This is a genomic window from Thermogemmatispora aurantia (assembly GCF_008974285.1).
Taxonomy (GTDB): Bacteria; Chloroflexota; Ktedonobacteria; order Ktedonobacterales; family Ktedonobacteraceae; genus Thermogemmatispora; species Thermogemmatispora aurantia.
In genome coordinates this window covers 1383227-1498569 of sequence record NZ_BKZV01000001.1, presented here as the reverse complement: position 1 = coordinate 1498569, position 115343 = coordinate 1383227, and the positions used below count along the sequence as shown (strand labels likewise).

Sequence of the window (115343 nt, the reverse complement as noted above, 5' to 3'; positions counted from 1 at the left end):
GTGTGTAGAAATCGCTCGCCAGCCACAGCTCGCCAATGGTGATTTCGATCTGTCGGCGCTGCAGAGCGGCCAATGCCGATTCGGCCATGCGTTGTCTGCTCCCTTCGTAATGTTGCGACTCTTCCTGGCGTCCTGAGCCGTGTTGAGCCGGTTCCTGCCGCGCGGCTTCAGGTCAGTCAAGGAAGTGCGACCTCTGTTGTGATGGCCGGCTGGCTCAGGAGCCGCTGCTACTGCTACTGGAGGCTACTGGTGCCTTACTGCTCCCGCTCCCCTCGCTCGTCGAGGAGGAGCTGCTGCTCTCGCTCTCGCTGGACTTGCTGCTCGTGCTATGTGACGAGCCAGCGCCGTTTGAACTGGAGCTGGTGTAGTCCGTTTTATAGAAGCCGTGCCCTTTGAAGACAATCCCTGTAGGGAAGAGCACGCGATGGATCTCGCCGCCACACTGTGGGCAGACCGTTAAAGGATCGTCCGTGATTTTCTGCCAAATCTCGAAACGATGCTCGCATGCCCGGCACGCATATTCATACGTGGGCATAGGATGCTGTCACCTCCGCGCCAGAACATGGCTTAACACTGGAGAACGAAACGAAGAAAGGAGGTCTTGTGATGACTTCCTTTCTCTACATAAGAAACAGGAGGGAAGGCGTTACCGCTTTCCTCCTTAGCTGACAAGAGAGCGTCTACTCAATGTAAGAGATGCTCTACATTAAATAGTAATCGCCAATCGCTGCGTTGTCAATCGAAGGCGTGGAGTGCTAGCGCTCGCCGGGCACTGTCCGCAGCGCGTCCGTCGAGGTCGAGGGCCGCAAGCCCGTCCTCAGCGGTTGGCCTGCGGCTCTCCTCTCTCTGTCTGTCTGTCTGCCTGTCTGGTCAGGACCTGCCGATATACTCCTTGACCTTCTCGGCGGCGGCGCGAGTCATGCCCTCGACGGCGGCCAGCTCCTCGACGCTGGCCTCGCGGATGGCCTGCACAGAGCCAAAGTGCTTGAGCAGGGCCTGCTTGCGCCGGGGGCCGATGCCTGGGATTTCGTCGAGCTGCGAGCGAAAGGTGCGCTGGCTGCGCAGCTTGCGATGGTAGGTGATGCCGAAGCGATGGGCCTCGTCGCGGATGCGCTGCAGCAGATAGAGGCCCTGCGAGGTGCGTGGCAGGAGCAGCGGCTCGGCAGTTCTGGGGAGATAGATCGCTTCGGCGGTTGGCAGGCGGCTGTGGGAGCCTTCTTCTTTGGCCAGGCCGATGATGGGCACTTCGACGTGCAGCTCCTGCAGGACCTGCAAGGCGGCGTTGAGCTGGGCTTTGCCGCCGTCGATGACGATGAGGTCCGGCAGGGGCCAGTCGTGGCTGAAGGCGGCTGCCTGCCCTTCGGCGTTCTCGACGCCGGCGCGCCCGTCGTCCACGTTAGAGTTGAGTGCGCTGGCATCAGCGACGTCCCGGGTCGGGACTGGCTCACGGCGGAAGCGGCGGCGCAGGATCTCCTGATGGCTGGCAGGGTCGTTGGCGCCTTCGATGCTCTTGATGCGGAAGCGTCGGTACTCCGCCGGCTTGGGACGCCCGGCTTCAAAGACGACCATTGCTCCGACGGCACTGCTGCCCTGGATATTGGAGATGTCATAGCATTCGATGCGGTAGGGCGGCGCCGCCAGGTTGAGGGCCGTCTGCAGTTCCTCAAGGGCAAGCTGCGTCTTCTGGCTGTCGCTGAGCCATTTGATGCGCTGCTGCTCCAGAACCTCCTGCGCATTCTGTTTGACCAGCTCGATCAGGCTACGCTTCTCGCCACGCCGCGGGACGCTCAGGGTAATGGCCTTGCCGCGCCGGCTCCTGAGCCAGGCCTGCAGCATATCGCGGTCGTCCGGCTCGACTTCGAGGACAATTTCGGCGGGGATGTGGGGCGCGCTTTCGTAAAATTGCTGCAGGAAGGAACTCATGATTTCGCCCGGGCTGCTGTCGCGGGTGCCCTGCAGGATGAAGTATTCGCGCCCGATGAGCTTGCCGCCGCGGAAAAAGAAGACCTGGGCGCAGGTCTCGTCTTCGGCGCTGGCCAGGGCGATGACGTCCTGGTCTTCTTGCCCTTCGGTGTTGATGATGCGCTGCTTCTCAAGAATATGCTCGACGGCGCGGATACGGTCGCGCAGACGGGCGGCCTCCTCGAAGTTGAGGGCCTCGGCGGCCTCATGCATGCGGGCCTCTAGCTGCTTGAGGACTTCCTCGTGTTTGCCTTCGAGGAAGAGGATGACCTGCTCGATGATGGCGTCGTAGTCTTCGCGCGTGACGTAGCCAACACAGGGGGCCAGGCAGCGATGAATGTAGTACTGGGTACAGGGCCGGTTGAGATATTTGGGCTTCCAGCCCGCCGGCGCCTGGCCGTCGCGTGGTGGGGCCCAGGCGCTGCCGTCGTAGCGGCAGGTGCGAAAGGGAAAGAGTTTGTTGAGCAGGTCAAGGGTGGCGTCGACGGCGGCTGAGCTGGTGTATGGCCCAAAGTAGCGGTTGCCGTCGCGCTGGTAGTTGCGCACGCGATAGACGCGCGGGAAGTCTTCGCTGAGGGCCACTTTGATGTAGGGATAGTTTTTGTCGTCGCGCAGCAGGACATTATATTTCGGGCGATATTGTTTGATGTAGTTGCTTTCGAGGACGAGGGCCTCGATTTCGTTTTCGACGACGACGTATTCGATGTCGTCGACGCGGGCGACCATGCTGCGATTTTTGGGACTGAGGTCGGCGGATTCCTGGAAGTAGGAGCGAACGCGCTGATGGAGCGAGACGGCTTTGCCGACGTAGATGATTTGCCCCTGGGCATCCTTCATGAGATAGATGCCGGGTTTGGAGGGCAGGCTGTTGAGAACGCTGCGAATTTTGTCGTTCATGTTGGCTTGTTCGCTTCGCTGTGATGATGCTGGCCCGGGGCTGGTCTGGTATGGCTGGCTGGCTAAACGCTGGGCTGGCTAAACGCTGGCTGTGGGTGCTATGTTTATGCCGCCCTGCCTGCCTGGCTGGCTGGCTTAGGCCAGGCTGCCGTTATCCTCCCTGGAGACTGCTGCTTCATTATACTATAGCGATGCCAGGATGCGCAGGCTCTGCCGTGGCGGCCTCCGCTGGGCCGGGCCTTCCATGAAAAAAGTGGTGCCCGCGACGTTCCTGTAACGTATTCTGTGAGAGCGAAGGAGCGTCAATTATGAGCGAGGCCTATCGATCCGATCCGCCGCCGGCTCTCTTTCTGGCCGCCGGCGCCGCCGCCGCTGGCGAGGTGCATCAGTTAGGGATCAGCACGCTGACCTTTAAGGTGACGACGCCCAACGCCGCCAATCTCTTTGTGCTGGAGAATCACTTTCGCACAGGTGGGGGGCCGCCGCGTCATCTGCACTACGATCAGGAGGAGTGGTTTTATGTGCTGGCCGGGACTTTCCTCTTCGAGGTGGGCTTGCAGCGCTACGTATTGGAGGCGGGGGCCTGTCTGCTGGCTCCGCGCGGCGTTCCCCATGTCTGGGCCTGCACCGGCGAGGGCCGTATTCTGATTGCCTTCCTGCCAGCGGGCAAGATGGAAGCCTTCTTTCGGGCGGTGACTGCCCGTGGCGAGGCGCCGGCCATGCCGCCCCAGGAGGCGGCTCTCTGGCGCGCTCACGGTATGGAGCTGCTTGGGCCACCGTTGCCGCTGGCTTGATTGGACTGGGTGAGGTCTCTCTGGACGTGCGAACCGCCGGAGGAAGAGGGAAGAGCCACGGTCTTATCGTCTGGGGCCTGTTGCTGCTATAATGAGGCCAATCAGGAGGCGCTGGCCCGTGGCGCTGGGCTGGCGACCGATAAGGTAAGGGCGGGAGGCTTGCAATGATCGATGCGGCAGGCAGGGAGCGGCGAAGGCTGCCGGCGGCTCTGCAGTTGGCGCTGCCTCTGGTTGCGCGGGCGCCGCAGGAGGGGGTAGGCCGGTCGGAGCCGGGGCCGGTGACAGGAGAGACGCCGCTGACGACGACAGGCGCGGTGGCGACACGTGCGGCAGTGGTAGAGCTGATGTTAGATTTGGCTGGCTATCGCGAGGCTGAGACGCTGACTGATCGGCTGGCACTTGAGCCGGCGGCGGGCGAAGGGGCTTTTCTGTTGGCTCTGGCACGCCGTCTGCTCGCAAGCTGGCAGCGCCAGGGGCGGCCCGCGTGCGATCTGGTGCCGGCCCTGCTGGCTTACGAGCTGGATGAGGGACGGGCCAGCCAGGCCCGCCAGGCGCTCTGCCAGCTCTTAGCTGATTATGGCTTCGGCGCTCAGGAGGCGCAGCGTCTGGCTGCTTCCTGGCTGCGCACGGGCGATTTCCTGGTCGACGCTCCGAGTCTGCCGGCTGCCGATCTGGTGGTGGGCAATCCGCCCTACGTGCGCCCCGAAGCGCTGCCCCGTGAGCGCCTCAGCCTCTATCGCTCGCTCTATCGGACGATGCGCGGGCGGGCTGATCTCTATGTGGCCTTTCTGGAGGCAGCTCTCTGGCGCCTGAAGCCGGGGGCGCTCTGTGCCTTCATCTGCCCCGATCGCTGGCTCTTTAACCAGTATGGGGCCGGGCTGCGCCGCCTGGTGGCCGAGGCTTTCAGCCTGGAGCTGGTGCTTGAGATGCACCGTGCCGCTCCTTTCGCTCAGGCTGTGACGGCCTATCCGGCCATTACCTTGATCCGGCGCGCCCGTCAGGGCCATCTTGTCCTGGCGCAATTCTCAGAGGAGGAGCCGGCAGCTTCGGAGGAGGAGGCTGCCAGCCGGCTACGCGGACTGGCCGGTGCGCTGGAGGCTGTGCGTCAGGGTCAGGGGGTGGCGAGCGCTCTTCCGGCGGGCCTGCGGGCGACACGGGTGGAGATGGCGGGCCCGCTATCGGCTGAGCTTGGGGTCGACTGGTCTGGGCCGGTCTTGGCGCCCGAGCGACTGGCCCTCTTGCGTCGGCTGGAGGAGCGCTTTCCGCCGCTAGAGTCGGAGGAGACGGGAACCACGGTCGGCATCGGCCTGGCGACGGGCCTGGACGAGGTCTTTATTACGAGCGATTCAAGGCTGGTAGAGCCGTCGCGCCTCTTGCCGCTGGCGCTCCGCGGCGATACGGCGGACGGCGTGCTGCGCTGGTCCGGCCATTATCTGGTCAATCCCTGGCTGCCCGAGGGCCTGGTCCCTCTGGAGGACTTCCCGCGCTTGCGGGCCTATTTCTCGCGCCATGCGGAGGCGCTCAAGCGCCGCTATGTGGCCCGCCGCTCTCCTCAACAGTGGTACCGCACGATTGACCGCGTGCAGTTTGGGCTGATTGGACGCCACAAGCTCTATGTGCCGGATATCGCGCGCCGTTTGGAGCCTGTGCTTGATGAAGGTCAGACCTATCCTCATCATAATTTGTATGTGATTTGTTCTGGGTCGTGGGACCTGGAAGCTCTGGGTGGGCTGCTGCTCTCGGATGTGGCGCTCTTCTTTGTGGCCTGCTATGGGGTGCGCATGCGCGGCGGCTACTACCGCTTTCAGGCCCAGTATCTGCGGCGGATTCGCCTGCCGCGTCCGGCTGAGGTGACGCCGCGGCAGCGTCAGGGACTGGTGACGGCCTTCCGCCAGCGCGATCGCCGCCTGGCGACGCGCATCGCGCTGGAGCTGTATGGGATCGAGGCCTTTCCTATGGAGGAGCTGACTGGTGACAACCAGTGATCTAACTACAAGATTTTGTCATGCTATCCAAGTTTTTTGGGATACAAGACGTGAGCAACAAAGGAAGCAGGCGATTACTGGTAGAGTGGATGCAGGGATGCGTGGGGCCGTTACCGGTGGAGCGCAGATGGCTGCTTTGGAGTTGCTTGTTGTCGAGATCCTGCGTCAGGTTGGCCTTAGAGAGCTAGATATTCGTACCAAGCGAGAGCTTGAGCTGCCTGGTTACTATCGTCCAGAAAAGAAATGGGATTTACTTGTTATTGCTCAAGGAACGCTTGTATGTGCTATCGAGTTTAAATCTCAGGTAGGTCCTTCCTTTGGCAATAATTTTAATAATCGCGTCGAGGAAGCTATTGGTAGCGCTCTGGATCTTTGGACTGCGTACCGAGAGGGCCTTTTAGGTATGCATCCACGCCCCTTTCTCGGATATTTCTTCTTATTAGAAGATTGCGACAAGGTTCATCGACCTGTCCGTAACGAAGAGCCATATTTTCAGGTAGATCCAGCTTTTAAAAATGCATCTTATGCAAAGAGATATGAAGCTTTCTGTAGAAGATTATTGAGAGAAAGGCTGTATGATGCTGTTTGCCTCACCTTAGCAACAAATGAACTCAACACTCGTGTGTCCCATCCTGCTGCAGATTTGACGTTCGAACGCTTCATCTTAGAGCTGCAAGCTAGCGTCATGCGCTTTTTAGCCGGTCACTGATTCCAGCGACGCTGTTAGGAGACGGCGCCGCTCAGAAAGCGCTCTACCTGAACAAAAGCCTCTCCCAAAGCCGACCCCAGCTCGGGGGAGCGTCCAATCAAATTGCCCACCAACGGAAAGAGCCGCAGCGCCTGCACGCGCGTGCTCACTCGCGACCACTCCTGCTGCACCAGTCGCAGCAACTCCTCAGACTCGCCCGCCTCCGCCAGGGCCTGCCCCAGGGTCAGCAGGGCCTGCGCCTGCCCCTCCTCGCTGATGATGTCCGCAATCAACTGCCGTCCCTCGGCCCAGGTCTGGCGGGCCCGCTCCCGCTGCCCGGCCTGCGCTAAGGCCCGCCCCAGAACTGCTAAGGCTCGTGCCCGCTCCTGATCGAAGCTGATGGCCTTGCTGATCCGCTGGGCCTCCTCCCAATGCCCGGCCTCCGCCAGCGAAGCCACCAGCCTGGCCAGCAGCTCGCTCGTCCGCTGGCTATACGGGTAGTGCTGCAGCAGGCGCTCCGCCTCGTCCCACTCCCGGGCGGCAATGAGGGTCTCGGCCAGAACAGCCAGCGCCTCAGCCTTCCCCCCCTCACCCTCGAGCGTCGCGATCTGCTGCTCACTCTGCCGCCAATACTGGCGGGCCCGCTCCCGCTCACCGGCGGCGGCAAGCGCTTCTCCCAGGGCGGCCAGTAGCTCGACCTGCTGCTCAACCCACATGCCCGCAATGAGCTGCTCACTCTCGCGCCAGCACTCCTCGGCACGCGCCCGTCGCTCTGGCTCCGCCGCCTGCGCGTGCCCCTTCCCCAGGATCAGCAGCGCCTGAACTCGCTGGAGCGGCAGCGCGATGGCCCGACAGCAGCGCTCGGCCTCGTCCAGCCGCCCGGCCCGGACCAGCTCATTGACAAGCAGGACCTGAGCATCGGCCCGCTCCCACCCCTCGGGTACGCGCTCGACAATGCGGGCCGCCTCTTCCCATTCGCCAGCCTGGGCCAGCTCGCGCGCCAGTGCCTGATAGCCGTCCGACTGCTCCCAACTGCTGGCCTCTCCGGCAATCAGGGCCTCGGCTTCCTGCCAGAGCCGCCGCGCTCGCTCTCTGGCCCCTGCCAGCGCCTGCAGTCGCCCAAGGTAGGCCAGGACCTCACCCCGTTCCTGACCTTGCACCAGGCTGCGAACCCAGCGCTCGGCCTCGTCCCAGGCCGCGGGGGAAGCGAAGGCGCTCACAAGCGTGAGAGCCGCCTGAATCTGCTCGCGGCTAGCGGACTGCTTGCGCGCCAGGCCGACGATCTGCCGCCAGCGCTGCTCGGCTTCGGCCCGCCGCCCCGACTGGCTCAGATTCCGACCTCGGGCAATGAGTACCTCGGCCTGCTGTGGCCAGTCGCCGAGCGTAGTGGCAAGACGCTCCGCCTCCTGCCAGCGCCCAAGCTGAATCAGGCGGTCGATGAGCAGGGCCAGCGCCTCGCTCCGCTCTTCTCCCTCTGGCAGGACGCGAATGATGGCCTCGGCCTGCCGCCAGTAGCGCTCTGCCTCCTCATGGAGACCCGCCCGCGCCAACGCCTGACCAAGCTGCACACAGGCGAGGCGCTGCTCGTCAGCGCTCTCTAGTCGCTCAAGCTCCGCCTCGGCCTGCTGCCAGAGCCGCTGCGCCTCGCTGAGCTGACCACGCTCGGCCCGGGCCTGTCCGAGTCGCGCGAGGGCCTGCAGGCGTTGGCGTGGAAGCGGGATGCGGAGGCTGTGCGCCTCGGCCTCCTGCCAGTGCCCGGCAGCGGCCAGCGCCTCGGCCAGACTCTGCCGGGCCTCCGCCTGCTGCCTCTCGTCCTCCAGACGCTCACTGCTGGCTTCGGCTTCCCGCCAGCGCCCGCTAGCTGCGCAGGCGCGAACCAGCTCTAGCCAGGCCTCTCCTCGCCGCCACGGGTCGGGCACAAGCTCGCAGATCCGCTCGGCTTCGCTCCATTGCTGGGCGCGGGCCAAAGCTCGCACCAGCGCGACCAGGGTTCTGGCTTGCAGCCTGTCGCCGGAGATGGTGAGCGTCAGCCGCTCAGCCTGCTGCCAGAGCCGCTGCGCTCTCTCCTGCTCACCGGCCTGAGCCAGCTCGCGCCCCAGCACGGCCAGGGCTTCAGCGCGCTGCTGCGCGGCGCTTTCGCTGATAGTCTCCAGGATCTCGCTGGCCTCATCCCAGCGCCGGGCGCGGGCCAGTGCCTCGACCAGGGTCAGTCGTGCCTCATCCTGCAGGGTGTTGGTGGGCATGGCCTCGATGATCTCCTCGATCTCGGTGCTCTGACCAGCCTCGGCCAGCCCCTCGGCGATCTGCTGCAGGGCCTCGGCACAGAGATCAGCCGGGACTGCGCGCCGCGCTACGCTGATGGCGGCTCGCCAGAGCTGCAGGGCCGGCTCAGACCAGCCAGCCCGGTAGAGGTCCTTCGCCAGCTCACTCAGCAAGGGCGCCAGGCGGTCCGGCTCGCTGCTCTGCCGCGCCACGTCGCAGGCTCGCCAGTAGAGCGGCCCGTAGTCGCTCTCAGGTGCTCCCTGCTCCTGAAGCTGGCGCGCGATGGCTACCAGCGCCTCGATCTGCCGCCCGGGATCACTGATGAGATCGGCCAGCCCAAGGGCCTCTTGCTGCCGCCCAAGCTGGACGAGCAGGGCGAAGGCTTCCGGCGGATAGCGCTCGGCCTGACTGCTCAGGCTGCAGCGCAGCAGAGTGTAGTGCCACAACCGTGGCAGTTGGGCCAGCCCCTCGCTGAAGCCCCAGCCCTCCCAGGCGGCGGCCTGCCGCCCAAAGTCGAGGTCGCTGGCATAGGCGCGGGTACTCGGATCAAGCTGGCGGATCTTGCTCTGCCCATAGTGACCAGCGTCAAGCAGGGCAAAGAGCCGCTCCCAGGCCCGCCCATAGAAGAGATGGGCCGCCAGATGCTGGCGAGCATAACGCCGACGCGCGGCCTCGTCGGGATCGTGACGTGCCTCTTGCCAGATTAGCTCACTGCCGCCGCGCTCGCACCAGTCGGCCAGCACCCGATGCCAGTGGGCCTCTTCGCCAACCGTGAACAGATAGGGCCTGGCCGGCTGCTCGGGGTCCTGGCGTAGATAGTCGCGCAGCTTGGGATGGAAGAGGCTGCGGCGCCCGACACCGTCGGCGACGAGCAGGCCGCCAAGCTGCTGCAGGGCGTCGCGCACCTGGTAGGTGGGAAGCGGCGCCAGGATCTGGCTGAGCTGCTCCGGTCCCAGCGCTTCGCGTGCGACCAGCAGCAGGCCAAGCAGGGGATAGATGACGCGCTCCCATAGGGGATGCAGCTTGAGACGGTCGATGCTCAGACTGAAAATATTGGCGGGGTCGCTGGAGAGGCGCTCTCTGAGGGCGTCCGCGGTAAGGGCCGGATCGCGCTCCAGCTCGCGCGCTGCCAGGTCAAGGTAGAGGGTGTTCTGCTCCATGAAGGCGTAGAGCCGGTCGCCTTCGGCGCGTGTGAGCTGCAGGCCGCGCTCGCGCAGGAGCTGGTCGAAGTCAGCGCGACTGAGCGGCGGCAGGCGGTACTCACGCACCGGCCCGCGCTGGCGCAGGGCCGGCAGGAGATCGTCGGGCCGGCTGCCCAGCACAAGAACACAGCCCGCCGGCGGTTGCGTCGGGAGAAAGCTCAGGTCGCGTCTGCCGCTGGGGTCACGCGGGAGCTGATCCAGACCATCGATGCAGATCAGGACGCGCTCGCCACGGCTGCCCAGCTCGTTCAGGAGATTCCAGAAAGCGGTCGTCAGGGCGGCGCGACTGGTGCCGGCCACCAGCAGGGGCGTCGGGTCAAGAGCCTGGGCAAAGATGAGACGCGCCAGCAGGTCGCGCAGGAGGGCGACGACGTGATCGATGGGCGGGTCAAGCGGCAGGAAGTGATGCGGGACACGCTCCGGCCCTTCTTCCTGCACGAGACGGGCGATGAGGCTGCTTTTGCCCTGGCCAGCCTGAGCGCTGATGATCAGATAACCGCCGCCCGGCTGCAGTTCGGCGATCTGCTGGCGAAGGGCGGCCAGCTCGACGCTGCGCCCGACGAAGCCCTCCAGTCGGCTGGCGATGAAGGGCTGATGATCGATGAGCATGGCGCGCAGAGCCTGCTCGTGCTGGGGCAGGAGCTGGCTGGCGCCGGCAGCTTTCTGGCGGCGCCACCGTAGCTCGCTGATGAGCCGGCGTAGCCCTTCCTCAACAAGATACAGTCCTTCATCGCGCGAGCGGCTGAGCGGATGGCCCGGGGGCAGAGCTTCCAACCGGCCAAGCTCGGTATACTTCCAGCCCACGGGACGCACGATGATGGGGACGACGACAACGCCGTCGTCGCGCCGTGCCAGGGCCACCTCCTGGTCGTCAAGACAGTCGGGACTCTCGAAGAAGTCAGGACTGACCAGCAGCAGGATCAGGTCAGCGCTCTCCAGGGCGGCACGCCTGGCTCGCTGGGTATCGCTGCCGGCCAGGATCTGCCCCGGCCCCGCGATGAGGGGCGGCTCTAGACCCGCCCCGCGCGCGGCCATGCGCACTCGTTGGGCAATGCGCTCGCTCCACGATCGTTCGGCGCTGGCATAGCTGAGATAGACGCGTAAGCTCCCGCTGGCACCAGCTCCCGGCTGCATGCTGCTCCTCCGGCCTGCCTCAGCTCACGTGAATGGCAATCGGCTCCGCTTGCTTTTCGCCGGCTGAGCCGCAACCCGCAGGCTCGCCCCGCAGGCTCTCCAGGAGAAGGATCAGTGGGTCCCTGAGCCTGGCCCCCGGCCTTGCCGGCGTTTGCTCTTGTCTCGCAAAATTGCCTGCTTCTTCGCCCAGTATACCATAGGTTCGGCCCCGGCGCCATGCAGAGAGTTGGGTCCTCTTGTGCACAGTAGAGAGAAGATAAGCATCAAGACCTCCTTCTGACCCAGTCAAAAATTCTTAAGAAGTTCTTCCATAAATGGCATCAATGAGCTATACTAATAGCACTATCTTCGCTTATGAGGGAAGAATCGTGCTTCGGCTGCGTATCAAAGAGATCGCACGTGAGAAGGGTATATCCATGAACCAGTTATCCCAGCGGGCAGAGGTCAGCTATAACATCATCAAGGCCATCTATCGCAATCCCTATCGGCCTACCAACACGGACACCGTGAACCGCATTGCGCACGCTTTGGGAGTGCCGGCAACCGTCCTGCTGGAAGATGTCTCGGAGGAGGAGATGGTCCGCGAACAGCGCGCCCTGGCGGCGGAGCTGGCAGTGCTGCCCCGCCGGCCAGGGCGTCAACCTCGCCGCCAGGCGCCGTAGCCGCTGTGGGCGAGGGGGGCCTGGCGAGTCAATGCCGGACCGATGCGCAATTGAGAAGAGAGAAGGAAAAGATGGCACGCGTGGTCCCGACGCGCCGGGCCAGAACTCGACGCTCCCACCCGCGCCATCTCGCTAAAGATTAGCCGTCGCTGCGTTCGTTCGGGAAAGCGATTGTGCCAGAAGGGGTCTTCGCGCTCTTACGTGGGCGCTGATAGCAGACGAGATGGAGGTTTAGAGAGTAGGGGTAGAGGAAGAGCGAAGACCCTCTTCAGTGGCAGGATGTCTCAGGAAAGGCTCCCACCTCCTTTCAGGGTTGGGTGGATGGACGGCAGGACCAGGCTCAGGTAGTCGTGGAGCTGCTCGCAGTTGGCCAGCACCTCATCACGCTCCTTGGAGGCGGCAATCTTGCGGCGCACCAGCTCGGTGAAGGTGGCAATGGCCTCGGTGATCAGCCCCAGCTCGTCCCACCTCAGAAGGATAACCTGCCCGCTGATAATCTGCTCAACCTTGAGCAGGACAAGCTGTATACGGTTGATGCTGCGATGGCTCACCGGCTGACCAGCCTGGCCCGACTGTAGGTAACGCCCATAAAACAGGAGAATGTACTTGATGGCCTTGAGGTCGTCTGCTCCGACCCCCATCATCACCTGCTTTCCCCCCCGTTCCCCTGTCGTCATCATTCACTTCCTTTCTCTACCAACAACGTGACGCTTCCATCAGGCTCCTTCCTGTCGTTTGCCATCCTATCCCTAGCCTACCATGATTGAGCCGATTAGTCAATAGATATAGCATTAAAAATAAGCGTATAGCAAAAAGGCCATATCTATATGATTATAAAAGTATAGAATACCCGAGATTACGATACTCTGGTAAGCTTAAAAAAAACACTGAGGAGAGCGTGTGTTACGCCTGCGTGTGAAAGAGGTAGCGCAAGAGAAAGGCATTTCAATGCACCAGCTCTCTCTGCGGGCACAAGTCAGCTATTACATTGTCAGATGGATATTTCATGATCCCTATCGAACGGTCAATACAGATACTCTAAATCGTATAGCTGAGGCGCTCGGCGTGCCCGTTACAGCTATTATTGAAGATGTGCCGAAGTGGCAGGCCGAAGAGGAGCGGAAGCGGCTCAAAAGCCAGCCGGAAGACAGCTAGCGTCGCCTCACTTGAACGCTTGACCGCAGGGTTATAACACCAGACATCCGCTCAACACTCCGCTCGTACTCGCGCGCTGGCAGAGAGCGCAAGGCTGGCGGACGGGGAAGGTGCCAGCGCAAACAAGAGAAAGTACGTGCATTCAACCTCACAGATGGTGTATACTCTTCATAGTCGCAGAAAAGAAGCGTCTGCTTGCTGGACTGCGACGCGCCCCGATCGATGTGCACGTTGGTTGGCGCCCTGTGAGCAAGCAAGAGGCTGGCACTGGCGGTCATTCGCCGTCAGTAAGATAGGCAAACAAGCAAGGATGGCGGAGTCTGTTATTCCCCTTGTTTCATGTTATGTAGCAATGGAGAGTTGAGGAAAGCACGTGTTACGCCTGCGGGTGAGAGAGGTAGCTCAAGAGAAAAATATGTCGATGCATCGTCTTTCGATGAAGTCAGAGGTTAGCTATCACGTCATTCGAGAGATTTTTATTAATCCATACAAGGCAGTTTCTACATATACACTTGATAAGATTGCTGAGGCGCTCGAAGTGCCCGTCACCGATATTATTGAAGACGTGCCGAAGTGGCAGGCCGAAGAGGAGCGGAAGCGGCTCAAAGGTCGTCTGGAGGGCAGCTAGCCCTCATGTGAGTGCGTGATGGTGAAGGTGGCAGCAGCACCAGGCATTTGCTCAGCAGTCCACCTTAGCCTGGAGCCTCTCAAAGAGAGCGGGCCTGTCGCGCTGGAAAGCCATCAGCGAAAGCGAGGGACAGCGCTCTGCTCAAGAGGCACCGTCTGCACAGGGCCGTACAAATAGTGTATACTCTTCATGGTAGCAGAAAAGAAGCGCCTGCTTGCTGAACTGTAGCCTGCGCGGCGCGGCCTGAAGCTTCGGGCCATTCCTGACCTGAGCGGACCGCAAGCGGGAGCCGGCGGCGGTTGAAACAGTCGGCGAGCGGACAAGCGAGCCAGCGCCCGGGCAGAGCAGCCGAAGGAGAGCGCCTCGTCCCTCTCTCGGATCATTGGGAGAGCGGACTGTCTGCCGGTCGGCCTCCTGTGAGGCGCTGGAGAGAGGAGCAGCTCACATGACCGCCGAAGGCGAAGAGCTGGCGCAGGCACTTGCCCAGCTTCAGAGCGAACTGCAGCACTACCGCGCCAGAGGAGACCAGCGGAACGAGGCGATCACCCTGCACAGGCTGGGCACCCTCTTGCAAGATCACGGGCGGCCCGAGCAGGCGCGTGCCTGTTACGAGCAAGCCCTCCCAATCTTTCAGCGGTTGGACGACCTCCAATCGCAGGTTGCCACCCTGCACAACCTGGGCACGCTCCTGGCCAGAGAGCAGCCCGAGCAGGCGCGCCTCTATTACGAGCAAGCCCTGCTCATCCTGCGTCAGACCGGGGATCGGCGAGGAGAGGCCTTCACCCTGCACAACCTGGGTCAGCTCTACGAGAACCTGGAGCAAAGCGAGCAAGCCCTGGCCTGTTATCAACAGGCCCTCACAATCCTGCGCACCCTGGGTGAGCCTGGCAACGAAGCCGTCACCGTCATCAACCTGGGGCGCCTGGCCGAGCGACGCGAGCGCTACGACGAAGCCCTCCAGCACTATCAGCAGGCTCGCCGGCTCCTGCAGCAAGCAGGCGACCACGAGCATGAACTACTCGCCCTCAAAAACCTGGGGCGTCTGGCCCACCGTCAAGAGCGCCACGAAGAAGCCCAAAGCCTCTACGAAGAAGCCCGCGCCCTCTGCCAGCGCCTCGGCGACCCATACCAGGAAGCCGTAGTACTCATCGGCCTGGCCGAGGTCTATGAGGAGCGTGGGCTCCTGCTCCAGGCCCTGTGCCTCCTGGGCTCCCTCCCTGGCCGCATCCAGGATGGCCAGGCCCGCTGGCGAGCCAGCCAGGCTGCGGGCGATCCGTCGAAATAAGCATTGCGGACTAGATTCCCATTTCTTCCAAATCTCTTTTACAAATTTGCACTTGGATGGGTATATTCATCCACAAAGAATTGGTGTATACTAAGAAGGAAATAGCTTCCAGGCAAGCGGCTATGTATCAGTTGTTGCTCAAGCAACCAATCGCTCACATTACAGCGTAGATTGCTGGAAGCCAAGAAAGGGGAGAGCGTGGTATGTCTGCAACCGGGTGAAGTGCCTGTCTGCCTGTCTGTCTGCTGGTGGAGAGGCGTGGCGGTAGCCATTCCGATAGCGAGAGCAGTGCTGGAGTGAATCGGCTGGAGAGAAGGCGAAGGAGGTCGGGTCTGAAGACCTTCGCTCCTTAATCAAAAGAGAGGCTAGAAAATGATTCTAGACAATGAGAAAGAAGAGCAGGGGCAGATGACCCTCAGTGAAGAGATTGCCTATTATCAGAAGCAACTAGAGAAGCAGCGTATCGAAGGGGATCGGGATGGTGAGATGCTTAGCCTCTTCCGACTCGGCCTCCTGTTCCAACGCCAGGATTGCCTTGACCAGGCGTGCGACTACTACCAGCAAGCGCTTGTCCGCAGCCGCGAGTATGGCATGCGTCTCAAAGAAGCCAGTGCCCTCTCTAGCCTGGGCACTCTCCACCAGCGGCGGGGCGAGCGAGAGCAGGCGCTTATGGTCTACCGTCAGGCGTTGAACATTCAGCGCGAAGTCGGCTTCCTGCCGGGCGAAGGCACCACCCTGGGGCGCCTTGCGACCCTCTATCAGGAGATGCATCGTGATCAGGAGGCGCTCATCTGCTATCGGGAGGCCCTGGCCATCCATCGTGAAGTCGACAATCGCAGCGGCCAGGGTACCACGCTCAATAACCTGGGCACCTTCTATCAAGAGCATGGCCAGATTCAGCGTGCCCTGCGCTGTTTTCAGGAGGCGCTCCTCATCCAGCACGAGATCGGTGATCAGCGCGGCAGAGGGGCCACCCTGAGTAAACTGGCCTCGCTCTATTTCTCGCTCGGGCAGATTCAGCATGCCCATGTTCTCTACCAGGAGGCCCTGCTGCTCCTGCGTCGTGAAAACGACAACTCCCTCTTAGCCCTCACGCTGGGGGGGCTGGGCCAGCTCTACCAGACCTGCCTGCAGGCCAAAGAAGCCCTGCGTTGCTATCGAGAGGCTCTCGAGCTGGCGCGCCTCAGCCAGGACCGCGAACGAGAGGCCGTCGTCCTGAGCAACCTGGGGATTTTCTTCGCCTTTTTCCATCAAACGCGCGTGGCCCTCGCCTGCTTCCTGCGCATGCTCGACCTCCTCAGCAGCTGTCAGGTATCGGCTGACCAGCGTCGAGAAGTAGAGGGGGCAATTGGGCTGCTCTGTGAGCATCTGGCTGAAGAAGGCATTCTCATAGAGCCAGAGGAGCTGGCGCCGCGCGCCGCCGAAGTGATCGCCGCGGCCCTGGAGAGACCGCCGACGCAGGCTATGCGCGCCATGAGCAGGGGTGCTCTGGCGCTAGAGATGCTGGCCTTTCTCAGCGAAGCGGTAGTCGATGTCTGCACAATCCACCCCGAGGCGAACCAGGAAGTGCGCCTCATGCTCCAGCGCGCGCACAACATCCTGCGTTCCCGGCTGGCCAATGGTCTGGCCGGAGCGGGCACGGGCCATCAAGAGCTAGAGTTTTTCGAAGCTCTGCAGGGCCTGCTCGACGGTCAGTCAGCCCATCTGCCGCCGCGGCATCGCTATCAGCCGCTGCTAGAGACCCTCAAGCGCGGAATCAGCCTCTACTTTAGCGACCCCGACCGCCGGCAAGAAAAACATGCACCTGGTCGAGGATAGGATAGCGATGCAGGCGGCGGACCATGACGGGCACGAGTGCTGTTGGCGCCGCTGAATAGCGGGCTGGTCAGTCCCGCTGCCGTGCTGCTTGTCAGGCTGCCTTTGCGCCGCTGGCTTCTCAGCTCAGTAAAAGACCTCGACGCTCAATCGATCAAAAGGAGATCACCAATGGAGCCAGCCCATGAATGAGCAGGGACGGCCACAGCCGCCGGAGCGGCGAAGTGGGCATTGCAGCGGCATCCTGCGCCTCCGCTCCGCCTGCCGTAAGAACACCTCTCGGGACGGGTCAACCCACAGCACGCCGAGAAAACACTTGCTCCAGCGTTGCCAGTTCATTCAACCAAGGGGGAAATCCGTGCAAGAGCCACAGCAAGAACCAGGGCAAGCGCAGCCTGGCCAGCCAGACCTGGCGAGCAGTAGGCAGAGACCACCAGCAGGAGCGGGGCCAGTGGGGCAGCCCTTCCTGCCCGGCGGCTTCGCTGCCAGCCCACTGGGGGCCAATACGCGTCGAAGCAGCCAGGAGATCTGGAGCACGAGCCTCGTCATGGCTGCCATCTTCTTCTTCATCCTGATCATCTTCAATGCCTGTTCCCTGACGGCGGTGGGTGATGCCGTCGGTCAGGTAGCTATCCAGATGACCAGGGGCCTGGAGCAACCTTCTCTGCTCCAGGTCGTCGTGAGCGGCTTGCTTTTTACCCTGGTCTTTAGCCTGCCCCAGGACCTGCTGGCCGCCTGCGTCTATTTTGGCGCCGGGCGATTCATGAGTCGTCGCCTCCACGAGATGCGCGTAATCATGATCACCGCCTGTCTGGCCACTCTCTGGTTTATGGTGCTTGATATCCTGCTCTCGTTCCTCTTTAGTCTCATCAGTATCGGTATTCATGGTGGGTTCACGGCTGGTTTGGACGCAAGCTACTTTATCTCCCCCTATTTTCTCATCCCCTACTTTGACGCTCTTGCTCTGGATCTTTGCCTGATTCTCATCTTCGGACTGAGCGGCTGCGCCCTTGGTGCTCTGACTGGGCGCCCGAGTCAAGCGCGACCGATGCCCTATCCAATGCCAGCGCCCTGGCCAGCCGGCTGGCCGCCGCCGGCACCAACAGCAGGGCCGGCTCCCTATCCGCTGCAGGGGTCCTATCCGCTGTACCCGATGCAAGCGCCTCTGCCGCAGGGCTGGCCGCCGACGCCAGCATCAGAGGCAAAGCCGGCATCAGAGCCGGAAGCGGCCCAGGAGCCACCGACCTCAACATCTCCGCCCTCCTGAACTCAGCTGCCACGGGACAAAGCCAGGCTCAGCAAAGATTCTTACAATAGATAGACAGAGATTCGTCAAAACAACATCGCGGGCAGCGCCGTCCCAGGCTCTGCAGACTCGCCCTGGGGCGCGGCGAAATGGTCCCGAGAATACCAGCGCTGGCGGGGCCGGAGGCGCGGGCGTCCGAGTGGACCGACCATCCTTCAAAGCAAAGCGGTCTCTGGGCGGGAGCCGATTCCACCCTCAGCAGCGTCCTCCTGCTCCTCATCGTCGTCTGGTCCGGCATCCTGCTGCTCCCTTTCACCCAATAAATCATTTTGGGTCCTGGCAGTCCGCTCGCCAAGGCCCTCATGGAGCGCTTCCAGCCAGGCGACATCCTGGCCTTCATGATCGCCGATGCCCTTGGGGCCTGGGCAATTACCGCCGCCCCACGGCCTTGGCCCGGCCCTTACCAGCCCTGCTCGCGATAAATCTTCAACGTCTGCTGATCGCCCGGCACATAGCTCACCATCGAGTAGCTGCTCATGCCCGTAAAGACCGTAGTGGCCGTGCGCAAAGTCAGGCGGCCCAGCTCACTATGCTGCACCTGAAAGACGAAGGACGGGGCCGGCTTCCCGCTGGGGTAGGCTGCTGAGGCGATGCGTTTAAACTCTGGCAGCTCGCGCAGGCGGCGCCACAGAGCCTTATATTCAGGCAGATGCGTCATCGTATGCGTATTATACAGAAAATCGCTCACCAGGCGGTGGGCCAGATCTTCCCAGCCGTGGAAGCGGCGGCGCATTTGAGGATCGAAGACGAACTCCAGCAGATGCAACTTTGGATGCTGCTCAGCCAGGCGGGGGTCGATCTCGAAGAGGCGAAGGGAAGCGGCATTCCACGAATGGAGGAACCAGAGGCGATCGAGCGAATGCGCCGGATAGGAAGTACTCTGCACCAATAAACTGGCCAGCTCGCCCAGCTCCAGCAGAGCGCTACTCAAGCGATCCGGCTCCACATGCTGGCCTGTCAAGCGAGTATAGGCATCATAGAAGCGCTGGCACTCCGCGCCCTGCAGTTCCAGAGCGCGAGCGATATTGCGCACCACATGGGGGGACGGATTCGTGCGCATGCCCACCTCCAGGTGGTAGATATACGTCCGTGACAGGCGGCTGGCCTGAGCGAGCTGGCCCTGAGAGAGGCCATGCTGCTGGCGCAGCTCGGTCAAGAGGCGAGCGAACTCAGAACGCTCAACGGCCTCAGTGCTCCGACTCATCGCTGAACCATCCTTGTGCGCTTTTATCTGTTAGCTACATCCACATTATGGCGCAAAATTTGTTAGCTGGCAACGTACCCATCATCGGAAGAGCAACATATAATACTAGTAACAAGTGGGGACTGTATGCTCGGAAGGGTGGCCATCGTGGGCTGCCCGGTTGGCGTATCCTGGTGGATACCAGACAATGAGGAGCGAGACCATGTCTGATTCTGCGGTCAGCAAGAATACACAGCCGAACGAACAACCCTCGATGAGCGCAACGGTGCAGGCCGAGGCGGAGCTGTTGGCGAAGCGGCCCTGGATCAAGCATTACGAAGAGGGCGTCCCCGTTCACCTGGAGATCCCCGACCAGCCCCTGACCTGGCTGCTCGACGAGACAGTCCGTCGTCATCCTGACAAGACCGCCTTCATCTATTACGGAACGCGCATCTCCTACGCGCAATTTGCCGCCCTGGCCAACCGTTTTGCTGCGGCCCTGCAGCGGCTCGGCATCAAGAAGGGCGACCGGGTAGCCATTGCCCTGCCCAACATCCCGCAATATCCGATCGCCTTCTACGGTACCCTGCGGCTTGGCGCCATAGCCGTTCCGACTAACCCGCTCTACACCGAGCGCGAGATGCAGCACCAGATGGCCGACTCCGGTGCCCGCATCCTTGTCATGCTTGACATGTTCTATCCGGTCGTACGTGCCATTCGTGACAAGACCGCGCTGGAGCACATCATCATCACCAGTCCCGCTGACTTCCTGCCGCCCCTGCTGCGCACGCTCTACCCCTTGAGCCAGCGCCGTGAGCGGCACAAGCAGCCGCAGCCCCCCTTGACCAAAGACGAACTGCGTTCCGACCCCAAACTGCTGCTCATGAGCGACCTGCTCAAGCCCAGCAGCGCCGCGGGGGTTGAAGTCTTCACCGTACCCGACCCGCCGCGCAGCACGGACCTGGCCGTTCTGCAATACACAGGAGGGACCACAGGTCTCTCCAAGGGGGCCATGCTCACCCATCGCAACCTGCTGGCCAACGCCTATCAGACGCGCTACTGGACACCGCGCGCCCATGATGCCAGCGAGACCGGCCTCTGTGTTGCCCCCTTTTTCCACTCCTACGGGTTGACCGTGGGTCTCAACCTCGGCATCCTGGCGGCGGCCAGCATGGTGTTGCTCCCGCAATTCAAGCCCAGGGAAGTCGTGAATGCCATCAAGCGCTACCGCCCGACCATGTTCCCGGGCATTCCGACCATGTACATTGCCATCATGCGCGAAGCTGGCAAAGACAGCCGTGCCTTCCAATCGATCCGCTACTGCATCAGTGGGGCGGCGCCGCTGCCGGCCAAAGTGCGTCACGACTTCGAGAGTCTCTCGGGAGGGCGCCTTGTAGAGGGTTATGGCCTCAGTGAAGCCTCGCCCGTCACCCACTGCAACCCGCTCAACGGCGACGTGCGCGAAGGCAGTATTGGTCTTCCCCTGCCCGAGGTCGAGGCTGCCATCATGGACCCCGAGAGCGGCAAACTCCTGCCGCCGGGCGAGATCGGCGAACTGGTTGTCCGCGGGCCTAACATCATGCAGGGCTACTGGAACCGCAAAGAAGAGACCGCGGCCATCTTCCGCGATGGTTGGATGCGCACCGGCGACCTTGGCAAGATGGACGAAGAAGGCTATTTTTACCTGGTCGAGCGCGCCAAAGACATGATCCTCGCCAGCGGCTTCAACGTCTACCCGCGCGAGGTCGAAGAAGTACTTTTCCGGCATCCGGCCATACAAGAAGCGGCAGTAGTTGGCGTGCCCGACGAATACCGCGGTGAGACCGTCGCCGCCTTCATTGTCCTCAAACCGGGCGTCGCCGCCAACGACGCCACCCGGCAAGAGATCGTGGCGTTCTGTCGCAAAGAGCTGACAGCATACAAGGTCCCCAAGATCATCGAATTTCGCGAGAGCCTGCCCAAGTCTCTCATTGGCAAAGTTTTGCGTCGCGAGCTGCGCGAGCAATGGCTCAAGCAGCGGAGCGTCAGTCAAAAGAGCAACTAACCTGCTGCCAGGCCGGGCCTGGCCGGGCCGGGCCGGCGGAGCGGATGGAGAGCGGCCCTCGCTGTTGGGCTGTCGTTGGTCCGTTTGCCGGTCCGGCTGGCGGCCCTGGCCTGGCCCTGGCGCTGTGCCAGTGACAATTGATCCTGAAAGCGATTCGATTCATTCACAGCAACACGCAAATGGCTGGAACCCTTGCCTGACCTGGGCGGCACGGGCGGGCGCTAGAGCAGCGTGCCGTCCGCGAGGCCAGTGCCGGCCTGGTGCCAGCCACTGGAGGTACAACCAAGCATGTCTATGACGATGAAGCCCACAGAGAGCGGAACGGCCTTCCTGCTGACTCCGGTCAGCGAGAGCGCCGACAAAATATTCACTCTGGAGCAGAGTGACGACGAACAGCGCTGGATTGCCGAATCGGCGGCCACCTTTGTCATGCGCGAGGTTCTGCCCAAGCTAGAGGCCGTTGAGCACCAGGAGCCGGGCGTCATGCCCTCACTGGTCAAGAAAGCTGGCGAGCAGGGCCTGCTCATGATCGACATCCCCGAGCAGTATGGCGGGGCTGAACTGGGTCTGCTCACCAGCGCGATCGTCGCCTCCTCTATCCACGAAGCCTCGTTCAGCGTAGCCTTCGGCGCCCATACCACCATCGGCACCCTGCCGATCGTCTTCTATGGCACGGAAGAGCAGAAGCGCAAATACCTGCCGAAGCTGGCCACCGGTGAATGGATCGCGGCCTACGCCCTGACCGAGCCAGGCGTTGGCTCCGATGCCATGAACCTCAGCACGACGGCGCGTCTCTCCGAGGACGGCAAATACTACCTGCTCAACGGCACCAAGCAGTGGATCTCCAACGCCGGCTTTGCCGACCTCATGGTTGTCTTCGCGCGCGTCGATGGCCAGCGGCCCTCGGCCTTCATCGTCGAGACAAGCTGGCCGGGTATCTCCACCGGCGCCGAAGAGCGCAAGATGGGCATCAAAGGCTCCTCGACGCGCCAGGTCTACTTTGAGAACACGCCGGTGCCTGTCGAAAACCTGCTGGGCGAGCTGCACAAAGGCTACAAGATCGCCTTCAATATCCTCAACATCGGGCGTCTCAAGCTCGGGGCCGGCGCCGTCGGTGGCGCGCGCACAGCCCTTGACCTGGCTGCCGCCTACACCACCGAGCGCAAAGCCTTCGGCAAATACCTGCACGAATTCGGCATGATTCAAAAGAAGCTGGCGCGCATGGCCGCCGAGACCTACGCAGCCGAAAGCGAGGTCTTCCGCACTGCCGCCAACATCGAGAACGCCCGTCGAGGAGCCGGAGAGAACACCGAGCAGGTCTTCAAGGCCATCGAAGAATTTGCCATCGAGGACTCCATTGCCAAAGTGCACGGCAGCGAAGTCCTGGCCTATGTCGTCGACGAGGGCGTTCAGATCTTCGGCGGCTACGGTTACATGCAGGAGTACCCGATCGAGAAAGCCTATCGCGACGCCCGCATCCAGCGCATCTTTGAGGGCACCAACGAGATCAACCGCCTGGTGGCTGCTGGCACCCTCTTCCGCCGCGTCCTGGGCGGCAAGATCGACCTGATGAACCGCTACCCGGCCATCGAGGCCCGCATCAAGTCGGGCGAGGCCCTGCCGGCCCCGGGCGACGAGGTGCCAGCCGAGCTGCGGACTGCCGTCCACGCTGTCGAGCGTGCCAAGGATGTGGCTATCTACGCCGGCATGCGCGTTGCCATGCGCTACATGCAGGCCCTCGAGAACGAAGAGGAGTTCATCGAGTACCTGGCCAACCTGCTGATCGACATCTACGCCAGTGATAGCGCCCTGGCGCGCGCCATCCAGGCCATCCGCCGCGGCGACGAGAACAGTGCTCTGCACAGCAAGCTGGCGCAACTGGCGACCTGGCTGGCCCATTCGCGCATCCGCCTCAATCTGGATCAGATGATCATGACCTACTTTGAGCCGGAGACGGTCAGCGAGGAACTGGCGCGTGTGCGCGCCTACGTCGGCGACTACCTGATCAACGGCGTAGCCCTGCAGCGCGACATCGCCGCCGAGGTTGTAGCCAAGAAAGGCTACCCGCTGCCGCACTTCTAGTCCGGCTCAAGGCTGGTCAAAGCCAGCGAGGGGCAAGGAAGCAAGAAGACAGACAGACAGACAGACAGATTCTCTCTCCTGCCCCCATAGCTATCCTGTGTGGATAGCATGACCGAGTGCCAAAGGCCGACGGCGGCTGGTGGACTGCGAGCGAGGGCGCAACGCCAGCCAGCTCCTCTTTCCGCCGCCGTCGCCGGCTGGTCACCGCCTCTCCGCTGAGGGATGGGATGGCCTGCTCTGGCAGCGCGCTGGCCAGCCTTCCTGCCCTGAGCGACAGGAGAGAAGGGAGTGCCAGCAGCCAGGAGCAAGGAGTCTATGGAGAACAAGAGTCAGCGACCCTTACAGGTTGGCGATGTCCTGAGCCACGAGCGCACCTTTAGCGCGGAGGACATCCGCCTCTTTGCCGAACTTTCGGGCGACAAGGGCCACCATCACATGCAGCCTGACGCTCAGGGCCGGCTGATGGTTCAGGGCCTGCTCACCGCCAGCATCCCCACGAAGCTGGGCGGCGACCTCAACTTTATCGCGCGCAGCATGCAGATGGAATTTCTGCGCCCAGTCTTCGCCGGCGACCGTATTCGCTGCGAGATGACTGTCAGCCGTCTGGAACCCGGAGACGGCTACCTCTCTCTAGAACTGGTCTCAGTCTGCCGCAACCAGCACGGCAAGGAGGTTCTGCGTGGGAGCGCCCAGGGCATCATTCGCCAGGCGCCGGAGCCTGCCAGCCCAGACACAGATCGCAGCTGAACAGGGCGGACAGCCGGCCCCCTGACTAAAACACTGTCTGACTACCAGCGGACGAGGCCGGGCCGCCTCGCTCTGTCGCAGACTGTCCGCGGCCCGTGTTCAATGTCTGTCTCTTCAGTACATGTCAGCGACGTATCAAGTACATCTCAGACAATCTTGTTCTGCCAGCGGGCGGTCCAACGAATGCCGCCCAGGCTGGTGCACAGTTGTCACAACAAGCCGAGACGAGGAGCAGATCCCCCATGATAGATGCTGTCATTGTCAGTGCCGTACGCACACCGATCGGGCGCGCCAACAAAGGCGCCCTCAAGGACGTTCGCCCCGACGACCTGGCCGCCTTTGCCATTCGTGGCGCCCTTGATCGTGTACCGCAGCTCGACCCTGCGCTGATCGAAGATGTCATCCTGGGCTGTGCCTTCCCCGAAGGCGAGCAGGGCATGAACATGGCCCGCATCGTGGCCCCGCTGGCGGGCCTGCCCGAGACCTGTGGAGGCGTCACCGTCAACCGCTTCTGTGCCTCCAGCCTGCAGGCTGTCAACATGGCTGCCCAGAGCATCATGCTGGGCCAGGGCGAGGCCATTGTGGCTGCCGGCGTCGAGAGCATGTCGCGCGTCCCAATGGGCGGCTTCAACCCCAGCTTCAACCCGCGCCTCATCAAGCCTGCCGAAGGCGAGAAATACGACTGGCCCTATCCGCCCACCGAGCAAGAATACGGCTTCTACAGCTACATCCCGATGGGCATGACTGCTGAGAACCTGGCGCGCAAATACAACATCAGTCGCCAGGCCCAGGATGCCTTCGCCCTGCGCAGCCATCAGCGGGCCGTGGCCGCCATTGACAGCGGCTTCTTCAAGCGCGAAATCGTCCCGGTCAAGCTGCCCGATGGGCGCATCATGGAGACCGACGAAGGGCCGCGGCGCGACACCTCGATGGAGAAGCTCGCCGCCCTGGAACCGGCCTTCATCAAGGACGGCACCGTCACCGCCGGCAACTCCAGCCCCCTCAACGATGGAGCCGCTGCCGTCGTCCTCATGTCTGCCGACAAGGCCCGCGAACTCGGCATCCAGCCACTGGCGCGCGTCGTCGCGATGGCCGTCGCCGGTGTGCGGCCCGACATCATGGGCATTGGACCGGTTCCGGCGGTCAAGAAAGTGCTGCAGCGCGCGCGCATGCAGCTCAGCGACATCGACATCATCGAACTCAACGAAGCCTTTGCCGTCCAGAATCTGGCCGTCATCCAGGAACTGGGCATCGACGAAGAGAAGCTCAACCCGCATGGAGGCGCCATTGCCCTGGGCCATCCCTTGGGCTGTAGCGGCGCCCGTATCGTCGCCACGCTCATCAACGACCTGCAGACCGCCGACAAGACCCTGGGTCTGGCCACCCTCTGTGTTGGTGGCGGCCAGGGCGTAGCGACCATCATCGAGAGGTTGTCGTAGTCATGGGGTACCAGATTCGCAAAGCAGCGGTCATCGGGGCCGGCGTCATGGGGGCTGCCATCGCCGCCCATCTTGCCAACGTCGGCATTCCCAGCCTCCTGCTGGACATCGTGCCGCCTGATGCGGGAGCGGACCGCAACCGCGTCGCGCGCGCCGGCCTGGAGCGTGCCCTCAAAGCCCGTCCCGCTGCCTTCTACAGCAAAGAGCAAGCCAGACTCATCACCGTTGGCAATATCGAAGACAACCTGCAAGAAGCTGCGCTGGCCGACTGGGTCGTCGAAGCTGTCTTTGAGCGTCTCGACGTCAAGCAGCAGCTCTACGACAGACTGGAGCCGCTGCTGGGCGACAACACTATCGTCAGCTCGAATACCTCCGGCCTGCCGGCTCACCTGCTGACTGCCGGGCGCAGCGAGCGCTTCCGTCGCCACTTCCTCATCACCCACTTCTTCAACCCGGTGCGCTACATGCGCCTGCTGGAGATCGTTCCCGACCAGCAGACCGATCCGGCCCTGGTCAGCTTCATGCAGGACTTCGCCACCGAGGTGCTGGGCAAGGGGGTCGTCCTGGCCAAAGACACGCCCAACTTCATTGCCAACCGCATCGGCGTCTACGGCTTCCTGTCGACCATCCGGCGTGCCCTCGAAGAGGGCTACACCGTCAGCGAGGTCGATGCCATTCTTGGCCCCAGCATGGGGCGACCCAAATCGGCGGTCTTCCGCACTGCCGACCTCTCCGGCCTCGACACCCTGGTCCATGTCGCCGACAACATCTACGAGAATGCCCCCGACGACCCCGAGCGCGAAATCTTCCGCGTTCCCGAGGTTGTGCGCGAGCTGGTACGGCGCGGCTGGCTGGGTGAGAAGAGTGGCCAGGGTTTCTACAAGCGCATCAAGAATCCCGGCGGCGAATCCACTATTCTCGAACTCAACCTGCAGACCCTGGAGTATCAGCCGCAACAGAAGCCGCGCTTTGAATCCATAGGGGCTGCCCGCAACCTCGACGATCCCAGCCAGCGCATGCTGACCGTCCTCAATGGCAACGATCGCGCTGCCCAACTGGCGCGCGAGACCCTGGCCGACTCGCTGATCTACGCCGCGCGACTGGCGCCGGAGATCGCTGACAGCATCGTCGCCGTTGACCAGGCCATGCGCTGGGGCTTCAACTTCGACCTGGGCAGCTTTGAAGGCTGGGATATTCTCCTGGAGCATCCCGAAACGCTCTATCGCGTCCTGCGCTCCCATCCTTCCTTTAAAGATGTCAGCGAAGAGCAGGCGCCGGCCACGCTCAGCGCTCTCGCTGAAAAGCACGGTGCTCGTCTACCCGAGCTAGTGCGCCGGGTCATCACCCAGGGAGAAGGGCGCTTCTATAGCGGCCCCATTGGGCAGCGGCGCTACTTCGACTTCCACAGCGGCAGCTACCAGCCTGTCCCACAGTTGCGCGGCAGCCTCTCCCTCAGCGTAGCCAAGGCTCAGAACAAGGTCATCCGTGAGAACGGTTCGGCCTCGCTGATCGACCTGGGCGATGGCGTTGTCTGCGTCGAATTCCACACCAAGATGAACGCCATCGACCAGGACATCATCGAGATGCTGCACTATGCCGTCGAAGAGGGGCAGAAGCAATTCCGGGCCATCGTCATCGCCAACGACGCCCCGGACTTCTCGGCGGGCGCCAACCTCTTCCTGATGCTCGTCGGCGCGCGTAACGGCCAGTGGGAGATGCTGGAGCAGGCCGTCAACTCCTTCCAGCAGGTCAACATGCTTCTCAAGTACAGCCCCATCCCAGTCGTCGTAGCCCCTACCGGGCGCACCCTGGGAGGTGGCTGTGAAATCGTCATGCATAGCAGCCACGTCCGCGCGCATGCCGAGACCTACATTGGCCTCGTCGAAGTCGGGGCCGGTCTCGTGCCGGGCGGTGGCGGCGTCAAGGAACTCCTCCTGCGCCACGGGGCCCGTCTCGAAGACCAGCAATCGCGTAGTGCCGGAGGACCATTTGCCGCCCCGCGGCGCGTCTTTGAGCTGGTGGCGATGGCCACTGTCGCCACCAGCGCTGTCGAGGCGCAGGAATACCGCTTCCTGCGCAAGAGCGACAGCATCACCACCAATCGCGATCTCCTGCTGCGCGACGCCAAAGCCGACGCCTTGCGCCTGGCCGAAGCGCGCGAAGCAGGGCGCTGGCAGCCGCCGCAGCCGGCCATGCTCCTGCTGCCTGGACCGGGCGGGCGCCTCGTCCTGGAGCAGCAGATCGAGAACATGCTGCTCGCGGGCAAAATCACCGAGCACGATGCGGTCATCGGGCGTCATCTGGCGCGCATCGTCACCGGCGGCAACACCTCGCCGCTGACACCGTTGACCGAGCAGCAAGTGCTTGATCTGGAGCGCGAGGCATTCTTAAGCCTCTGCGGCATGGAGAAGACGCAGGAGCGCATGCAGGCCATCCTTATGACCGGCAAGCCCCTGCGCAACTAAGCTTGCTCCATAGCGAGCAGTCAACACTATCGCTATCGCATCGATCGGGCCAGGCTCATGCCAACCGAAGCCAGGGCCAGACCGCGGGCGATGCCGCCCACGGCGGCTCTGGCCCACCGCAGCGGCCGAAACCTCGCGGGCCAGAGCCTCTGCTCGCCCGCAGCGTGGCCGGTCCCGCCCGGGGCGACAGCAGCGGGTGTCGGTAGGCTGGTAGCCGAGGTAGCGCCGACCGGCACCCGTTCCTCCGGCTGCCTGCTGCCGGGTGGAGTCGTGCAGTACTGCCAGACAGCGCACCAGGACAGCGGAATGCAGGATCGCCTCCGCGCAGAAGCGGGGGCCTAGCCGCAAGGAAAGGAAAGGAGCCGAGTCCATCATGGCGATCGACGTCAGCAAGGCCTCACTGCGAGAGCTTGGTCAACTGGGAGGAGACGCCATCATCGTTGGTGAGATTGACGATAAACTCGTCAACCTGCCGACCTATCGCGAGCTGTACCAGCGCTGGGAGAAGCAGCAATGGAGCACCCAGGACATCGACTTCAGCGCTGACCGCCAGCAATGGAGCCAGATCGAAGAGGCAGCCCGTCCGGTGCACATCAGCGGCTTCGTCGTCTTCTTCCAGGGTGAAGTCAGCGTCACCCACACCCTCATCCCCTACTGTGCTGCAGCCCCCAAAGAAGAACAGCGCATCTTTCTCACCACCCAGCTCGTTGACGAAGCGCGTCACTCCGTCTTCTTTGACCGGTTCTTCCGCGAAGCGTTAGGCTTTGAAGGCGAAGACATCGAGGCCCTGCTTGTCCAGATTCGTCCCTTACTGCGTGAAAGCGAGCGGCAGATCCTGATGGAGGGCCTGGTCGAGATCGGCCAGCGCATTCAAGCCCAGCCCGAGAAGCTGGAGCACCTCGTCGAAGGCGTCACCCTCTACCACATCATTACCGAGGGCACCCTGGCCCTGGCCGGGCAGCGCAGCATGCTCAACCGCAATAAGCGCATGGGCTGGTATCCAGGTTTCCAGCAGGGCTTCAACGCCATTGCCCGCGACGAGTCGCGCCACGTCCTTTTCGGTGTGCGCTTCCTGCGGGACATGGTGCAGGAAGATGCCCGTTATGCCGAGGTCATCCGCGACACCATCCAGAAATGGATGCCGCAGATCCATGACATCCTCTATCTCTCGGACTTCCAGCGAGCCTTGTTGAGCAGCTTTGGCGAGGACCCCGACGAGCTGCTCAGGTTCGGCATGAACTCACTGCGCAAGAAGCTCAAGGTCATCGGCGTCCCCTCTGACTTCCTGCCAGCGGTCGCCTAGGCTGGCGTGAGGCGAGCGAGCCAGTGATGGAGCGAGGGCGCGGGTCTTTCTGGGGGTGTGGGGGCCCGCGCCCTCCTTTGAAAGTCAAAGCCGAGGAGAATCTGTCTGCCTGGTCTGCCAGTCGTGAAGATGCCAGGTTGCCAGATTCTCTTTGGTTATTCAGCGATGCTGCTTGCTGATATAACCTGCTGAAAAGCCGCTCCTCTCTATCATGTATTGTCAGATAGTTGCACAAGATTAATAGTAGTAGAAGGAGATAGACAGAGATGCAACAATCATCTATAATCCTCACCGAATAGAAATGATACCGGCAATAGCCGGCGGAGAGCGAGAGGCTTCTGGTGACCAGCAGACCGTATTTCTTATGTGTTGAAAACTATGATCGAGGGGAACATCACTATCGCGTCTACGAGCCGGTGGGCGGTGACCACGAAGATACCTGGCGGGAGGGGGGAGAAGGGTCCTCATGAAGGCGCTGCGTGACCTTACCCACGAGCTAGCGATTGATCAGGCGATTCGGACAATTAACAGTCGCACCACGCTGCGGATTGCTCTGTCCCACGACGATGGCCAATATGATCGAGAACAGCTCAAGACCATGCTGCAGTATGGCTACCTGCATGAGGTGGAGGGCATAAAGCTGTATCGCAGCGTCCTCAACGGACATGACGAAGATCGTGAGGGGGCCATTGACGCTTTTCGCACCGCGTATGCCTGCTGGCGGGCGCTTGCCTTTCTGCCTCGGGGAGAGGGAGCCGCAGATCCTGCTCATCCTGGGTTTCAGCTCATCGAGCAAGAGCTGGCCGAAGAAGGTCTGTCTCCGGTCCTCAACCTGGCCTTTCACCTGGGGATGGCTGGCCTCCTGGGAGAGCGCAACGCCGAAGTGCGGCTTGATCTGAGCCATTTCCGGCTTGATCCGAGCAGCGACCTTCGGCTCCGACTGGACCGTCACCATAGCGCAAGCCTCTATCACTTCCTCAGCTAGCTCAGACGATGAACGCCTGGGTCAACGGCCAGCCCCTGCACGTACTGGCCCGGCTCGCTGAGCAACCCGCATCTGAGCGAGCTTCTGGCGAGCTGGATACCGATTTCTTCAACCAGCTCAGTCTCATTTCCTGGGGAATGGGGGCTTTACAGACTATCTATCTCAGTGACCAGGAAGCGCCCGACCGCGGCGAGGCCCCCTATGTTCCGGCGATGCTCTACTTCGGCGTGCGTCGCAAAGAAGCGGTCTGGTTGCGCATGAGCGGTGTACCACGCCCCGTGGCCGAGAGCCTGGCCCAGCTCTGGAAGAAGGAAGAACGCGGCGAGCCTGCGAACTTCTCCCAGATTCGTCGTTGGGTGAACAGTCTCAGCGAAGCTCAATGGCAAGAAGCCCTTGCTAGAACTGCTCCCACCCGCCTGACAGCGCGTGACCTGCGCGTGATCTGGGGCAGCCTGACTGGAGAGGGTAGGGCAAGATAGGAGCGGTGTCAGGGGTAAAGTAAGGGGATGTCGGCTTTGCTCTGGCTGGCAATTGTCCTGCTGCTTGCGGACAGGAAACTTTCTCTCTCCTGCTAACGCAAAAAAAGGCCAGGCTGGTAACAGCAGGAGACAGAACCAGCCTGGCCTGAGTGATCAACCCTCTTACCCGCCTGACAAGGGGAAATGGAGGCAGGCCGTCAATCCAGACGGATCAGTGCCCGAGTGCTAGAAGTAAGCCTTCTCCGTCTCTGCATCGAAGAGATGGATCTGATCGGCGTCAACGTGCAGCCTCAGCGGCTCGCCGACCACCGGATGCGAGCGCGGATCGAGGCGGGCCACCACAGTCGTGCCATTGGCCGACATATGGACCTGGACCTCGCTCCCCAAATGCTCTACGACATCGACCGGAGCCATAATCATTGAAGCCGTATCAGCGCCCGCCGGCAGCAGGGTAGCATCGCGCAAATGCTCGGGGCGAATGCCAAAGATCACCTGGCGCCCCTTGGCCGCTCGGGCCTTCTCCACATAGCAGGCCGGCACTTGCACCCGTCCGAAACCATCCAGCACAATGCTCACGCCGTCCCCATCCTCTACCACCTGGGCACCGGGGAAGAAATTCATTGCTGGAGACCCGATAAAGCCAGCCACAAACATATTGGCAGGGTGGTCATACAGCTCCTGTGGAGGCCCCATCTGCTGAATCTCTCCCTGATGCAAGACCACGATGCGATCCCCCATCGTCATCGCCTCCACCTGGTCGTGAGTCACATAGACAAAAGTCGTCTGCACCCGTCGGTGCAGCTTAATGATCTCTGCCCGCATCTGCACACGTAACTTCGCGTCCAGGTTTGACAGAGGCTCATCCATCAGGAAGACCTGCGCATCACGCACAATGGCGCGCCCGAGCGCCACACGCTGTCGCTGGCCACCGGAGAGTTCCTTGGGCTTGCGATTGAGGAGATGAGCGATTTCGAGGATCTCAGCAGCCTCCTGTACGCGCTTCTTAATCTCCTGGCGGGGGACACCACGGAGCTTGAGGCTGAAGGCCATGTTATCAAAGACATTCATGTGAGGGTAGAGGGCATAGTTCTGGAAAACCATCGCCACATTGCGCTCTTTCGGCTCCACCCCATTCACCAGCATGTCGCCGATGTAGATCTCTCCAGCGGTTGGCTCCTCTAGCCCAGCGATCATGCGCAGGCAGGTACTTTTGCCGCACCCCGATGGGCCGACGAGAACCAGGAACTCCTGGTCCTTCACCTCAAGGTTGATATCGCGTACCACATCAACCTTGTCAAACCGCTTGTAAACGTGTACAAAGCTTACACGGGCCATACTAACTCCTTTTCGCTCTTGCTGACAGATCCGTTCCTGAATCTGTCAGGGCCTTTGGTAAAGAGCTGTCGCTTGGTGCCACGTTGCAACTGACTGCGAGGTCAGAAGGGAGTCAACGGGGCTTCTTCGCGCACCAATTGCCCAAAGTACCAGGCTGAGATTCTCCTCACCTTCACCTGGGCAAGCGCTATGTAGAGTATATACACAACGTCCATCGATTGCAATGCGCACTGCTTGCGCGAATGGAGAAAGGCGAGACAGCCTCTCGACAGCCTTGCTCAGGGGAAACTCAGAGGAAAGCTCTGGGGGCTAGCCAGAGTCTGATAGGCGAGACCCGCTCTGGGGACGAGAGAGCGCCGTTGTGCTGGGAGGCGAGCGCTTGTATTTGACTGGCAGCCTGCTTATTCGTCTATGATATGATACACAAGAAAGGACCGACCTTCTCCGGGGTCGACGACCAGCCCAAAGGTCCTAACTAGCGGGCGGTGATTGAGCGGAAGCGAGGGCGCGAGCCTGTGTAATCATGCTGTCAGCTTGCTAGCTTACAAAAGCAGATGGAGAGCCATAACGTTGCGTACATCGCCATCATAACATTGATTGAAATATGTAGTCTCTCTGTCAAATTTCAAAAAAGGAGAGGTTGCCTCTAGACAAGAGGAGATGTTTTCATGCATACTATGAGTGTGCGTTACCGAGTATGTTGCTAACAAGTAGCGTACATTGTTATCACAATCGCTGAGTGGCTATTGACATCGCTCAACCGCAGGGGATCACCCCCTGAGACCTTATTGATCGACTGATCCAGACCAGAGAAGGGGAGGAAACCATGCTGACGACCAAGGAACAGGGTAGCGAAGTCGCGCGCTTACTCAAGCAGATCAGTGATGAATACGAGGCGGCGCAGCGCGGCCTGAGCGGGCTGGCCTGTGGTGTCTCGCGCCATGACTTTATCACTGCGAGGATGGAGCATCTGGGCCAGCTCCACAACCAGCTCCAGGCCATTGTAGGCGACGCGGCCATCGCGATGATCGCGGAGCGGCTCAATACCCTGCACTAGGGAGCCGGCGAGGCTCTTCCGCGCAAAACGGCCCAAAGGGCCGTTTTTTTTTCTGGCCGAGGGAAGCGAGTTGAAGCCAAGGTTGAGGCTGCGAGCCGCGGGCATGGGGTCGTCGGAGAAGAAGAAGAGTACTGAGGAAAAGGAGGGCAGGGATGGAAAGGAGCCATCCCTGCCTGCTATGTGAGAGCAACGCGGATCGGAAACGGTGCATCGCCCCGAGGGGCGGACAGAGAAAGTGATTGCTGGTCCTTCTCCCCCAACGTTGTCGGCTCATCTATTCCCCTCGATAGAGCGATCGTTGCCTGGCCTGTCAGAAGCTTCCTTTCTGGATTCTTCCCTTTCTCCTACTCTGCCTGCGGGCCAGCCTCCGGCAAGCGGGACGCTGGTGGCCAAAGGTGAGCGAGCGAGGGAGTCGGCGAGGTCACTTTTTCTTATGAGAAGAAGATGATGAAGGATGAGATCGGAAAATCCTTCATCAAGGCAGCGCTCTAACAGGCTTGCTCACCCATGCATATACTCATTCATTCATTCGTTCGTTCATTCATTTGCCGCATTGCCCAGGCACAGAGCTGACCAGGCTGGGCGGACCAGCTGGCGAGCCAACCAACCGGTGGAGTTGAATTAAGACCGCACCTCCTCCAGAGAAAGCAGGCGCCGCTCTGACTCATTGAGTACGGCGACCTGGGTCTCTGCTTCGTGAGAGGCATACCGACCGGGCCAGACACCGCTTACCACATACTCGGTTTCCTCATAGAGGAACGTTTCCTGATCGAAGACATTGTATTCTTCATCAAAGAAGCATTGGAGCCAGGAGGTCAGATCTTCCGAACTGAGGCCCGGAGCACCTTCGCAGACGAACCATTCAGCGATGCCCTGCAAGTAGGTGCGATAGTCCGGTGGGAGGGGGTAGCGCCGCTGGATCAGATAGGTTTTCTCTTCGATCTCCTCGTAGCCAGCCTCGCGGAGGTAGCCGGCCAATTTTGAGCCGACCCAACTGTCTTCGAAGGGATAGCCATGTTCGACGCGGATGCGTTCCCAGCGCTCACGGGCCTGGAAGACACGGGCCTGGAGGCCGGGATCAATCGTATGGAAGCGCAGGGTCCCGAAGTCGATGTCCTTCACGATCAGGCGGCCTCCGGGCGCGAGGTACTGACCGAGCGTCTTGAATGTCTTGACAGGCTCGGGCAAATACTGGCTAACATTGGCGCTGAAGATGGCGTCAACGGTACCATGCGCGAGAGGCAGCTGCTCTAACGGAGCCAGCTTATACTCGACCTGGGGGGCGTACCAGGTGCCCGCGCTGCGTCGCCGGGCGGTTACCAGGGCTTCGACCGAGATATCCACGCCGATAATGCGTCCTTGGGGGCCGATGGCCTGGGCGAGTAAAGGAACCCAGAGGCCGGGGCCACAGCCGGCGTCAACCACCAGGCTTCCCGCCTTCAGCTGGAGGTCGCGCACCATCTGTTCGCGCTCTGCTGCCTTGCAGCGGTGGTGCATTTCCAGCCAGGCGACCGCATTCAGAGGAAGCCCGCACTCGTTACCAAAGACCGGATTATTCGCTGCCATAGTACAATCCTCGCCTTCGCGCACGTGGCGCAAACAAAGGTTTCTTCAATGGTGAGGAGAGTATAACATGCAGGCCACTGAGAAGACAATAGTGTGTGTACATTTGTAGGAATTTTGTAATACTTTGTTCATGATCCAGCCAGCCTTCGAAAGCTTCATCGCTGCCCATCATGCAATCTGGCAAATGAGCACGATGCACAAACACTGCACGCTATACGCTGCGAAGCTCCTTCAGACCGCTTCCCATCTGGGTCGAGCCTGCCTGTCTCGACATTAAAATGTTGTAATAAATGGAAGGGAACATGAAAATGCGTTCATGTAAGAAAACGCTCTGGTAATCCACTCCATCGACGTGATATAATCGGCTCAGGCAAATCCTTTCCCAGCAACCATATCAGGCAAGAAGAGAGCATCTACTGGCACGTTTTCGACGCTGGCACGTTTTCGACGCCGCCTCTCAACGCACACACGCACGCATGCACGTTGGCACCGTTCGCCCGTAGCCGCAACTGGCGCCCCTGCTGGTCTAGCGGCTAGCTAGCGCACCCGTCTGGTAAGGAAGGAGCACTGACTGACATGAAGCAAGGACACGACCCTTCGCGCCCGCCGCGTCGTAGGCAGCGGGCAGCCGGGCCAGAAGCGCGTCCGCCGGCGCGTACCCGCAGTCGTCACGCTAATGCTGGTGTAGCCAAACGCAGTCGGGGCCGGAGCGGGGCCCGCTCTGCCGAATCTGCCGCTCTGGCTGCTACAAGTCTGACTCCCTTCAGCCTGACCCTGCAGCGTATTCTCAAGCGTGATCGCGCGCGCATCGCGCAGTTCGCCAGCTCTCTTGGCGTCTCCGAAAACACCGTCTATCGCTGGATGAATGGTCAATCTGAGCCGCGGCCCTCCTCGCTGAGGCAGATTCTGGAGGTGATGCCAGAGCATCGTCGCGAGCTGCAGGAGGCCATCGAGCAAAGTTTCCCAAATGTGCTCGATCTGCCGCCGGCGGGAGAGATCCCCCCGGTTTCCCGTGAGCTGTATCGTCAGGTATTGGAGCTGCGCGCGACGATTGTCCAGGACGACAGTCGGCGTTGGCAGATGATCCAGCTTATTTTCGAGGCAGCGATCAAGCATCTTGACCCCGAGCAGCGTGGCCTGGCCTTGACCTATGCTGAACTCATGCCGCCGCGTCCTGATGGCATCCACTCCCTCTATGAGGCCGAGGTCCGGGCGAGCAGCCCCTGGTCGGAGACACAAGAGAGCCGGGCCTTTCTCGGGAGCACAACCCTGGCCGGGACTGCGGCCATGCTCCAGCGGCTCCAGACCTGGAGCGAGCTGGACCACGAGCAGCGCCATCAGTTTGTGGCCGAGGAGTTCGAACGCAGTGCCTGTGCCTGTCCGGTCCTCTTTGCGGGCCGCTGTGCCGGCGTACTGATTGTCTCCAGTACCCAGGCTGATTTCTGCTCGCCCCCAGTTTGCCAGGCTGTCAATGAATATGCTCTGTTGGTGGCTCTGGCTCTCCCTGAGTCGGCTTTCTATGACCCCTCGCTGATCCACCTGCGTCCGATGCCCGACATTCGCTGGCAGCGTGAGGAGATTAGCCGCACCTTTGTCAATCGCGTCATCGCCTGTGCGCGCCGCTTCCAGCTCTCCCGTCCAGAGGCCGAGAAGCGCGTACGTATGGAGATAGAAGAGGAATTTGAACAGGTGGCGCCCGCGCATTTTGCGCTCTCGAGGGAGCGACCCTGAGTCGACGAGAAGAGCACGCGCCGCGCTGGCGGTCCTCTCCTCCAGCCGCCCAACCTCGCCCTTGTTCTCGCTCTGGCATCTGATCTGGTGCTGCGGGCGGAACAAGAGCCTGGAGGAGAGCAGAGCCAGCGGGGCTACTGGAGGGCCAGACAGCGGTGCGAAAGCTGGCTGTTCGAGAGCCGCTTGTTCCCGGCCCATGCTTAGCATTTTCCTTGACAGGGGGGGCATGATCTGCTAGCTTTTTAGTACAAGTGAGGAGGTTTATTCTCACGATTGACTCTCTTTGAGGAGCAAGCTCATGCAGTCTCCAGAGCCGGCAGGTACCTCGCAGGGCAGCGGCCAGAGCAAGCGCGAGCCAGAGGAGCCGATCGTCGCTGATCCCCCTTCTGCCAATGCGTCCGTGGGGCCTGCGCGTCAGACGCAGGAGCAGGCAATAGAACAGCCATCGTCTGCTGCAACCGCCGAGCCGGTGAGCGATTTCGTCTATCCGCCACCGCCAGCGTTTTATGAGCGTCTCGCCCCCGAGGTAGAAAAGCGCAGCGCTCAAGTGCAGCCTGGCGCTACCGCTCCGCGTGGAGAGCAGGCCAGACCTACTGCTGTCGGCGATCGGGATCGGCCAGCGGTTCCCACCTCGCCCTCGTCCTTGCCGCCGCTCACTGCTGGGGAGGCCCCTCATCGCAGGCAGGCGGCTCCTCCTGTCTCGCCTGTCTCCTCTCCCTCGCCCTATCCAGGCTGGCCCCAGAGCGCGGCTCCCGTCGCCGCCGCCCGAAGACGCTCGCGGCGCGTCATCTGGATCTCGCTCGGGATTCTGGCCCTGGCCTTTTTCGCCTGCATCGGTGTCGCCATCTGGACCTTCGCCGGTCCTTTCAAGCAACTCCAGCAGCAGTATGATGGCCTGACAGCGCTCGTGAACGACTACTATGATGATATCCAGCTCCGGGACTACGTTCGTGCTTTTCGGGACCTGCAGCCTGAAGGCTTCCACTCTCAACTCACCCAGCAGGAGTTTGTCCAGGAAGCACATGACTTTGATACTCGCTACGGGCCGGTCCTGAGCTATCGCATCCGTTCGTTACCGAACCTGGGCCTGGAGGATGGGCCAAACTATACCGTGGAGGTCGATGTGACGCGCACGCACTTGTCCTATACGGTCCTACTCACCGTGCGTCAGGTCGGCAACGGCTGGAAAATCATCGACTTTGATCGCCTCTGACCAGATCTTCCCTGACCGAGCCGGGCAGTTTCTCCTCCCTGGCGCTTGCTTGCGACAACGGCTGCGGGCGGTCGTCTTCGCTGGTCGGAGTAGAGCGAGTGACAAGAGGGGATCATAGCGATACAAAAAGCGAACCGGACATTCAGGACTGCCTGCGTCCGGTTCGCTGTGGAGGGCGCAAACCAGTAAGTAAAGCTACAACTCCTCGCCCTGGCTCTCTAGCAGACTAACTGTTATGCGCCGTAGTAGCATTCTGATTCTGATTATTCTGCGCAGAGAGGCGCGACTGCAACTTGGCCTGCAGCTTGGCCACCGGCGTCGGCGTCTCGCGTCCCACGCAGGCGCGCAGATCACCGCGGTAGAAGCGCCAGGTGCTGCCAACTTTGTGCCCTGTGAGCTGGCCAGACCACATCAGGCGGTAGAGCGTCGAGCGGCTGACGCGCAGATAATTCATGGCTTCTTTGAAGGTCAACAGCACATCGTCATCTTGCATAACTGGCATTGCCATCGATTCTCTCCTTACGACCGATTGATGAGTTCACCGCTCATAAAGAGCATTTCTCGGATACTGAGAGCTATATGTAGATATATTGCCTCAACGCTGGTTATCCTAACCTACCTTGATACACTTTTTTATGGAGATCCGGTTAACATCGGGTTAAGTTTTGGCCTCGATTGTTCTGCATTCATAACCATCGATACAAAAGAGAGGCGCGTTAGCGAGGCTGGCGGGGCGCTGGAGAGGAAGAGAGAAGGGAAGAGAGGCGACCCGCGTGGTAGAGCGCCATGCTGCTGAGGCGTCACTGCCCTCCTGGGAGCAAGCCAGGTGGGTGAGGGTCTGAGCGAGCGGAGCCTGGGTTGCTGCTAGCCGGGCGAGCGGGCGAGTGAACGAACGGTTGAGAAGAGAGCTAAACGACCCAGCGAGGCCGTACGGCAGGGCAGCGAGGCTGAACCACGGGCGGGCCGGGCCATTGGGTGGCGCTGCTTCTAGCAAGTGAAGCTTCCTCCCTTCGAGGCCGTCAAGACTCGACGGGTGTTGGGGCGGTGAAGGTATAGCCGACGCCGGGCACAGTCGTAATATAGCGTGGCTGGTTGGCATTCGGCTCGATCTTCTGGCGCAAGTGGCGGATATGCGTCTTCACCAGGCCCGAATCGCCGGCCTCATCGTAGCCCCAAACGCGTTCGATGATCATGTCGGTGGTCAGGACCTGACCGGTATGGGTCATCAGCAGATGCAGCAGGCGGCTCTCCGTGGGAGTCAGGCGGATCTTCACGCCATCGCGTACCACCTCATGGCGCATGGCATCCAGCGAGAAAGGTCCCACGGTGATTGTTGACGAGCTGGCGGAGCCACGCACATTGGAGGCCCGGCGGAGAATCGCCTTAATTCGCGCCAGCAACTGACGCGGGCTAAAGGGTTTACGCAGATAGTCGTCGGCTCCCAACTCCAGCCCGCGGATTTCATCCTCCTCCTGGTCGTGGGCTGTCAGAATCAGCACCATCGAATTGGTCTCATTGCGCATCTGGCGGCAGACCTCGAAACCGTCGATCTTGGGCATCTCAACATCCAGGATCACCAGGTCGGGCAGTGTCTCGCGCCAGCGCTTGATCGCCTGCTCGCCGTCGAAGGCGCGCACCACCTCGTAGCCATGCCCTTTGAGCCAGTAGCTCAGGATGTCCACCATATCGCGGTCGTCATCCGCTACCAGGATCTTCACGTGTCTTTCCTCCTGATTTGCAAGCCTGTAGCTGCTCTTCTCCCTCTAGTGGGGACGGATCGGCGTGTGTTCGTGGCTGTAGCCAGCCGGTCGAGCTTTCACTGCTAGTAACGGGTCGTGCTCAGGTGAGTAACAGCATGATACAATCTGGGCTACGACCAGTCACCTAATTGGCTACCTCGTCGTGTCAATCCTGGACACCTGGCCCCGGCGCTCCGCGCTACGCCGGCCAGGCAGGCTGGTATCGGGAAGAGGCAAGGCGAGGTGAGATGAGGCGCGGTCGCTGAATGTCCCTCTTCCCTACTGAGGAAGAGCCACTATCAGATTGCAAGACGAAGGAGCATAAGCAGCATGACGAGTGCTCAGTCCGCGGTGCCAGAGCGCGAGGAGTTGCTGACGCTGGCGCGAGCGGCGGCTCTGCAGGCCCACGCGCCCTATTCCCATTTCCGTGTTGGGGCGGTGGTGGTCGCTGATGGTCAGCTCTATCGTGGGGTCAATGTTGAGATCTCCAGCTATGGTCTGACGCTATGCGCGGAGCGGGCAGCCCTTGCTGCCGCTGTGAGCGCCGGGGCGCGCCGGATTACCCATGTGGCTGTAGCCTGTATCGATGCGCCGCCTACTGCTCCCGCCTCGGCGCGTACCCCGTGCGGAGCCTGCCGCCAATGGCTGGCCGATCTGGCTCCCCAAGCTGTCGTCTATATCGACGGTCTGGAGGAAAGCTTGACGGTCAAGGACCTGTTGCCTTACGCTTTCGCTCTTTAGCCGTCTGGGGGCGGGTGATGAGATCGGGCTGGACCGGCTCCGGCCCGATCGAGGTCTGCCCTGCCTGGCTGCCGAAGGCAAAATGTTGGCTGACCCTCTTCTTTTTTCTTCTGCACCTGCTTTTATCTTCACCGATACGATATCTGGTGAAAATGATCGATTTCTGGTACAATATAAGCAGCGTGTTCCAGCATGGCTGATTGCTGGCCATGCCGGCCCCAGTTAGGAAGTGTACCTTGCCAGCCGGTTGCTTGTTCCTTCAGCGCTGAGGAGGACATATGTTCCGAACATTCCAGCTGCCTACTCCTTCCATCGGAATTGAAGAAGAATTCCAGCTTGTCGATCCACAGACAGGCCGTCTTGTGCCCGGCGTCCACACCATTCTTGAGAAAGGAGCCTCTCAATTCGGCGAGCAGATCAAGCCCGAGATGTTGCAGTCTACGATTGAGCTGATCAGCCCTGTCTATCCCAACATCACCGCGGCGCGTCTGGAGACGCAGCAGCTGCGTGCCCGATTGGCGCGGCTGGTGACCCAGGAGGGCCTGGCGTTGGTAAGCGCTGGCACGCATCCGGGCGGCTTGTGGCAGGAGCAGCAGCGGTCTAACCATCCTCGCTATGTCGAGCTTGAAGAGGAATTTCAGGACGTAGGTCGCTCGATCCTCATTTTTGGCCTGCATGTCCATATCGGCGTCGAGAACAACGATATTGCCATTGCCCTGATGAACCAGATCCGCACCTGGCTTCCTCATCTGCTGGCGCTGTCGGCCAATTCGCCTTTCTGGGGCAACCGCTTCACCGGCTTGAAGTCGTATCGGGCTGTCGTCTGGAAGCGTTTCCCACGTAGTGGCATGCCGGAGGTCTTCCCAAGCTGGGGCGATTTTGATCACTATGTGCAGGCGCTCATTGCAAACGGCTGCATCGATAATGCCAAAAAGATTTGGTGGGATCTACGCCCCCATCCGTTCTTTAAGACGCTGGAGTTTCGCATTTTCGATATGCCAGCGACCATCGAAGATACGCTGGCGCTGGCGGCGCTCTGTCAAGCCCTCGTGGCGAAGCTGACCTGGCTCTACAAGCACGGGATGGGAATTCATGTGATGCCGCGCGATTACCTGGAAGAGAACAAGTGGCGTGCCATGCGCTATGGTCTCGATGCTCAGATCATCGATTTCGTGAACCATCGCACGCTGCCCATGCGCGATGCCATCCATGAGTTGCTCGACTTCGTCGATGATGTCCTCGATGATCTAGGCACGCGCCGCGAGATCAACTACTTGCGCTTCCTGCTCGATGATCCTCGTGGTACTGGGGCCGATCGCCAGATCGCTATCTGGAACGAGACCCACAGTTTCCTGGCTGTCGTCCACTACCTGATCAAGACGACGCTTGAAGGGATTCCTCTCGACTCTATGTCCGATCGACAGTCCCTGACAACCCGATCTGAGTGAGGTCCTGCCACTGGCCTGCCCTGGCTACCTGGTGCTTCGCCTGTACTTACTACCGGTTCAGATGCTCCCTATGGCTTTTCCTGTTGATAACGACGCTCTTAGGCGGAGGGGGGGATCAGCGTCTCTCGCCTGTGGGGGATGTCTTGTCTCAGCGGTGGCGGTGCTGTTATCCTGCTCGCTCCCTCGACCGCCTCCGAGCGCTCTCCCCCTGGCCTGCCGGGTGAGCGCCTTTCTGCGCCGTGCGGCTTGCGCTTCCCCGCGAGAAGGTGTATACTTCTCGGGAACAGACCACTAGCCAACACTGCGGGGAAGGTAAGGCGCTCGCTCACTGTCCTACAGGCAGGGGAGAGCGCTGCTCTTCTCCCTGTTCCAGGAGTTTCAGTAAGAGCGATGAAAGTCATTCTCCTTCAGGATGTAGCGGGGCTGGGCAAAGCCGGCGATGTGAAAGAGGTCGCCAATGGCTATGCGCGTAACTATTTGCTGCCGCGCAAGCTGGCTGCCGGTGCCACGCCGGCCTTGCTGGCCAATCGCGAGCAGCGTGTGGCTGCGGAGCGGCGCCAGCTGGAGAAGCAAGAGCAGCTCAATCGTCAGCTTGCCGAGCGTCTGAGCCAGGTCACGCTGACCTTCAAGGCGCGTGTGGGACGCAACGGGCGACTCTATGGCTCGGTGACAAGTCAGGATATCGCCGACGGCCTGCGCCAGGCCGAGGGCCTGACCATTGATCGCCGCCTCATTGATCTGCCCAGCCCGATTCGGTCGACTGGCACCTTCGAGGTTCCAGTGAGAGTGGCCCGCAATCTCGTCCCGCGCCTTACCGTGCGGGTGATCGACCAGGAGGCTACTGAAGCCGAGGGGGCTGCAGTAGCCGGACAGGCAGAGGCTGCGCAGGAAGAGTAAAGGGCGCCCAGCCCGGCCTGCTCTGGGCGCCCTCCTCACTGTTCCTTTCTTCTCTAAATCGTATCCTCCCTTACCACTTAGCTTTCCCTGCTCCGGCGGTCCCTTGCCCTTGTGAACGCTGCGGTGAAGCCAGGAAGCCGGCTTAGAGACGCTCGATGATGGTGGCGATCCCCTGGCCCACACCGATGCACATGGTGGCCAGGCCGTAGCGTCCGCCTCGCCGTTCTAACTCGTGCAGCAGTGTGACCATGATGCGCGCGCCGCTGCAGCCCAGGGGATGACCCAGGGCAATGGCGCCACCATTGACATTGAGCTTCTCTTCATCGATTTCTAGCTCGCGTACGCACTGCAGCACCTGGGCGGCGAAGGCCTCGTTCAGCTCAATCAGGTCGAGGTCGTTGATGCTCAATCCGGCGCGCTGCAGAGCCTTACGTGTCGCTGGAATTGGTCCCAGGCCCATATAGGCCGGATCAACGCCGGCGACCGCGGTGGCGACGATGCGTGCTCGTGGGCGCAGTCCCAGGGCGCGCGCCCGGCTCTCACTCATCATGACCAGTGCTGCTGCCCCGTCGTTAAGGCCTGCCGAATTGCCAGCGGTGACGGTACCTCCCTCACGGAAAGCCGGTTTAAGCGCAGCCAGCTTTTCCAGCGACGTATCGGGACGTGGATGCTCGTCTTTGCTCACCAGCCCCGGCTCGCCTTTTTTCTGGGGGATCGGTACCGGGACGATCTCCTCGGCGAAACGCCCATCCTGCTGGGCGGCGACGGCGCGCTGATGGCTGCGCAGGGCGTAGCGATCCTGTTCCTCGCGGCTGATGCCGTAGCGCTCGGCGACATTCTCCGCCGTCTCGCCCATGCTATAGGGGTAGTGCATCGCGGCGAGCCTGGGATTGATGAAGCGCCAGCCCAGGGTTGTGTCGTAGAGCGTAGCGCTGCGGCTAAAGGCGCTCTCAGCCTTGCCCAGGACGAAGGGAGCGCGGGTCATGCTCTCAACTCCGCCGGCGACAAAGGTGTCTCCGGCGCCGACCTGGATTGCCTGAGCAGCGCTGTTGATGGCCTGCAGGCCGGAGCCGCAGAGCCGATTGACGGTCTGGCCGGCCACATGAATTGGCAGGCCAGCCAGGAGCAGGGCCATGCGGGCCACGTTGCGATTGTCTTCACCCGCCTGGTTCGCACAGCCCAGAATAACGTCTTCGACGCTGCCAGGTTCAATACCGGCGCGGCGGACGGCTTCGGTGATCACCAGGGCCGCCAGATCATCGGGACGCACATCTTTGAGCGCTCCGGCGTAGCGCCCGATAGGGGTGCGCACTGCTGAGACGATTACCGCTTCTTCCATAGTTGCGGCCTCCTCTCGGGTTGCTGCTAACTCTCCGTTGATGGTGGAGACGGCTCGGTCTCTCAGGTAGGCTTCTGATGAAGTCTGGTCTGGGGATGGACCGCCGCCTCGTCTGTCTGCCTGCCAGACCAGACCGCTTTGGCCCGCTCAGCGTCCCTGGAATTGAGCGCGGCGCTTTTCGAGGAAAGCGCGCATCCCTTCGCGCTTGTCTTCGCTGGCGAAGAGCAGGAAGAAGTTTTTCCGCTCCGCCTCTAGACCCTCTTCCAGTGAGGTTTCGAAGGCGGCCAGCACGGCTTCCTTGGCCAGGCGGACGGCAATGGGTGGGCGTTCGGCCAGCTCTTTGGCGATCTTGAGGGCCTCTTTGAGATGCTCACCCTGGGGCACTACACGGTTGACCAGGCCCAGCTCGGCCAGCTCGCGTGCGCTGATCTGGTTACCCAGGAGCACCATTTCCATCGTGCGATATTTGCCAAGGGTGCGTGCCAGGCGCTGGGTACCGCCGGCGCCTGGAATGATGCCCAGAAGAATCTCTGGCTGACCAAACCGGGCGTTCTCAGAGGCCACAATGATGTCGCAGTGCAGAGCCAGCTCGCAGCCTCCGCCGAGGGCATAGCCATTGACGGCGGCGATCAGCGGTTTTTTGATACGCCGGATGCGCTCCCAGGCCTCGAAGCCCCCCAGAAGCATGTCGATCGGCGACTTATCTGCCATCTCTTCGATGTCGGCCCCTGCGGCGAAGGCGCGCTCGCCGGCGCCAGTGATGACGATACAACGAATGGCCTCATCGCCATCGAAGTCTTCCAGCGCTGTGCTCAGCTCGGCGACGAGCTGTGTATTGAGGGCGTTCAGCTTGGTGGGCCGATTGAGTGTGACGATGCCCACCCGCTCATCACGTTCAACCAGGATGTATTGATATTCTGCCATGTTTCTCCTCGTTGCCTTTGTCTGGGCTGCTGTGGTTTGAGCTACATCATCGGGCGAGTCAATGCCTCGCTGCACTCACTGTCTGGCGACGGTGAGAGGCCCCTACCTGCATCGGTCGGTGGCAGCGAGCTGGAGAATCAGCTGGTCCAGACGCCGTGCGGATCACACTCGCGGATCACGCGCAGCTCTTCTGGCGTTGGTGGAACTGTTTCGGCGCAGTCAGGAGCCAGGCGCAGCGGCCAGCCCGTCTCTTCCTGGACCTGCTCGATGCTGCTGCCGGGATGGTAGGACTGCAGCAGGGCCTCGCCAGTGGCTGGGTCAAAAGTAAAGACGGCCAGAGTGGTAATCAGCACCGCTGGCCCGCCGCGCGGCAGGCCCACACGCTGGCGCCAGGCCACGCCGGCAGGGCCCTGCTCATCGGGGTAGCCGTAGCCCGGGCTGGTCACGAAATCGACGCGCTCGCGCAGGCGGTGCCGTTCGTGAGGCATGATGATCGCCAGACGCTGAGCCAGTGAGGCGATATCTGCGCCGCCGCCGCTGCCTGGCAGCCGAACGCGTGGCTGCTGCCAGTCGCCGATGAGCGACGTGTTGAGATTCCCGTAACGATCAATTTCTGCGCCGCCGATAAAACCAAGCTCGATTTCGCCCGCGGCCATCAGGCCGATAACGTTAATGGTGCTGGTGGCCCAGAGCGCTCCGCAGATATTAGGTGCATCGCCCATAGTGTAGAGCAGCTCGCGGGCTGGCGTATCGCGAATCAGACCCGTTTCGAAAATACCAACACAGTTGGGGGCGTGAGTGCGCTTGGCCAGGGCAAAGGCCAGCAGTGGCAGGCGCATGCCAACGAAAACGCGCTCGCCATCGCGGATCTGGCGTGCAGCGCAAACGACCATCAGCTCACGAGGGGTATACTCCATGTCCCTATTCCTCCTTGCCTGGTAGTGCTCTCGCTCCTGGTGAAGGCTGGCTGACGGCACGGGGCTGCCGTGCCCTGGACCAGTCTGCTGCCGCGAGAGCAGAAGGGCCTCTCGATCAGTAGCCATAGTCGACGGGAGCGGCGTAGCGGTGCTCCTTGACACTCAGTGCGCCCCGGCGCGCTGGAGCCAGCTTCGCCATGTATTCCTGACGCGTCTTGAGGCCAAGCACCCACTCGTCCAGCCACTGCTGGAAACCCTCCGCTGTGCGGGTGCGAGTATGGTACTCATGGTAGAACTGATGGTCGCGATCGTAGTAGCCCTGCACTGCTGAGGGATGGGCGCCCCACGGCTCATGGACGACGGCACAGACTTTGTAAGAGGGTCCGATGACGCGGTTGGGATCGCTCGTGATGACTTCGCGTGATACGATCTCCTCAGCGACGATGATGACTTGACGCGCAGCAAGCATAGCCTCCTGGCAGATGCCAAGGCTGCCCCAGAGATGGGCGTTGCCGTCTTCGTCGCTGCGCTGGACGTGCAGGATAGTTACGTCGGGTTGCAGGGCCGGCACGAGCAGTAGGGGGCTGCCATCGAAAGGTGAGGAGGCCTGGAGAAAAGTTGAGTTTTTACGCGCGAGGTCGCTCCCCAGCAGCGAGCGCGTAGGGATATAGGGAGCGCCCAGGCTGGCGGCGCGCAGAGCCAGACCGATCGTGAAATTGCTATGGTCCTCGGTGACGATAGGGCGAGGCTGGGCCTGCTCCGTTGCGCGACGGTAGCAGTGGCCGAGGCCCTCGCTGACGTTGCCTACCCAGGCCGCTTGAATCTTCGCTACGCAGCCGGCCCCGATCAGTTGATCGAACAGGATGTCCGAGATTGGCCCGATCAAGGTCAGGTCGCGGCGTCCCTGGCGAATGATCTCGTGGCCCGCTGCGAAGGGAATACAAGGCTCCAGGGCCAGACCCAGTGCTACCGCAGCCCCGTCGGGGACATAGCGTCTGATCGCCTCGGTCATAGAGAGCAGCTTACTCATGTCGGTGTAAACTCCACGATCATGTTTGCGTAATCATCGGCCACGTAGATGTGGTCATGCTGGTCGGTGACCAGCCCCTGTGGTTCGATAAAGCCCTGGCTAGCCAGCGTGAAACGCTGGCCGGTGGCTAGCTGCATGCGGATCAGCGCATGCACGGCTGGTGCCAGGTCTATGACCAGCAGATTGCCGTGCCCATCCCAGGCTACGTCGTCCGGCATGCCGAAGCCGCCGAAGCGGGTCTTGTGCCCGTTGGGGCTGATGCGCCAGACCGCCTGCCCGCATTCATCTGCCACATAGACGTTACCTGCCCCGTCAACGGCGGCCCCTACTGGACGCACCATGCCGCTCGCCAGCGGCTGCAGGGTGCGTCCATCCAGGCTCATGCGATAGACCTCGCCGGTGGGGCTGTCCGGTACAATCAGGGTCTGGGTTGTACGGTCAAAGGCAATACCATCGATCCCTGCTTTGCATGGCTGACTGCCCGGTGTACCTGGAAGGGTGCGCAAGACCAGTGGCATCTGGGCGCCTGGCATCAGCAGCAGCAAACGGTTGGTGCGCTGTTCCGCTATGATGATTGTACCATTCTGGAGCACGACCAGCCCTTCTGGCGCCGCCAGGCCACGCGCGAGCACGCTCACTGTGCCATCGCGATTGAGACGGTTGATTGTACCGTTATGAGCGTCGCTGAAAAAGAGGTTGCCTTGCGCATCAAGGGCAAGGTCATCGGGTCTGCCGTAGCCGCGCAGGAGGAGGTGGCTGCGGTAGTGGCGTGCTACCACCTCTGTGCTGCTGGCTGTGGGGGGGATGCTGGCCGTGCTTGTTGGCGAGGGCGTGTGGGCGGGGCTAGCTGAAGATGAGGGAATGGCGGAGCCGGCGCTGCCACAGGCGCTCAAGATGAGCAGACAGAGGAGCAACGCCGAGAGAATCCTCGAATGCTCGCTTCGCAGCATAGCGTGTCCTTCCCGAAAAACCCCGAAAATGTGATCTGCCGCTTGGGAGTCAGCAACTGTCCGTGGCCGGACCTGGGCAGGTAGGCCCCTGACAAGAGGCTGGCCGTGGCTGACAGACAGGCCGGCCAGGCGCTGACTCTATTGCCATCGTATCACAAGCGGGCGTCTTGAGGGAAATCGGGACCAGAAGGCGAGTGGCCTGTCCTCTCCTGGTAACGAGCAGGTTGTGCTCGCTGGCTAGCGCTCCGCCACTGCCGTACTTGCTCAATCAGGCGCTTACGGGCGCGACTTCCTCGATCAGGTGGTGCAGCGTTTTGAGAGGAGCCCCGGTGCCTTTGGTGCCTGTGCGCCTGGTCATCACCAGCTCAGCGGCGATGCTAAGCGCGATCTCTTGGGGAGTGACGGCCCCAATATCGAGGCCGATAGGCGTGTGCACCTGCTCAAGGCGCTCGCGAGGGATGCCTGCCTTGAGCAAATTGCGAAAGATGTTGCGGATTTTGCCGGCACTGCCGATCATACCGACATAGGCGGCCTCGCTTTCCACTGCGGCGCGTAGGGCCTCCTCGTCAAGCCGGTGCCCGCGTGTGACAATGACTACCCAGGTTGAGGCATCCGGTCGCAGCTCTCGAATGGTCTGAGCGATGTCTCCGAAGACGAGCTGGACGCGCTCGCCAAAGGTACGAGGGTCTGCCAGATCACGACGGTCGTCTATTACCACAATGCGAAAGTCGAGGTCGGCGGCGAAGCGCGCTAGCGCCTGAGCCACATGGCCAGCCCCGGCAATGATCAGTCGTGGCTCCGGCGAGATGGCCTCGACAAAGACCTCCAGGGTCGCGCCACAGCTGCCGACGGCTTCGTCGGGGTCGATGTGAATATGAGTGAGGAACGAGCGCCCTTCCTGAAGAGCCTGCTGCATGGCTTTGATGGCCTGCTCGTCGGCGCGCCCTCCGCCGAAGCTGCCGCTAGCGCTGCCATCGGCATGGAGCAGCATGCGGACCCCGATATCGCAGGGTGCGGCTCCGATGGTCTTGACCACAGTGGCAATGCCAACGCGCTCGCCTCGTCGCAGCGCTGCTTGAATGGCCTCGTAGACGGCTGTGGGGCTGATGGCACTCATAGTTCTTCCCGTCCTCTAGCTGTTGCTCTCTGCGTGCTTCCCCTACTCAATGATTGAGCAGGACACTCTTCATTATAACACAGGAAAATTGCCGTCTCTTTGCTTGACAGGCCGGTTCTGTTCACGTATAGTGAGTAGAACAAGAGTCACAGTGTGACAGAGGTGTAGAGGCGCGTGTTAAGAGGGGTAACCTGGGAGCCTGGCCTAGGTGGCAGGTCTGCTTGCTGTGGCCATGACCTGCTGGCTGTTCTCTCTCTTGCCCTCCACAAGGTCTTGGGGACCCATAGTAGTGGTGAGCTTCGTCCCGAGATGCTTCAGAAGAGCCTACGCTTGGCCTATGAATATCGCTATTTCATGAAAACGCAGCTCTACCAACGTCTGCGGCTCTGGGAGCAGCACCATCCCGGCTTCACGCTCTTCCCGCCAGCCGACGAATAATTCTCCTTGGCTCGAAAAAGATCATCTTTTGTTATCTCATGATCAAAATGCCCTTCCGCTTTGACCCTCTCCTCTTGGAACGATTCTTTGGAGCACCTGACTTGGCCGCTGAGCATCCCTCTCTCGCTAAGCAAGCAGTTAGCTTGACAGATGCTCTTCTGCCGGGTACAATGCTAGAACATAAGTTCTAAATCTCCTGAGCAGTCGAGCTACGGGTATTCGTGCAGCGCCTGGGCGACTCGATCTCACAGCAACGACTCGCACAGCCTCCGGCGAGGTCGTTCAAAGAGGTTAGTCAGTCAGGCGCGGGGTGAGGAACAGTCAGAAAGGGAGACATTGTCTATGACATCTCTTGGTGAGCACTCTCATTCTCAGGGCCGTGAAGAACAGCGTCCACGCTTCAACCCGAGCGAGCACCTGCTACAGATCAGAAGCGGCAATCGTGGCGAGCTGCGCGACTACCTGCCTGTCCAGTGGCGGCTCGTCTGGTTCCGTGAACTCTGTCCCCAGGGGACCATTGAAACCGAGATGGTACACCTGGATCTGGAGCGTGAGACCGAGGAGGAGTATTACGGCTACAACAGCGAGACCCGACGCAACGAAAAGATGGTTCGTCGGGCCAAGGGTTTCGTCATCTTCCGCGCCGTCGTCAGGGACGGCAAGGGAGGCGTTGCTACAGGCACCAAGTCAGAGAAGGCTGCCAGCTTCCCCGATTTCATCGAGAAGGCCGAGACGGGTGCGATTGGGCGCGCCCTCGCTGCCCTGGGCTTCGGTACGCAGTTTGCCCCGGAGCTGGACGAGGAGCATCGCATCGTCGATAGTCCCGTTGAGCGGGCGGCCAACGCTACCAGTGAACAGACTCCAGAAGCGGCCTCTGAGTCGGAAGCTGCTTCCTCAACCGCCCGTGGGGCTACTCCCCCGCCATCCCGTCAGCGTGTCTCACGACCGGCCAGCGGGAGCGACCATGAGCAGGGCCTGATCACCGACCAGCAGCTTGCCAGTATCCGCAAGCTCTGCGATACCCTGGGCAAACCGGAGCCGAACGACCTCGCCTCCTGGAACTATGGGGCGGCGCGCGAGCTTATTCTGCAACTGAGCCGCGAGTACCGTCAGCGCAACGAGAGTCGCAAGGCTTCCTAGTGTGCACAAGCGAGGATAGCGCATGTCCTTTAAACAACTACAGTATGCCGAAAAGCGCATGCACAAGCTCTGGCGCGACATGGTCGTAGCCGGCGAGCGCGGCGCCTCACCCATCGAGCTAGAGCGCCTCTATGATGCCTACTTGCAAGCTCTTCAGAGCTACCTGCGCTATTACGAAACCTACCGCCAGGAGTCAGGTGGGATCGACATTCATCGCTGTGCCTGAAGAAAGAGAGTGCCCAGGCCCCCGGTTAGCATTGTCGCCTCTCCTCCTATCCTGGTCAGGAGCAGAGAGAAGAGGCGACACCGCGGAACGGGAGACGACCCGGGTCCCCTTGGACCTGGTCCCTCTCTCAGACCCGGTAGCCTGGGGTCTGGGCTAAGGGCGTGCTGACAGAGAGGACACGAAGCCTCGGATGGCCCGCGCCACTGCCTCTGGGGCATCGAAGAGCACCAGATGGCCGGCCTGGGGAATAATGCTCAACTGCGAACCCGGGATCTCCCGATGGAGACGCTGAGCATACTTCAGCGGAATCTGTTGATCTTCCTCTCCCCAGATGATCAGCACGGGCTTTCCCACGCGCGACAGATCGCTCGACACTGAATTCACGTAGTAGGGAATCAGGTTGCGGATGTGCTGATAAAGGACTTCCTTGTGCAGCTCGCTATTCCAATGGTTCACGAAGTCGTCGAGCATCTGCTGCTTGAACTGTTCAGGCCGTGCTGAAGCGGCGGGCAGCGTAGCCCGCAGATCGCGCAGCACCTCCTCGACACTCGCGCGCTTAGGAGCATCGTACTCCTGCCGCTCCTTCATCTGCGGCAGTGGCCAGTCCTCAGCAAAGGCGTGCAAATAGCAGACCGTATCGATCAACACCAGGGCCGCCACGCGTTCCCGACTCAGGCGCGTTGCCAGAATCTGGGCCACGCCACCGCCGAGACCGTGACCCACCAGCACCACATTGGTCAGCTGCAGAGCCTCCAGGAACATTGCCAGATAATCAGCGTGGCCCCAGACCGAGGTATCAGCCGGCCAGGGATGATCAGAGAGGCCGTGGCCCAGCAGGTCCAGCACATAGATAGCCCGCCCGCTGCTGGTCAGCGAGGGAATAACCTCGCGCCAGGAGAAGGCCCCTGCCAGCACATCGTGGAGCAGCACCAGCGCCCCATCGGTTCCATGCTCGGCCCCGTAGACATAATAGGTCACATTATAATGGATCAGGCGGATCGTGCGCCGTTCACCGGCGCCTGCCACCCGTGGTAGCTGTGCTGTACTCTGTGTCATTGCTTCTTCCTCACTCTTCCGTGCGCTGCGAACGAGCGTCTCTGCATCGCCCCTCTACATTCGCGCGTAGAGTCCTGGAACATTATAGAAAGCCCCAAAGCCTGCATAATGAGCTGTGCGCTCGCCCAGTTCTTCCTCAATCACCAGCAAGCGGTTATACTTTGCCACGCGCTCACTGCGAGCAGGGGCACCTGTTTTAATCTGGCCCGCATTGGTAGCCACCACCAGATCGGCGATCGTTGTATCTTCTGTCTCGCCTGAGCGATGAGAGACCACCGCTGTAAACGAAGCGCGCTTTGCCATCTCGATGGCCGCCAGCGTCTCCGTCAGGGTCCCAATCTGATTGAGCTTAATCAGGATGGAGTTGGCGGCCCGCTCCTCGATCCCGCGCTTCAGGCGGGTTGTATTCGTCACGAAGAGATCATCGCCGACCAACTGCACCCGTCCGCCCAGACGCTGACAGAGCAGGGACCAGCCTTCCCAGTCATCTTCTGCCAGGCCGTCCTCGATAGAGATCAACGGATACTCGTTGACCCACTGCTCATAGAGATCGACCATCTCGGTGGACGAGAGCGTGCGGCCTTCGCGGGCCAGCACGTATTTCCCATCCTGATACAGCTCGCTCGCAGCGGGGTCCATACCGAGACAGATATCGACGCCGGGGCGGTAGCCAGCCGCTTCGATTGCTGTCAGTAGCAGCTCCAGCGGCTCCCGATTCGAACTCAGCGAAGGAGCGAAGCCACCCTCATCGCCGACATTCGTATTATACTTCTTGCTATGCAAGACCTTTTTCAGGCTCTGATAGACCTCGGCCCCCATGCGCAGCGCCTCCCGGAAGGAGCGAGCCCCCACCGGCAGAATCATGTACTCCTGCATATCGGCGGAGTTATCAGCGTGCTTGCCGCCATTGAGGATATTCATCATTGGAACGGGCAGTACACTGGCCGAAACTCCACCCAAATAACGATAGAGCGGCTGGCCAAGAGCATTGGCCGCCGCGTGGGCCAGGGCGAGAGAGACGCCGAGAATGGCATTAGCGCCGAGCTTCCCCTTATTAGGGGTGCCATCGATCTGGACCATCAGGCCATCGAGTGCCACCTGATCTGTGGCATTCTGGCCGATCAGTGCTTCCCGCAGAGTCGTATTGACATGCTGGACCGCCGTCAGCACTCCTTTGCCGCCGTAGCGCTGACGGTCACCGTCGCGCAGCTCAACCGCCTCGTGGGCGCCTGTTGAGGCCCCCGAGGGGACCGCTGCCACACCGCGAGCGCCGCCTTTCAACCAGACCTCCACCTGGACCGTCGGGTTGCCACGCGAATCGAGGATCTCACGAGCTACCAGGTTCGCAATGACCGTACTTTCTCTGCTCACACCAGGCATAAAACGATACCTACCTCTCTCTACTCTGCTCAGATCTTATCGTGTTGCTAGTAGATGTGCACAATCGATGATAGCGCGGCGTTGCCCATCATTGCCGGCTGTATTGTAACGCGCGCCGATACTCGTGGGCAAGCATTTTCTTGGCAGCCGGCCTGACGAGCCGGTGCATCAGCCGACTTCTGGCGACTGGAAGAAAGAGCGTGGAGCTGGCGGAACGATGACTAAGGCCAGGAGCACAGGAACACGTTCAAGACCAAAGCAGCCGAGCACGATATAAATAGCAGCTGCCGGCCTGTCAGACCCACCTGACCCTCATTCCGCCTACGTCCTGGCGTGACGTCGGTCAAGGCAGGTAATTCAGGCCGGCTTGCCCACAGTTGAGCGGTCAGAGGATAACTTAGCCAGCGCTGTTAGTGCTGCGATTCGCTCTGCCAGGACGCACCTCAGCCAGGGCGCGCGCCAGCAGATCGGTATGCTCAGGTAAGCCCACAGTTACCCGCAGAACATTCTGCAGATACGGATGCTGGAAATAGCGCAAGAGAATGCCGTACGACTCTACGCTGGCGCGAATGTCCTCCACCGTAATTTCCTCATCGCAGACGCGCGCCATAATAAAGTTCCCTTGGGAAGGGACAGGCGCCAGATACGGCTGAGCGGCCAGCACCTGGAAGAGACGTTCGCGTTCCTGGATCAGGCGTTGCACGCGCTCCCAGACGCAGTCGAGGTGGGCCAGCGTCTCTATAGCGGCGATGTGGCCGGCCACATTCACCTCGAATGGACACTGAGCGCGTCGCAAGTAGCCAGCGATCCACTCAGGGAAGAGGCCGTAGCCGATGCGCAGCCCGGCCAGGCCAGCCCACTTACTAAAAGAGCGCAGCACCACCAGATTAGGATACTCGGGTACCAGGTGAGCCACGCCCCGCGGCTGCTGCGAGAACTCCACGTAGGCCTCGTCGACGACCACAATGCGCCCCGTCTCCAACAAGCGCAGGATATCCTCCTGGGCTACCAGATTACCGGTTGGATTATTCGGCGAACAGAGGACGATCAGCTTTGTCTCGGGGGTCAATGCTGACAGGATAGCCTCGACATCGAGATCGTAGGACTCTGTACGTGGGACCTCGATCACGTAGGCGCCGCAGAGCGTCGTCACTGTCGTATAGAGCGTGAAGGTGGGAGGGCAACAGATAATATTGTCCCCGACCGACAGGAAGACGTGCCAGAGCAGATTGATCAGCTCGTTGCTGCCGTGGCTGAGGACAATATAGCGCTCAGCCAGGCCCGTGAACTCGGCCAAGGCCCGCCGTAGAGCGGTGGAGTCTGTATCGGGATAATTGTTATAGGAGACGTACCGCCCCAGCGCAGCGAGCACTTGAGGGATCGGGCCATAGGGATTCTCATTGCTATTGAGCTTAATCAAGCGATCAATCGGGATACCTGTTCTTTGAGAGAAAGCCTCTAGCGATTCTCCTGGTACATAGGGAGCAATACGTTCGATCTCTGGACGGACCTGAACAACACGCGAGGCATATGGTTGCATGGGCTTATATATCCATCCTACTTTTCAGTATCAGCGTCCACGAAGATCTGGGCGGGACGGCGGATTAAGGAATTGCGTACAGGGGAACCAGAGCCGGTATTGCCGCGCAGAGGACCGCTGGTGCCGAAAGAGCGGAGGGACGTATGAGGAACGACGGGCTGCATTGCCGAAGTTTCCGGCAGCTGGCCGCCGGTAGCCTGCAGCATCTCCATGCCGCGACGCAAGGTCATCATATCCCGCAGGAAGCAAGCAACAGCGGAAGCGGCAGAACCCTTTTCGCGCGCGCTTTCGAAGCGGCGAGCGTTAGCCTCGCCGGCGTCCTGGGCCGCCTGAGCCAGCGGATCAGACGTGTGAGCGGCGAAGGTATCCTGGAAAATGTCGTCCCAGCTTGACCAGCGCCCACGCAGCGGTTTCCAGCCAAGCTGGCTATCGCTGACCGTGCGCCACTTTTCCTCGGTAAACTGAACCCAATCCTCGATCAAGCGGATACAAGACTCCAATTGCTGGCGCAGGCGTTCCTCCTCGGCGCTGTGGGACTGCGAGCCGCTCTGTGGGAAGCCCTCAGCGGAGGGAGCGGCCTGGCCATAGAAGCCGCTCTGGAAATAGGCGGGAGCCTGCTGCACGCCGGGGAAGAAGCCAGAGTTGCCGGGCAAGCCTGAGAAGTCCGCGGTCCCCTGACCGATCTGAGTCATGGGGCCTGTCTGGCCTGTTTGGCCTGCGGGCAGGCCCAGAACAGGGCCTTGTGGGGAAGCCAGCTCGCCCGTCACTGTCACCCCTCCGAAGGCGGGGTTGAGGCTCAAGATCGAGGAACCATCGGGCATCAGCATGCCCTCGGGAATGGTAGGCAGACCACCGATCACGATCTCCTCATGCCCGATTGCATCGAGAATGCGCCAGGCCAGTCGCGGGTGCTTAATAGCCCACCACAGGCGGCGCGCCAGAAAGGTACAGGCAAAGGTAAAGTTGACCAGCAGCCAGACCAGCCCGCGCACCGCCAGCCAGTTCACCAGACCGGCTATCACCATCCAGTACCAGGGATCATGTTGCCCTGCCTCCTCAATAATGGTCAGGACAACTGCCACGGTGAGGCTGGGATCGCGCAGAGGATTAATCACATCGATGATACGCCAGAACCATGAACGCTCTGTCTTCTTCAAGATACGCTCCTCTGACATCACACTACGATGCCGCTGTCTCTTATCCTTCGCTCGGCTCACAGCCCGCTGTCAGATCATACGAGCTGTCCAGATCGCCAGGCCCCGACGGCTTGCAGGCCAGCCCTTGCCTTTCTGCCTCAGCTTTCTTCGTGCGTTAGCGAGCGGGGCTGGCCCTGCCTGCTTCACTACTGTACCGTTCCGCCTTCCGTCGTCGCCCTCTGCCCTTCAGCTATCAGGTGGGCCTTGTCGGGGAGGGATTAGCCTTAGCTCTACGGCTCAGCTACTCTAGCTGACGAGCGAGCTACTCCTCATCGTCTGGCTCGCCTGCCGACTGTTCTGTTGCCGTCCTGCACCTAGCTGTACATAATAGCTGCGGGGCCATCTCTCGCTCGCCCCCGTTCCTGCTGCTCTGTGCCGTCGTTTTCTTCCTTCCGGTGTGACTTTCGGCGAACCTCATGCAGACGAGCGGCCTTCTGCAGCTAGCTCTCTCATTCGGCCATTCGCGGGACGATTCTAACATGAGCCCCTGCAGCCTGCAAGCTTTGCCGGCAGGACAGGGGCATATTGGGCTATCCTGACACACCACATCACTGCCATTTTTATTGTACCAGAGCCACGAGCAAGGCAAGGAAGCAGGCTCCCTTGTGGAGACGGCGGAGCGGTACTTTAGTACCTCTAGCAGATCCTTCAAGCGGCAAGGAGCGGGCGAACGAGCGGACAAGAGCTGGTCCCCAGGGAAAAGTCCGTGGGAGTCAGGCTAGCGCAAATACGGCTGTTGGAAGGCCAGCAGCTGGCTGATCCCCTCTTGCGCCAGAGAGAGCAATTCATCCAGGCGGGTGCGACTAAAGACGCCGCCCTCGCCGGTGCCTTGAACCTCGACGAAGTCGCCATGTGCCGTCATGACCACATTGAAATCAACCTCGGCCCGGGCATCCTCCTCATAGCACAGGTCGAGAAGTGGCTCGCCCTCGACGACACCCACGCTAACAGCGGCCACCGCGGTGCGCACCGGGTGAGCGGGCAGGAGACCGCGCTCTACCAGGCGGCTGCATGCCCGGTAAAGAGCCACAAAGGCGCCGGTAATGGCGGCAGTGCGCGTTCCGCCGTCGGCTTGCAGTACGTCGCAGTCAAGAATCAGGGTGCGCGTTCCCAGGGCCTCCAGATCCACGGCAGCCCGTAGCGAACGACCGATCAGCCGCTGAATCTCCTGAGTGCGACCGCTGATGCGTCCTTCGCGCTCCCGTGGTGTGCGGATAAGCGTGGCCCGGGGCAACATGCTATACTCGGCGGTGACCCAGCCGCGTCCGCTGCCCTCTAGAAAAGGGGGTACCTTCTCCTCGACAGTGGCGGCGCATAGCACCCGTGTTCGTCCGGTCTCGATGATCACCGAGCCCTCGGCATAGTCTAGATAGTCAACTGTCAGGCGTAGGGGGCGTAATTGAGTCTGAGAACGCCCGTCTGTGCGTATCATAAGCGAAGCCCTCTTGACAATTTCAACCTATTCAAAGCCTGGTTCCGGCTCATGAAAAATACGGAGGAAGGGGTTCCCTCTTGTTGCCAGTGGCGGCTTTCAGGCAGGGAAGGCCCCATTTCCTCTGCGAATTATGGTACTATACATAAGGGTGTCTCCAACAGAGGTATCTGACCGTGCGTCACCTAAAGAGGGCAGAGAAAGGTCTGCGTTCCCTCTCGTCGCCTCTGTCTTCTCGTACCTTTGCGGGAAGGTAGGCGGCGAAAAACGCACACCGACCAGGCCCGAACAAGGAGGGAGCGGACAAACAAGTGAGACAGCGAGAGAGATGAAGAGCAGCAGAAAGTCGCAGCCGAAGCGCGAAGAACCTGTTAGAAAGGACCAACCTATGTCTGCGCATAAAACGCTGCATCCTGCGCAAGCGGAGCCACTCCATGCGCATCGCCTCATTATTGCGACCAACCGCGGTCCCGTTGAATTTTATCTTACACAAGATAAAGTGTTAAAATCTCGACGAGGAGCGGGAGGAGTCGTCACAGCTCTCATCGAGGCGGCCAGTCGCATGGAAGTCACTTGGGTGGCAATGGCGATGACAGAAGGGGACCGTCTGGCGGCGCGCAGCGCTGAAGCTGAGTGTGGACGTATTCCCTCGCCGCTGCCGAATCTCAAGATGCAGCTCCGCTACGTCGTCATTCCCAAGACGGCTTACCGCAAGCACTATGACATCATCAGCAACCGCGTCCTCTGGTTCCTGCAGCACTATCTCTATGATCCCAGCAGTAACTCCTTCAATTATCAGCGGTTGCAGGATGCCTGGAGGAACGGCTATCGGGTGGCTAACCAGGCCATTGCCGAGGCGGTGAATGCCGAGATCGAGCGTGCTGAGACCACACCGGTGGTTATGCTGCACGACTATCACCTCTATCTGGTGGCCGCTATGATTCGTGAGCGGCACCCTAGCATCATCACCCAGCAATTTATTCACATTCCCTGGCCAGACAGCCGTTGCTGGCACTTCCTGCCCAGCAACATTACGCAGGAGATTTATCGTGGCCTGGTGGGCAACGATATCGTTGGCTTCCAGACCGAGCGCGATGCGCGCAATTTCCTGGAAGGGGCGCGGACCATTCTCGAAGGGGCCGAAGTCGACTTTGAAGAAGGGACCGTTGTCTGGCAGGGACACCGCACGCTGGCGCGAGCGTATCCGATCTCGATCTCGGTGACTGAGGAGCGGCGCATTGTCCAGAGCCTGGCTGGGCGGAGAGCTGCCGAAAAAATCCTGCCCCTACTAGGCGAACAGACGATCATGCGTGTCGACCGTATCGAGCCGACGAAGAACATTCCTCGAGGCTTCCAGGCCTATGCCCAGATGCTGGAGGAGCATCCCGAACTGCGGGGGAAGGTAAAATTCCTGGCCTTCCTTGTTCCTTCGCGTCAATCACTGCCCGAATACAAGCGGCTCAACAGTGAGGTGCTCAAGCTCGTCGAAGAGATCAACGCCCGCTATGGAGATGCCAGCTGGAAGCCCATCGAGGTCTTCTGCGACAACGACCGTACACGGGCATTGGCCGCCATGCAGTTTTACGACGTGCTGCTCGTCAACCCCATTATTGACGGTATGAATCTGGTAGCCAAGGAAGGAGCGGTGGTCAACAAGCGCAACGGCTTGCTTGTGCTCTCGCGCACTGCTGGCGCCTTCCAGCAGCTTGGCAAAGCAGCCATTCCGACTTCGCCTCTGGATGTGGCAGAGACCGCCGAGGCGCTCTACACTGCCCTGACGCTTCCGCCCGAGGAGCGTGAGCGGCGGGCCAGGCTGGCCCGTCAGATCGTGGAGCAGAACAATCTGCAGACCTGGCTCACCCGTCAGATTGAAGATATTAACGAGCTACTTGACCTGGCTCGTTTGGCCGCTGAGAACGAGGAGCGGCAGCGTGAACAGAGTGAGCCAGAGAGTGAACCCGAGCTTGCGCCCAGCCCGTTGTCTCTTTCTGCAGGATGACCCTGCTGCTAGATGCCGCTGTCTTCGGGCTGGCAAGAAAAGCGCGTGGAGGTAATCCACTACGCACGCTTTTCCTGCCAGCCTGGCGAGGACGCCCCAGCCTCACCCTCCAGGAAGATCACCATTTCCTCTAGCAAGGCCGCCATGCCGGCCACTCCCTCGACGACGAGATCCGCCCGCTCCAGGAGTCGAGGGGGGGTATCGGCGTGGCGCACGGCGATCGTCACCGCTGCCGGACAGCTCCCCTCTTGGCGCAGGCGAATCAGGGTCTCTACTCCATCCAGGTCAGTGGTGTCATCCCCCGCGAAGAGCGCACTGCGCAGCTGATGCTGCTCGATGAAGCGCTGCAGAGCCTGGCCTTTGTTCAGGCCAGGTACGCGTAGTTCGACGGCCATCTTCCCTTCCGTGAGCAGGAGGCCGCTCTCCTGCGCTGGCTCCCTCAGCAGCTCCAGGATCTGCTGTCGGGCCTGGACAGGATCGGGGCAACGGCGGTAATGGATGGTCCCGCCGATACTTTTGTATTCAATCTGCGCGCAGGGGAGCGCTAGCGTCAGGTGCTGCTCCGCCAGCGCCAGCAGCCGCTGCGCTGGAAGGCGGTAGGCTTCGGCCTCTGGAAGCAGCCTGATCGGGTGGTGCTCAGGGAGACCCTCCGCCCACTCCAGGCCGTGATTGCCGATGTAAGTGATCTCGTCGACCCCTACCAGCGCCGCGGCACTGGTGATTCCTCTACCTGTGACCACCGCCACCCTGGCATAGGGCCGCAGACGTTCCAACAGAGATGCCACGCCTGGAAAGAGCCTGGCTGCTTCAGGGGTTGGAGCAATGGGGCTGAGTGTGCCGTCGATGTCGAACGTCAATCCACAAGGGCGGGTCAGTAAGACATTGCGTAGTACGGCAGTCAGCATAGCGGCGTGGTACTCCTTTGCCTAAATCTCGTTGTCGTGGCGCGCGCACGGCTGGCCTCGGGCATAAGGCCGTGCGCATTGCATTCTATCATGCGGTGTTGCTGCACTGCATTACACGTGGTACTATGTAAAGAAAAGCAAGGCGTTTCAGATGCGCTTCCTTACCGCAGGGCTAGCCTTATAGCCCAGGCGAGGCAGCCAGGCTGCTTGCCACCCACAGGCATGGCCCCCAAGCGAGCAGTAAAGACAACGGAGACTCTGAGCGACGTGATCCCCATTACCGTCGCTCTCTTTGGTGCTGTGTGGCTCCGCTCTCTTCTGACCTGGCTTGCCGCTGGCTCTGGCTCTGGGCAGGACAGCGATGAACTTCTCTATCTTCATGAAGGGGGTTGGAGATGCCGCAGACCTGGCTGCAGTTTCTCAGCACTGTCGGCGGTATTATTCTAGTCGATCTCGCTTTGAGTGGTGATAATGCCCTGGTCATTGGGGCGGCCACTGTAGGTATTCCACGACAACGGCGCTGGGCGGCCCTCTCTCTCGGCGGTGGCCTGGCTATTTTCCTCCGTCTGACGTTCGCTGCTCTGGCTACCTGGCTCTTGCAGATTCCCTATCTCCAGGCCATAGGCGGTCTTGTGGTTCTCTCAATTGCGGCCCGTCTCTTCTTCAGCCATGCTTCTGAAAAGGCAGAGCAGCAGCCCGCGAGCGTGGCCAGATCGATCCCGATCAGCGAGGCGTCGCGCATCACTCAGCCGCTGAACAGAGGGCCGGCTACTGTTCTGAATAAGGCTTCCCACCTGCGTCTCCTGCTGGAGCGTCACCTCTCGCCAGAAAATACCAGCTTTGTGCTGGCCATGCTCACTATCGTGCTGGCTGACGTCACCATGAGCCTGGATAACGTGATCGCCATCGGTGCTATTGCCCAGGGACAGCTCCCGGTCCTCATTATCGGCCTTCTGACCAGCATTCTGCTCCTGCTCTTAGGCAGTGCGCTAATCGCTGAAGTGCTCAGCCGGTTACCCGGCCTCACACTAGTGGCCAGCTTTATCCTGGCCTGGGTTGCGGCCCACCTGATCATTAATGATCCAGCCATCAGCTTTCTCCAAGATCATGAGCTGGCCGTCTATGGTGGCTCATTCCTCTTCGTAGGGGTGATGGCGCTTGTGGCCTATCTCCAGCAACGCCATCAGCGTTACCTGCATTCCTCCTCTCCCCCCTCTTCCCGCTAAGCTGGTGGGTTGGCCTGACTCGCTGTCGGCGCTGTTTAACTACGATAACTATCGCTCCCTCTGGAGGAGTTTCGCTCAGCCCCCCGTTGTCCAGTCACTGCCCCCTCAGAGAACGAGCAATGCAGCCAGGTAATGCTTGAGTGAAAGAAGAAGAGCGAGAAGGGGGATAATGCGATTGCTATTCCATGCTAGTAGCGGGGAGCAAAGTGAAAAGGGGACCCCCCATCTGGGGGGTCCCCTGTCGTCGTTGTCCTGATTGTCCTTCTTGCATTGCTGAGCGATAGAGCGTAGTGTCCTCTCAGTGCCATCCGAGTGGCTCAGCCAGTGCCCTATCTCCCTCTAGGGTAAGAGAGGAGGGGGAGTCGCCGAAGGCTGAGGATGGGCCGTCGGCGAGGGCGTTGGTGAGGGCGTTGGTGAGGGCGACGGCGTCGGCGTCGGAGATGGCGATGGAGTAGGGGTCGGCGAGGGCTTCTCTGTCGCCGTCGGCGATGGGACGGTAGTAGGCGAGCCGGTGCTTAAGTTCACCACGTAGAGAATCACGCTCTGACCGTTGGGCAGCTCCTCACCGCTCTTGGGCGAAGTGCGATCAACATAGTTGGCCGGCTTTGTCGGATCAACGCCGTCGGACTGCACCGTAAAGGGAATGCCCTGACTGCGCAGAATACGTTCTGCTCCAGCCAGTGTATTACCTACCAATCCATCGGGGACAATTACCTTTGTCGGTCGCTCTTGCAGATCGACCAGGATCGTCGAGCCGCGTGGGGCCAGGGCCGGAGGCTGCGGCGACTGCCGAACCACGTATCCCGAGGTCAGACCATTATGCACCTGCAGTACAAAGCCTGCATTGGTCGCGCGAGTCAGTGCCTGCTGGTAGGTGAGACCGATCAATGAAGGAACAGGCACCTCTGGCGGGACTGGCGTCGCCTGGGTAGAAAGGTGCAGAAAAGGCAAAAATCCCAGGATGGAAGCCAGATAGATGCTGAAGCCGAGGAGCAGGACAGTGGCGATAAGGATAAGAGCAGTAATAATACCAGCTAAGCGTGAACCTCGCTCACCGGCGATCGCATCACGCTGGAAAGGACGAGTTGTGCCTGACTGAACAAAGCCCCCATAGGGTCCAGGCCCGGGAGCAGGGACAGCCTCGGGTGAAACGTAGGGAGAAGCCGCCAGGGCGCCAGCGGCGAGGGGACGCTGATCGTAGCCTGCAGCGGCAGCTGCGCCAGGGATCTCATTGACCAGGCCGTGCCCGACACCGGAAGGCGAAGGGCGGTAAGGCGAAGTGACCACTGTTGGCGCTGCTGCCACATCGGCGGCAGGCTCTGCAAGCTCAGTTTCGCCGAGGGCCTCCAGAGCGCGGGCCAGGGCGCTGCCATCGCGATAGCGCATCTCTGGGATCTTTTCCAGGCAGCGCAGAATAATCTCTTCGAGGGCGGGAGGAATAGCTGGATTATAATGGCTGGGAGGTACCGGTGGGTCCTGGATGTGTTGCATGGCCACAGCCACCGGCGTATCGCCCTCGAAAGGAGTGCGCCCAGTCAGCATCTCATACATAACGATTCCGAGCGCGTAGACATCGGCGGCTGGGCTAACGATCTCGCCCTGGGCCTGTTCTGGTGCATAATATTGCACCGTACCGAGCGTCATTCCCGTTGTTGTGAGACGCTCGGCATTGATATCCTTATAGACGCTGGCGATACCGAAATCGGTCAGCTTAATCGAGCCATCGCGCCCGACGAGAATATTCTGGGGCTTGACATCGCGGTGAACGATCCCGCGGCGATGGGCGGCGCCGAGGCCGAGAGCGACGTCGTGGGCGATAATCACTGCGCGCTCCACATCCAGCACACCCCGTGAGCGCAAATAGCGGCGCAGGTCTGTGCCCTCGACCAGCTCCATAACGATATAGTAATTGCCCTCGCTCTGCCCATAATCGTACACCTGCACGATATTGGGGTGCTGCAGGGCAGAGGCGGCCTTTGCCTCGCGCTGGAAGCGCGTGACAAACTTCGGGTCGGTACTGTAGACCTCGCGTAGCACCTTAATCGCCACAGGGCGATCCATGCGCAGGTCCCGCCCGCGGTAGATGGTTGCCATGCCCCCCCGACCGATGGGGTCCAATAGCTGGTATCGCTCGCCCAGAACTTCTGTTTGCATAGCTCTCCGCTTTGACCGTACAGCTTATCAGGAGGGGCCACATGGGCCTTGGGGCCTGGTCGGGCCGGCCTCCCGCCTCTCTCTCGCCTGCTTTGGCCTTGGCTACTCCTCGCTCTTCCTACCAGCCAGCCTGTTTGCCTGTCTGCCCCGCTTCACCCGTGACCGCTTCTCACTCACGCTCTAGCCTGGTTGGCGTGCTTAAGCTGGCCTGGTCTTCCGTGCCTGGCGGCCGATGCTCGTGCCAGACTGCTGCCTCTCCAGCCTGGTCCAACCAACCTGGCTCGACTCGACCAACGAGCCTGGCCCGCTGCTTCCACGCTCCAGCAAGCGTGCCCTCCGGATGGGACGAGGTATTCTTTACACAAACGCCCTGCTATGGACGATAAACGCAGGATACCCGGTAAACTACAGTTCGCTCCTTATTGTAGCGCATCCTATCCCCGTTGGGAACAGCTTTCTCCGAGGCTACTGCGTAACACAGACCAGCTTTCTCTTTGGCAATCACCTCTGTTGCGGTCTTGCTCCCGAGGCTAGCCCGAGTTCAGCCACTCGCCTCGTCACCTTTCGTGCTTACAGCTAGGAGCCGCCGGCCTCAAGTGCCTGCTGGCTGGGGTAAGCGAACGCGAAGATCACCTACTCGTCGCGTGATGCGCTGTTCATCCATGTGCTCCAGGAGAGGTAAGACGTACTTGCGCGTCGTTCCCAGCAGGTCGCGTGCCTGAGCTACAGTAATGGTACCATGCTCTTGCAAATAGGATGTGATGAGCGCTACCGCTCTCTCGTACGCCTCACGCAGAAAAAGGATAGTACCATCTCCCATCTTCACTAGCTCGCCTCGCTCAAGCAGCGCGTTCACTAGTTCCCCCCCTATCAGAGCTTCGGCCTCCCCTCGTGTTGGCGGCATAAAAGGATTCTCACGAAAGACTTGAATTAAACGCTCTACCTGTCGCTGCTGCTCAGCGCTAAAGGTTGGTAGAAACTCGGGGAGGCGGAGCAGGCCAGCGCTGCCGGCTTCGGTGAGCAAGCCCTCGCTGCGCAGGGTTTCGAAAACCTCCATTGCCAGGCGTGGTGGCAGATGAAGGCGGGAGCGCCATTCCTCTTTAGACAGTCCGCTACGCAATGGAAACTGCAGATGGTAGTCGCGGACCAGGCGGAGGGCCTCCTCGCTGAGGGCCTGCCAGACATTCAGCGCGAACCAGTATGTCCCCACACGTCGCACTCGTCTCTGAGTTAACAACGTCTCCAGGGCCTGCTGCGTCACAGGCTGGGTGAGATTACTCAGGCGGGCTAGCTCGGCGACCTCATAGGCTGGCCACTGGAGGCGCGTCGTGCCTGTCATGCGGCGTACTGGCTGTTCGAGATGGGTCAGGATGATAGCTTCAGGGCTGCCCAGAGCCAGCGTCTCCAGATGGTGGAGCACCTCACTGCGGCGTCGACGGTGATAGCGCGGGTGAGCGTCGAGGACTTCGCCGCCGCCGATCGTGAGGCTGGGCGAGGGAATACGCACGATGAAGCGGTCGTGGCGCTCAACCACGGTTGGCTGGTGCAGACGTAGTTGCGCCCAGGTGCTTTTACCGGGAAGCAGTTCGTCATCTTCCAGCAGGCGCACGGTGGCTGGTACTACCTGAGCGCCGCAGTAGAAATCAACCAGGGCGTTGTGACTCAGTGGGCGCGGAGCATCCGCCAGCAGGCGCAAGCGGACATCGATCAGCGTGGTTGGCTGCAGCAGGCCTGGCAGGGTCACCACGTCGCCCCGCTCTACTTCCTGATGGGCAATGCCAGCCAGGTTCAAGGCGGTGCGTTCTCCAGGCTGAGCGACGCTAATCGCCTGCCGATGGCGCTGGAGGGCACGGATGCGGGCCTTGAGACCTCGTGGTAGGATCTCGACCTCTTGCCCTGGGCGGAAGCAGCCATCGATAAGCGTTCCTGTCACAATTGTTCCGAAGCCAGCAAGGGTAAAAACACGGTCGACTGGGAGACGGGGACGTCCCCGGTCGGGGCGCTCGGGGGCCCTCGCAGTAGCTTCTTGCAGGTGAGCGAGCAGGGCAGCTATCCCCTGGCCGCTGATGGCCGAGACGGGAACGATGGGAGCGCCTGCCAGACTGGTAGGCTGGAGCAGCGTGGCGATCTCCTCGCTGACGAGGGCCAGCCATTCTTCATCTACCAGGTCGGCCTTCGTTAAGGCCACAACGCCGCTACGGACTTGCAGCAGGTCGAGAATGGCCAGATGCTCGCGGGTCTGGGGCATTGCTCCCTCGTCGGCGGCCACGACCAGCAAGGCGACGTCGATGCCCCCCACTCCGGCCAGCATGTTCTTGATGAAACCCTCATGGCCCGGTACATCGATGAGGCTGACCTCGCGGCCATCCGGCAAGGTCAGCCAGGCAAAGCCCAGATCGATCGTCATGCCGCGGACTTTCTCTTCGGTCAGACGATCTGGATCGATGCCTGTCAGGGCCTTGACGAGGGTTGATTTGCCATGATCAATGTGCCCGGCTGTTCCTATGCATGTCATAAGCGTCGTCTGTGATGAAGACAAGCGATGCCCGACTGAGACGCTCGCGTTCTTCTCTTCCTTCTGCAGTCTGATCGCTTGCTCTCTGCTCATGCCGTGGCAGGGAAGAGAGCCTCTCTACAGTATACATCGTTGTCTGGTGACTGGCTATGGAGTCCAGTCACCAGGGATAGGGCGGCCTGGCAAGTGCTGAGGTAGTGAGCGTCTGGCTTGAGCACGGTTGAGGTGACGGCCAGTTGTGCCCAGAGGAACTTGATTTTTGGTAGAGCATTGGCTACGCTAGCAATGAAGGGGCGGGCGTGGTCCGGCCCGTCCTGCCCGGTAGCGCCCTGTTGTCTCGTTCAGCTTCAGAGGAGAAAGAAAGCACCATGACTCAACCATCCGCATCTGAAGGAGCCACGACGTCTGTGGCCCGGCAATGGAGCTATGCCAGCGGTCCCAGCGATGTTCCGCTGCTAGGTCTGACTATCGGCGATCTCTTTGATCAGACAGTTGAGCGCTTCCCCGACCATCCTGCTCTGGTTGCGCGCCATCAGGGTATCCGTCTCACCTATCGTCAGCTGCAGGCCGAGGTCAATCGTTGTGCCAGGGCTCTGATGCAGCTTGGCATTCAAAAGGGAGAGCGGGTCGGCATCTGGGCCCCCAACTGCGCCGAATGGTGCATTACGCAGTTTGCCACGGCCAAGATTGGGGCCATCCTGGTCAATATCAACCCTGCGTACCGTTTGCATGAGGTCGAGTATGCCCTCACGCAGTCGGGCTGCAAGGCCCTCATTACCGCTGCTGCCTTTAAGTCCTCCAACTATATCGAGATGCTGACTTCACTGGCCCCCGAGCTGGCGGGCTGTGCGCCAGGTGAGCTGCGCGCTTCGCGTCTGCCCGAGCTGCGCCTGATTGTCCAGCTGGGCGAACAGTCGGTACCGGGCATGCTGCGTTGGAGCGAGCTGCTGGCCCAGGCCGAGGCCGTCAGTGCTGAGGCTCTAGCTGCGAGACAGAGAGAGCAGGAGTTTGACGATCCTATTAATATTCAGTACACAAGCGGTACGACTGGGTATCCGAAAGGGGCCACTCTCAGCCACCACAATATTCTCAATAATGGCTATTTCGTGGCTCGGCTGCAGGGCTTCACCCATGAGGATCGGCTATGTATCCCGGTACCGCTCTACCACTGTTTCGGCATGGTGATGGGCAACCTGGGCTGCGTGACGCATGGGGCGACGATGATCTACCCGGCGGAGAGTTTTGAGCCGCGGGCCGTGCTGGAGACAGTGCAGGAGGAGCGCTGTACGGCACTCTATGGGGTGCCGACCATGTTCATTGCTGAGCTGGAGCATCCCGACTTTGAGCAGTTTGATCTGCGCAGCCTGCGCACGGGCGTGATGGCAGGCTCGCCCTGCCCGGTGGAAGTGATGCGCAAGGTCATCGAGAAGATGCACATGAAGCAGGTAGAGATCTGCTATGGGATGACGGAGACATCGCCGGTGTCGACGCAGACCAGGCTGGATGATCCGCTGGAGAAGCGCGTGAGTACGGTGGGGCTGGTACATCCGCACCTGGAGATCAAGATCGTCGATCCGGCGAGCGGCAAGGTGGTGCCTGTGGGCCAGCCGGGCGAGCTGTGTACACGCGGCTATAGCGTGATGCTGGGGTATTGGAATAATCGCGAGGCGACGGCCCAGGCCATTGATCGGGCGCGCTGGATGCACACCGGCGATCTGGCGGTCATGGATGCCGACGGTTACGTCAACATTGTGGGGCGCATCAAGGATATGATTATCCGGGGTGGTGAGAATGTCTATCCGCGTGAGATTGAGGAGTTCCTTTATGCGCATCCCAAGATCAGCGATGTCCAGGTGATCGGGGTGCCTGACGCCCGGTATGGCGAGGAGATTATGGCCTGGATCAAGCTGAAGCCAGGCGAGGAGGCCACGGCGGAGGAGATTCGGGCGTTCTGTCAGGGCAAGATCGCCCATTATAAGATTCCGCGCTATATCAAGTTCGTCGAGAGTTTCCCAATGACGGTCACGGGCAAGATCCAGAAGTTTGTCATGCGCGAGCAGGCCATTCAAGAACTGGGCTTGCAGGACGTGGCTCGTGTCCAGACAGCCTAGAATTGTCTGTTCCCTTGTTTTGGGGAAGGAGGCGCTGATCTGGCTCCCAGCAGTTGTACCTGGGGTATTGCGGCTATAAGCCTTATGGCCTATAGCTCATTCGAGCACTGGCAGGGCGCCGGCAAAGAAGAGACTCTTCTTACCGGCACCTGCAGGTTCGAGCGGGGAGCTTAAGAAATCCCCTTTTTCTTATTCGCTTTAGCGATGTTCCCCAGACAGCTCCTGCTAGCAATCCTCCAACTTTTGCTGATAGTGGCGTGGTCCGGTCCCTGGTTCTCTGCAGTACTATCCTAGAAAAATGTTTAGTAACAGATAAAGTTGTGTTCATTCGATATGCAGCCAGAGCCGCTATTGTTGGTGATCTGAGTCTCGGCTGGCACCCTGGCGATGAAGATCTGTCTCCTCCGCTGGTAGCACTCACAAGTCATGAACTAAGCGACGAAAAAGCGAAGCGAGAAGCTGCCAGTCCCTCTCGTCCCACCCGAGAGAATGGGTTGCAGGAATAGACGTTGTGCTGGGCTATCTCTGGGGTTCGAGCGCCGAGCGCCTGTTAATGGCTGCCGCTCTGGCTGGCAGAGAAGGGAGGTCCTTGCGCTTCGTGTAGATTGGCTCTATCAGTGCAGAGAGGATCTCTTTGCCAGCAGCTGTTCTGCGATCCGTGCCTATTCTGCTGCGAGGATCGGGCCTTGGCAGTGTCTCACCAGCGCGCCTGCTCAAGGCAGTCGCTGAGCTGTTTGATGCCTGTACAACCTTCACTCCGCCGCTTGCCACTGTCACTGTACCTCTCTCGACGGTGACCACCGCCTGGCTATCTCAGGAGAAGGGCAAACGAACGGTCTTCCTAATCAGCCCCGGTGGATTGTGATTCTCCGCCAGGTAACTCTATTGCCTTAAAAAGTATAGAATCTATCTGTATATCATTATGAACAAGATATAATATTTTCTGTAGGTTTATTATATTAGTGTATTATATTTTCTCAAAGATGTTCAGACTGTTTGCGATCTAGTGAACAAGTGATTCGCCTTCACTGCATGATCGTCGGTGCTCCGCTGAAGTAGAGCACTGGCCACTAGAACTCAGAATGTTGCTTTTCTAATGCGAGAAGAGGCAATGGGAAGGAATGTGTCTTGCGAGGTCATCGAGATCCGTGCGGAATAAACTGGCAGGCGCTGCTGGAGCTTGCTGAGCAGGGGTCATCCCGATGGGCAGATGCGCAGCAGTGAGCTAAGCGACAATTAAGCGTTGGGCTGGCCCGCCAGCGCTCCTATCGAGCGCCTCGTCTTCCCCTCCAGGCCAGCTAAAACCATTGACCCAGCCACGGTTTCTCTTGTAGCGTTTTCTGCACCTCCTGAATATAGTGGATAGCTCCGCTATCGTACCACTGGCCGCTGTACCAGGACCCGAGGCAGCCCCAGATATCGCCGGCGTGATAGCGTGGGTAGCCGGCGCTGGGCGTCGATGCCTGCAGCTGAGTAGCCAGGCCCTCATAGCACATGCGCATCATCCCGTAGACGTAATCGGCATTGAAGGCCGTGTCATCGCGCATCATCGGCCACTCGTGGCTGAAATAGCGATAGGTGATTTGCAGCAGGCCATAAAAGGAAGGGCAAGACGCGCCATTCCAGGTAGCTGGTGGACAGTAGCGGCTCTCGGTGGTCTTGCCTGCCGCCGTGCTCTGGTGCCACCAGGACTCGACCGCTGCCTGTGCTCGTACCAGATCGGCATTGACCCCCCATTTGCAGGCCACCCACTGGATGATCTCATCGGTGGTACCAGTGAAATTGCCGCTAATGCGGGCGCTATAGCCATTGGCCTGGGGATTCTGGGTATAGGTAGGATAGAACTGGTCAATAGCAGCCAGCTGCTGAGCTGTTGGCACACGGTGATTAGCGGCGGTGTTGTCTGGACGTGGCTCCCACGAGCTGTAGTGGATGCTAGCCGCGCACTGCTGATCAGAGGGAAGGACGGCCCCCACGGCACTGATCAGACCCTGGACGGGGAACGTTGTGGCCGCCGGCGCGGCGGTGGCCGTCTTGGGGAGCGGCGAGGGTGTCGGCAGGGCTGCCGGCTCAAAGGTCATGGCGCCAACAGTAGGAGTCAGTGGCCGTACGCCCGAGCTGGTCGATGGGCTGACAGGCTCAGTTTCAGTTGTTCCCATACAGGCGCTGAGCAGCAAGGCGCTCATGAGCAACGCAACCCTGCTCGCCCGCCGTGACCGCCCCCAGATTCGCCGCAGCACCCTGGGAGCTGGCAGCCGTAACGGGTGGCCCGGAGCACAGAGCATCCTCATAGTCAGATCTCGGTCCTACCTGTATCGCTATATGTTATTTAATCTATCTATAGAACGAATCAAGACCGTGATCTTCACTGAGGCATACCTGGGCCGTCTCTCTTGTCTGCCGCTGCCCTTGAGGGGCCGATCTCTGATATGCCAGCTGGTTTCGCCTGGTGGGTTATTCCCCTGGTAGGGAGGTGGTCTGGCTCTCAGTCGACTCGCGGCACGCGCGCCAGAATCTCCGACACCACCTCATAATTAATCGTTCCCAGGCGCTCGGCCACCTGTTCCGCCGTCAGCATGGCCTCACCTTGCCGTCCGATCAGCACCACCTCGTCGCCCACGCGCACCCCGGGAATATCCGTCACATCGATCATGCACTGATCCATGCAGACCCGGCCCACGATCGGAGCCTCCTTGCCGTGGATCAGGACCGAACCCCATGTACGCGGCGCGCGACGGAAGCCATCGGCGTAGCCGACCGGTAGCACTGCGATGCGTGTTGGGCGCGTTGTCACATAGGTACAGCCATAGCCGATACATTCACCCTCTGGAACCAGCTTCACCTGAGCCACCTGCGTCTTGAAGGAGAGTGCCGGGCGAAAACCGGCTGGCAGCCGGACCTCAGGTGAAGGATCAAGGCCGTAGAGGGCGATTCCGGGCCGCACCATATCGAAATGCGCCTCCGGCACCGTCAGCGTCGCTGCACTATTAGCAGCATGAGCCAGAGGCGGGCGTAGTCCCTCGGCCTCTAAAGCCTGCAGCACCTGCTGAAAACGCGCTAGCTGCTTACGGGTGTAAGACTTATCCTGCGCATCGGCCATAGCAAAATGGGTAAAGATCCCTTCCAGCTCCAGGCCTGGCAAGCGTGTGATCTCCTGTGCCAGTCGGACGATGGCCTCAATCTCCTCAGCGCGGATGCCCAGACGTCCCATGCCTGTGTCCACCTTCAGATGGACCTTCACCGTGCGTTGCAGAGCCTGAGCGGCACGAGAAAGCGCCTGTGCTGCCTCACTCGAATAGAGCGTGATTGTCAAACCCAGGCGCACCGCCTCACGCATCTGCCAGTGTGGCACATAGCCAAAGACCAGGATCGGGGCCATAATACCTGCTTCGCGCAAGGGAGTGGCTTCGCTGACCGTTGCCACGCCCAGCATGCTAGCGCCATTCAGCAACACAGTACGAGCGACCTTCAGCGCCCCATGTCCATAGGCATCGGCCTTCAAGCTAGCCAGGACCTGAACCCGCGGCCCAACCAGCTCTTTGATGCGTCGTGTATTATTGGCGATCGCGCTCAGATCGATCTCCAACCAGGTCGGTCGCTCCGGGCGCATGCGTACAATCTGCTTCCAGCCTGGGGTCTGGCGTACCAAGCGTTCAGGAGCTAATGCCGGCTCCGCCAGCAAGCGCTCCGTCACGCGCTCCATGCGGGCCTCCTCGGAGCCTTTAATGAGCACCAGGTCTCGAGGCTCCCTTTCCGCTGGCTGATCAGCCTTCTCCAACAGAGCAAGCACAGCCCGTGCTGCATCCTCGTGGGTAGAGGTTTGGATGATGCGCTCTGCGGGCAGGCCGGCCTCATGTGCTGCCTCAGCAATCAGCGCTGCCCGTTCGCCGCGGGTTACCAGATAGTCCACCTGGCCCGCCGCCGCCTGACCAACGAGAGCGTGGCCCTCCTCCTCAAAGGTTCCCAAATTGAACATGTCGCCCAGCACAGCAATGCGTCTTCTGGCTGGCAGCCGTGCCAGTGTCTCCAGAGCGGCCAGCATCGAAGCCGGAGCCGCATTGTGCGTATCATCCAACAGCCAGGTTCGCTGCAGGCCAGGCAAAGGATTCAGACGCCCAGGCAGCGGAGCAAATTCTGCCAGCGCCTGGGCAATCTGCTCATCGGACAGCCCACACAAGCGGCCCACGGTCGAGGCGGCCAGCATGGTCGTCACAAAATGTGCGCCGAGTAAGCGTGTTCTCAGCGCCTGTCCACTGCCTGACCAATAGGCTTCTGTTCCCTCCCAGGAGACGTGGACCTTCTCCAGGGCCGTGGCAGTAAAGGCCTGCAAGTGGCGGTCGTCGCTCCACCGGAGCAAGCGGCGGAGCAGCTCATCATCTCCATTAACCACCAGAGTGCCCTCAGCGGGCAGATAATTAGCCAGACTTACCAGCTCCGTCGCCAGGTGTTCCAGGCTGCCGAAATACAGCAGCTGGGTCGGGCTGATATTGGTCAGTACCCCGATACGGGGCTGAGCAATGCGGCAGAGATCACCGATCTCACCCGGGTGGTCGCAACCCAACTCGACTACTGCATACTCGTGGTGCTCCTCCAGGCGGCCCAGAGAGAGGGGCAAGCCCAGCAGATCATTGTAATTCTGCCAGCTCTTGAAGGTTGCAAAATGGCGCTCAAGCACATGGGCAATCGCTTCCTTAGTCGTCGTTTTCCCCGTGCTTCCCGTGACCGCGATCACGGTAGGCCGCCAGCGAGCGAGAATCGCCCGGGCGTAGGCTTGCAGCGCCTGGCGCGTATCCGCGACGACCACCACCGCCGCGCCGCTCTCTTGCAGAGCAGCGCGCTGCTCCTCAGAGAGCGCACTGAAATAGCGACCCTCGATCAACAGGCCGCCAGCCCCGCGCCGCAGAGCATCCTGCCAGTAGTCATGTCCATCGCTGCGCTCACCGCGTACGGCCACAAAAAGCTCGCCGGGCAGCAATTGACGTGTATCATGATTGAAAGCGGGAAACTGCTGTTGACGTCCAGGAAAAACTAAACTTCCTCCAGTCGCCTCCAGAAGATGATCCAGCAAGATCATAGAGCCGACCTGACCTCTCTTCTCAGGCTGACGCTGCGCGCCATAAACTTAGCGGGCCAGCACATAGTACATCGCGCCCACCTGTTTTATCATACCCTTTAGTTCCAGCGTCAGCAACGTCGCCGCCACCCGTGAGGAGGGCAATCCTGATGCGCGAGTCAGCTCATCGATATGGCGCGGCTCATGGTTCAGCAAGGCCAGCAGTTGGCGTTCGACTGGATCTTCCAGCAGAGCCTGCTGCAGCTCCAGGCACTGTGAAACCGTGAACAGATTGAGCGCGTCCAGGATATCCTGGACACTGGTAATCAAATGGGCGCCATCCCGGATTAAGCGATTGACCCCCTCGCTCCCGCGGGAGAACATATTGCCAGGGACAGCGAAGACATCGCGTCCAGCCTCCAGTGCATGGCGAGCTGTGATCAGCGCGCCGCTCTTCTGAGGAGCCTCGGTCACCACTACTCCCAGTGCCAGGCCGGCGATAATCCGGTTGCGTGCAGGGAAATTGCCGCTGTCGGGATAGGTCCCAGGAGGATACTCGCTTAACAGGGCCCCCTGGCCCGAGCTGACGATGCGGCGCGCCAGATTGACATTTGACCCTGGGTAGAGGACATCCAGACCGCAGGCGAGGACCGCGATTGTACGTCCCCCGGTTGCCAGAGCTGCCGTATGGGCCGCTGTATCGATACCGACCGCCAGGCCACTGACGATCGTCACGCCGTGGCGGGCCAGCTCTGCCGCCAGATGCTCGGTCACCAGCTTGCCGTAGGCGCTCATACGGCGGGTTCCGACGATGGCCAGGGCACATTGATCATTGGGGCTGAGCTGACCGCGCAGGTAGAGCACGGGAGGAGCGTCGTTCAGGCGCCGCAAGGCCGGCGGGTAGAGCTGGTCCCTGGGTGTCAACGCCTCGATATCCAGGCGTTGCAAACGGGCCAGCTCCTCCTCTGGAGCAATAAGCGTGCGCTGTCGGAGCAAGCTCTCAACAAGACGAGTGTGAAGGCCGGCAGAGAGTAGCTCTGTTCGTCCTGCTTTCCAGGCGGCGGATAGCTCACCGTGGAAAAAGGTCAAAAGCTTCTTGAAGCTGGCTGGCCCAATGCCGCGGATGCGACTGAAGGCCACCCAATAGGAGCGCTCTTCTTCAGAGAGAGGAGTGCGGGAGAAACCGCCGGGGGAGGCGGGAGTGCTCGTTTGCAGCGGTACGCGAGCTGAGTCAGAAGTTGTATCATCCGTTGTATCACTCATCACACACGTCCTTTCCACATCACACACTAATCATCTCATAAAAATGATATTTTTGCGCTATCATTCGAATTAACTGTTTTGCTCTTATCTCTTGCTGGCGATAAAGCGATTGGCGATCGCAGGCTGGCCTGCAATGCTGGCTGGAAGCGAGCCGGATCTGTCAGAGCAATGCTAGAGAGCAATGGGCAACAGGCCTGGCCCCTCTAGCCTGTTGCCCGGCTGTATCAAACTTCCGGGCGAGGCGGCCACGGCCCGTGATCCTCAGCTCCTGGTTCCTGAGGTGGTGGAGAGAGCGGGTCTTCTTCCCTTCCTGGCAAGCCGAAAGGCCGATCGCTATCGAAGTACGAAAATCCATCGGAGATCCTGGGAGAGGGCTGTCCAGGCCAGCCTCCCTGGTGTCCAGGCGATAGAGGGCCACCACTGGGGGGCGGACCCTGTCGATCTCCGCGGCTGGCCGACAGAATCTGCTCTGCTGCCTGAACAGCGGCCAGCGCCTGAAGACGCTGATTGCGGGCCGACAACAGGAGCAGCGCGGTGCCCAACAGTGCCGTGAGCATCAGCATGGCTCCAAGAGCTGCCAGAGTGGTATCCCGGCTATCGCTTGTGGCTGGCGCCGGCAATTGGAGCTGGGCCGTTGTGGCTGGCTGTGCGACTGGCGTCTGCATCTCCGCAGGTGAGAGCGTTGGTGGCTGATGGAGAGCCAGATGCCACTGATTCTCCAGATGCGCCTGATCCTCACCGATAGCTGCCTGGAGGGCCTCATCGAAAGTCTGCCTGTTGCTACTGAGGAGCTGGAACAGATGCTCCAGCGCTGTTTTGCCAAAGGTGCGATACATATAGTCGACCAGATTCCAGCTCTCCGCATAGGCCAGGTAGGCGGCATCGCTGTTGCTTGGGAAGCGTTCCGTGATCTGGGCCAAGGGGAGCAGCGAATGACTGCGCAAAGCCTCATTGAGACGGTCGGTCATTTCCGGCTCGTGGTAGAGCTGGCAATAGACGGCCAAACCTTCGTCGAACCAGAGAGGGATGTCTGTGTCGGTAGAAACCGTCTGATGCAGCAGCAGATGGGTCATCTCGTGAGGCATATCGCGCGCCAAAGTTTCGTCTGTGAGACTGCTCACCATAAAGAAGGCCTCATTGAGGGGCGGGAAGGCTTCGCCTCCTACCCATTCGAATGTATCGGGAGGGAGGGCACTGCGGAAAGCGTCCTCACTGCTATAGACCCAGAGATTAAAGGCCTGGTGATAATGCAGACCCGTCACCTCTAGCAGGTGGTTCTCGTCGATAACAGCGCGCGTGAGCAGAGCCTGGCCGAAACCGGGCGTCTCATTATACCAATGGAGGTGCATGTATCCCTGAGTTGTGCTTTGCCAGGTAAAGCGCGTATCGGTTACAATAAAACTGACATATTTAGTTAAATGAACATTATCTAGAGAATCGCTAAGTTCCCAGTAATAAGTGACTGTTGCTCCTGGCATAATGTAATTATTCCCGCTGGTATCCATGCGCCAGTGTAAAGTAATCGTTTTTGCGGCATTGGCTGTGACTCGCTCGGTATCGTCGACATCGAACAGAGGAATGGAGACATGGATATAGGCGACGACAATTGGCGCCAGGCTATCGGTAGCGCTCAATTGGAAATCGATATAATTGGGGAAATGGACGCTCTGCGATTGGGCCATTACCGAGATTGGGTCTGCGGCCCGCTCGGCCAGGGCGGGGGAAGCCAGTTCTCCCCCTATAAGCAGCCAGGCAGCAGCAAGAGAAGAAAGAACTCTGACAAGCAACGGCAAGCGAGCATAGTGCACAAACATGTGGATATTGCTCCTTTGCAAGAGAACGGCCCAGGCTTCTATTGTCCCATGTATTGTACATGATTTATCTGAAGATGTGAAGCTATGAATTGGTACAGCTTCTAGCGTGCATCATGGTCTATGGGTCGGGATCTGTGCGAGAGGATAGTGGGCATGAGGGGGCAGGGATTGGAGGGCATGGCCTGAAAGGGGGATAGTGGTAGGCAATTATCTTACCGTGTGCTATTGTGTCTACGTCCGATAGATTGCTGAGCAAAGCAAGCAAAGATCATGTCTAGCATTTATGAGCAGAGGAAGGAGAGCGGAGCTGCAGGCTTGCCGTGCTGGTTGGAGCCTGTGGAGGGGGTGGGCCTCTCTCCCTGGACCGGCGTTCTGGCTTATTGACAGCCGGGCGGTGGTGTACAAGGAGTCTCATTGAGGGGATTGTGAACCGATGAGCAACAGTCAGTGGAAGCAGCCGTTCAACCGTCCTGAAGGAGCAAACTATAACGGTCACCAGCAAGAGCGAGCGCCGGGGAGCCTCTTACGCCGCTACGGTGAGCAGCCTACCAGCGGGCCATCCGCCGTGTCGCCGCAGCCGTCAGGGCTGGAGCTGAACGCTACCCCAGCGTCGCAGGCAGGCCATCCGGCCATGCCGCAAGGAGGTGGGGGAGCGCCGGCGCCCTTGCCACTGCAGGCCAGTCCCAGCAACCAGGAAGGTCAACCGCGGCGTACCGGCCTGCTTTCGGGGCGCTATAATAATTGGGTCTCTAACGTCTCAAACGTCGTACGTCGTTGGTCTGGCAAAGTTGTCGCTGTAGCTGGTAACATGGGCTTGGGCTCCCATTCCCAGGCAGCGCGTCCCCTGGTTCCCTCGCAGACGCTGCGTTCCTCGACCCTGCCCGCTGGCTCTAGGGCTGGTGTAGGCCCGGGCCTTCTAGAAAGGCCGGTCCCCCCTGTCCAGCGCGGCGGCATCGATAAAACTCGGCCCTGGCGTCGCTCACGCACTCTGCGCATTTCCATGCTCCGGAGGCGGCGACAGCGTCTCAAGAGTCGTCAGTTTGGCCCGCGGCGTGTGGTAACCGTGGTGGCCTCAGTGGTGGCCGTGCTCATCCTGATCTTTCTCTCGACGGGCGGAGCCTCGGCCTACGCTTACTATCAAGAGCAGTACCCGCGGGTACAGCAGTTAGCGAGCCAGCATGTCAGCCAGACCTCGCGCATCTATGATCGCAACATGAACCTGCTGTATCAGGCCTATGACACGGAGAGTCAGTACGCCGGGCGGCGTACTCCAGTGGCGTATAAGGATATTCCGATGGTCATGCAGCAGGCAATGATTGCCGCCGAGGACCCCACCTTCTGGGAGAACGCAGGTTTTGATCCCCAGGGTATCCTGCGCGCTTTCATTGAGCATAACGGTGGCGGCAGTGGCTTGACGCAGCAGCTGATTAAGAACCTTACTCACGATGATCAATATTCCTATTCACGCAAGATTACCGAGGCGGCCCTGGCTATCGCCCTGACCCAGCAGTATCCCAAGTGGAAAATCCTGGAGATGTACTTTAATGTAGCGCCCTTTGGTGCTCAGGAGCTGGGAATCGAAGCGGCAGTCGAAGACTATTTTGATCTCAAGCCGCATTGCGATGTCCACTTCAACTGTATCCCGGGTATTCGCTATCTCGACGTAGACCTGAAAACGGGCAAGCATGATCCCCTGCTAGGGCTAGCGCGTGCCTCCTTCCTGGCAGGTCTGCCACAGAATCCCGACTACTATGACCCTTCCCTGGAGAAAGTTATCCCGGGTAACACCGAGCGGGCACTGAACCGTCAGAAATATGTGCTCAACCAGATGATCAAGCTTGGTATGGTTGTAGATGGCGTGGGACTGGTTACACCCGAGGTAGCGGCGAAGGTTGAGGCCATCTCTGCCCAGTTCAAGTTCCATCCCTATGTCAACACCATTCGGGCTCCACACTTCGTCTTCTGGGTCATCTCTCAGATTGAGGAGGCTCTCGGCCACGGAGATATGCAGGCCGGTGAGGTGGCTTTCCTCACTGGCGGCTTCAATATTCGGACCACGATCGACGTCAATCTGGAAACCTTCGTTGAGAAGGCCATCGATCGTCACCTCAACCAGGTCGAGTGCCGCTACTTTTCCTACTATACTGGCTGTGGCCCCTTAAATACTGTGAACAATGTCAATGATGCCGCAGTGGTCGTCATGGATGCCAAAACGGGCGAGGTTCTGGCCATGGCTGGCAGCTCCGACTGGAATTCGAATAAGCCCCAGATCAAAGGGCAGGTCAACGCTGCGCTCTCACCGCGCCAGCCAGGCTCTTCTTTCAAGCCTATTGTCTATGCGACCGCCTTCCAGATGGGTTGGTATCCTGGCATTGTATTGCCGGATGTCAAGACCTACTTCCCATATAACAATCAGAACCCCGAGACTGATCCGGAAAACAATGCCTATCATCCAACCGATTACGGCAATACCTACCATAACTGGAATTCGACCATACGCGAGGCCCTGCAGAACTCCCTCAACGTGCCCGCTGTCAAGGCAATGGAGTTCACCGGTGTCCAGAACGTGATCACGATGGCGGAGCGCATGGGTATTACGGCCATCCGTGACTATGATCTACCAGCCTGTCGGCAGAGCAAAAACAATCCGAATCTCACCTATCAGGATTGTTTCTTCCCGAGCCTGGCGCTGGGCACTGCCGAGGTGCCGCTCTTGCAGATGACGGGAGCTTATCAGGTCTTCGCCGATGGAGGGATGCATGTCCCGCCCCAGGGGGTGCTCGATATCTGGGACAACTACGGCCACCATCTCTATCACTATGATACCAGCCATCCCCCAGCCACGCGCGTGCTGAGTCCTCAGATCGCTTATATGATTACCAACGTGCTTTCGGATGAGGCTGCCCGTGCCCAGGAGTTCGGCGGCGACCATACGCTGTCGATGTGGGACTGGCACCTGCCCAATGGGCAAGTGCCCGATGTGGCTGCCAAGACCGGCACGACCGATAATTTCAAGGATAACTGGACCATCGGCTATACACCTGACGTAGTGGTGGGGGTATGGGCCGGCAATGCTGATAACGAGCCGTTCCGTGGCAACGTGATCGGTATTACGGGCGCCGCCCCAATCTGGCATAGCGTCATTGAGCGGGCCATGGGCGCTTGCAATATGGATGGTGCCAATATTCCTTGCGGCTCTTATAAGTCGCCGTATCATGACTACTTCTTTACTACCCCACCGGGCGTGAAAAAGATGTGCGTCAATACGGTGAATGGGCTGCAAGGCAGCGGCTACTGCGACGTCATGCTGGATGATGAGTATCCGCAGCAGAGCGGTCTGCCGGCGACCACCACGTCTTCGCCCGGGACAAATGGAGAGACAGGGATGAATCCGGCCAACGGTAACGGCAGCGACAACACCGCTACGCCAACGGCGACGGTCGGTAATGGGGCCACGCCAACAGCCCAACCGTGAAGCTGTGTCTGGCCTGTTGAAGACCAGGCAGCTGTCAGGGTAGAGGAACAAGGGAGGCTGGAGTGGCTCCTGTAGAGGAGGAAGATCCAGCGGGTCCGCCCCTGCTAAGGGATGCCAGTCAAAGAGGCACCTTGCGGGAGGTGGACCCGCTATTTGCCCGGCTGCAGCCAGACCATTAGCGCGGTCGACGCCTGCTCGTTCCGCGCTGGGCTTGCTTGCCCTGTCCAGACCAGCGCCGGGATCAGCCAGGATTCGCCAGCCAGCTTGCTCTCCTCTACTGGTTGACGCAAACCTGACGCGAGAGAGAACCCCAGATAGCCAGGCTTGCGCAAGCCTGCGTCAAAACAGTGCCGTCGACCATGTTGGTCCAGGCGGGGAAGGCGCTGCCCGTATAGTAGCTGGTGCAGTTTTCAGGATAGCACTGGCGTTCGGAGCCGCCAACTGTCGAGATGCGGATCGAGATGGCGTAAGGGGCATTGAGCCAGACGACTGCCCAGTTGGCCTGGCAGAGGGTCGAGTAATAATTATAGAGCTGGCCGATCCATGTACCTCCTCCCTGGGGGCCACCGGTCCAGATGTCGACCGTCGTGAGCGTGACTCCATTATTGGCGCTAGATTTGCCACAGGTTGTCGTGTATGGATCAGCTCCATAGCACTCTGCTCCCTGGCAGGGGGGTGGATAGTAATGAGGCTGAACGCTCTGATCGCTGCGAATGTGGGCTTGAGCATGCGCGGTAGGCGAAGCAAGCAGTGCGGGGAAAAGTATTGATAGGATGACTAGCAGGAAAGAGAGGGGGATAATCAGGTTACGCTGGAGAAATGGCATTGGTGAGAACCTCCCCAATCTTGCTTCATGTGGGATTCAGTTGAAGAGATCACTTGAAAAGTGATCTCTCTGATACTTTAGTATATACATGTTGATTTGTCAATCTCAGCTTTGAGAGGCTCATCGCTATCTTCCAGTATGTGGGGCAAAGGAAGAGAGAGGCGCCCGAGGCTGACGGTCACCTCCCCTTGACAATCCTTTCTGCCGAGTGCTATGCTGTACTTGCAGTCTCACAAAGAGACTGCTAGCACTTATTTTGGCCTCATTGATGCCTGAGCAACCCGGCGAAGAGTGGAGGGCCGGGGGGCGGGGTAGAGCCAGAGATAGGGGCCTGTGAGCCGATGTCCATCCCGCTGAGTCCACGCAAACAAGAGATCCTGAGAGCGCTGGTCGAGGAATACATCCACACAGGCATGCCAGTGGCCTCTGAGACGCTCGTACGCAAGTATGGCCTCAGATATAGCTCGGCCACGGTGCGGCACGAGCTGGCCGGCTTAGAGGAGGCAAAGCTGATCTATCAGCCGCATACCTCAGCAGGGCGAGTGCCGACCAACCAGGGCTATCGCTATTTCGTCGAGCATCTTATGGAGGAGTCGGCCCTCTCTTTAGAGGAGCAGCGACTGATCCGCCACCAGTTCTATCAGGTGCAGGATCAGCTCGACCAGTGGGTGCGTCTGACGGCCTCAGTTATGGCGCGGATGCTGCACAGCGCCGCCGTGATGACGCCGCCGCGGGCCAGCGTAGGGCAGCTCAAGCACTTTGAAGTTCTCTCGGTCTCCGATTATTCGGCTCATCTGGTCCTCGTAATGAGCGATGGCACAGTGAGGCAGCGGCGCCTGTTGCTGGAGACGCCTTACAAGCAAGAGGATCTGAGCGCCATCTCGACGCGTCTCAACAAGCTCTTCCAGGGAAAGAATGCTGCCGAAGTCATGGCGATCTTGGAGAAGCGAGGCTTCTCCCCGGTGGAGCAGCTGATCGGCACGGCCATCGCCCAATTGCTTGAGCAACACAGCCGTCTCGTCAGTGATCTCTTCTATCGTGAGGGTGTCCTCAACATTTTAGAGCCGCCTGATGGGCGAAGCCGGGCCGGTGATGAAGAGCGCCGTGAGCGTAGTCACCGCGCGCTGGAAGAGGAGCGGCGCGAGCGTGTCAACAAAGTGATCAAGGTGCTGGAAGAGAAGAGCTTTTTACCAGCCCTGGCCTCACACGTGCGCGAGTCCGATGGGGTACAGGTGATCATCGGTGGAGAGGATGAGTGGGATGAGATGAAGGATGTCAGTTTGGTTGTTGCTCGCTATGGGCGTGAGGATAAGCTCAGCGGCCTCTTGGGTGTAATTGGCCCCACACCCATGCAGTACGGGCGGGCGGTGGCGGTTGTCCGCTATATGGTTGAGCTGATGAACGATCTGCTGGAGCAGGGCTATGGCCTGTGAGCGGACGGCTGTAGCGTGCTATGGGGGGCCGCCACAATGGGCGGGTGACGAGTATACAGACAGGCGTGGGGTGCTGAAGCGGTGGGGATGGTTAGGTAGTTGGTTGATAGGGGTGGGCTGACAAGGTGGGGGAAGAGGGTTGCCAGCAGTCATCTTCACTGATTCCCTTTCACTGCCTGTGCTCGTTCGCAGCCCCGGCCCTGGCAGGTAGGAGCTGGGCCACCATCAGACTGTCGGTGTAGGCGAGTAGACCGAGTGATCGAGCTAGAACGGACAGGCGGCTCCTTGTGATCATCCTGCTGTTCTCTCCCCCGGCCAGCGCAGAAAATCTTGCGAGATTGTAGGAGGCAACTGTGCCACGAGTTATTGGCATTGATCTTGGGACGACGAACTCTTGTGTTGCTGTTATGGAAGGCGGCGAGCCGGTGGTGATCCCCAACGCCGAGGGCTCGCGCACGACGCCCTCTGTCTTTGCGGTGACGAAGAACGGCGAGCGGCTTGTCGGCGAGATGGCGAAACGGCAGGCCATTACAAACCCCGAGAATACCATTTATTCCATCAAGCGCTTCATGGGGCGCAAATACGATGACCCCGAGGTTGTGCGCGATCGCAGCCTCGTTCCCTATAAGGTGATCCGTGCCAGCAACGGCGACGCCTGGGTTGAGGTCCAGGGACGGCAGTACAGCCCGCCGGAGATCTCGGCCATGATCCTGCAGAAGCTCAAGACCGATGCGGAAGCCTATCTCGGTGAGCGCGTGACACAGGCGGTCATCACAGTGCCAGCCTACTTCAACGATGCCCAGCGTCAGGCGACGCGCGACGCGGGACGCATCGCCGGCCTGGAGGTTCTGCGCATTATCAATGAGCCGACGGCGGCCTCGCTGGCCTACGGCCTGGATAAGAAGAAGGATGAGCGTATCGCCGTCTACGATCTGGGTGGGGGAACCTTCGATATCTCACTGCTGGAGCTTGGCGATGGCGTCTTCGAGGTCAAAAGCACCAATGGTGATACCCATCTGGGAGGTGATGACTTCGATCAGCGCATCATCAACTGGATGGCCGAGGAGTTCCAGAAGGAGCATGGCATCGATCTGCGCCAGGACCGTATGGCCCTGCAGCGCTTGAAGGAGGCTGCCGAGCGCGCCAAGAAGGAGCTGTCCAGCTCGCTGCAGACGGAGATCAATCTGCCCTTCATTACTGCCGATGCCAGTGGCCCCAAGCATCTGATGGTGACCTTGACACGCGCCAAGCTGGAGCAGCTGGTGGAGGACCTGATTGAGCGCTCGCGCGGGCCGGTAATGCAGGCCCTGGCCGATGCCGGCGTGCGCCCCAGCGATATCCAGGAAGTGGTCCTGGTCGGTGGCCAGACGCGTATGCCTGCAGTTCAGGCACTGGTGCGCCGGATCTTCGATCGTGAACCGCATCGTGGAGTCAATCCCGATGAGGTGGTGGCTGTGGGGGCCGCCATCCAGGCTGCCGTTTTGACCGGCGATATTAAGGATGTGTTGCTGCTCGATGTCACACCGCTCTCGCTGGGTATCGAGACTATGGGCGGCATTTTTACCCGCTTGATCGAGCGCAATACGACTATCCCAACGCGCAAGAGCCAGATCTTCTCTACCGCCAGCGACAATCAGCCGAGCGTCGAAATTAATGTGCTGCAGGGCGAGCGTGAGTTTGCCAAGGATAACCGCTCCCTGGGGAGCTTCATCCTCGATGGGATTCCGCCTGCTCCTCGTGGCGTGCCACAGATCGAGGTGACTTTCGATATCGATGCCAACGGTATTGTCAATGTCTCGGCTCGCGATAAAGGCACCGGGCGCCAGCAGAAGATTACGATTATGCCCTCCAGTGGCCTCTCTCAGGAGCAGATCGAGCGTATGATTCGCGAGGCCGAGGAGCACGCGGCGGAGGATCGCCGGCGCAAGGAGGAGGTCGAGGAGCGTAACCAGGCCGATAGCGCCGCCTATCGCGCTGAGAAGAGCCTGGCCGACCTGGGCGAAAAGCTCTCTCCTGAACAGCGCAGCGAGCTGGAGACCAAAATTGCTGAGGTACGCGCTGCTTTGGAGGGTGATGATATCGCGCGCGTCAAGGCTGCGCGCGAGGCGCTCGAGCAGAGCTTCTATCGTGTCAGTGAAGCCCTCTATCGTCAGGCGGAGAGCACCGATGGCTCTTCCTCTACTACCACAAGCGATGGGGATGGCCAGTCGCAGGGAACAACGCAGGACGATACCATCGAGGGCGAGTACAAGGAAATGTAGTTCTCTGACGTTAAAAGGACCTGTCGATGCCTGCTGGTAAACGAGATTACTACGAAGTTCTGGGTGTATCGCGCCACGCAAGCGAGGAGGAAATTAAGAAAGCGTTCCGCCGCCTTGCCAAGCAGTATCACCCGGACGCCAACAAGGAGCCAGGCGCTGAAGCACGCTTCATTGAGATCAATGAGGCGTACGAGGTTCTGAGCGATCCGCAGAAACGCGCGGCCTACGATCGCTATGGCCATGCCGGGGTCGGCAATGGCAGCGGAGCTGGTTTTGGCGGGTTCGGCGGTTTCAGCGACTTCGGCTCATTTACGACGCTCAACGACATCTTCGAGACCTTCTTCGCTGGAACGGCAGGTTCGCAGCGCCGAACGGGACCGCAGCGGGGCGCTGATATTCGCTATGAGCTGACGATTACCTTCGAAGAGGCCGTTTTCGGTTGTCAGAAGGAGATCGAGCTGCCTCGCTGGGAGACCTGCCCTCATTGCCACGGGAGCGGCGCTCAGCCAGGCACTTCGACAGCTCGCTGCTCCTCCTGCGGCGGTACTGGCGAGATTCGACGCGTGCAACAGTCGATCTTTGGCCAGTTTGTCAATGTGACCGTCTGTGAGCGTTGCCGTGGTGAGGGGCGGGTGATCACAACGCCTTGCGAGAAGTGTCGTGGCCAGGGGCGCGTGCGCAATAATCGCCGCGTGGTGGTCAATATCCCTGCCGGCGTGGACGATGGGATCAATGTGCGCGTGACTGGTGAGGGTGAGGTCAGCGCTCGTGGCGGTACGCCAGGCAACCTCTATGTGATTCTGACCGTTAAGCCTCATCCCTTCTTTAAGCGCCAGGGCAACGATATTATCTACGAGCTGCCGATCAGCTTTACGCAGGCGGCTCTCGGAGACGAGGTCGAGGTGCCAACGATCGACGGCAAGACGGCCACGCTCAAGATCCCGCCTGGCACGCAGAGCGGTCGCTCTTTCCGCCTGAAAGGCCTGGGCGTCCCGGTGGTTCACAGTAGTGCGCGTGGCGATCAGCATGTGATCGTGAAGGTCGTTACTCCTACGAACCTGACGCCCGAGATGCGTCGCCTCCTCGAAGAGTTCGCTCGCCTGGAGCGTGAGCAGAGCGAGCAGAACGATAAGAACATCTTTCGCAATCTCTTCGAGAAGACGAAGGACGTCTTTCAGTGATCCTTGATGCGGCGCTTGCGCTCGAAGGTCGTCGTCGGCAGGCCAGGGAGGAGAGGGTGGGGTAGATCCTCCTCTCTGCCCTCCCTTCCAATGGGCCTCTGAGGCCGGCCTGGCTCGGTTCACAGCGAAGAGAGTGCGGCGAAAGCCTGGGGTGTGCTGGCCTCTCTCGTCGGGGCTGGTGTGGGGCAAGGAGCAAACTCGGCCAGCACGGGCAAGTGATCACTGGCCTGGGACCCTTTGATGCCATTGCCTTCCTGCACGACCTGGCAGGCGCGTAGCCGCGGGGCTAGCTCGGGGCTGGCAAAGATGAAGTCGATCCTGCCCGCGGGCATGAGCGCTGGACAGGTGAAGCCCGGCTCGTGGGGGTGCAGGTGGCGGAAGCAGTCGAGGTAGCCTGCACGCCGTAGCAAAGAGATGCTCTTGCGCGGCACATAAAGACCGGCCAGGGCATCGATGAACCAGAGTGCTGGCCGATTGCGCGAGAGATGCGCGAGAAGGGGTTGCAGAGGACGCAGGCGATCGGGCAGCACATAGGCAAGATGGGGATGGCCATCGCGCTCATGGCCCTCTCCGCTGGGCAGGGTCTGATCCAGGTAAAGCACATAGCGCAGGAGCGCGCTGGCTCGCAGCGCCTCACCAGGCGCCAGGGCATTGAAGTCTCCCATGAGCAGATGAGGCTGACCATGTGCGGCGGCCATGATAGCCAGGATAGCCTCAACCTCACGCTGCCGCAGATGCTCTGCGGCCCGCCCTTTGTGAAAGCTGGCAATCAGGTGGGCTACAAAGACGGTCAGCTCGTTCCCATCCTCCTCGCGCACATGCACCTCTAGCACTGGACGAGTCAGCACTCCTGGCCGTACATGAACCCGGCTGGCAAGGACTGGTAGCCTGGTGAGGCAGGCCACCTGAAACTCATCGCCCGCCGTCGGATGGTCTCCCCGAATCAAGGTCATCTCCAGACGCTCCGCCAGTTCCTCGACGACAGCTTTCTCGGTCTCCCTGCGTGGATTCAGTCCCTCGGGCAGCCCAACAATATCAGGCTGAACGGCGCTGATCAGGCGGGCCAGTGGCTCTGTGCGCCGATCCTCTCCAGGACAGGGAGTCATACCACCGGCCAGAATATTATAAGAGAGTACGCGTGTCATCTTCGTCGGTTTCAGTGTTTTTTGCGCTTTGCGGAACCTGCAAAGCAATCATGAAATGGTTCGCTCGTCGTCGTCCTGTGCTCCCCGCCGGCGAACGGCAGCGGAGCGCACAGCGGGTGATCATGCTCTGCTCTCAGCCGCACGATCACTCGCAATTTAAAACGGTTTGACCGGGACGAAAAGCACGGTCTGCTGCTAACTGTCTCCTGTATGCTTCCCTCTTCTGAGCGGCGAGCGAACGGACTTGCGGCAGCGGCTGGCAAGGAGACGATTGAAAGGGAGGGGAGACGGGACGCGTCGACTTACGGAGGACAGCGCACCGCCGATGCAGCAAAGAAGAGAGGATGTAAAACGCCAAAGGGGAGCAAGCAACCGTCATCCCGCTGTTGCGGCTGCTTGCTCCCCTTGTAGCGAGTGCTGGCTGGTAGGGGGTGCTTTTCAGTGCCAGGTTACGCGCTCCAGCAAGTAGGCTGGCAGCTCCTCGATGGCCACACGCACCTGAGTCATCGTATCGCGGTCACGCACCGTTACCGTCTTATCCTCCAGGGACTGGAAATCGACGGTGACGCAGTAAGGCGTGCCGATCTCATCCTGGCGTCGATAGAGGCGCCCGATGCTGCCTGTATCGTCATATTGAGCCACCATCAGCCGGCGCAGGCGCTCGTAGATCCCACGGGCCAGCTTCACCAGCTCCTCGTTGTTGCGCTTCAGTGGGAAGACGGCCACCTTCACCGGAGCGAGCATTGGGTGCAGATGAAGCACGGTGCGCGTTTCGCCGCTCTTGCCCTGGGGATCGGGCTGTTCCTCATAGGCATCCAGCAGCAGGTAGAGGAAGGTGCGATCGACGCCACCGGAGGTCTCCACGATCCAGGGGATGTAGCGCTCCTTGGTCACCTCATCGACATAGCTCAGGTCCTCGCCGCTATACTGGCTGTGGCGCGAGAGATCCCAATCCTGACGCCAGTGGATGCCCTCCCACTCCTGCCAGCCGAGGATCGTCTGATACTCGATGTCGAAAGCCTGGCGGGCATAGTGGGCCAGCTCGTCGGGGCCATGTTCGCGCAGGCGTAGACGATCCTTGTGGTTGATCAAGCCGCGGTACCACTCGAAGCGGCGCTGTTTCCAATAGTCGAACCACTGCTGCATCTCGCTCGGGTGGACGAAGAACTGCAGGTCCCACTGCTCAAACTCGCGCTGGCGGAAGAGAAAGTTACCGGGAGTTACCTCGTTGCGGAAAGCCTTCCCGATCTGGCAGATCCCAAAGGGAATCTTCATGCGTGAAGACTTGACGACGTTCATGAAATCCAGATAGATATTCTGGCAAGCCTCGCCGCGCAGGTAAGTCTTCACGCGGTCGTCTTCGACCACGCCGAGGTAGGTTTCCATCAACAGGTTAAAGGTCCGTGGCTCCATCAGCTCGCCGCCATCGTTGGGGCACTTGCGCTGCTCCAGGTTCTCGGGTGGGAGGTGATCGACGCGGAAACGCTTCTTACAGGTCTTGCACTCGACCAAGCGATCAACAAAGTTCTCGACATGGCCGCTGGCCTCCCAGACGCGAGGATGGGTGAGAATAGCACCCTCGATCCCCACGACATTATCCTGCGTCTGAACCATCGACCACCACCAGTAGCGGCGGATGTTATTGCGCAATTCGACGCCCAGAGGACCGAAGTCGTAGACGCCCGAGATGCCACCGTAGATTTCCGAGTTAGGGTACACGAAGCCGCGCCGCTTACAGAGCGAGACAATCTTGTCAAGAGGAACAAAGGCTGTGTCGCTAGTCTGTTGCTGTTCAAGCTGGGTCATAGGCGAGTGGTCTCCTTCTCTGCAATAAAAATCGCCCCAGGCGTTCACAAACGCCAGGGACGAATATCGCCAATGTAAGCCGCCCGGGGCTGACCTCTCTCTGGCGATATGCGCGGTTCCACCCTGCTTCTTCGCGCTCCTCGTCCCTACCTGCCATCAGAAGGCAAAGAAGGACCGCAGCGCGAAGCCACTCATTGTTGACATACCGGCTCCGAAGCGCCCTTCACCGGTTCTGGATTGCCGGCCTTCCACCAACCGCCGGCTCGCTGTTACCCTCGACCGGTTACTCCTCTTCATCATCGCCGGTCTCGTTGTTCAGTTGGTCTACCTGTCCAGTCGCTTAATCGAATTGCTCTGTTATCCTCAGAGCTTCTGTGTGTCTGTAGTATAGCAGGGTGCGTCTGGCGGTGCAAGAGGGCAGAACCGAACGGACCAGACGCTACCTGTCAAGGCCCCTGCCTGCCCGGTGCTAGCTAGCTGACAGACAGACGGGCTGGCTGCCTGGCATTCACCCCTCTGGCTCTGGCTGCTCGGGGCCGATTTCCTTCCCCTCAGATAACTGGCCCTGCTTGCCCCCTTCCTTCTTTCGTGCTACAATGAAACCATGAAACAAAATGGCTGTGCAGAGTCTCCTGGGCAGAAGAAAGTCCTTCATGTTGAGCAGCACCGTAGTCTGTTTTCTGGTAGCGCGTTAGAGAAAGGTTGAAATGGGCAAGAGAAACGTGGAGGTTGATCCTGAGATTCAAGAAGAGATAGAGGCATTTGCAAGTCGGTATCCATTTCCTCTTGACACCTTTCAGAAAGAAGCCATAGTACACCTCGCGCGGGGACGATCGGTGCTGGTGGCGGCTCCGACGGGAACAGGGAAAACGCTGGTGGCCGAGTATGCCATCTGGAAAGCCTGGCAGCGAGGTGCGCGCGTCATCTACACCACCCCCTTGAAGGCGCTCTCTAATCAGAAGTTCCGTGATTTACGAGCCACCTATGGGCCGGAGGCGGTCGGTCTCGTCACTGGGGACATTGTGGAGCGGAGTCGGGCGGCGATTGTTATTATGACGACCGAAGTCTATCGCAACATGCTCCTGGAAGAGGGGGCTGAGGACGGCCCTTCCTCGCTGACCGATGTGGCCTATGTTGTCTTTGATGAGCTGCATTATCTCAGCGATCCTGAGCGTGGTCCCGTCTGGGAGGAGGCCATCATCTGCTCACCTCCTCATGTACAGCTTGTCGGTCTCTCGGCGACGGTCAGCAATGCCCAGGAACTGGCCGATTGGATCAGTCGCGTACACCGCCCTGTGGCCCTGGTTATGCACGAAGAGCGAGCTGTGCCTCTGGAGCATTACTACTTTCTCGATGGCAAGTTGCATCTTGTCCAGGACGCGGCAGGACGGCGTGTAGAGCGCTTTCCCAAGATTGGGGGTGAGGCGCGTCTGGCGCGGCGCTCTACTTTCATGCGGGATTGGGAGGGAGCTGAGGAGGAGGAGCAGGAGGAGAGAGCAGCTTCCGGGACCGCTGCCGGCGAGGGGCAAGAAGCTACCTCCGTGGCCACAGCGACGGAAGCTGCGATCTATGACCATGATCAGGAAAAAGCTCGCTCTAAGCACAAGCGGGCGCGTCCGCCGTTCCGACGGGCGCCCGAGCCGGGCGAGGTGTTAACAGCCCTCCGCGATGCTGATCTCCTGCCGTGTCTCTACTTTCTCCCGGGGCGGCGAGCCGTTGAGGAGGCAGCGATGAGCGCAGCGCGCCATCTCTTCACCACGCCGCAGGAGCAGGAACGCATCCACGAGGAGATTAGCGTCTGGCTAGGGCAGCTGCCGCCCGAGGACCGTAATTTGCAGCAGGTGCATGCGCTGGTCAACCTCTTGCCCCGTGGTTTAGCTTTTCACCATGCCGGTCTACTGCCGGGCCTGAAGGTGCTGGTGGAGACCCTCTTTGCTCAGGGCCATCTGCGGGCGGTCTTTGCCACCGATACGCTGGCTCTGGGTATCAACATGCCTGCTCGCTCCGTGGTAGTGGGAAGCCTGAGCAAGTTTGACGGCGTAGAGATGCGCCTCCTGACCCCGAACGAGTACCGCCAGCTGACCGGGCGAGCGGGTAGACGTGGCATGGATGTGCGCGGAGCAGCGGTCATACCGTACTCTCCCTGGGAGCCGTTTGAGGAGGCCTTTGCCCGTATCACGGATGAGCTTCATCCGGTCTACAGCTCTTTCGTGATTCGTTACAACTCGATTCTCAACCTCTGGCGCGAAGGGGATATCGGGCATCTGCGGCGCATCTGCGCCTCTAGCCTGCGCGAATATCAGCGCTATCGGGCCTGGGAGGAACAGGGGCTCCGCCTCGTTCAGCAAGTAGAGCGCCAGCTCCGTAAGGGGCGCAAGGTCAGCCCCAAAAAGCTCAAGGCTGCAGAAGAGACAGCGCGCGCCCTGGAGCGGAGTCAGCGGCGACGTGGCCAGCTCCAGCTGAGTCGTGAGGGGAAGGAAGAGCTGGAGGGCACGGTCTTTGTACTGCGCGCCTTGGGTTATATTGGGCACGACGACCGGCTGACCCTGCGCGGGCGCCTGCTGCGCAGTATCTTCCATCCGGCGGGCATCCTCATTGTCGAGCTGATCATGGATGGCATCCTGGATGAACTGACGCCCGCCGAACTGGCGGAAGTCTGTAGCTGGTTCACCTTTGACAACGACCGGCGCCTCTACAATCGCCATGTCCTCAACTCGCGGCTGAAGGAAGTGCGGCGCGAACTCAAGCAGGTCGAGAAGCGAGTCTGTGAGATGGAGGAGATAGCCGGGCTATCCCTGACGCCGCGCATCGTTCCCGAGTTTCACGGCGTGGCCCTCTCCTGGGCACGTGGAATGTCTCTCAACGGACTCTTGCGGCGCATCGATCTGGCCGAGGGCGATATTCTGATGTTACTCAATCAGACCATCGACCTGTTGCAGCAGGTGCAGGGAGCGATTGGCCAGCTGCTGGATGCACGCGACCTCTGGTCTGCAGTGCTGAGCTGGCCTGACGACGGCGCTGGTCTCAGCCGCAATACCCTCAAGCAGGTGCGGCGTCAGCTCGCCGAGCTGCAAGAGCAACACGAGCGTCTCTCGCGTCTGCGTCCCTTATTCGCCCAGGCCAGTGCCTTGCTAATGCGGGGCATCATCCTGCAAAGTCGCACGGTGCCCTCGATGGTAGCACGCATCAATGGGGAAGAGCTGCCGCTGGATGCCGAAGAAGATAGCGATCCTCACGAGGCTCTTCAGGATCTGATCGAAGAGGCTTAGGCAAGGGCCAACGGGGGATAGGCACAGCCGGGCGCAGCCCGTTATGAGCGCTCTTGCCGCAGGCAGGTGGGAGGTGGGTGGCAGAATGGATAGAGAGCCAGGATGAGCCACGCGGCCAGGCGTCTCGCAGCTCTGTCCGGGGCTATACACCGGCTCTCTTCTGAAGAAGGCGCGGGCCCGTGTAGTCGCTACAGCGGTCGGGCGCGCTCGCCAATTCTTTCTCGTAGGTACCTGTTGGCTATTGACTTTTAGCAAAGTAAAGTGTATAAATATATGACGATTTGAAATGGGTTTGCTCGGCAAGTTTGTGGATAAAGGGTCTGGCTCCATCATGTCTTTGATCGACTTGCAGTTATTAATTACTCTCCCCTTATGGAGGGTAGACTGTTCATTCTACAGGTGGGGTGGACCTGGTGTCTTGCCCGAGGAAGAAGATTTTTTCCTCACCCCTGGAAACAGGGGTGGGGAATTTTTTTATAGCCTCAGCCGGGGCAGACCTCATCTCGTGAGCAAACAAGGAGGAAGCTCTCGCTCGCTCCGTTTCATCGTTCCCAGCTGAAAGGAATGGAGCACTGACAAACGTATGACCAGTCAACAGGTTGTGCTGAAAGGCTAGCTGGAGGACAGCATGAATCAGGTAATTACGCATCCACCTGGCTCACTTGAGCTGATCAGCGGAGATTTCAAGGGGAAAGATATTCTTTCTCTTGATCAATTTTCAGCTGCCGATCTCTATAGAGTCTTCGCGTTAGCGCGCGAGATGAAAGAGTTGGTTCTTGCGAGTCAGCCTTCTCAACTGCTTGCTGGTCAACTCGTAGCCCTGTTGTTCTATGAACCCTCCAGCCGGACCTTCGGCTCTTTTGCGGCTGCGGTCAAGCGGCTTGGCGGGCAGACGCTTGATATCCAGAATCCCGAGGTGGTCAGCTCAGTCTGGAAAGGGGAGTCGTTTGAGGACACGATTAGCGTCTTCGGGGCCTATACGCAGGCGATTGTCCTGCGCCATCCGCTGCCGGGCGCGGCCCAACGGGCGGCGGAAGTGGCCAATGTGCCAGTGATTAATGCCGGTGATGGCAACAATGAGCACCCCACCCAGACGCTACTCGACCTCTTTACGATCTATGAGCAATTTGGGCGTCTTGATCATCTGAAGGGCCTGCTGGCCGGTGATCCGCTCAACAGCCGTACCCTGCACTCGCTCATCCGTGGCCTGGCCCTCTTTGAGGGCAATACTGTCTATCTCCTATCGCCCGAGGCGCTGCGTCTTACGCGCGACGATCTGCTCGCGCTGAGGTCCCGCGGCATCGAAATCGTGGAGATCCACAGTGAGCGAGAAATTCCTACTGACTGTCATTTCTGGTATTGGACGCGTATTCAGAAAGAACGTCTCTCATCTCTCGACGAATATCAACAATTGGCTGCTGCTTCGTTCCAGGTGACACCGGCGTTACTGGCTGAGCGTGCCAATCGCGAGATGATTCTGATGGACCCCTTGCCGCGTGTTGGGACGATCGATCCTGCCGTCGATAGCGATGAGCGCGCGGTCTATCTGCGTTCCCAGATCAGAAACGGTTTGTACACCCGCATGGCCTTGCTGGCGTTGATTCTGGGGAAAGCGTAGTGTCGTTGAAAGGACTTCCTGGATGCAGCAGAACATGGTAGATCGAACATTTCTGGTTGCGGAGAACCTCGCTGATCTCTCCCGTTTTGCACTTGATACCGGTGCCCGCCGCGGGAAGCTGGTGCTGGAGGATGGCACGATCTTTGAGGGCACGTCCTTTGGCTATGAGGCTTCCATTGCCGGTGAAGTCGTGTTTTGCACGGGGATGGTTGGCTATCCAGAGGCGATGACCGATGCCTCCTACGGGGGCCAGATTCTGGCCATGACCTATCCCCTGATTGGCAACTACGGGGTGCCGCAGTCGGAGCACTGGGAAGGTGAGCGCATTCATATCGCCGGACTGATCGTATCCGACTATATAGACACACCCTCTCACGCCCAGAGCGTCATGAGCCTGCGCTCCTGGCTGCAACAGCAGCAGGTGCCGGCCCTGGAAATCAAAGATACCCGTCTACTGACGCGGCATATCCGTACGCATGGGACGATGCTGGGCAAGATCGTTCTCGACGATGAGGATCTGCCCTTCTATGATCCGAACCTTGACAACCTGGTAGCGAGTGTCTCATGCCGGCAGGTTGAGCGTCTGGGTGAGGGCGATCTAACTATTGCCTTGATCGATTGTGGCACCAAGCACAATATTGTGCGCTCGCTGCTGAGACGCAATGTGCGCCTCGTCCGCGTCCCCTGGGACTATAACCTCTTTGACCAGGCCAGTACCTTTGAGTTCGACGGCATCGTGATCTCCAATGGGCCTGGCGATCCGAAGACAGTTCAAAAGACGATCCAGACGATTCAGATCGCGCTGGAGCGGGCGGTCCCGATGCTGGGCATCTGCCTGGGCCATCAGCTCTTAGCCCTGGCCGCTGGCGGCGATACCTATAAGATGAAGTTCGGGCATCGGAGCCAGAATCAGCCATGTCTGCTGAATGATAGCAAGCGCTGCTTTATCACAACTCAGAATCACGGTTTTGCGGTTGGGACCTTGCCACCAGGATTTGCTCCCTGGTTTATTAATGGGAACGATGGTACCAACGAGGGTATGATCCATCACGAGCTTCCCTTCTTCTCTGTGCAGTTCCATCCAGAGGCAAGGCCCGGTCCAATGGATACCGATTGGATCTTTGATCACTTCCTTGCTCGCGTTCGCATCGAAAAGGAGGCTCGCGGCTGACAATGAAAAAATTGCGCAAGGTGCTGGTCCTGGGCGCCGGGGCCCTCAAAATTGGGCAGGCCGGAGAGTTCGACTACTCCGGCTCCCAGGCCCTCAAAGCGCTGCGAGAAGAGGGGATCTCGACTATTCTGGTCAACCCCAACATCGCGACTATTCAGACCTCCAAGGAGCTGGCCGACCAGATCTACTTTCTGCCAGTCACTCCCTTCTTTGTGGAGCGCATCATCGAGAAGGAGCGCCCCGACGGTATCCTCCTCTCTTTCGGAGGGCAGACGGCGCTTAACTGCGGTGTCGAACTCTTCAAGAGCGGTGTTTTGGAGAAGTATCAGGTCGAGATTCTGGGCACGCCCGTCACGGCTATTATTCTGACAGAAGATCGCCAGGAATTCGCCGAACACCTGCATAAGATCAATATCCCGACGCCGATTAGTAAAAGTGCAGAATCACTGGAAGAAGCGCAAGAAATTGCTCAAACCATTGGCTTCCCGGTCATGCTGCGGGCTGGCTTCGCGCTGGGTGGCCAGGGGTCAGGTATTGCTCACAATATGGAAGAGTTGCGGCGCATCGTGACCAGTGCCCTGGCCTTCTCTCCGCAGGTGCTGGTCGAGCAATATCTGCACCACTATAAAGAGGTCGAGTATGAAGTTGTCCGTGATGCCTATGATAATTGCATCACGGTCTGCAACATGGAGAACATGGACCCGCTGGGCATCCACACCGGCGAGTCGGTAGTGCTCGCCCCTAGCCAGACGCTCACCAATAGCGAGTACCATACCCTGCGTTCGGCGGCAATTGCCATTGTCAGGAGCCTGGGCATCGTTGGGGAATGCAATGTCCAGTTTGCCCTCAATCCGCGCACGTCCGAGTACTACGTCATTGAGGTCAACGCGCGTCTCTCGCGCAGCTCGGCTCTGGCCAGCAAAGCAACTGGCTATCCGCTGGCCTATGTCGCTGCCAAGCTGGCTCTAGGCTATGCGCTCCCCGAGCTGACCAATAAGGTTACGGGTGTGACGCAAGCCTGCTTCGAGCCCAGCCTGGACTATGTGGTGGTCAAGATCCCTCGCTGGGACCTCGATAAGTTTAAGGGCGCCGACCAGACCATCGGTACCAGCATGAAGTCCGTTGGCGAGGTGATGGGGATTGGGCGCACCTTTGAGGAGGCCTATCAGAAGGCCATCCGCATGCTGGACCTCGGACTTGAGGGGGCGACCTCAAAGCGGGTCTTTCTGGAGGAGGGGAGCGAGGCCGCGATTATCGATAAGTATCTCTATACCCCTACTCCCAAGCGCATTTTCGCTCTGCCGGTGGCGATGCGCAACGGCTTCTCGATCGAGAAGATTAGCGATATTACGGGCATCGATCCCTGGTTCCTGTACCGCATTCGACACATTGTAAAGCTAGAAGAAGAACTGGAGCGCGATCGCGAGCTGACCGCTGCTCGTCTGTTGCTCTTAAAGCAGGCGGGCCTGTCTGATAAGCGCATTGGCGAACTAACTGGCAAGACAGAGCTGGAGATCCGGGCGCTGCGCCAACGCTACGGGGTCCTGCCCTCGGTTTTTCAAATTGATACCCTGGCGGGCGAGTTCCCGTCGGACACCAACTATCTGTATATGACCTATAATGGGCAGCATCACGACGTCGAGCCGCTGGGGCAGGAAGGCCTGGTAGTGCTTGGCTCCGGCCCCTATCGCATTGGCTCCTCCGTAGAATTTGACTGGAGCAGCGTCAACACGGTGCAGGCCCTCAAGAAGTACGATAAGCGCTCCATCGTCATCAACTGCAACCCGGAGACGGTCTCTACCGATTATGACATGTCGGATCGTCTCTACTTTGAGGAGCTAACCTTTGAGCGCATCGCCGACATCTGCGACTTTGAGAACCCTGCTGGGGTCATCGTCTCGGTCGGTGGACAGACTCCCAATAACCGGGTCAAGGCGCTGCATGACTACGGTATTCCCATCCTGGGCACCTCTGCCGAGCACATCGACCAGGCTGAGAATCGCTCGAAATTCTCGCAATTGCTGGATGAGCTGGGCATTCGTCAGCCAGCCTGGGATACCTTCGAAACCATCGAAGATATCCTCAGCTTCGCCGAGCGCGTTGGCTATCCGGTCCTGGTGCGCCCTTCGTACGTGCTCTCTGGCAGTGCCATGAATGTCTGCTACACTCCTGAACAACTGGAGCGCTACACCAGGTATGCGGCTGCCGTCTCACCCGACCATCCGGTAACCGTCACCAAGTTCTTCCAGAAAGTCAAGGAGGTCGAGCTGGATGCCGTCGCCCAGCGTGGCGAGATCAAGGCCTTTGTGATCTCCGAGCATGTGGAAAACGCCGGTGTGCACTCTGGAGACGCGACGATCGTCCTGCCTCCCCAGACCATTAATGCTGAGACCCTCCAACGCATCGAGGAGGCGGGACGGGCCATCGCGCGCGCCCTGGAGATCACCGGTCCCTTCAATGTCCAGTTCCTGGCCAAAGATAACCAGGTCTATGTGATCGAAGCCAACCTACGCGCCTCGCGTACCTTCCCCTTCATCTCGAAGGTCACAGGCATCAATCTGATCGAGTTGTTTGTCGATGCGCTCTTCCAGCAGGAGATCGCGCCCGTCACTATGCCCTCCCTCACCTTTACGGCGGTGAAGGCCCCTCAGTTCTCCTTCTCGCGTCTCACGGGCGCTGATCCCTTGCTGCGCGTTGAGATGGCCTCGACGGGTGAGGTGGCCTGCTTCGGCGAGGATCTGGAAGAGGCCTATCTCAAAGCGGTGATTGCTACCGGTGGGCATATTCCTCAGAAGGGCATCTTCATCAGCATCGGTAGCGAGGAGAAGAAGCAGAAGTTCCTGGAGACGGCCAGGTTGCTGGCTTCTCTGGGACTGCCGCTCTATGCCACCGAGAAAACCTGCGCTTTCCTGCATCAGCATGGAATCGAGGCGGAGATGCTCTTCAAGATTCACGAGCAAAGAGAGCCTAATGTTCTCTCTTACTTTCGAGAGCGCAAGATTGATCTCGCCATCAATGTGGTTGACAACTATGTGATGAAGGAGGTCGATGACAACTATACAATACGCCGTGCGGCAGTCGATTATAATATTCCGCTGCTGACCAAAGTCAAGCAGGTGCGTCTGTTCGCGCGGGCCATCGTCAACAAGGATCTGCGGGCGATCCCCATTAAGGCCTGGAACGAGTATTGAGGAGCGGTGCTATGCCAACAATCCTCAAGGGCGCGCTCGTGCTGCCCGATCGCATTCTCAATGGAACGATCACTGTAGTCGACGGTAGAATCGCCCGCATAGAAGAGGGTTTCTCTGACCGGGACGGAGGAGAGACCTTTGATTTCCGGGGAAAGTACCTGCTGCCCGGCTTGATCGAAGTGCATGGTCACATGCGTGAGCCGGGTCTAGAGTACAAGGAAGATATTGCTCATGGGACGCGAGCGGGTCTGGCCGGGGGCTATACCACGATCCTGGATATGCCCAACACCAGGCCGCCGACGACGACCGCAGCCCGGGTTGACGAGCAGATCCAGCGCTATGCAGCGCGCTCCTACTGTGACTTTGCCATCAATATGGGGGTCTCGCGCGAGGAGATCGATGAACTAAGGGCGGTCGATCCCACGAAGATCACCGGTGTCAAGATTTTCGCTGCCGGTCACCAAAGCGCGCCGACGACCATTCCGCGCCTGAGCGACCTGGCTCGCATCTTTGCCATTCTGGGCGAGCGGGGCCTGATGGCCATCGTCCATGCCGAAAATCAGGAGCTGATCGATTACTTTCTCTATCAGTATCGTGACATCGCAGGTCGGCACGATCCCGCGGCCTGGGGAGAGGTGCGTAACCTCGCCGTGGTGCTGACCTCAGTCCTAGAGATGATCTCGCTGGCCAGGTACTTCGGCGTGAAGCTCTACCTGCTGCACCTCTCGACACCCGAGGAGCTGGCAGCGGTCGACTTTGGTCGCCGCATTGGAGTGGAGGTCTATGGTGAGGTCACGACGGCCCATCTGGCCTTAAGCAGCGCCGATTATGCCCACTATGGCAATCTGATCAACATTGCGCCGGCCCTGCGCTCGCCGGAGGCGCAGGATCAGCTCTGGCAGCTGCTGCGCGCAGGGAGGATTGACACGGTGGTGACCGATCATGCACCTCATACACTGGCCGAGAAGCAGAAGGCCAGCGTATGGGAGGTGGCCTCGGGGATGCCTGGGCTGCAGGAGGCGGTCCCTGTCCTGGTAAGCAACTGGGTCAAGCGTTTTGGGAGAGAGACGCTGGAAGAGGGGCTGATCCGTATCGCTCAGGTCACCTCGGGTAATATCGCGCGCATCTTTGGCTTTGGGCAGAAAGGGACCCTGGCCATCGGTAAGGACGCTGATATTGTGGTGATTGATACTGAGCAACCCTGGAAAGTGAGGAAGGAAGACCTCTATACCAAAAATCAATGGTCGGTCTACGAGGGCCTGGAACTGATCGGACGCCCGGTAGCGACCTTTTTGCGTGGTCAGCTCGTTTACCGCGATGGCCAGATTATTGGTGAGCCCCAGGGCCAGCTGCTGAGGCGCACCGCTCTCTGATGAGATTCTGGCAAAGTGCCAGCGCAGACCCGTTGAGCAGGCTCTCCTTCCCCAAAAGGAGGAGGGCCTGCTCTCTTTCTATGAGGGCATGCTGCTGGCGAGGACCCCCTGAGCTGTAGTAGTGAAGTAGAGCCTTCCCGGTCTTGGGGAAGTCGTTGAGGGCGCAAGGCAGCCTAAGAGAAGGCGGTGGATTGCGGCTAGGGGAGGGGGCTTCATCATCGTTGCTGGTGGCAAAGAACCATTACCCACAACCATTACTTTGGTCATGCCTGCCAGGCGGATTCATTGTCAGAGCTGTGTAAATTAACTAAGATGTACAAGCGAAAAAATATTTCACGATACACTGTGGTGTACCCCCCCCGACGTGCCTGCGCGCTGAAGACTGGGTTGCACGTCGTTGCCGAAGAACAATCGCGGCTGGGCGATTGAAACAAAAGAGGATGTTGCATGAATCCTGAAGCTTTGATTGGAATGAAGCTGGGGACCTGCACGCTCCAGCGCTTGATCGGGCAGGGTGGTATGGGCGCGGTATTCCTGGCGCAGCAGTCGCGACCGCGCCGTCAGGTGGCTGTGAAGGTGCTCTTCCCGATGGCCTCGCTGACACCTCATCAGCTGGCAGCCTTTCTGGAGCGCTTCCGGCGCGAGACGGATGCCGCCGCCTCTCTGGAGCATCCCAATATTATGCCAGTCTATGAGTATGGGGAGCAGCAAGGCCTGGCCTACCTGGTCATGCCCTATATCAGCGGGGGGACACTGCGCGACGAGATGGAGCGTGAGGGGGCAATGGCCCTGCCCAAGGTGCTCAACTATCTTGAGCAGCTGGCCGCTGCCCTTGATTTTGCCCATGAGCGGGGCGTCATTCACCGTGATGTCAAACCGGCCAATATCTTGAAGACACCCGATGGCCGCTTGCTGCTGACCGATTTCGGTCTGGTGAAAATTATCTCTGAGGAGCGGGCGAGTCAGGTGCGTTTGACGGGGCCTGGGGCGCCGGTGGGCACGCCCGATTATATGTCTCCCGAGCAGGTGCTGGGGCAGCCAGTCGATGGGCGAGCCGATCTCTACTCGCTTGGAGTTATTCTCTATCAGATGGTGACCGGCGTGGCGCCCTTCCGGGGTGAGGCCCCGATGCAGATCGCTGCTCAGCATCTGCAGACTCCGCCCACGTCACCGCGTGTTTTTCGCCCTGATCTTCCTGTGGCTGCGGAGCAGGTGATCCTGCGCGCGCTCGCAAAGAATCCGGCAGATCGCTACTTCAGTGGCCAGGAAATGGCCCTGGCCTTTCGTCTGGCCCTGACTTCCGCCGGCATCAATGTCGATACGGGTCAAAATCCTGCCATTGCGGCGTTTGGCCTCTCGGGTAAGTTCGCTGTGCCTGGCAGTGCTGGTGGACTGCTTGACCCGCGCTGGCGAACGGCCAGTGCGCCCCAGCCTGCCGTCAATATAGCTTCCGTGCCGCAAGCGCAGGCTGCACAGGCGGCTTCTCCAATGCATGGCGCACCCGCTGGCGATCTGCCGGCGACGGCGACGGCCTTCCCTGCTCCTTCGCTGAAGCTGCCCGCGGCTGAGCCTCCTCGGCCCACGGCAAAGCTCCCTGCAGCCAGCAGCGCCAGTCACCGCGGTGGCCTACTCTCGCGCACTGGGATGTTCCCTCGCGTGGGCGCCGGCGTGATGCCGGAAAGCGCAACTGGTCAGGTCGGTCCGGTCACCAATGAACAGCCTGCTGTGCTCTGGTCGACTGAAGAGCAGCAGCCCAATTTCACCGATCCTTTGCCTTCTGTGGCCGCGCCTGCGGGTGATCAGGGAATCCAGCAGCTTTCGCCCGCCTTGTCGACAACGACGGGAGCGCTCGCTCCGGTGGCCCAGCAAACAGCCCCCTCGCCTCTGGTGAAATTGACCGGTCCTGTCAAGGTGGTCAAGGTTCCCGTGGCTGGCCAGCCAGGTCGCTATGTCACCGGCCTGTTGCCCCTGACTGCTCCCGGTAGAGGGCAGACGAATGGCGCCTCCAGAGGTGAACGTCGCCGGGCGCGCATGGTGGTGACCTTGATTGTAGCTGCGCTCATCCTGGTGGTCGGCTCCGGCCTCCTGCTGTGGGGCCATGTCCATAGCGGCCAGAGGATGGGACCCCAGGGAACGGCGACCCCAGCACTGCAATCAACAGCCTCACCGATGGCAACCGCGGCCAACGCCAGCGATGTGCTCTTCTCTGATCCACTGTCGCAGAATGTGCATGATTGGCCGACGACTCCGGCGGACACCTACGCCTTTAAGGATGGCGCGTATCACATCACGAACCATAGCCAGAAAGGGATCGCCGTTGTCCTTCAGTCGGCGCCTTTTACGGGACCGATGGGGTACAGCCTGACCATGCAGGAGGTTAAGGGCGACGACACTAATGTCAACAATTCCTTCGGCCTGATTCTGCGCTTCAGTCAGCAGACACGCGGTGGCGAAACGGTGACAACCTTCTATAGCTTCGAGGTCCAGAACATCAAAGGCGGTGAGTACCGCTTCTATAAGTATGACGATAGTCGCGGCCCCAATAACGCCTGGGGTACACCGATCTGGCGCAAGAAGTTTGGCAGTGAGTTCCACCAGGGGCAGGGACCCAGGAACGTCAATACCTTGAAGGTCTTCGCTAATGGCTCTAGCTTTACCTTCATTGTCAACGGCACAATAGTGGGCCAAACTAAGGATAACTCGCTCCCTTCGGGTACCGTGGGCATGCTGGTCAATCTGAACGGGACGGAGGTCGCTTTTAAGGATCTGCTGATTACGCGCAATTGATAGAGAATGCGATGGGCGCTGAAGCACTGCGTGGGATGGTCCTGGAAACGAGCACCCTGCGAGCAGGCTTTGTCAGAGAGGGGGAGAGGCCGTTGGTGGGGCGGCGCAGAGCTGCTGGACGTGGCAGGTAGGTAGATTGTGATGGTGGTGCTCTTTCTTCCTCTGACCTTTCTTGCTCCCGCGCTGCTTCCAGCGTTCCTGGACGGCTTGTAGCAGGATAAATAGCCAAAACGCGAGGGGGCGCTCGCTGCCTTTCATTACAAACTGCCCTGATCCTGGATCTGCTGGCGGCGCTGGCTTGCCCTGGAACTAGTAGCCGCCTCGCGCCAGGCGTTGGTGTAGCTAGCAGGCACTTTGTCACGAGAGGGAGGACAGCAGGGGATGCATCCATCTCAGAGTCCAGATCAATCACGCCCACGACGGAGTCTCTTTGATCCTATCTGGCAGTTGCAAAGCGCGCAGAATGCCGCGGACCCCTCAGCGGCTAATGCCGCCACGAATGCTGCTCCCCAGCACGGACGTGGGGAGGAGGCGGCTGCAGGTAACGCTCTGCCTGGGGGAGGGGAGACTGCCGCTGGCTCGGGGACACTCAGCTCCCGTCCGGTGCGCAAGCTTGGTTTGCTGAGCGCTGCTCGCCTCCAGGCCGAGACTAACATACTGACTGGCCCTACGGCAGGTGAGATGCAGGTAAACCAGATGCCTTTCCCTGGCGAAGGGCAACTGTTGCAAACACAAATGCCGGCGGCCAATGTAGGGTCTCCATCTCCCTTCGCTCCTGCTACCTTCTCCTCAGCCGCCGCTGGCGCGGGGACTATGGCGGATGCGAGTGCTGAGGCGTCAACGCTGGCCCTGAATCAAAGCGCTCTCTTCCAGAATCGGCAGATAACCGATGCTTCCGCCTTTGGCGAGGGTTCACAGGCGCCGCTCGCTCAGCAGGGAGTCTCGCAGATGACCTCGGCGGCTGGTACGGATGCGACCGAGATCCAGCTGCCTTTTCCCACGCCGGCCCCAACCTCTCTTACGGGCTTCTCTCCTAATGTCACACGCGTCCTGGCCCCGTTCACTGGCCCACTTCCTGGAGCCACAAGCACCCTTCCCAGAACAACTGGTGCCCTAGGCCCCTCTCCTTTTATCGAGGCTGGAGGTAGTAAGAATACGGCTGCGCTGACCGGAGCGCTGCGCCTGGTGCAGATTCCTGTTGCTGGCCAGCCGGGACGCTACGTGACCAGTATGTTGCCTGTCTTGACCGAGCCAATGCAGCCGCCTCCTGCACAGGGTGACTCGGCCCAGAGGGGTTTCTCGCCAGCGTCGCTCTGGAGAGAGAAGCGGAATCTGCTCATCTTGTTCTGCGTCTTACTCGTAGTGCTCACCGGGTCCGGCTTGCTTATGCTCGCCCGTCTGCATGCCAACCCGGCCCCACAGGCGAGGATGGGATCTGTCACTGCGGCGGTGGCAACGGGGACCGCGGCGGTCAACGGAACGCCGACGCCCACCGTTATCATGGAGGACCCGCTGGAGCAGAATATCCACAACTGGCCCGTTGTCACCACCGGCTCACGCCTCTTTGTCTTCAAGGATGGGGCCTATCACATCATTAACAATGACGACAATAATATGGCCGTGGCTATCTTGCCCGACGCTCCTGGGCCATTGCTGAGCAGCTCGCTGGCCTATACCCTGACAATGCAGGAGATTAAAGGTGATGATGGCTCGATCAATAACCAGTTTGGCATGATTATTCGTTACAGCCAGCAGTCCAAGGGGGGCAAGGTAACAACTCAGTTTTACGCCTTCGAGGTGCGCAACACCAGCGATGGCGAATATCAGTTCTGGAAGTTTAATAGCTCCGCCCCCGAAGATAGTCGCTGGACAAAGATCTGGTCGAAGAGCTTTGGCAAGGAGTACCACCAGGGGCATGGCTCAAAGGCCACCAATACTATCAAAATCGTGGCGAGCGGCAAGAATTTTACTTTCTATGTGAACGGCAAAAAGGTGGGAACAGCTCAAGATGGCTCGATTCCTTCTGGCTCTCTGGGGCTGCTTGTGAACCTGAAGGGAACGGAGGTGGCTTTCTCCAACTTGCTCGTGACAACTCCTTGAGCTGATCGTTTTCAGTAACGGGGAACGGTAGTCGTTTTTCCTCATCGAAATTTGCCCACTTGTGGGCCTGTGGCTGGAGGCAGTATTTTGAGAGCGATCTTTGTCTGGCTGACACTGATTATCACGGCGTTTCTGTTCCTACTCAATCTTGGGCTTGTGATTGTCTTTAGGAAGCGCAAGAAGACAGAGGTGCTATCCTATATCGGCGCTGGTTTGATTGAGCTGGCGGTCTTCTGCGTAGTGCTCCTCTTCCACCTGGGCGTGCTGACCTCTATCCCCTTTCATCTGCCGCCTGGCCTGAGCTTCAATCGTGCGGAGATCGCTGCAGCGCTGGCCCTGGGAATCGGCCTTTTCCCTGCAGCCTATTGGCACCGGGTATCTATGGCCCAGCTGCGCGCTCGCATGGAGCAAGATGCCCGATTGATGAAGATGCGCAGTGACGGGGGTGTGCGGATCAAGACCCCCGAGGAGTGGATGACCTGAGCAGGGCGGTGGCTTCCATGCCACCTTTTGCTCTGCCAACCTTGCTCGTCTGAACGCCCGCCGTCGCTGAGGCGCTGAGCGATCTGCTCTGTTGCTCGCCGATCGCCTGTAACTCAGACCCCCTCCTTGCTGCCAACTACTACCCTCTCGCCGAGGTCTTCCCCCACACCGCAGGCTGTCAGCCTCTCTGCCCGGTCTTACTCAAGACTGATCTGCAGCAAGCCTGCCTTTATATCTCTGCGCTCTTCTTTCCTCCATGCTTCCTCTATCGCTTTGGATGTGGCTGCTCTACCTGCGTTTTTCTATAGCAAATAGCTCGGTTCATCGGCCAATTGTAGCTGTCCTTGACAAAGGGGTCCCTTGCGTGTTATACAATATAGCAATTAGTTATAATTGTGGGAGGTAAACGGATGCATTCCGATCCTCGGCAGTTTGCCGTAGCCAATCCATTTAGGCAAGAGGTGGAGGAATGGCAACGGGAAGCAGCAATTGTCACTCGTGATCTGGTGCGTGTCTTTGGCCAGAAGGTAGCGGTCAATCACCTCAACCTGGTGGTGAAGCGTGGCGAATTCTTCGGGTTTTTGGGTCCCAATGGGGCCGGTAAATCCACTACCATCAAAATGATGGTTGGTTTGCTGCGTCCGACGACGGGCCGGGTCTGGGTGGCTGGCGTTGATGTCTGGCGAGAGCCGCTGCAAGCCCGTCGCCTGATGGGCGTGCTACCAGAGCAGCTCAATCTCTACGAGCGCTTAACCGGACGTGAGTTCTTGACCTTCACCGGCCATATGTATGAGTTACCGAAAGGGGAGATCGAACGGCGCTCGTCCGAGCTGCTGCGCTTACTGGCGCTGGAGGAGGACGCCGATAAGCTCATCATTGACTATTCGGTAGGGATGCGCAAGAAAATTGCCCTGGCGGCGGCCCTGATCCATAATCCTCAGGTGCTTTTCCTGGACGAGCCATTTGAGGGAATCGATCCAGTAAGCTCGCGAGTGATTCGCGATATTCTGCAAGACCTGACAAGGCGCGGGACAACGATCTTCTTCTCCTCCCATATTATGGAGCTGGTCGAGCGTCTCTGCTCGCGTGTGGGGATTATCAACCAGGGGGTGCTTGTAGCAGAAGGGACCCTTCAGGAGCTGCGAGCGCGGGCTAGCGGCACCGGCGATATGCCGCGCGATGCCACTCTGGAAGACATTTTCTTGAATGTGATCGGGGTGCGCAACGAGGAACACAACTTGAGCTGGCTTGAATAAAGAGGAGATCTGTATGCCATCGAGTTTCCCGTCTGGTGACCTTAGTAGCTTCAGGCTCGATCCTCACAAGCTCCGCTGGCTACTCTGGCTGCGTTGGCGTCTCTTTGTGCGCGGCTTGACGCGTAGTCCGCAAAATATCGTTTCATTTGCTGTTGGCGCCCTTTTCCTGGTTGCCTGTTGTGGCAGCACGGCCTTTGCTCTGACTATAGCCTATCGTATGATAGCTCCTCCAGGGAATGTAGAGCTGCTCTATGTAGTTTTAACTGCTATCACATTACTCTGGATTATCTTGCCGGTTTTCCAGTATGGTCAGAATGAGGGCCTGGACATCTCAAAGCTGCTCCAATTCCCCCTAACGCGTGGGGAAATGATGGTTGGCCTCCTCATTGCTCAATTAATCGATTTGTTGAGCTTTGGGTTGATGCTGTGGCTGATCACAATTATCCTGGGCTTCACACTCTCTCCTGGATTGCTGCTTTTAAATATCGTAGCCACGCTCATCTTTTTAGGATTTGTCGTGAGCTGCAGTCAGCTGGTGATGGCTCTCCTCTCAGGTCTCCTGCAGAACCGGCGATTCCGTGATCTGAGCTATATAGTGATTATCCTTGGATTCACTCTCTTTTACATTGCACAGCAGCTTTTGCTGCGCGGCGTTTTTCTCGAGAACTTCACCAAAGGATTGATGCAGCGTCAGTATTCCCACTATCTTGCCTGGCTCCCACCCGGCTGGATTGCGCAGGCGATCGAGGCCGGCCTAAATGGCAACTGGTTGGCCAGTCTGGGCTGGCTGCTGCTGGCGCTGCTACTGACACTGATCTTGCTCTACCTCTGGTTGCGGGTGCTAGAGCGGGTGGTCACGCAGCCGGAAGTCGGGGGACGGAGCCAGGCCGGACGCGTGTCGCAGCGAGCGGGGCCCGTTGTCTCTGGCACGATGCCGTCTGCTGCATCTGCTGCCGAAGTGGCTGCTACTCCAGTCCTTACCCAGGGCCAGGTCAGGACCTCCTGGTTCGCCCGTTTCCTCTCTTCTCAGACGCTGGCCATTGCTGCCAAGGATCTGCGCTACTTTCGGCGTGATCCTCAACTGCTCGGACAATTGATCATGCCCCTGGTCGTGGCCTGTGTGGCTTTGGTGGCCCCCTTCCTTGGCAGGAACGCAGGGCGCGTAACAGAAGATAGCTGGTTCTTTCTCTTCTATCCCCCCTTCATTGTCTTCCTCTACCTCTCCATGCTCTCGATCAACGCCCTGGGGCTGGAGCGCAAGCCGCTGACGGTCCTGTTCCTCTATCCGATCAAGCCCGAGCGCCTCTTCTTTGGCAAGAATCTGGCGGTGCTTGTGCCTGGCCTGGTGCTTTTGCTGGCCATGCTCGCGTTTGAAAGTCTCTTTCTGGGTCTCTGGCACCTCGTGCTGCCGTTCCTGGTTGCCGGGCTGGCGAGCATAGGTATTGTACTGGGTTGGGGAAACCTTACCTCTGTCTTCTTCCCTCAGCCTGTGATCCAGAGGCGTGGCATGCTCCTTGCTGGCTCCGCCAGCTACAGCGGCGCTGGTTGTACGCGAGGCTTGTTCCAGCTCCTGATCCTGGCTATCTCGCTGGTCTCGCTGGCGCCAGTCATTCTGGCCATGATCCTGCCAATGTGGTTGAACATGACCTGGCTCTGGATTGTCAGTGTTCCTGTCTCTCTGGCCTATGGTCTCGCATTTTACCTTCTTCTCACGCGCTTTGTCGCCGCGCCGGCTCTGCTGCGCCGGGGACCGGAGATCCTGGAGGCCGTGGTTCGAGATTAAGGACAAGGGGTCGCTGACGAACGGCAAGTCAGGCAGGAGAGTTCCTGCTCAAGCGGGCGGGCCGTCTCTCCTCCCACCAGGAGAGGAGAGGACGGCCCCTGCTTTCCATCTCTTGTCTCAGCCTTTGCTATGTTGGGACTCAGCCTTTGGCGGTTGGCGCCGTCCCAGGCGCTGACGCAGCCAGAAGAAGAGTACGGGTACAATGATTACCAGACCAATCAGGGTGTAGAGAGCTACGGTGATGAAACGGTCGCTTGATGCTGTTGTCGCGGAAGTTGTCCCCAGAGCGGGAGGATAGAGGCCGGTGATGATGAAATGTGGTGAGCCACCTACATGGAAAACCTTGATGATCTGACGCGCTGGCACATCGAGCATGGCTACATCCCCGTTGGCCAGGGCTGCAAAGCCAAACTCGCCATCGCTGGTAATGGCCACCGCCTGGGGGGCGGCGCTAAGAGTGAAACTGTGGTCTGGCTCCGCCGGCGGGGGGCTACCGGGGACGATAGGGGCCAACACATAGAGCTGCCGGCTCGCCTTGTCTGGCACGTAGATATCGCCTGTGATGGCGTCGTAATCCATGGAGCCGAAGTCTCCACCGCGAAAGAGCGTTGGATAGATTTCGCGCGTTCCCAGGTTGACCGCAATGATGCTATGCTGGCGCGTGCTGACGTAGGCGATGGAGCCAAGAGGAATGGTGATCGAGAGCGGTCCCTGGGGAACAGGGACAGTGGCCAGACGCTGGCCAGAGGAATTATAGACTGCCAGGGCCTGGCTCTCTGAGACCCAGAGCTGGTTGCCTTTGCCTCCCGAGATACCGCTTCCGACCACGGCTACAGCCAGGCCAGCGACGTTGCTCGCCGCGCGTATCGTTCTCTGCAGCGCACAGTTTGTGGGGTCGAGCACGCTGATGAGGGGGGCTTCGGGGCCAGCGGCATAGAGTAAATTGGCTCCAGGATCAAAAGCTACAAAGGAGGGAGCACCGGGTACGTGAGCTGAACAAAGCACCTGTCCCGTGCGAGCCGCAACCATACTAACGGTACCGAGGGTGGGCTGGGCCACATAGAGAAAGCGTCCGTCCAGGCTGAGGTAGGCCATGTGGGGATCGCCTGCCAGTCGAATGGAGGGCTGGACCTGTTGCTTGACAATATCGATCACGCCGATGCCGTCGCCTCCGCCTACTACATAGGCCAGGTTGGGTGCTCCCCCGTCAGCTCGGGCTGGCAGCGGATCACCCAAGCCTGGAAGAGCAAGGAGACTCAGGGCCGTCAGCAGCGACAACAACAGAGGCGTCCAGAAAGCCAGGCCTCGTCCGACAAATGACATCCGCATAATGCCTATCCTTGCTTGCTTGTTTGCTTTGGCTTGATATAGCAGCGATGGCCGGTGGAAGTTGAGCCATTTCTTGCTCATTGGTTGTCAGGCTCATCATGTGCTGGCTGGGGTCAGTGACTGCCAGTGCGCTCCGTTTCCTTGACCGCTGAGCACATAGACCTCTGTTGGGTAAGAGAGCGACAGATAGAGCTGGAAAGGGTTGAGAGGATCGACCGCCAGCTCGCTCAAGTTGCCACTGATCATGGGCAGGCTGACCCAGCTCTGGCCACCGTCAGTGCTGCGGTAGATGCTGGTAGCCGTTTTGCCGTAGAGAATGTGTGGGTTGCTAGGTGCAGCGGCCAGGGAAGTCAAGAGAAAAAAGGAGCGTGCGCTCGTGCTGCGCGTGCTGGGCACGAAGGTGCGGCCACCGTCGTGTGAGATGTACATGCCGGCGTCGCCACTGGCGTAGATTGGCTGGTTGGGACCGGCTGTGGTGGCATCGAAGATGCCGCCATGAATGCCAGCAATCAGCTGCCAGTGGAGGCCACCATCACTACTCAGCGCCATTCCGGCGCTGCTATAGACCAGCAGATGGCCTGGTGCTCCCGGTAGCGGTAGCAGGCCGCTGATCACTGAGAAGGGCAGCTTCCCGGTCTCGCGGAAATGGCTTCCTCCATCGTGGCTGACAAGCAAGCCGTACTCCTGACGCTCCGAGAGATAGATATAGACCTCGTTGGGACTATCGTTGCCAGCGACGGCCAGGAAAATAGTGGTTCGCGTCAAACTGGCGCTGCTTGCCATCAGCTGCCAGGTCCTTCCCTGGTCCTTGCTCATATAGAGGCCCGGTATGCCACGGGCGTTGCTCACGCTGGGGTAGGTCAGCACGTAGAGGCGCTGAGAATCAAGCGGGCTAACTGTGAGCGAGTAGGTCATAAGGTCTTCCATGAGTTGCCCTTGACCGCCGGCGACCTCCTGCCAATGCTGGCCACCATCCCCCGAGCGGAAAAGGCCATAATGCGTGGCCAGGAGTAGGACATGAGGAGGGAGGGCAAGCAAGGAATGCACATGGTTAGCGGCGCTTCCAAAACCGTTGTCCTCTGTGACTGCCGTGGGGGTCGACAGCGCCGAACCCTGGCCGCTGCCTGGCAGGCTACAAGCCAGCATGCCCGCTGGAAGGAGCACGAATAGTACAATGAGCGGCGCCATTGGTCCAATGTTCCCCCACAGGGGCCGCCTACAGCGGCCCCCGCCGCCTTGCCGCTGTCTCAGGGAGCAGCCTCGATACCATCTAGCTAATACAGCAGCCATGCTATGTTGTTTCCTCACTAGAAAGGAGTGAAAAACTTGACTTGCATCTCATGAAGCTTATTGTCTAGAGTTCTTATTTGCACGCGAGCCGACCAATTGCCACTCATGGTCAAGTCGCCCTGGGCACTGAAGCTTCCGTCGGCGGCTGGCTGCAGGTTTAGTACCTCCGTGCCCATATCCATATCGAGCATATTCAGGTACAGCGTCACGCCGGCCTGGGTCACTGGGCGCTGCGTTTGGCGATTGCTAACCTTGACGGTAAAGGTATTGGTGCCGAAACGGTTCGGCGAGATTGTCAGCGTGACCGTAAAGAGACCGTCGCTGGTGGTGGCACTGGTCGTCAATGGTTTCGGAGTAGCGGTCGAGCTAGCGGTGGGAGCTGTTTGATTCAGGGCTGTAGTGGGGGCCAAAGTCCCGGCGAAGATATTCATCAGGCCGACGCAGATCAGTACTCCCACGCCGAGCAGCGGCTCCCAGCGCAGCACGGTCGTCAGACGAGTAGTCAGCCTAGTCAGGCGCTTCTCTCGCAGCTTCAGCTGACGTGCCCAACGTCCCTGCTGAATTCCCGTTTCAGGCTCCACTGACGCCTTCTCTGTCCGTTGCGCTGTTGGGTTTGTCTGGCTTTGTTCCAGGTGTTCAAGGCAGTAGACATATTTGCCATACTCCTTTTTCAAACGCGGGCGCAGAAGCAGTACATGGAAAGCGCTGGTTGCGAGCAGAGCGGCCACCAGCACAATTTTGATCAGCAGTGCACGCCCATAGGCCGTCGTAATCAGCTCCGCGGGGCTGGTCAAATGGAACGAAGCGCTGAAAGGGCCGGTGATGGTCAGCAAGAGCACGCCGGCGATTGCCCAGGGAGAATAGTAGGGCAGGACTGTTGTTAAGGATTGCGCACGCAGTGGAGGGGCATGCTGCTCTAACAGAGGCAGATAGCATGTAACAATATAGAACATGCCACCAATCCAGAAAGCCGAGCCAAGTAAGTGTAGCCAGTCAATCAGGACTGAAAAGAGAAAGAGATTGCTACTCACCGCGGCGGCATGGCTGGAAAGTGTCATGGTGCCAAAGAGGGCCAGGCCAAGGAGCAGATTCAGCCAGGCGCAGGCACGCTCGAAAGGAGCAGGGTGCCGACGGGCCAGGAGCTGGTAGAATGCCACTGCCAGGGCCAGCAAGATTATCGCTTCCCGTCCTAGCCAGAAGGTTCCAAAGCGACTACTGGTGACCATACTCAGCAAGAGGGAGGGAGCCAGGGCACCGCTCCACTGGCCATTGCTCAGAAAGAGGGCCTGACCGACAAGCACGCCCAGATTAGCCACCAGCAGCACCAGCAAGGTGGGGACAGCAAAGCGGTGAATGAAGCGTGAAGGCATGGCCTGCACGATGGCCTCCGTATCGGCGTGACCGCTGCCCTCACCGCTAGGGACAGCTTCCAGGACGAAAAAGCGCCACAGTTGGGCTCCCACCCAGAAAATGGCCCCCAGCTCGCTCAGGGTCACTGCCACCAGGTTGAAAAGGCCAACGGCATCGATTTGCCCTGTGTAAAGGCTGCTCGTATTGCCACCGCCGAGCAGGTCCTGGCCGGGCGGGGGTGCGCTGGCGTTCAGGTGGGGTACCGTGCCATTCGGCTCGACAATTGTGAACAGGAACGAGCCACGAAGGACGTGCCCATCGACGTTGGAGACACTGCGCCAGACGACCACATACACGTCGGGAGGCAGGTTCGCTTTTAAGCCGAGATCAAGCTCAGTGGGGTCGCTGGACGAGACGTGAGCATTCCCTGTATCGACGCGCTGATTATGGCTATTGACCACAACGGCACTGCTCAGTGCCGGATTCAGATCCTCGCTGAACCAGAGGCGAACCTCTGTCGGGGCGGTCCGCAAGAGGGCATCCTGAGAGGGATCGGAGCGTAAGAGCACCGCATGAGCTTCTGCCGTTCCGGGAAAGAGCAGGAACAGGGCCAGAGCCACGAGTGCCGCTCCGATCGTCAGCTGCCAGCGGGCCGAGCGACGTAAATCCTTGTGCATCAGCATTGTCCTGTCCTCGGCTGCATAGGCATGATCATGGCCTTGCTTGGCCTCTTCTTACTTATCTACTGTATGGATACGCAGACATAGCGGGAAAGATCTTGGTAAGAAGCAGACAACAGATTTTTCACTACCCCTGGTCAGTTCCCATTGTCCGACGATTACCACAGGGTGTCAAGAGACGGGGGGCGTCGCTGCGGCGTCAGGTGCGCCCTAGGGACCCAGAGCTGATGAGAGAGACTCGACGCCTGCGGCTCAGGTAGGCTATAATAATACTGTATGACGGAGAGCACCAGCGATCTTGCAGAACTGGAAGCCCGATTACAGATTACCTTTCACGATCGACGATTGCTGGAGCGCGCGCTGACGCATCATTCCTGCTGTCCTGAAACGGCCATCCGTGACTCGTACGACACGTTAGAATTTCTCGGTGATGCGATCATCAGCGCTCACGTCGTGGAGTATATTTATCGCAACTTCCCGGAGGCCTCCGAAGGAGAAATGACCTCGCTCAAGTCGGAGGTAGTCAGCCGGCGGGTGCTCTCGCGCATCGGGCGCCAGCTTGGCCTCTTTGATTTCGTACGTGTGGATACCGCCAGTTTGCGCACCTTCAATGAGCGCTCGCGAGATTCTCTCTGCACCGATGTTCTAGAGGCTCTGGTCGGAGCCATTCACATTGATCAGGGGCCAGAAGTCGCCCGTGAGTTCGTGGCACGGTGGATTTTTCCGGTTGTCAACGAGGTGCACAGGCAACTCTTCAATAGCAATCCCAAAGGGCGCCTGCAGAACATCCTACTTCATCGCTCCGGTTGCCTTCCCCGCTATCGTGTCCTGGAGGAAGGTGGCAGCCGCAGTGACCGCACCTTCACCGTTGGGGTCTTCGAACATGACCTGCTGCTCGGCGTTGGCACGGCTTCCAGCATTAAGGAAGCAGGGCGCCTGGCTGCCCTCGACGCTCTCCGCTCACTCCAGCCGGAAGGGTCTCCCGAGATCTCATCCTGAGGCGAACCTTGCTCTTGCCCTTGTGACTCGCGCTTATCCCTGGCTCGCATAGTTGGCCGGCTGTCTGACTGCCTTCCTCTTTCCTTCTCTCAGTCTGGTGGGCGGAGGCGAAGCGGCGGCTTGCAGGAACTGATTGGTCGATGTAGAATGGTAGTGCTCAGTTGGAGATGCGTGAATAGCCTACCTGGAGCCTGCTCCTGGGCGGCCTCTGCGGCGGTGCGGGGGCTTCTTCCTCGGGCTACGCTGCTGCAAACTGAGCGCGGGCAACCTGGTCTGCTGCCTCTGGTCTTTGCTTAGCAGCCCAGCAGTGTAAATGAGAGGCGGAGGGGGAGGCTGCCTTGCGCGGAGCAGAGCCGAGCGGAGCGGCAGGCTGGCGCGACGCATAGAGAAACTGGCTGGCTAAGGAGCTGGCCTGACGTTCAGCCTGGCCATGTCAGGCGCAGGTTTCAGCGAGGTTGGACAAAGGAGTCACCTTATGGCTGCAACTCGTCCCATTCGCGTGTTGGTTGCCAAACCAGGACTGGATGGGCATGACCGTGGCGCGAAAGTCATCGCCCGTGCCCTGCGTGATGCAGGCATGGAGGTTATCTATACGGGCATTCGTCAAACACCAGAGATGATTGTGGAAGCCGCCATTCAGGAAGATGTTGATGCCATCCTCCTGAGCATCCTCTCCGGCGCGCACATGGCTCTCTTCCCTCGCATTATGGAGCTGCTGAAGCAGAACGGTGTCACCGATGTCCTCGTAGCCGCTGGGGGTATCTTGCCCGATGAGGACATTCCCGCTATCAAAGCGATGGGCATTAAAGGTTGCTTTGGCCCGGGAACTCCCGTTGAGCAGATCATTCAGTTCGTGCGTGAGAATATTCACCCTGAGCGTCTCCAGGTAGAGGTGTAGGTGCGGCTTGCAAAACCAGAATCAGAATCTGATCGAGCGTCTTCTGAGCGGCGACCGGCGCGCGCTGGCTCGTATGGTGACCCTTATCGAAAATGGGGTACCTGGTATCCGCGATTGCCTGGCTGAGTTGCATCGACACGCTGGGCGCGCTCACATCATTGGCATCACAGGATCTCCAGGCGTAGGCAAGAGCACTCTGGTGACCCAGCTCACGCGTGAATTTCGCCAGCGTCAGCGACGTGTAGCGGTGATCGCCGTTGATCCCACCAGTCCTTTCTCGGGCGGGGCGTTGCTTGGCGACCGTATTCGCATGATGGAGCTGGCTGGTGATCCGGGTGTCTTCATTCGGAGCATGGCCAGCCGCGGAAGCCTGGGTGGCCTCTCCGCCGCTACGCGCGATGTTGTGCGTGCTATGGATGCTGCCGGTTACGACCCGATTCTCATTGAGACCGTCGGCACCGGGCAGGCCGAGGTCGAGATCATGCGCGCCGCGCATAGCGTAATGGTGGTTTGTGCTCCCGGCCTCGGCGATGAGGTTCAGGCCCTCAAGGCTGGTATTCTGGAGATCGCAGACCTCTTTGTTGTCAGCAAGAAAGATAAGCCGGGAGCCAACCAGACTGCTGCCGAGCTGGCTATGCTCTTGAGTCTGGCCCCCGACCGACGTACAGCGGCCTGGCGCATTCCGATCGTCCTGACCAGTGCCCTCAAAGGCGAGGGAATTGATCAGCTTGTGGAGGCTCTGGAGCGTCATCGTCGCTTTCTGGAAGACAGCGGCCTGCTCCAGCAGCGAGCTCAGCGTCAGATCCGTAGTGAAATCGAAGCGCTGATCGTACAAAAGGTGCTTCAGCACCTTGAAGAGGAGGTCAGTCCCGGCGAATGGCAGCGCCTGCTGAGCGAGATCAGCGAGCGAGCACGTGATCCCTATAGTGTCGCACGTGAGCTGGAAGAGCGCCTTGGCCTGCCTCGCTGAACGCCATCCCATCCCGCTCTGCTCCGGTCAAGCGATCGGGAAGCTGCAGCCGGGGGAGGTGAGGCGTCAGGTTGGACAAAGCCGCGGGGGATGAGTGAGGAGAGCAGGCATGATTGTGATCGATCTACGCGGACGTGATCTTGTGTTATTGCCGCCTGCTGAGTGGGGCGCCTTGCCGACGGAGGAGCTGCTGCGGCGCCTCTTTGGGCCGCACCTGCCGAAGCGGGTGGCGGTCCAACTTGGGCGCGATCGTCGTCATGGCTTCTTGCGCACGCTGCCCATCCATCTCGCCGCCGTCAAACAGGCCTTGAGTCAGCAGGGAACCCCTTTTCAGGTGGCCTTTGACGAGCGCCCGGCCCTGCCCTTCGTTCCAGTGCCCGCTGTGGAAGCACGTCCGTACCAGCAGGAGGCTCTGGAGCGCTGGCTGGCTGCGGAAGGAGCGGGGGTCATCGTCCTGCCGACTGGAGCGGGCAAGACGGTGGTGGCGGCCCTGGCTATCCACTCCCTGCAGCTCTGGACAGTGGTGGTGGTTCCCACCATTGACCTGCTGCAGCAGTGGCGACTGGCCCTGGCCTCCATGCTGCAACTGGCGCCAGAGCAGATCGGCCTCTTTGGGGGTGGCGACAAGAACCTGCAGCCGATCACCATCATCACCTATGATTCTGCAGCTCTCTATCCGCTAGAGCTGCGACGCTTTGGCTTGCTCATCTTTGAC

Annotated in this window: 82 protein-coding genes (2 of these 82 running past the window's edge); 48 read left to right on the top strand and 34 right to left on the bottom strand. The window is 60.0% G+C overall.

Translation table 11 applies throughout. The annotated features are described in order from the left end of the window. The 3 genes from KTAU_RS05765 to uvrC all read right to left on the bottom strand — a co-directional run. On the bottom strand, positions 1-88 hold the 5' end (the start) of the coding sequence (locus KTAU_RS05765) for a hypothetical protein (protein WP_112429778.1). Its footprint begins 125 nt before the window's first position; the window shows 88 of its 213 coding nt (coding positions 1-88); it begins with the start codon at positions 86-88; its stop codon lies beyond the left edge, outside the window. A gap of 126 nt (positions 89-214) precedes the next feature. Beyond that, positions 215-535, bottom strand: coding sequence for an FmdB family zinc ribbon protein (locus KTAU_RS05760; RefSeq protein ID WP_151727433.1), 321 nt, complete (start codon positions 533-535; stop codon positions 215-217). Positions 536-870: 335 nt separating this feature from the next. Continuing rightward, positions 871-2859 (bottom strand): excinuclease ABC subunit UvrC, encoded by a 1989-nt coding sequence (uvrC, locus tag KTAU_RS05755; protein WP_151727432.1) that lies wholly within the window; start codon positions 2857-2859, stop codon positions 871-873. 308 nt (positions 2860-3167) lie between these two features. On the opposite strand from uvrC, the gene KTAU_RS05750 reads away from it, so the two are divergent. The 3 genes from KTAU_RS05750 to KTAU_RS05740 all read left to right on the top strand — a co-directional run bounded on the left by KTAU_RS05750 (position 3168) and on the right by KTAU_RS05740 (position 6347). Continuing rightward, positions 3168-3653, top strand: a complete 486-nt coding sequence (locus KTAU_RS05750) for a cupin domain-containing protein (RefSeq protein WP_151727431.1) — start codon at positions 3168-3170, stop codon at positions 3651-3653. 164 nt (positions 3654-3817) lie between these two features. Continuing rightward, positions 3818-5638, top strand: a complete 1821-nt coding sequence (locus tag KTAU_RS05745; protein WP_151727430.1) for an Eco57I restriction-modification methylase domain-containing protein — start codon at positions 3818-3820, stop codon at positions 5636-5638. Then, on the top strand, positions 5625-6347 hold the full coding sequence (locus KTAU_RS05740) for a PaeR7I family type II restriction endonuclease (protein ID WP_228026325.1): 723 nt from the start codon (positions 5625-5627) through the stop codon (positions 6345-6347). The genes KTAU_RS05745 and KTAU_RS05740 overlap by 14 nt, the downstream gene beginning before the upstream one ends. A gap of 14 nt (positions 6348-6361) precedes the next feature. Here KTAU_RS05740 and KTAU_RS05735 read toward each other — a convergent pair whose 3' ends face one another. After that, complete coding sequence (locus KTAU_RS05735; RefSeq protein ID WP_151727429.1) at positions 6362-10924, bottom strand: tetratricopeptide repeat protein; 4563 nt, start codon at positions 10922-10924, stop codon at positions 6362-6364. 314 nt (positions 10925-11238) lie between these two features. Between KTAU_RS05735 and KTAU_RS05730 the strand changes: the two genes are divergently transcribed. Next, on the top strand, positions 11239-11586 hold the full coding sequence (locus tag KTAU_RS05730; RefSeq protein WP_151727428.1) for a helix-turn-helix domain-containing protein: 348 nt from the start codon (positions 11239-11241) through the stop codon (positions 11584-11586). A gap of 284 nt (positions 11587-11870) precedes the next feature. Here the strand turns inward: KTAU_RS05730 and KTAU_RS05725 are convergent, their stop codons facing one another. Next, positions 11871-12266, bottom strand: coding sequence for a hypothetical protein (locus KTAU_RS05725; RefSeq protein WP_151727427.1), 396 nt, complete (start codon positions 12264-12266; stop codon positions 11871-11873). A gap of 220 nt (positions 12267-12486) precedes the next feature. On the opposite strand from KTAU_RS05725, the gene KTAU_RS05720 reads away from it, so the two are divergent. From KTAU_RS05720 to KTAU_RS21485, 6 genes are all read left to right on the top strand, one after another. Then, the gene (locus tag KTAU_RS05720; protein WP_151727426.1) at positions 12487-12741 is read left to right on the top strand and encodes a helix-turn-helix domain-containing protein; all 255 of its coding nucleotides are present in this window, start codon (positions 12487-12489) and stop codon (positions 12739-12741) included. Between the two features lie 373 nt (positions 12742-13114). After that, positions 13115-13369 carry a helix-turn-helix domain-containing protein gene (locus tag KTAU_RS05715; RefSeq protein WP_151727425.1) on the top strand — a complete coding sequence of 85 codons (255 nt, stop codon included), beginning with the start codon at positions 13115-13117 and terminating at the stop codon, positions 13367-13369. 445 nt (positions 13370-13814) lie between these two features. Further along, positions 13815-14654 (top strand): tetratricopeptide repeat protein, encoded by an 840-nt coding sequence (locus KTAU_RS05710; protein ID WP_151727424.1) that lies wholly within the window; start codon positions 13815-13817, stop codon positions 14652-14654. 372 nt (positions 14655-15026) lie between these two features. Beyond that, a complete protein-coding gene (locus tag KTAU_RS05705) occupies positions 15027-16472 on the top strand; it encodes a tetratricopeptide repeat protein (protein ID WP_151727423.1) in 1446 nt (481 codons plus the stop codon). 448 nt (positions 16473-16920) lie between these two features. Beyond that, positions 16921-17736 (top strand): hypothetical protein, encoded by an 816-nt coding sequence (locus KTAU_RS05700; protein ID WP_151727422.1) that lies wholly within the window; start codon positions 16921-16923, stop codon positions 17734-17736. 128 nt (positions 17737-17864) lie between these two features. Next, the gene (locus KTAU_RS21485; protein ID WP_170293082.1) at positions 17865-18038 is read left to right on the top strand and encodes a hypothetical protein; all 174 of its coding nucleotides are present in this window, start codon (positions 17865-17867) and stop codon (positions 18036-18038) included. 137 nt (positions 18039-18175) lie between these two features. On the opposite strand, the gene KTAU_RS05695 is transcribed toward KTAU_RS21485, so the two are convergent. Then, positions 18176-18979 (bottom strand): MmyB family transcriptional regulator, encoded by an 804-nt coding sequence (locus tag KTAU_RS05695; RefSeq protein WP_151727421.1) that lies wholly within the window; start codon positions 18977-18979, stop codon positions 18176-18178. Between the two features lie 253 nt (positions 18980-19232). On the opposite strand from KTAU_RS05695, the gene KTAU_RS05690 reads away from it, so the two are divergent. From KTAU_RS05690 to KTAU_RS05655, 8 genes are all read left to right on the top strand, one after another. After that, the gene (locus tag KTAU_RS05690; protein WP_371875061.1) at positions 19233-21002 is read left to right on the top strand and encodes a long-chain-fatty-acid--CoA ligase; all 1770 of its coding nucleotides are present in this window, start codon (positions 19233-19235) and stop codon (positions 21000-21002) included. Between the two features lie 288 nt (positions 21003-21290). Further along, the gene (locus KTAU_RS05685) at positions 21291-23084 is read left to right on the top strand and encodes an acyl-CoA dehydrogenase FadE (protein ID WP_228026324.1); all 1794 of its coding nucleotides are present in this window, start codon (positions 21291-21293) and stop codon (positions 23082-23084) included. Between the two features lie 315 nt (positions 23085-23399). Continuing rightward, positions 23400-23831: a MaoC family dehydratase gene (locus tag KTAU_RS05680; RefSeq protein ID WP_151727419.1), complete on the top strand. Its 432-nt coding sequence runs from the start codon at positions 23400-23402 to the stop codon at positions 23829-23831. Between the two features lie 242 nt (positions 23832-24073). Beyond that, positions 24074-25270, top strand: coding sequence for a thiolase family protein (locus KTAU_RS05675; RefSeq protein WP_151727418.1), 1197 nt, complete (start codon positions 24074-24076; stop codon positions 25268-25270). A gap of 2 nt (positions 25271-25272) precedes the next feature. After that, positions 25273-27735 carry a 3-hydroxyacyl-CoA dehydrogenase/enoyl-CoA hydratase family protein gene (locus KTAU_RS05670; RefSeq protein ID WP_151727417.1) on the top strand — a complete coding sequence of 821 codons (2463 nt, stop codon included), beginning with the start codon at positions 25273-25275 and terminating at the stop codon, positions 27733-27735. Between the two features lie 373 nt (positions 27736-28108). Beyond that, on the top strand, positions 28109-29038 hold the full coding sequence (locus KTAU_RS05665) for a ribonucleotide-diphosphate reductase subunit beta (RefSeq protein ID WP_151727416.1): 930 nt from the start codon (positions 28109-28111) through the stop codon (positions 29036-29038). A 466-nt stretch (positions 29039-29504) separates the two neighbouring features. Next, positions 29505-30023: a hypothetical protein gene (locus tag KTAU_RS05660; RefSeq protein WP_151727415.1), complete on the top strand. Its 519-nt coding sequence runs from the start codon at positions 29505-29507 to the stop codon at positions 30021-30023. A gap of 8 nt (positions 30024-30031) precedes the next feature. After that, positions 30032-30502 carry a hypothetical protein gene (locus KTAU_RS05655; protein ID WP_151727414.1) on the top strand — a complete coding sequence of 157 codons (471 nt, stop codon included), beginning with the start codon at positions 30032-30034 and terminating at the stop codon, positions 30500-30502. Positions 30503-30727: 225 nt separating this feature from the next. On the opposite strand, the gene KTAU_RS05650 is transcribed toward KTAU_RS05655, so the two are convergent. Next, positions 30728-31837: an ABC transporter ATP-binding protein gene (locus tag KTAU_RS05650; RefSeq protein WP_151727413.1), complete on the bottom strand. Its 1110-nt coding sequence runs from the start codon at positions 31835-31837 to the stop codon at positions 30728-30730. A gap of 826 nt (positions 31838-32663) precedes the next feature. On the opposite strand from KTAU_RS05650, the gene KTAU_RS05645 reads away from it, so the two are divergent. Next, positions 32664-32894 (top strand): hypothetical protein, encoded by a 231-nt coding sequence (locus KTAU_RS05645; protein WP_052887657.1) that lies wholly within the window; start codon positions 32664-32666, stop codon positions 32892-32894. 621 nt (positions 32895-33515) lie between these two features. Here the strand turns inward: KTAU_RS05645 and KTAU_RS05640 are convergent. Continuing rightward, on the bottom strand, positions 33516-34460 hold the full coding sequence (locus KTAU_RS05640) for a methyltransferase domain-containing protein (protein WP_151727412.1): 945 nt from the start codon (positions 34458-34460) through the stop codon (positions 33516-33518). 576 nt (positions 34461-35036) lie between these two features. On the opposite strand from KTAU_RS05640, the gene KTAU_RS05635 reads away from it, so the two are divergent. Together KTAU_RS05635 and KTAU_RS05630 are read left to right on the top strand one after the other, a co-directional pair. Then, entirely contained in the window at positions 35037-36191 is a 1155-nt protein-coding gene (locus KTAU_RS05635; RefSeq protein ID WP_151727411.1) for a helix-turn-helix domain-containing protein, read from the top strand. A gap of 298 nt (positions 36192-36489) precedes the next feature. After that, positions 36490-37404, top strand: coding sequence for a hypothetical protein (locus KTAU_RS05630; RefSeq protein ID WP_151727410.1), 915 nt, complete (start codon positions 36490-36492; stop codon positions 37402-37404). A 226-nt stretch (positions 37405-37630) separates the two neighbouring features. Here the strand turns inward: KTAU_RS05630 and KTAU_RS05625 are convergent, their stop codons facing one another. Both KTAU_RS05625 and KTAU_RS05620 read right to left on the bottom strand, forming a co-directional pair. Further along, positions 37631-37912 (bottom strand): helix-turn-helix domain-containing protein, encoded by a 282-nt coding sequence (locus KTAU_RS05625; protein ID WP_069806128.1) that lies wholly within the window; start codon positions 37910-37912, stop codon positions 37631-37633. A gap of 511 nt (positions 37913-38423) precedes the next feature. Then, on the bottom strand, positions 38424-39122 hold the full coding sequence (locus KTAU_RS05620) for a response regulator transcription factor (RefSeq protein WP_052887662.1): 699 nt from the start codon (positions 39120-39122) through the stop codon (positions 38424-38426). Between the two features lie 303 nt (positions 39123-39425). Here KTAU_RS05620 and KTAU_RS05615 point away from each other — a divergent pair, with 303 nt between their 5' ends. The 3 genes from KTAU_RS05615 (at position 39426) to rplI (ending at position 42229) form a co-directional block, all read left to right on the top strand. Then, positions 39426-39884 (top strand): cytidine deaminase, encoded by a 459-nt coding sequence (locus tag KTAU_RS05615; RefSeq protein WP_151727409.1) that lies wholly within the window; start codon positions 39426-39428, stop codon positions 39882-39884. Positions 39885-40162: 278 nt separating this feature from the next. After that, positions 40163-41332 carry a carboxylate-amine ligase gene (locus tag KTAU_RS05610; protein ID WP_151727408.1) on the top strand — a complete coding sequence of 390 codons (1170 nt, stop codon included), beginning with the start codon at positions 40163-40165 and terminating at the stop codon, positions 41330-41332. A 390-nt stretch (positions 41333-41722) separates the two neighbouring features. Continuing rightward, positions 41723-42229: a 50S ribosomal protein L9 gene (gene rplI / locus KTAU_RS05605; protein WP_151727407.1), complete on the top strand. Its 507-nt coding sequence runs from the start codon at positions 41723-41725 to the stop codon at positions 42227-42229. A 142-nt stretch (positions 42230-42371) separates the two neighbouring features. Here the strand turns inward: rplI and pcaF are convergent, their stop codons facing one another. The 6 genes from pcaF to KTAU_RS05575 form a co-directional block, all read right to left on the bottom strand. Next, positions 42372-43568, bottom strand: a complete 1197-nt coding sequence (gene pcaF, locus KTAU_RS05600; RefSeq protein ID WP_151727406.1) for a 3-oxoadipyl-CoA thiolase — start codon at positions 43566-43568, stop codon at positions 42372-42374. 147 nt (positions 43569-43715) lie between these two features. Beyond that, entirely contained in the window at positions 43716-44492 is a 777-nt protein-coding gene (locus KTAU_RS05595; protein ID WP_151727405.1) for an enoyl-CoA hydratase-related protein, read from the bottom strand. A 137-nt stretch (positions 44493-44629) separates the two neighbouring features. Continuing rightward, on the bottom strand, positions 44630-45409 hold the full coding sequence (locus tag KTAU_RS05590) for a CoA-transferase subunit beta (RefSeq protein WP_151727404.1): 780 nt from the start codon (positions 45407-45409) through the stop codon (positions 44630-44632). Positions 45410-45524: 115 nt separating this feature from the next. Beyond that, entirely contained in the window at positions 45525-46439 is a 915-nt protein-coding gene (locus KTAU_RS05585) for a CoA transferase subunit A (RefSeq protein ID WP_151727403.1), read from the bottom strand. Then, positions 46436-47389 (bottom strand): NHL repeat-containing protein, encoded by a 954-nt coding sequence (locus KTAU_RS05580; protein WP_151727402.1) that lies wholly within the window; start codon positions 47387-47389, stop codon positions 46436-46438. Before KTAU_RS05580 ends, KTAU_RS05585 begins: the two co-directional genes overlap by 4 nt. Positions 47390-47657: 268 nt before the next feature. Continuing rightward, entirely contained in the window at positions 47658-48506 is an 849-nt protein-coding gene (locus KTAU_RS05575; RefSeq protein WP_151727401.1) for an XdhC family protein, read from the bottom strand. Positions 48507-49286: 780 nt separating this feature from the next. On the opposite strand from KTAU_RS05575, the gene KTAU_RS05570 reads away from it, so the two are divergent. Further along, positions 49287-50084, top strand: coding sequence for a hypothetical protein (locus KTAU_RS05570; RefSeq protein WP_151727400.1), 798 nt, complete (start codon positions 49287-49289; stop codon positions 50082-50084). Between the two features lie 22 nt (positions 50085-50106). Then, the gene (locus KTAU_RS05565) at positions 50107-50310 is read left to right on the top strand and encodes a hypothetical protein (protein WP_151727399.1); all 204 of its coding nucleotides are present in this window, start codon (positions 50107-50109) and stop codon (positions 50308-50310) included. Between the two features lie 153 nt (positions 50311-50463). Here the strand turns inward: KTAU_RS05565 and KTAU_RS05560 are convergent, their stop codons facing one another. The 5 genes from KTAU_RS05560 to rph all read right to left on the bottom strand — a co-directional run bounded on the left by KTAU_RS05560 (position 50464) and on the right by rph (position 56914). Next, positions 50464-51366, bottom strand: coding sequence for an alpha/beta fold hydrolase (locus KTAU_RS05560; RefSeq protein ID WP_151727398.1), 903 nt, complete (start codon positions 51364-51366; stop codon positions 50464-50466). Between the two features lie 54 nt (positions 51367-51420). Further along, positions 51421-52746 (bottom strand): phosphopyruvate hydratase, encoded by a 1326-nt coding sequence (gene eno / locus KTAU_RS05555; RefSeq protein ID WP_151727397.1) that lies wholly within the window; start codon positions 52744-52746, stop codon positions 51421-51423. A gap of 397 nt (positions 52747-53143) precedes the next feature. After that, positions 53144-54286: a histidinol-phosphate transaminase gene (gene hisC / locus KTAU_RS05550; protein ID WP_151727396.1), complete on the bottom strand. Its 1143-nt coding sequence runs from the start codon at positions 54284-54286 to the stop codon at positions 53144-53146. A gap of 17 nt (positions 54287-54303) precedes the next feature. Further along, entirely contained in the window at positions 54304-55443 is a 1140-nt protein-coding gene (locus tag KTAU_RS05545; protein ID WP_151727395.1) for a hypothetical protein, read from the bottom strand. 757 nt (positions 55444-56200) lie between these two features. Then, positions 56201-56914, bottom strand: a complete 714-nt coding sequence (gene rph / locus KTAU_RS05540; RefSeq protein ID WP_151727394.1) for a ribonuclease PH — start codon at positions 56912-56914, stop codon at positions 56201-56203. 388 nt (positions 56915-57302) lie between these two features. Between rph and KTAU_RS05535 the strand changes: the two genes are divergently transcribed. Beyond that, complete coding sequence (locus KTAU_RS05535; RefSeq protein WP_170293080.1) at positions 57303-58913, top strand: alpha,alpha-trehalose-phosphate synthase (UDP-forming); 1611 nt, start codon at positions 57303-57305, stop codon at positions 58911-58913. A gap of 59 nt (positions 58914-58972) precedes the next feature. On the opposite strand, the gene otsB is transcribed toward KTAU_RS05535, so the two are convergent. After that, positions 58973-59818, bottom strand: coding sequence for a trehalose-phosphatase (otsB, locus tag KTAU_RS05530; protein ID WP_151727392.1), 846 nt, complete (start codon positions 59816-59818; stop codon positions 58973-58975). Positions 59819-60213: 395 nt separating this feature from the next. Between otsB and KTAU_RS05525 the strand changes: the two genes are divergently transcribed. Beyond that, a complete protein-coding gene (locus KTAU_RS05525) occupies positions 60214-61044 on the top strand; it encodes a YjbE family putative metal transport protein (RefSeq protein WP_151727391.1) in 831 nt (276 codons plus the stop codon). 339 nt (positions 61045-61383) lie between these two features. Here KTAU_RS05525 and pknB read toward each other — a convergent pair whose 3' ends face one another. Together pknB and selB are read right to left on the bottom strand one after the other, a co-directional pair. After that, entirely contained in the window at positions 61384-63198 is a 1815-nt protein-coding gene (pknB, locus tag KTAU_RS05520; RefSeq protein WP_151727390.1) for a Stk1 family PASTA domain-containing Ser/Thr kinase, read from the bottom strand. Between the two features lie 592 nt (positions 63199-63790). Beyond that, positions 63791-65713: a selenocysteine-specific translation elongation factor gene (gene selB / locus KTAU_RS05515; RefSeq protein WP_151727389.1), complete on the bottom strand. Its 1923-nt coding sequence runs from the start codon at positions 65711-65713 to the stop codon at positions 63791-63793. A 368-nt stretch (positions 65714-66081) separates the two neighbouring features. On the opposite strand from selB, the gene KTAU_RS05510 reads away from it, so the two are divergent. Beyond that, positions 66082-67824 (top strand): AMP-binding protein, encoded by a 1743-nt coding sequence (locus KTAU_RS05510; RefSeq protein ID WP_151727388.1) that lies wholly within the window; start codon positions 66082-66084, stop codon positions 67822-67824. Positions 67825-68458: 634 nt separating this feature from the next. Then, complete coding sequence (locus KTAU_RS05505; RefSeq protein ID WP_151727387.1) at positions 68459-68689, top strand: hypothetical protein; 231 nt, start codon at positions 68459-68461, stop codon at positions 68687-68689. Between the two features lie 433 nt (positions 68690-69122). On the opposite strand, the gene KTAU_RS05500 is transcribed toward KTAU_RS05505, so the two are convergent. The 4 genes from KTAU_RS05500 to KTAU_RS05485 form a co-directional block, all read right to left on the bottom strand. Next, positions 69123-70010: a hypothetical protein gene (locus tag KTAU_RS05500; RefSeq protein ID WP_151727386.1), complete on the bottom strand. Its 888-nt coding sequence runs from the start codon at positions 70008-70010 to the stop codon at positions 69123-69125. Positions 70011-70309: 299 nt separating this feature from the next. Next, the gene (gene alr, locus KTAU_RS05495; RefSeq protein WP_151727385.1) at positions 70310-72898 is read right to left on the bottom strand and encodes an alanine racemase; all 2589 of its coding nucleotides are present in this window, start codon (positions 72896-72898) and stop codon (positions 70310-70312) included. A gap of 48 nt (positions 72899-72946) precedes the next feature. Next, entirely contained in the window at positions 72947-74140 is a 1194-nt protein-coding gene (gene dprA, locus KTAU_RS05490) for a DNA-processing protein DprA (RefSeq protein ID WP_151727384.1), read from the bottom strand. Between the two features lie 224 nt (positions 74141-74364). Beyond that, positions 74365-75954, bottom strand: a complete 1590-nt coding sequence (locus KTAU_RS05485) for a peptidase MA family metallohydrolase (protein ID WP_151727383.1) — start codon at positions 75952-75954, stop codon at positions 74365-74367. A 433-nt stretch (positions 75955-76387) separates the two neighbouring features. Here KTAU_RS05485 and KTAU_RS05480 point away from each other — a divergent pair, with 433 nt between their 5' ends. Further along, on the top strand, positions 76388-79429 hold the full coding sequence (locus KTAU_RS05480) for a transglycosylase domain-containing protein (RefSeq protein WP_151727382.1): 3042 nt from the start codon (positions 76388-76390) through the stop codon (positions 79427-79429). A gap of 274 nt (positions 79430-79703) precedes the next feature. Here the strand turns inward: KTAU_RS05480 and KTAU_RS05475 are convergent, their stop codons facing one another. Continuing rightward, positions 79704-80255, bottom strand: coding sequence for a hypothetical protein (locus KTAU_RS05475; protein ID WP_151727381.1), 552 nt, complete (start codon positions 80253-80255; stop codon positions 79704-79706). Positions 80256-80596: 341 nt separating this feature from the next. Here KTAU_RS05475 and hrcA point away from each other — a divergent pair, with 341 nt between their 5' ends. The 3 genes from hrcA to dnaJ all read left to right on the top strand — a co-directional run bounded on the left by hrcA (position 80597) and on the right by dnaJ (position 85130). Beyond that, positions 80597-81688 (top strand): heat-inducible transcriptional repressor HrcA, encoded by a 1092-nt coding sequence (hrcA, locus tag KTAU_RS05470; protein WP_151727380.1) that lies wholly within the window; start codon positions 80597-80599, stop codon positions 81686-81688. Between the two features lie 353 nt (positions 81689-82041). Further along, complete coding sequence (gene dnaK / locus KTAU_RS05465) at positions 82042-83949, top strand: molecular chaperone DnaK (RefSeq protein WP_151727379.1); 1908 nt, start codon at positions 82042-82044, stop codon at positions 83947-83949. Positions 83950-83975: 26 nt separating this feature from the next. Further along, entirely contained in the window at positions 83976-85130 is a 1155-nt protein-coding gene (dnaJ, locus tag KTAU_RS05460) for a molecular chaperone DnaJ (protein ID WP_112429644.1), read from the top strand. Between the two features lie 119 nt (positions 85131-85249). On the opposite strand, the gene KTAU_RS05455 is transcribed toward dnaJ, so the two are convergent. Together KTAU_RS05455 and KTAU_RS05450 are read right to left on the bottom strand one after the other, a co-directional pair. Further along, the gene (locus KTAU_RS05455; RefSeq protein WP_151727378.1) at positions 85250-86275 is read right to left on the bottom strand and encodes an endonuclease/exonuclease/phosphatase family protein; all 1026 of its coding nucleotides are present in this window, start codon (positions 86273-86275) and stop codon (positions 85250-85252) included. A gap of 438 nt (positions 86276-86713) precedes the next feature. Then, positions 86714-88081: a glycine--tRNA ligase gene (locus KTAU_RS05450; RefSeq protein WP_112429639.1), complete on the bottom strand. Its 1368-nt coding sequence runs from the start codon at positions 88079-88081 to the stop codon at positions 86714-86716. Between the two features lie 707 nt (positions 88082-88788). Here KTAU_RS05450 and KTAU_RS05445 point away from each other — a divergent pair. From KTAU_RS05445 to KTAU_RS05400, 10 genes are all read left to right on the top strand, one after another. Next, complete coding sequence (locus KTAU_RS05445; RefSeq protein WP_151727377.1) at positions 88789-91350, top strand: DEAD/DEAH box helicase; 2562 nt, start codon at positions 88789-88791, stop codon at positions 91348-91350. 628 nt (positions 91351-91978) lie between these two features. After that, on the top strand, positions 91979-92968 hold the full coding sequence (gene pyrB, locus KTAU_RS05440) for an aspartate carbamoyltransferase (protein WP_151727376.1): 990 nt from the start codon (positions 91979-91981) through the stop codon (positions 92966-92968). Positions 92969-93002: 34 nt separating this feature from the next. Continuing rightward, positions 93003-94139 carry a glutamine-hydrolyzing carbamoyl-phosphate synthase small subunit gene (carA, locus tag KTAU_RS05435; protein ID WP_151727375.1) on the top strand — a complete coding sequence of 379 codons (1137 nt, stop codon included), beginning with the start codon at positions 93003-93005 and terminating at the stop codon, positions 94137-94139. A gap of 2 nt (positions 94140-94141) precedes the next feature. Further along, positions 94142-97330 (top strand): carbamoyl-phosphate synthase (glutamine-hydrolyzing) large subunit, encoded by a 3189-nt coding sequence (gene carB / locus KTAU_RS05430; RefSeq protein WP_151727374.1) that lies wholly within the window; start codon positions 94142-94144, stop codon positions 97328-97330. A gap of 11 nt (positions 97331-97341) precedes the next feature. Then, positions 97342-98703, top strand: a complete 1362-nt coding sequence (locus KTAU_RS05425; RefSeq protein ID WP_151727373.1) for a dihydroorotase — start codon at positions 97342-97344, stop codon at positions 98701-98703. A gap of 447 nt (positions 98704-99150) precedes the next feature. Then, positions 99151-101490, top strand: a complete 2340-nt coding sequence (locus KTAU_RS05420; RefSeq protein WP_151727372.1) for a serine/threonine protein kinase — start codon at positions 99151-99153, stop codon at positions 101488-101490. 381 nt (positions 101491-101871) lie between these two features. Continuing rightward, entirely contained in the window at positions 101872-103590 is a 1719-nt protein-coding gene (locus KTAU_RS05415; RefSeq protein WP_151727371.1) for a hypothetical protein, read from the top strand. An 87-nt stretch (positions 103591-103677) separates the two neighbouring features. Beyond that, a complete protein-coding gene (locus KTAU_RS05410; protein ID WP_069806111.1) occupies positions 103678-104073 on the top strand; it encodes a hypothetical protein in 396 nt (131 codons plus the stop codon). Between the two features lie 410 nt (positions 104074-104483). Then, positions 104484-105329: an ABC transporter ATP-binding protein gene (locus KTAU_RS05405; RefSeq protein ID WP_151727370.1), complete on the top strand. Its 846-nt coding sequence runs from the start codon at positions 104484-104486 to the stop codon at positions 105327-105329. Positions 105330-105342: 13 nt separating this feature from the next. Further along, positions 105343-107112: a permease-like membrane multi-spanning protein gene (locus tag KTAU_RS05400; protein ID WP_151727369.1), complete on the top strand. Its 1770-nt coding sequence runs from the start codon at positions 105343-105345 to the stop codon at positions 107110-107112. Between the two features lie 117 nt (positions 107113-107229). Here the strand turns inward: KTAU_RS05400 and KTAU_RS05395 are convergent, their stop codons facing one another. The 3 genes from KTAU_RS05395 to KTAU_RS05385 form a co-directional block, all read right to left on the bottom strand. Continuing rightward, positions 107230-108441 (bottom strand): YncE family protein, encoded by a 1212-nt coding sequence (locus KTAU_RS05395; protein ID WP_151727368.1) that lies wholly within the window; start codon positions 108439-108441, stop codon positions 107230-107232. 96 nt (positions 108442-108537) lie between these two features. Next, on the bottom strand, positions 108538-109629 hold the full coding sequence (locus KTAU_RS05390; protein ID WP_151727367.1) for a WD40/YVTN/BNR-like repeat-containing protein: 1092 nt from the start codon (positions 109627-109629) through the stop codon (positions 108538-108540). 119 nt (positions 109630-109748) lie between these two features. Next, a complete protein-coding gene (locus tag KTAU_RS05385) occupies positions 109749-111764 on the bottom strand; it encodes a copper resistance protein CopC (protein WP_151727366.1) in 2016 nt (671 codons plus the stop codon). A 273-nt stretch (positions 111765-112037) separates the two neighbouring features. On the opposite strand from KTAU_RS05385, the gene rnc reads away from it, so the two are divergent. The 4 genes from rnc to KTAU_RS05365 all read left to right on the top strand — a co-directional run. Beyond that, a complete protein-coding gene (rnc, locus tag KTAU_RS05380) occupies positions 112038-112760 on the top strand; it encodes a ribonuclease III (protein WP_151727365.1) in 723 nt (240 codons plus the stop codon). A gap of 475 nt (positions 112761-113235) precedes the next feature. After that, entirely contained in the window at positions 113236-113658 is a 423-nt protein-coding gene (locus KTAU_RS05375) for a cobalamin B12-binding domain-containing protein (RefSeq protein WP_112429611.1), read from the top strand. A 7-nt stretch (positions 113659-113665) separates the two neighbouring features. Continuing rightward, the gene (gene meaB, locus KTAU_RS05370) at positions 113666-114628 is read left to right on the top strand and encodes a methylmalonyl Co-A mutase-associated GTPase MeaB (protein ID WP_228026323.1); all 963 of its coding nucleotides are present in this window, start codon (positions 113666-113668) and stop codon (positions 114626-114628) included. A 109-nt stretch (positions 114629-114737) separates the two neighbouring features. Then, a protein-coding gene (locus tag KTAU_RS05365) for a DEAD/DEAH box helicase (protein ID WP_151727364.1) crosses the window boundary here: on the top strand, positions 114738-115343 show its 5' end (the start). It continues 810 nt past the right edge of the window; 606 of the gene's 1416 nt are visible here — the first part of the coding sequence; the start codon lies at positions 114738-114740; its stop codon lies beyond the right edge, outside the window.

Bases quoted from the DNA above. Each gene is read 5' to 3' on its own strand.
- KTAU_RS05760 (WP_151727433.1), bottom strand. From the start codon at position 535: ATGCCCACGTATGAATATGCGTGCCGGGCATGCGAGCATCGTTTCGAG.
- uvrC (WP_151727432.1), bottom strand. From the start codon at position 2,859: ATGAACGACAAAATTCGCAGCGTTCTCAACAGCCTGCCCTCCAAACCC.
- KTAU_RS05750 (WP_151727431.1), top strand. From the start codon at position 3,168: ATGAGCGAGGCCTATCGATCCGATCCGCCGCCGGCTCTCTTTCTGGCC.
- KTAU_RS05745 (WP_151727430.1), top strand. From the start codon at position 3,818: ATGATCGATGCGGCAGGCAGGGAGCGGCGAAGGCTGCCGGCGGCTCTG.
- KTAU_RS05735 (WP_151727429.1), bottom strand. From the start codon at position 10,924: ATGCAGCCGGGAGCTGGTGCCAGCGGGAGCTTACGCGTCTATCTCAGC.
- KTAU_RS05730 (WP_151727428.1), top strand. From the start codon at position 11,239: ATGGCATCAATGAGCTATACTAATAGCACTATCTTCGCTTATGAGGGA.
- KTAU_RS05725 (WP_151727427.1), bottom strand. From the start codon at position 12,266: ATGATGACGACAGGGGAACGGGGGGGAAAGCAGGTGATGATGGGGGTC.
- KTAU_RS05710 (WP_151727424.1), top strand. From the start codon at position 13,815: ATGACCGCCGAAGGCGAAGAGCTGGCGCAGGCACTTGCCCAGCTTCAG.
- KTAU_RS05705 (WP_151727423.1), top strand. From the start codon at position 15,027: ATGATTCTAGACAATGAGAAAGAAGAGCAGGGGCAGATGACCCTCAGT.
- KTAU_RS21485 (WP_170293082.1), top strand. From the start codon at position 17,865: ATGGTCCCGAGAATACCAGCGCTGGCGGGGCCGGAGGCGCGGGCGTCC.
- KTAU_RS05695 (WP_151727421.1), bottom strand. From the start codon at position 18,979: ATGAGTCGGAGCACTGAGGCCGTTGAGCGTTCTGAGTTCGCTCGCCTC.
- KTAU_RS05690 (WP_371875061.1), top strand. From the start codon at position 19,233: ATGAGCGCAACGGTGCAGGCCGAGGCGGAGCTGTTGGCGAAGCGGCCC.
- KTAU_RS05685 (WP_228026324.1), top strand. From the start codon at position 21,291: ATGTCTATGACGATGAAGCCCACAGAGAGCGGAACGGCCTTCCTGCTG.
- KTAU_RS05680 (WP_151727419.1), top strand. From the start codon at position 23,400: ATGGAGAACAAGAGTCAGCGACCCTTACAGGTTGGCGATGTCCTGAGC.
- KTAU_RS05675 (WP_151727418.1), top strand. From the start codon at position 24,074: ATGATAGATGCTGTCATTGTCAGTGCCGTACGCACACCGATCGGGCGC.
- KTAU_RS05670 (WP_151727417.1), top strand. From the start codon at position 25,273: ATGGGGTACCAGATTCGCAAAGCAGCGGTCATCGGGGCCGGCGTCATG.
- KTAU_RS05665 (WP_151727416.1), top strand. From the start codon at position 28,109: ATGGCGATCGACGTCAGCAAGGCCTCACTGCGAGAGCTTGGTCAACTG.
- KTAU_RS05660 (WP_151727415.1), top strand. From the start codon at position 29,505: ATGAAGGCGCTGCGTGACCTTACCCACGAGCTAGCGATTGATCAGGCG.
- KTAU_RS05655 (WP_151727414.1), top strand. From the start codon at position 30,032: ATGAACGCCTGGGTCAACGGCCAGCCCCTGCACGTACTGGCCCGGCTC.
- KTAU_RS05650 (WP_151727413.1), bottom strand. From the start codon at position 31,837: ATGGCCCGTGTAAGCTTTGTACACGTTTACAAGCGGTTTGACAAGGTT.
- KTAU_RS05645 (WP_052887657.1), top strand. From the start codon at position 32,664: ATGCTGACGACCAAGGAACAGGGTAGCGAAGTCGCGCGCTTACTCAAG.
- KTAU_RS05640 (WP_151727412.1), bottom strand. From the start codon at position 34,460: ATGGCAGCGAATAATCCGGTCTTTGGTAACGAGTGCGGGCTTCCTCTG.
- KTAU_RS05635 (WP_151727411.1), top strand. From the start codon at position 35,037: ATGAAGCAAGGACACGACCCTTCGCGCCCGCCGCGTCGTAGGCAGCGG.
- KTAU_RS05630 (WP_151727410.1), top strand. From the start codon at position 36,490: ATGCAGTCTCCAGAGCCGGCAGGTACCTCGCAGGGCAGCGGCCAGAGC.
- KTAU_RS05625 (WP_069806128.1), bottom strand. From the start codon at position 37,912: ATGGCAATGCCAGTTATGCAAGATGACGATGTGCTGTTGACCTTCAAA.
- KTAU_RS05610 (WP_151727408.1), top strand. From the start codon at position 40,163: ATGTTCCGAACATTCCAGCTGCCTACTCCTTCCATCGGAATTGAAGAA.
- rplI (WP_151727407.1), top strand. From the start codon at position 41,723: ATGAAAGTCATTCTCCTTCAGGATGTAGCGGGGCTGGGCAAAGCCGGC.
- pcaF (WP_151727406.1), bottom strand. From the start codon at position 43,568: ATGGAAGAAGCGGTAATCGTCTCAGCAGTGCGCACCCCTATCGGGCGC.
- KTAU_RS05595 (WP_151727405.1), bottom strand. From the start codon at position 44,492: ATGGCAGAATATCAATACATCCTGGTTGAACGTGATGAGCGGGTGGGC.
- KTAU_RS05590 (WP_151727404.1), bottom strand. From the start codon at position 45,409: ATGGAGTATACCCCTCGTGAGCTGATGGTCGTTTGCGCTGCACGCCAG.
- KTAU_RS05585 (WP_151727403.1), bottom strand. From the start codon at position 46,439: ATGAGTAAGCTGCTCTCTATGACCGAGGCGATCAGACGCTATGTCCCC.
- KTAU_RS05580 (WP_151727402.1), bottom strand. From the start codon at position 47,389: ATGCTGCGAAGCGAGCATTCGAGGATTCTCTCGGCGTTGCTCCTCTGT.
- KTAU_RS05575 (WP_151727401.1), bottom strand. From the start codon at position 48,506: ATGAGTGCCATCAGCCCCACAGCCGTCTACGAGGCCATTCAAGCAGCG.
- KTAU_RS05570 (WP_151727400.1), top strand. From the start codon at position 49,287: ATGACATCTCTTGGTGAGCACTCTCATTCTCAGGGCCGTGAAGAACAG.
- KTAU_RS05565 (WP_151727399.1), top strand. From the start codon at position 50,107: ATGTCCTTTAAACAACTACAGTATGCCGAAAAGCGCATGCACAAGCTC.
- KTAU_RS05560 (WP_151727398.1), bottom strand. From the start codon at position 51,366: ATGACACAGAGTACAGCACAGCTACCACGGGTGGCAGGCGCCGGTGAA.
- eno (WP_151727397.1), bottom strand. From the start codon at position 52,746: ATGCCTGGTGTGAGCAGAGAAAGTACGGTCATTGCGAACCTGGTAGCT.
- hisC (WP_151727396.1), bottom strand. From the start codon at position 54,286: ATGCAACCATATGCCTCGCGTGTTGTTCAGGTCCGTCCAGAGATCGAA.
- rph (WP_151727394.1), bottom strand. From the start codon at position 56,914: ATGATACGCACAGACGGGCGTTCTCAGACTCAATTACGCCCCCTACGC.
- KTAU_RS05535 (WP_170293080.1), top strand. From the start codon at position 57,303: ATGTCTGCGCATAAAACGCTGCATCCTGCGCAAGCGGAGCCACTCCAT.
- otsB (WP_151727392.1), bottom strand. From the start codon at position 59,818: ATGCTGACTGCCGTACTACGCAATGTCTTACTGACCCGCCCTTGTGGA.
- KTAU_RS05525 (WP_151727391.1), top strand. From the start codon at position 60,214: ATGCCGCAGACCTGGCTGCAGTTTCTCAGCACTGTCGGCGGTATTATT.
- pknB (WP_151727390.1), bottom strand. From the start codon at position 63,198: ATGCAAACAGAAGTTCTGGGCGAGCGATACCAGCTATTGGACCCCATC.
- selB (WP_151727389.1), bottom strand. From the start codon at position 65,713: ATGACATGCATAGGAACAGCCGGGCACATTGATCATGGCAAATCAACC.
- KTAU_RS05510 (WP_151727388.1), top strand. From the start codon at position 66,082: ATGACTCAACCATCCGCATCTGAAGGAGCCACGACGTCTGTGGCCCGG.
- KTAU_RS05500 (WP_151727386.1), bottom strand. From the start codon at position 70,010: ATGAGCGCCTTGCTGCTCAGCGCCTGTATGGGAACAACTGAAACTGAG.
- alr (WP_151727385.1), bottom strand. From the start codon at position 72,898: ATGATCTTGCTGGATCATCTTCTGGAGGCGACTGGAGGAAGTTTAGTT.
- dprA (WP_151727384.1), bottom strand. From the start codon at position 74,140: ATGAGTGATACAACGGATGATACAACTTCTGACTCAGCTCGCGTACCG.
- KTAU_RS05485 (WP_151727383.1), bottom strand. From the start codon at position 75,954: ATGTTTGTGCACTATGCTCGCTTGCCGTTGCTTGTCAGAGTTCTTTCT.
- KTAU_RS05480 (WP_151727382.1), top strand. From the start codon at position 76,388: ATGAGCAACAGTCAGTGGAAGCAGCCGTTCAACCGTCCTGAAGGAGCA.
- KTAU_RS05475 (WP_151727381.1), bottom strand. From the start codon at position 80,255: ATGCCATTTCTCCAGCGTAACCTGATTATCCCCCTCTCTTTCCTGCTA.
- hrcA (WP_151727380.1), top strand. From the start codon at position 80,597: ATGTCCATCCCGCTGAGTCCACGCAAACAAGAGATCCTGAGAGCGCTG.
- dnaJ (WP_112429644.1), top strand. From the start codon at position 83,976: ATGCCTGCTGGTAAACGAGATTACTACGAAGTTCTGGGTGTATCGCGC.
- KTAU_RS05455 (WP_151727378.1), bottom strand. From the start codon at position 86,275: ATGACACGCGTACTCTCTTATAATATTCTGGCCGGTGGTATGACTCCC.
- KTAU_RS05450 (WP_112429639.1), bottom strand. From the start codon at position 88,081: ATGACCCAGCTTGAACAGCAACAGACTAGCGACACAGCCTTTGTTCCT.
- KTAU_RS05445 (WP_151727377.1), top strand. From the start codon at position 88,789: ATGGGCAAGAGAAACGTGGAGGTTGATCCTGAGATTCAAGAAGAGATA.
- pyrB (WP_151727376.1), top strand. From the start codon at position 91,979: ATGAATCAGGTAATTACGCATCCACCTGGCTCACTTGAGCTGATCAGC.
- carA (WP_151727375.1), top strand. From the start codon at position 93,003: ATGGTAGATCGAACATTTCTGGTTGCGGAGAACCTCGCTGATCTCTCC.
- carB (WP_151727374.1), top strand. From the start codon at position 94,142: ATGAAAAAATTGCGCAAGGTGCTGGTCCTGGGCGCCGGGGCCCTCAAA.
- KTAU_RS05425 (WP_151727373.1), top strand. From the start codon at position 97,342: ATGCCAACAATCCTCAAGGGCGCGCTCGTGCTGCCCGATCGCATTCTC.
- KTAU_RS05420 (WP_151727372.1), top strand. From the start codon at position 99,151: ATGAATCCTGAAGCTTTGATTGGAATGAAGCTGGGGACCTGCACGCTC.
- KTAU_RS05415 (WP_151727371.1), top strand. From the start codon at position 101,872: ATGCATCCATCTCAGAGTCCAGATCAATCACGCCCACGACGGAGTCTC.
- KTAU_RS05405 (WP_151727370.1), top strand. From the start codon at position 104,484: ATGCATTCCGATCCTCGGCAGTTTGCCGTAGCCAATCCATTTAGGCAA.
- KTAU_RS05400 (WP_151727369.1), top strand. From the start codon at position 105,343: ATGCCATCGAGTTTCCCGTCTGGTGACCTTAGTAGCTTCAGGCTCGAT.
- KTAU_RS05395 (WP_151727368.1), bottom strand. From the start codon at position 108,441: ATGCGGATGTCATTTGTCGGACGAGGCCTGGCTTTCTGGACGCCTCTG.
- KTAU_RS05390 (WP_151727367.1), bottom strand. From the start codon at position 109,629: ATGGCGCCGCTCATTGTACTATTCGTGCTCCTTCCAGCGGGCATGCTG.
- KTAU_RS05385 (WP_151727366.1), bottom strand. From the start codon at position 111,764: ATGCTGATGCACAAGGATTTACGTCGCTCGGCCCGCTGGCAGCTGACG.
- rnc (WP_151727365.1), top strand. From the start codon at position 112,038: ATGACGGAGAGCACCAGCGATCTTGCAGAACTGGAAGCCCGATTACAG.
- KTAU_RS05375 (WP_112429611.1), top strand. From the start codon at position 113,236: ATGGCTGCAACTCGTCCCATTCGCGTGTTGGTTGCCAAACCAGGACTG.